The organism is Butyrivibrio sp. AE3006, assembly GCF_000424165.1.
Classification (GTDB): domain Bacteria; phylum Bacillota; class Clostridia; order Lachnospirales; family Lachnospiraceae; genus Butyrivibrio.
This window is the reverse complement of sequence record NZ_AUJJ01000018.1, coordinates 1-114,057: the sequence shown is the minus strand read 5'-3', so window position 1 is coordinate 114,057 and position 114,057 is coordinate 1. Positions and strand designations below refer to the sequence as shown.

Genomic DNA, 114,057 nt, shown 5'->3' with positions numbered 1-114,057 from the left:
GCAAGCCCTGAGTGCGGAATGATAGATCTTGATTCAACAACAGATTTTGACAATGCGCCTGTATGCACAGGCCCGTTTGTTGTAAAAGAGTTTATACCTGAGGGTGATGTTACGGTTGTAAAGAATGAGAACTACTGGGGCGGTGATGTCAAGCTTGACGGCGCTGTATTCTACTACATGCAGGAGGATGATCCCAAGCTCCTTGCTATGCAGAGCGGCGAGATCGACTGCTACAACAGCGTTTCATCTGCAGCTCTTGAGGTCTATAACCAGAGCCCTGACCTGTACGATGTAGTTTCAATTCCCGGTGCACGTCTTCAGTACTACATTCTCAATGAGAATACACTTGATGATTCTGTGAGAGAAGCGATCAATCTCACTGTTGATAAGGACAAGATCGCAGAGTACCTTTCTGGTACAGTATCTGCAGCAGTTGGACCATTCTCAACATCAGCTGCTTATGGCAAGGTAAATGTTCCTGCAGTAGATACTGCCAAGGCAAAAGAGCTTTTGGAGGCCGATGGTTATACACTTGGAGCTGACGGCATCTACGAGAAGGATGGTAATAAGCTCAGCATCAGCATTGCATACTATGCAGCAAGATCTCTTGATACTCTTGCAATTCTGATCCAGGAACAGCTTAAGGCTGTTGGTATTGATTCAACACTTAGAGTTGAGGAAGATCCGGATGCTACTTACATTGCAAACGCTGACTTTGATCTTGCTCTTTACTGCATGATCGCTGATAAGTCAGGTGATCCTCTTTACTTCATCGACTCAACTCTTGCAGACGGAGCTTACTACAATGTAGGTGGATTTGAGAGTGCTGAATGCCAGAGCATGATTGAGCAGCTCAGAATTGAGACAGATACTGCAAAGAGAGCAGAGCTTGCCAACAAGATCGTTCAGATTGCTATAGATGACAATGCATTTGGATATGTTGGACTTTTCAATAACACTACAGTTCTTCGTAAGGGCGTAAGCGGATTTGCTGAGTATGTTCCTTTCGATTTCTATGGAGTAGACGCAGAGACTGACATTAATGGCTAAACAAATACTTAAAAGGATCCTGGGACTTGCCCTGATACTTTTAGTGCTGAGCTTTCTTGTGTTTGGCATAATGTATCTGGCTCCCGGTGACCCTGCGGAAAAGAGACTCACCTCCCAGGGTGTGGTGGTCACAAAAGAAATACTGCAAGCGGAGCGGGAGAGGCTTGGCCTCCTCCGCCCCTTTATCGTTAGATATGCAGACTGGCTAAGAAACGTTCTTAGGGGAGATTTTGGCGTTTCCTTTAAGGATGATCTTCCGGTCGCGCCAAAACTGATAAAAGGGCTTAAGAACACATGTGGACTGGCTTTAACCAGTCTGCTTTTGGCGCTTATAATCTCTTTTCCACTGGGGATATGGTCAGCGGTTAAAAAAGGAAAATTGGTAGACCATATTGTTAGGCTCTTTTCATTTATAGGTAATTCTCTTCCGAATTTCCTGATATCAGTACTTTTGATGTATCTGTTTTGCATACATATCAAGGTCTTTCCCGTAATTGCAGATGGAAGCATCAAAGGACTTATGCTCCCTGCACTTTCTCTGGCGATACCCATGGCAGGAAGGTTTACAAGACAGGTTAGGAGTGAACTCCTGGATCAGCTTGGAGAAGAGTATGTTGTGGGAATGAAGTCCAGAAAGGTAAAGGGCAGATTTATTCTTATCAACAATGTCCTTAGAAACAGCCTTGGACACATACTTACAATAATCGGCCTTCAGATCGGAACCCTGATGGGAGGCAGTGTTGTTATTGAGAATATATTCAGATGGCCGGGTATCGGCAAACTTGTGATGGATTCCATAACAGCCAGGGACTACCCTGTGATCATGGGCTTTGTGCTTATTATGGGAACAATCTATGTTGTTATAAATCTGATAGTTGATATTACCTACAGGCTTTTGGATCCGAGGTCTTTTTAATGAACCATAAACGGAAAAAGATTAACAGAATAAAAGTAATAATATCTGCAGGTGTTGCACTGCTTTTGGTGCTTATAGCTCTTTTCGCAAGTGTTATTGCACCTAATGATCCATATGCAACAAGCGCATCAGCCATAAGGTCAGCTCCGTCCGGGGAATTTCTGTTTGGAACAGATAACCTGGGAAGATGCGTGTTTTCAAGAGTTTTATACGGAGCAAGGACAACTATAGCAGCTACATTTATACTGGTTGCGATTTCTTTTATCCTGGGAAGCATTATTGGAATCCTTAGCGGATATTATGGCGGAATATTGGATGAAATTATGATGAGGATTGCCGATATTATGCTGGCATTTCCTCAGATGGTAGTAGCCATCGCGGTTGCGGGCATTCTTGGAGGAGGACTTTCAAGTGCCATGATTGCGCTGGGAATAACTATGTGGACCGGGTTTGCCAGACTTGCACGGAGTCATACTTTTGCCATAAAGAATTGCCCCTACGTGCAAGCTGCAAAACTGGCAGGAAAGAGTGGGCCGGCTATAATGATGGCCCACATACTTCCCAATATAATAGCACCACTTCTTACAAATGCCCTTACACAGATAGGAACCACCATGATAGGTATCTCGGGCCTGTCTTTTTTGGGGCTTGGAGTTGTGCCACCCACTGCTGAGTGGGGGTCAATGATCAATGAGTCCAGGGCATATATACAAATAGCACCTTGGGCTGTGCTGTATCCGGCAATTGCTACCATAGTCACCATCATAGTATTTAACTATCTTGGGGACTGCGTCATGGAATATAGAGATGAGGATTAAGCATGGATACAATACTTAGGATAAACAATCTCTCTGCCGGCTATGGCGATGAGAGTGTTATAAATGATATCTCTTTTGAAGTGGAAGCAGGTAAAAGAGTCTGTATCGTCGGCGAGAGCGGAAGCGGTAAATCTACGCTTCTTAAGGCTATTCATGGCTTTGGAGGCGTGACTAAAACATGCGGAAGTATAGAGACTCCAAAAGACATTTTACTTGGCATTGTGCCTCAGAATCCCGGCGGATCTTTTAATCCCATAAGGACTTACAAGGCACAGATAATGGAGGCGCTAAAAAGTAATAACATCGACTTTAAAATAGATGAAGTTGAGAAGACACTCCAAATTCTGGGACTTAATGATGCTAAAAGAGCGCTTGCATCAAGGCCTTATGAGCTGTCAGGAGGCATGAACCAGCGTATGGCCATTGCCACAACAATGCTCTTGGAGCCGGGGATTTTATTATGCGATGAAGTTACAAGCGCCCTGGATGTTAAGACTGCAGGGATGGTTGTGGAGCAGCTTCTTGAGATCAACAAACTAAATGGTACTACTATTTTGATGGTTACCCACCATTTGGGTATCGCATCTAAAATGGCTGATTACATTGGAATCATGAAAAGTGGCAGGATGCTTGAGTATGGCCCTGCAAAAGAGATCCTGGAGAATCCACAAAACGAGTACACAAAAAATCTCTTGAAGGCCGTACCAAGACTGAAGGTGAGCTGATATGCCGGATTCAGATATAATTTTAGAAGGAAAAAATCTAAATAAAAGCTACGTTGATAAAGGCAAAAAATTACAGGCTTTAAAGGATGTGAGTTTCTTCCTGAAAAATGGAGAGATTCTTGGAATCGTAGGCGAGAGCGGAAGCGGAAAGAGCACACTTCTTCGTCATGTCAGCTGCCTGGAAAAGCCTGATAGTGGAAATCTTTATTATAAGGGAACAGAGTATACAGGTAAGTCTCCGGCCTTTGCCGGAACTTTTCTGCAGATGATATTTCAGGATGCCCAGATGTCTTTTGACCCAAGAATGAAGATGAAAAAAGCCGTTGTGGAAGCCACAAAGGGCTGTGGCCATGAAAAACTGTCACGAATCCTTGAGGCCGTTGGGCTTGATGAGAGTCTTTTGGAGAAAAAGGCAGGAAGCATGTCCGGAGGACAGTGCCAGCGAATGTCAATTGCAAGGGCGCTGTGTTCTGATGCCGGGATTCTTTTGTGCGACGAGGCAACAAGTGCGCTGGATGTTACAACTCAGGCCCAGGTAGTAGCTCTTTTGCAGCAGCTGAGGGAAAAAGAAGGTGTGTCGATCGTATTTGTCTCCCACGACATTGCTCTGGTGAGCATGCTGTGCGACAGGATAATGGTAATGAAAAACGGAGAGTGTGTGGAAGAGGGAGAGACCGGTAAAGTTCTTGGAAATCCACAACATGAGTACACAAAAGAACTGCTTGATAATCTTATTGAGTAACAAACTTTTAGAAAGATAATTGGGGTATACGTAGTAATATGACTAAACTTATGCAGATTCCTTTTGAGGAGGAAGCTGAAGATATTAAAGATAAAGTAGTGACCTATTGGTCAAAGAGAGCTGAGAGCTTTAGTGAGCACAAACACGAGGAAATCCACAGCAGGAAAAAACAGCTGTGGCAGGCGGAGTTTTTAAGGCACTTTTCAGCTGATGATAAGTTGTCTGTTCTGGATGTAGGATGCGGAGCCGGCTTTTTCGAAATGGTGTTGTCGGATTTTGATTTTGACGTGACCGGTGTGGATCTTACGCCTGAGATGATAGATAAGGGAAAAGAGCTGCTTTCGCGTCATGGAGCAAAGGCGCGCCTTATGGTTATGGACGCCGAGAAACTGGATTTTGCCGATAGCTCTTTTGACCTGGTGATAAATAGAAATCTTGTCTGGACACTTCCGCATCCGGTGGAAGCCTACATGGAGTGGCACAGAGTGTTAAAGCCGGGAGGAATGCTGCTTGTGTATGATGCGGAGTATGCAAAGGGATTTCATCACTATGATCAGATGCAGAACCTTGCCCACAAAAATGTGACCGACGCCATGGTAGAGGAGTGCCACGATATTTACCACATGTTATCTATCAGCACTTTGGACAGACCGGAGTGGGACAAGGCTTGTCTTGAAAAGATCGGTTATGAAAATATAGTTACTGATCTTGGGGCGGGAGACAGACTCTATAGCGAGAAAGACCAGTTTTATATGCCTGACAGGATGTTTCTGGTAAAGGCGCAGAAAGCAATAGTCTAATAATATGAATGGAGTTTGAGATGAGAAGAGGAATTGATACTACAGATATGATGGTATATGGCCACGAAGCCTGGATAATCACTGACAAGAGTGTATATAAGCCGGGGGAAGAAGTCTGCGGAATAATGAGGTGGGGACATCACATGAGGCCTGACGGGTTCTTTCGCCTTGATGAAATAAGAGCCTTTGCTACAGATGAAAAAGGAAACAGGATAGCAATAACACCGGTCAAAGGCCCCGGCGATGAGCAGGGAGACTACTACGAGCTTCGCTTTACTCCTGCTTCTGAGGGCATTTACACCCTTATGTGTATTTATGACAATAATTATGTAAGAGATGAAAAAGACGTGTATTATGAGGGCGACAGAAGGACATATCCTGATATTCTTGATGCCAAGAACTATCCTCAGATATATGTGACAAACATAACTGTTGGAGATAAGAAGGGGACTCCCGAATTTATCCATGAATCCAGAGTAAGCTTCGTTCCCGATCCCTGGGAAGCAGACACCGACGTACTTCATTTAAAGCTTATTCACGACAAATTCCCGCTTAAGGGATCCACGGTAGTTGTTGTGTTCTATGATGGAAAAGAGTATTTTGAGAGAATCCTGAACACAGATGAGGAAGGCAGGATATTCTTCTCAGTGGAGAAAAAGGGTGTGTATATGGCCGTTACAAGAACTCCGCTGGCGGAAGGAATTCCCGGAATCTATGACAGCAAAGAGATAGCTTCAACATTCACATACGTTAAAAGGTAATACAAAAACAGGATGCATTCAACATGCATCCTGTTTTTGTATTACTCCGTAGGTCACCATGGGACCATTCTTTATTATGCTAAGAGATGAGCACTGGTGGATCAGAACTCCGTCAGTATCGGCAATGGCTGTGTGAAGGGGCCTTCCAAAGTAATCCCTTATCTCACCAAATTTATCACCTTTTGAAAATTTCTCTCCCACCTTTTTCTCCGGATACCAGCAGCCGGTGAATGGGGCATCGTCGCTGAATTCTCTGAGTTCTGTCTTGGGATATGTCTTGTACTCTCCTTCAATAAGACCAAGGAATTTCAAAATGTTCAGCACATCCTCTTTGTCTGCCTGTACCTCATCCTTTGGAAGCAGGCTTAACTGACCGCGCTCTATTAGAACACTGGGGATTCCGGCCATGGATGCTGTGTTGTAGGCGCCTTCGGTGGTACAGGTACTCTTTACGCAGTAGGAGGCGTTGACGCAGTCCACCATCTTTTTTGCAATATCACTGGCAGGAGAAGCTCCCACGTAGTATGCGTAGGGGATAAGAGTCTCGTATCCGTCTCCGCTATGCAGGTCAATGTAAGCATCAGCGTTTTTGATAAAAACATCAAACAGAAGGCTAGCCAGGCGATCCGCGGCTGAACCATCCTTGTCTCCCGGGAAGACTCTGTTGAGATTCTTGCCATCCTCATAAACAAGGGACATGGTTCTGTTTTCAAAACCTGACCTGTTGGCTAATGGGATGATGATAAGATTTCCTGAAAGGTCTTTGGGAGAAATCTCATTAGAGAGCTCAATAGCTGCCTGAATGCCGACATATTCCGCATTATGGATACCTGCTGTAACTAGTACGGTTTTGCCCGGCTTTTCTCCGCAGATGATGATGTGGGGAATGTGTATCTCAGTTCCGCCGACATGTATATGATCTTTTATCGTCTTGCCGGAGGTAAGTTCGTGTCCGGCTATATTTATTTTCTCCATAGTTTTTAAACCTCACTTCAGAGCCAAGGTTATCATGTTAGGACCGGGACTTTCAAGCCCCCTGGGGGGTTACATAGCTCCCGCGTACACAAAAAACCATAAACATCAGTACCATATCTAATGAACCTCAGCCTTAGGACGCTTGCTAAGTGCTGAGGTTTTTTGTGGGAATTCGGTGTCAAAAACCAAATTTGAATGATAACGATATGATAACGTTCTGAAAAGCTGTGATAATGTTTTGAAACAAATTGATAATGCCGTGATAATTGAAAGGCTTTTTAGGGCATGATATTATTATGATGGACAAGGGAGCAGGCAAGAGCCAAATGCTTCCTTGTTTTTTCTTGGCCAAGAGAATAAAGACATGAACCGGGCATCAGCTCATGAGTGCGTAAGTGCATTTGTGGGACTGGTGCTTTTTTCATGCCGTAAGGCCTGGCGGCGAAAACCGCAGGGCAGCAACCAACAACGGCTCGATTATACAGAAAGAGGTGTATGAATGGATTTCGATACATTCAAAGAGGACCTTGCCAAAGCGGTGAAGGACAGACTCGAGTTGATCTTCGATAGGAAGTATTCAGTTGAGACTCACACAGTTGAGAAGATGAATCAGTCCTACGAAGCTCTGGTAGTGAAACCTGAGGATGGCGTAATTGGTGTGAACATCGGCATCGATGCTGCATTCAAGGAGTATTCCGATGGCAGATCATTTGACATGATAGTCAGACAGATTGCCAGTGCTGCAGAGCACGCCCTTGATAATCATCCTGCGTTTGATCTTGAAGCACTTACCGATTACAGCCAGATGAAAGGCAAACTTGCCATGGAGGTTGTTTCTGCAGAAAGAAATGCAGAGCTCCTTGAGACTGTTCCTCATAAGAACATGGAGGATATGGCGATTGTTTACCGTATTGTTCTTGACTCATCTTCAGAGGGAAGAAGCTCGATTCTTGTGACAAACAAGATGCTTGATAACTACGGTATCACGGCAGAGCAGCTTCATGCTGATGCGATGTCAATTGCTCCGGAGGTAAGACCTGCGGTAATCCAGGGACTGTCCGAGGTGATGGCGGAGATGATGGGTGCCGAGCAGGCAGAAATGCTCGGGCTCGGACCTAAGGCTGATGAGCCTATCTTCGTTGCAACTGTTGAGGATAAGACCCAAGGCGCTGGAATCCTTGCTTACCAGGATTTTATGGATCAGGCGGCTGAAAAGCTGGGTGGCAGTTTCTACATCCTGCCTTCATCAATTCATGAAATTCTCCTTGTGAAGGACAACGGTCAGTTTGACCGCGCTTCCTTAGAGAAGATGGTCAGAGAGGTCAATGCTACCCAGGTAGCTCCTGAGGATAAGCTCACTGATAGTGTTTATCACTACGATTCCCGGGCTAAGGTCTTTGAGCTGGCTGAGAAGTTCGAGGCAAGAGAGGTTGCGGGAAAAGAGAAAGATTCTCTAATCTCAGATCTCAAGGCCAAGAAAGAGGAAGTCTCTAAGGCTCCCAAAAAGGAGGATATAGCTAAAACTCCTAAGACCAAGGGAGGAGAAGCTATCTGACGGAGGGTAAACCATGGAAAACGACTCTACATCCAAAGAGGCGTATCTGTTTGCTTACCATAAGTGTGTGAAGGCGGGAAAACTTACAGGCAAGACCATGATTAAGCTCCTTAAGTGGGCAGTAGTCAAGGGCTGGAATAAGATTTCCGCCTCCAACACGAACAGGCATGGCAAGCAGCGCATCAAACAGCTCATCCGTAAGGACCAGGGTGTTACCAGTGTAGATGTTTCCAAGACTGAGCTTCGTGATTTTCAGATTCTGATGAGTTATCTGTGTCAAGTAACACTTATACAGAGACTATATATACCGCTTGGGAAATAGCGTAGAGGTGAAGAATGAGCCAGTATGCTGATAAGGATTTTGTAGAGATATTCATACCATCTCCGGAGGTCAAGGAGTTGATCTATAAGAATAATCGCCTGTTTAACGACAGGGAAAAAGCAGCGATTATTTGGAATAGTAACTATTGGCTTAAAGAAAAGCATAAAGGACTGGAAGAACTAAAAAGTCAATCTGGGGATGAAGAGCTGATCCGGCAAATTAATGAAAGAATCAGCTATGATAATGAAGCCCTGAAATTGTTTGAGGATAACAATCAAGGATATATCTACATTCTTAGAATATTTGAGGATGGGTATCATTCTAAAGGGCAAATTGTGGGATATTACGGGACCTTTAAGACAGCCTGGAAAGAAGGCGTGGATGAAGGCTGTGGGATGTATCCCTTCGAGATTAAAAAGTGCCAACTTTTATATGATGAGGATGAGAACAGAATTCTGGGGAGGATTGTTTGGCCAGTTCCCGTTAGAGATGAAGAATATTATATTGAAGAAATGAATTTCTTCGAGTGGTCTGCTGGGAAAATGGTTCTTGATGAGAGAGGGCAGATATATATATTTGAATCTAATGAAATGCCATTGGAGAGGTTCGAGGCGGTAAGTGAAGCTACTAAAACCCGGTTTGAGTATATGAATGTTGATATCCCAAATCCATTTAACAAGTTTGATAATGTAAGATTTATTGGTAGTCATCTTGAAAAGACTGAACATGTTGCGGTTGTTACATCTGTTAACAATGCCGGAGTGGATGTCCTTGAATGGGGAAACTCTCGGGGAGGGTGTAGCGAGGAACGATTTAGTCCATGTATGCTCACAAGAAATACGGAGGAGTATTGTAATTGTTTTGATAGGTACACGAGAGTTATTGTAGGGCATGACTATGGGGCAGCAGTATGGATGCAACCAGTCATTATCGACGATGTTGAAAAGATAAGGACAGAAAATGTTCATGAAATCGGAATGAGGATATCTGTCGACTTATATTTCTTCAAGTTTGTTTTGGAAGATGTTTTTTTGAAGTTCTTTAAGCCTGATTTAGAGGTTAACAAAAAGAGATTTACAAAAGCATTCAAGGATGACGGTGAGTTTTTGACTAGCTTTCAGAGTGATTGCCTTGAGCCAAATTTCTATACCTATGAAAGTATTTCTTCAATAATAAAATTATACAGGGACGATGTTGCTGGTTATGCTTTTGATGCCTTGGATAAGTTATTCTATTTGCTTACTAAGATGATGGAACTTTCGCCGGAAGCAGAATATATATCTGTGATGAGCTAAAACTTCTTTTTTAAACCAGAGGTTCAATGCTTTTTGCATTCCGTACAAGTATCATATTAGGCAAAGGAGTACTTATTTATGAATTTGCCTATACCAGAAAAGATGTTGGCATACGCTAAAGAAAAAGGAATATCAAGCATAGTCCTTCAGGGAGAATGGTGTGGAGAAGGTATTCAGAAGAATAGGCTGAAGTTAAAGACACCAGAATGGTTTGTCTTCACTGCAAGAATAGATGACAAGAGAAGTAATCTGGATACCCTTAAGGCTATCTGCGAATATGTAGGATGCCAGATGGTTCCTGTCGAGGAAGAAGGAGACAATCTTGTAGAGAAATATCCTGACGAACAGGCTCTTTTGGCAAGGGCGGATGGGATAGGATACAACGGAACTGTAAGAGAAGGAATTGTAATCCGTCCCAAGGAACCAGTGCATTCCTACACATTAAGCGGTCCGCTATCTATGAAAGTAATAAACAACAAGTATCTTATCAAGAATGGCGATTGATACTCGAGAGTAGATTGGATAAAGGTCATCCAAAAATTGATGGCCTTCCTCCAGACATCAGCCCGCTTATAAAAGGGGATTAACCATAGATGGAATCTAGCGACTAATATAGCACTAGATTCCTTTTTTCTATATAATTGAGTGAGTGATTATTTGGGAAAAAAGGCATTTATGGACACTTCCAGAAAGACAATAAACGTAGTAGCTGCGCTGATCAGAGACGGTAAAAGAGTTTTTGCCACAGCTAGAGGCTATGGAAATTATAAAGGTTGGTGGGAATTTCCGGGCGGAAAAGTTGAACCTGGAGAAAGCCCAGAAGATGCTTTAGTAAGAGAAATTCGAGAAGAGCTTGATTCAGAGATCAGCGTTGATGAGTATATCAGTACAATCGAATATGATTATCCGGAGTTTCATCTATCCATGCGGTGTTACTGGTGCAGTTTGATATCAGGAGATCTTGTGCTAAAAGAGGCTGAGGATGCTAAGTGGCTTGATGTAGAGACCATTGATTCAGTCAAATGGCTTCCGGCGGATATTACTTTGATAGATGAGATAAAGAAGAGGATGGCATAAGCTTTGAGGTGAGCAATGGGAAATGAAAACGGAACCTGGATTATGCACGGCGTTGAGTGGGATGACCCTGAATGCCTGCATACAGTTCAGGATGCAATTGATTACATAAATGAAGTAGGATTTCTGCCACTTTTTAAGAATGATATTCCGGGATTTTCACTTGAGGAGCGTACTGCAGTTGAGTATTGGTGGTGTGGAAATCCTAAAGTGGACCCATGGGAGTGGCGGGAGCTTATTGCCAGGAGTGGAGAGGTTGCTTATGGCAAGTTCTTTGATAAGAAGGCTGGATTTATATCCAAAGAGTGGCTTCCATATTTTGTGAATTATCGCAGAGATGGATATGATTTTGATGCGCTCTGGGATGATGAGAAGGCTTCAAGGCGCCAGAAGAAGATAATGGATTGTTTTGAGATAGAGGATGAGCTTTATTCTAATGACCTCAAGCAGAAAGCGGGCTTTGCTAAAGGCGGAGAAAAGGGCTTTGACGGAGCTGTTACTGACCTTCAGATGAAGACCTATCTTTGCGTCAAGGATTTCAGACAGCGTAAGAACAAAAAGGGTGAGTTCTATGGCTGGCCAATAGCAGTTTACGCCAAGCCTGAGGCTTTGTGGGAATACGAATATGTTACTTCAAAATACAGTGAGGATCCGGAAGAGTCAGGTAAGGCGATTGCTCAGCACATTGTGGAGTTGTACCCAGTAGCAAACGCAGATCAGATAAAAAGACTTATTGGCGGAGCTTTTGGTACAGAAGTAAAGACGAAAAAGGAGAAAACTGACTATCCGCAGAATATTTTTAAGGCTCTTGGATTAGAAAAGGAACCAACAGATGACCAGATTATGGGCCTTGAGTATGCGATCCCCATGATAAAGGAAAGAGAGCAGGAAGTTATAAGGTATAGATTCCAAGAGGGTCTGACCTATAAAGAAATTGGTGAAAAGCTTGGTGTTTCTGACGGAAGAGCAGGACAGGTGTGTAACCTTGCAATACGTAGGCTAAAAAGAGATCTTAGTTTCCAGTGGATCAAAGATGGATATGAGGCAACTGTGAAGAATCATAAGAAAGCAGTGGTTGGACTTTCTGTAGCATTTGAAACTTTGGGAAAATATGAACAGTCGAAGCGGGTGTATGACGATCTTGGCAGTATTAAAGGCCTTAGTTCCGATAATATCAAATGTCTTTTAAATATGGGAATCGATAACGTTGGGCTGCTTGTTCTTCTTGCCCGTCAAAAGAGATGGGAGTGGCAAGTGTTTGGAATTGGTGACTATGCAGCTACGCATATAGAGAAGCTGCTATATGATGAGGGCCTGGATGTGGATATTCAGGATAGAAGTCATTTTGTTTGAGAGGGTTGAGTAGTATGGACGTAAATGAAAAAGACTGGAAGCTTTTCAGAAAGTACCTTCCTGATTGGCAGGAGAACTACATGGAAAAGCTGATCAAAGACTACATTGAGTTCCTAAAAGGTGATGGGCTTGCATCTGACAAGTTCTGGGAGCTTGAAAAGAAGATTAAGGCAGACAAGAAGAATCCAGGAGTTCTTTTGCAGGATGTCAGAAGATCAAATTTCCATATGCATCTGGCGTCATTGGTGGGTTATGAGGTTGTCTCAATGAAGGACCTGAATGGATTCAGTGATGAGACTAAAGAAATAGTAGAGCGTATGGTTAGATGAGTTCAGAATGGGGTTTTGGATTGTAATGGATTTTAAGAAGTTAATGAACTCGGAGGAGTATGAATTCCTCCGGACAAATGAAAGACTTGGAAATAGAATAATGTTGCTGGGCCTTGGAGGCAGTTATTCATATGGTACCAACAATGAAGGCAGCGATATCGATTTTAGGGGAGTGACACTTCAGAAGCCATCTGATCTGTTGGGAATGACTGAATTTGACCAGTACGAAGATGATAAGACAGATACAGTTATTTATGGTTTCAATAAGCTGGTTAAGCTTCTTTTGGAGTGCAACCCAAACACTTGTGAAATGCTAGGACTTGATGAGGACCAGTATCTTATCAAATCGGATTTAGGCCAGGAACTTATAGATAATGCACATCTATTTTTGTCCAAAAGAGCTATCAAGTCTTTTGGAGGATATGCTGACGCGCAACTTCGCAGGCTTCAAAACGCCATAGCAAGGGATACGCTTCCTCAGAGCGACAGGGAAAAGCATATTCTGAAATCTGTTATGAACGCTCTGGATGATGTGAACAGAAGATATTATGGCAAGAATGGAGATATCAGGCTTTACATTGATAAGGCTGAAAATCCAGAGCTGGATACAGAGATTTTTGTGGATGCTAACTATGAACACTTTCCGCTTAGGGACTACACTGATCTTTGGGGAGTGATGAGAAGTGTTGTCCGAGACTATGACAAGATTGGAAAGCGTAACAAGAAAAAGGATGACAACCATCTGAATAAGCATGCTATGCATCTTATCAGACTGTTTATGATGGCCATTGATATTCTTGAAAAGGGTGAGATCATTACCCATAGAGTAAACGATCTTCCTACGCTGCTTGCGATCAGAAAAGGCGATTTCATGAAGGAAGACGGAACCTTTTCTGAGGAGTTTTATGAACTTCTGGAGGAATATGAGAGAAGGCTTGATGAAGCTGCGGCCACGACTAAGCTTCCGGACAATCCTGACATGGAGAAAGTTGAGAAGTTTGTTGAGAGAATCAACAGGATTGCTGTTAACGAGGAGTTTTGATGAGAGATATTGTAAAAGAGATAAATGAAAAACTTGATGAGATAGAAGCTAAGGAAAATGTCAGAATCCTTCATGCAATAGAATCTGGAAGCAGGGCATGGGGCTTTGCATCGCCGGATAGTGACTATGATGTACGCTTTGTTTATGTAAGAAGGAAAGAGGACTATCTGAAACTGAATGAACCAAGAGATGTTATTGAATGGCAGCTTGATGAAGTTCTGGATATCAATGGATGGGATTTAAAGAAAGCTCTTTTGCAGTTTGCACGCGGAAATGCCACTCTTTTTGAATGGAGCGGATCACCAATTGTTTACAGGACTACATCGGAATGGAAAAAGATAACTGAAGTATCAAAACAGTATTTTTCAGAGAAATCCGCAGTATATCATTACTATGGTACTGCTATCAAGACCTATCATGAGTATCTTACCGGCGACAAGGTAAGGTACAAAAAGTACTTCTATGCATTAAGACCGCTGATGGCTTCAATGTATATCGAAGAGAAGCACATGGCTCCTCCTGTATTGTTTGATGATCTTCTAAAAATGGATATTCCTGCTGAACTTAGGGCTGCGATCGATGAACTTCTTGAAATCAAGAAGAGAACAACAGAGAAGGAGGAGAATCCACAACTCCCAGTAATCAAGGCGTTCATTGAATCGGAAATAGAGAAACAGAAGGAAATAGCTGACAGTTTATCTGATGATCACAATAAGGACTGGTCAGCACTCGATAGATTATTCTTGGAGATGCTTGGTGATTGAGATGGGAGTACATACCAGGAGAGATTCTGGATTACATTACGAACTAATACTGATTTTATCAACCACACGTTAAATGACAGGACTGAACTTTCCTATTAAAATAAAAAAGCATAGATGTTGTTTTGGGGTTTAATATCACTGAGATTTGTAGGATGGTAACATAAATATTGAACGATAACATATTTAATGTTATTATAAAAGAAAAATGTTATCGAGGTGATATTATGCTGGAAAATGCTTTAAAAAACGCCTTTGGTATAAACTGTCATTTGGAACAAATTAAACTAAAAGGGTTACCTTTATACATGGTATCAGGAAGAGTCTTCTATAGTGCTGTAATGGGAGATGCATCATTTTTGATTGTCAAATTGTCAGACCGGGAGAAGTTCGGCGTTGTGGCATTCAAAAAGCAGCTTTCTCAGTATATGGAAAAGACAGGGCTTAATGTGGCATTTTGCTTTGATGACATCACAAGAGTACAAAGAGATGCGTTGATAGCAAAAGAGATTCCGTTTATTTCATTACCGGATCAGATTTTTTTGCCTTTCCTTGGGGTAATGCTTAGTAATAACTTAAAAAGAAAAATGATTGTGTCTACAGACAAAATGATGCCAGCAACGCAATGTCTTTTTCTTTATCTGTTATACCAAAGTGGAAATGACTTTTTCATAAAAAAGCAGGCTGCAGATGATCTTGGATTGACGAAAATGTCAATTACCAGAGCTTCAGAGCAACTTAAGCAGATGGACCTTATCAGAGAAGAACGGGTTGGAAAAGAGATAAGGATGGTTCCTAACTATAGAGGGCGTGAGCTATTTGAGGTAGCAAAGGATTATCTGATCAACCCTGTACAGAAGATTGTCCATACAAAGATTACAAAAGAAGAAGGATTATTCATCGCCGGAGAAACGATGCTAAGCAGACATAGTATGCTTGCTGCACCAAGCGAGGATGTATATGCTGTCGTTAAAGGCAGCGATATTGTGAGTGGCTTTGAAGAGATAGATACGAGATGGCAGGATGATATTAGGACGAGTAGAGTAGAACTTTGGAAATATGATCCGGGACTATTTGCGAATAACGGCGAAGTAGATCCGGTATCACTTGCCATGAGCCTGTCAGACAATGCGGATGAACGTATTGAAGGCGAATTACAAAGCTTTTTGGAGGAGTATAAATGGTAGCGGGAATTGATTCTTTTAGAGATAAATTCAGAGGATTTGAAGATTGCTACACAGTCATTGGAGGAGCAGCCTGCGATATTCTTATGTCGGAGGCTGATATTGATTTCAGGCTGACCAAAGATATTGATATGATTCTGATCTTAGAGGATAAAAAGGAAGAGTTTGCAAAAACCTTTTGGGAATATATCAAGGAAGGCAAATACAAATGCGGCTGGAAAAACAGTGATAAAATGCATTTTTACAGATTCACTGAGCCGATTGATGGATATCCTGTGATGATAGAACTGTTTTCAAGAAAGCCTGGGTACAATCTTGAAGTCGAAGAAGGGATTATACCAATTCATATAGATGATGATACTTCCAGTTTATCGGCAATTCTATTGAACGATGATTTTTATGATTTTATGTTAAAAGGGCGAAGAGTTGTTGATGGTATCAGTGTTTTAGGTGCTGATTATATAATTCCTTTTAAAATGTATGCCTGGGTTGATCTGAAGCGAAGAAAATCAAAAGGGGAACATGTTAATGAACGCGACTATAAAAAGCATAAGAACGATGTGTTCAGGCTTCTTCAGATAGTTGACCCTGAAGTAAACATAGAGACCGAAGGACTTGTTCGCGAGAGTATTGAAGCGTTTCTGACAGAAGTTATATCTGAACCTGTAAGGACAGAGCAGCTTGGATTACAGATATCTATGGAGGATGCTTTAGAAATCCTTCGTTCAAAGTACTTATAAGAACAATAAATAGATAAGTGTATTAGATTTATTTCTTTTTACGGTTAGATAAGAGTAGCCCTGCAAGCAGCGTAACTGGTACGGCAAGTACTGATATCAGTGCAGTTGCTCCTGTAGTAATGCTGCTCTTATTATTTTTGCGGTTATCTGTATTGTTTTCGCTCATGAATATTGCCCTTTCTTGACTTCGCCATCTGTCATGGTCACATATTTCGCTAAAATGGTGGAATATGTTATTCCCAGACTCATACTTCGATATGTATTCGTAATATCGTCTCAAATATAATGATATCATCAACAAGGAAATTATAAAGAGTACTGTTGAGAAAGAGGACAAAGTTATGGAAAAAAATACAAGATTTGAAAGGGTTTATGTTCAGGGCGCAGTTAATGTTACTGAGATCTGGGTTGACAAGGATACAGGCGTAAACTATCTGTATCATGTCAGCGGATATTCCGGAGGACTTACCCCTTTGCTGGACAGGGAAGGTAAGCCGGTAATCAGTCCAGTTGCAAATAGATAACATTTACGAATGGAGGGAAATGCTATGAATCTTATCTGGGGACTTATACTTGGTGCAATCGCTGGATTCATTGCCAGCAAGCTAATGAATGAAAAGTCAGGAACTATCAAGAATATACTTCTTGGTATCGGCGGTGGATTTGTAGGAGGCCTTGTGTTTAAGCTTCTCGGATTTACTGCTACAGGAATGATCGGAAGCCTTATTGTTTCAACGGTAGGTGCTTGCATCTGCATCTGGGCTGGAAGAAAGCTCTTTTCATAAATGTAATGGAAATATTTAGGAGGAGTCCTTATCTATTGTTGAAGTGGGGACTTCTTTTTTGTGTGTGATAGAATAGGATTAATTACTTTGCGTATAGGGGGAATTAAGGTGAAAGAGCATTTTCAGATAAAAGATAGGTTTTTTGACATAATATGTAAAAATCCTTCACGCGATGGTTTCGTAACTTTTGTTAAAGAATCATGTGGTGAGCAAGACAATATAGATTTTAAGGAAAAGTGGATTGAGAAGAGCAAGTTGGCAAAAATAATGCTGGCGATTGCAAATTCAGGTGGCGGAATGGTTGTCATTGGGATAAAAGACAACAACTGTTACAAAATGCTGTAGGTCTGAGCTATTTAACTGCATCCGAGTTCATTGAACCCAGGCAGATTGACGAAAACATATATAAAAATACTAAACTTTCAGTTGAGGAAAAGCAGAAGTCATTTTCATCATTTGATTTTTCCTCCATGTTCATTATCTTCAAAACACATTTGGTGATTATAGAATGGTTTTTTCATAAGGGCTTGTCACTTAACCGCTGGTTGAATTCTGGAATCTGATCAAATTTTTCAACTAATGGTTAAATGCAATCCTGAGAAAGGTCATCTATTATTGATATATGAGATGACGTTGAATTGAAGAGGAGTACAAATGAGCTACGATATATATTTAAAAGAAAAGTCAACAGGTGAATTTTCAGTTTCTCTTAGTAGTAGGAGATTAAAAAATCCTAATATATATCCCTATAATGTATTTAAAAACAAGGATATCGAACCATTTGTCTTTGCTCCTATTACTGTTCTGTATGGTAATAATGGATCTGGAAAATCAACAATTCTCAATATTATTGCAAATAAACTTATGCTCAAGGGTAAGGAGTATTCGACTTCCAATACATTTGGAACAGTCGACTACTGCGGTCAGTTCTCAAATGAGTGTACCTATAGAGGAGAAACTCCTGAGGAAGCTTTGAGTAATAGTAGAGAGTTTGTTCAAAAATATCTTGATGATACCGAAGGAAAATGATTTTTAAACCACAGGTTTAGTTTTTTTACATAGCATATGTGATATACTACTCTTTACAAGCGGCTGTTGTTAATCCTTAAAAGAAATGTGGTTAAAAACGATAAATATAGCAAAAGCGTTAATAAGGAGGCGGCTATGGATATCTTTGATGTTTTTGTGGACATGCAGGCTACTGGAACAAGAATTAAGGAGCTTAGAAAGCAGAGTAATATGCGTGTTTGCGAACTGGCTGAAGCACTTGGACTTGAGTCGGAACAGGCTATTTACAAATGGCAGCGCGGACAGTGTTTACCAAATGTTGATAATCTTGTAAGACTTAGTATTATATTCGGATGTCATATAGAGGACATCCTTATGAATAACATGGAAATGGAAGAGGACGCGAGTCCTCTTCTTCCTTTTTTAGGGTTCGGAGTTTTGTCCGAGCCTTTTTTCAACTACGTGTTGAATGATATTTGTCATTACAAAATCTACAATTATTGGTATAGATACTCTGGTATAAAGGTTATGGAGGAAATGAACGGAATGGATGCAAATGTAATTACAGGTATATTAGCAACCATAGTGATGGTGGCAGTCTTTGTGCTATCGTCAGGATTTTTAGTTATGGGGTCAATTACAATGGAAATATATGACGAAAAAACAAAGAATGAAAAGAAATTAATTCGGTATATGGGGAATGTGGTATTAATCATCATGAGTCTTGTGGTATGCGTATCAGTGTGGATGCGCTTTGATGCAATGGTTTGTTTTGCCATACTGGTTCCGATGATGACTAGAAGTATTGAAGATGCTCTCTGCTCTACCACATATATTGGAAAAGTTATGAAGTACTTATTGATGTTACTTTTTTTGACTGGATTCGTATTAATACTTGCCGCTTTTAGGTATGATGGAATACTTGAAAACAATATGGTAAAGGGCATGATTCTTATAGCAGTATCTGCGGTACCTTTTAAGGCGTTTGTGGATATGTTTAATACAGATGATACAGAAGATAGCGAGAGTAGCGAGAATTGAGCTATGTGTGGTATTTATTGGACACCAATTTTGATACTATATGGGTATAGGATAGATTTATTACCCTGAAATACTTGCAAGAATCAATCGCATGGGTAAGCAGGAGCTTTGGAGAAACAGTTCCCCAATCTGGGCAAGGCCACAGCAGGATTTTTACCGGATGTTCAGGGATGATGTTTTATATCAGATTGTAGGTCATACTCCTGTAGAAGAACCACTTGATTCGTATGGGGTGCTTTCGTTAGATCTTTTTTCAACTTATTCTAATGGGGATCCATATGGTAATCAGAAGCTGTACATCGTCGACACTGTGACAAGAGAATACAATGAGGCAAAATTGCCTCCAAAAAGATCAAAATGATTAATAAATATCCTGCATATGGACACTATAAAGCCAGTTTTGACCGGCTTTTGTGGTGTCCTTTTAAAGAGTGAAAACTACTGGTAAGGCTTTGTATAGTATGCAAAGTTACTGCTCCTTTATACTGGTAATACATATTTAATAATATATGGCATGTAGGCGGTATATAATAGATATAGCTTGCGCAGGTTGATTTCCTTGCTAAGATATCTGAGCGGAACGAGATCATGATTGAGAGGGATCAGAGTAACAAGGATTCAGCAAGGCGTATAAAAATGATTTATACCTGGGCACAGAAAAATGGTTATAACGAAATTTGGACGCCCAAGAAAATGAGTGTTTAATGTAAATGTCAGAAAACTGACGTGAGGAATATATATGTTGGAACCAGGATTATATGAACAGGTCATAAATAAACAGATACAGTCAGAGCTTACAGGATCTTCAGATGATTTAAAGCGAGTTGAGAAGATTGATGGAGCTGAAGCATCGGAGATACTTTCAAAGTATGTTTCGGAAGTACTTCATAAGGCGCTGGATCGTATTTCTGATGATGAAAATCTTGAGGCGAAGATTGATCTGGTTAATAAGGTCGTTGGTCTGATATCAGAAGAAAATGATTTAAATGATCTGAAGGAATTGGCAGTAGCTGATAGTGCTGAGCAGCTGCTGGCGCTGCTTTCAGAAAATGATCCTATGTACAAAATTGGTCAGCGTAAGGCCAAGGATATAGTGCGCCCAGAAACATCTGTTGCACAGAGTAGTCTGTTTACCGGGGCTATTCATGAACCGCAGATGTATTCTGAACTTAAGAAGGAAATGGAGACAGCAGACAGAATTGATATGCTTGTCTCTTTTATTAAATGGAGCGGTTTAAGGCTTTTATACGATGAGCTAAAGAGCTTTACAGAGCGAGGAGGAAAGCTACGGATTATTACCACTTCATATATGGGAGCCACTGATGCGAAGGCAATAGATGAGCTATGTGATCTTCCTAGGACAGAGGTGAGAATATCCTACGATACTAAGCGCACAAGGCTTCATGCCAAGGCATACATTTTTTATAGAAAAACAGGCTTTACTACTGCATATGTAGGTTCGTCAAACATGTCAAATGTAGCTATGTCCAGCGGACTGGAGTGGAACATTAAAGTTACCACAAAGGATATGGCTCCTACGATACAGAAGATAGAAGCAACTTTTGAGAGCTACTGGAATTCTACAACCTTTGAGAAGTATACCCATGATAGCTATGATAAGTTAAGGACTGCACTAAGAGCTGAGAGGCGAGGAAAGAATACAGAGGGCTATGGTTTTATTGTAGACATCAATCCATATCCTTATCAGCAGGAGATACTGGATAGGCTAAGTGCCGAAAGAAAAATCAGAGGACGAAATAGAAACCTTGTTGTTGCTGCTACGGGTACAGGTAAAACTCTTATTGCGGCATTTGATTACAGAAGATTTTGTAAGATGCATCCGGATAAGCAGAATAAGCTCCTTTTTGTAGTGCATAGAGAAGAGATTCTTAGGCAGAGCAGAGAGGTGTTCAGGGCTGTTTTAAAGGATCCAAATTTTGGTGAGTTGTATGTTGGCGGCGAGAAGCCGGAAAACTTGGATCATCTTTTTGTATCGATACAGACAGTGGCTTCACAGGAGTTATATAACATACTTCCTGCGAATCATTATGATTTTATCGTAGTAGATGAGTTCCATCACGCTGCGGCACCTACATATCAAGGGCTGTTAAGCTCATTAAAACCACAGATATTGTTGGGGCTCACAGCTACACCGGAACGTATGGATGGAAAGAACGTCCTGGATTACTTTGATGGCAGAATAGCTGCAGAAATAAGACTTCCTGAGGCGATTGAGAGAAAACTATTAAGTCCTTTCCAGTATTTTGGAGTATCCGATGAGACGGATCTCTCAGAAGTAAGATGGGTCAGAGGTGGCTATGATAAATCAGAGCTGAGTAATCTGTATTCGCTCAACAGAACTATTGCAGAGAAGCGAGCAAATCATATCATCAATTCTTTATATAAGTATGTGACGGATATGGACAGTGTTCATGGCCTGGGATTCTGTGTTTCCATAGAACACGCAAAGTTCATGAGTGACTACTTTAACGAAAAGGGCATTCCGGCAATAGCGCTTACATCGAGATCTTCAGATGATGACAGGGTCAATGCTAAGAAGATGTTACTATCTGGTGAGATTAAGTTTATCTTTGTTGTTGATCTGTACAATGAGGGAATAGATATTCCGGAGGTTGAGACTGTTTTGTTCTTAAGACCTACGGAATCACTTACGGTGTTCTTACAGCAGCTTGGTAGAGGGCTTCGGTTGTCGGATGGAAAGGAATGCCTGACAGTTCTTGATTTTATCGGGCAGGCTAATAAGAAATATAACTTCGAAGAGAAGTTTTCAGCGCTGCTTGCTAATACAAATCACAGCGTCCAGTATGAAATAAAGCATGGATTTACTGCGCTTCCAAAGGGCTGTTATGTGCAGCTGGAAAAGAAGGCTTCTCAGGTTATTCTAAATAATATAAAGCAATCCTTTGATAGTAGGGCAGGGCTTGTATCAAGAATTGAGACATTTGCAGAGGACAGCGGATTAGAACTGTCTTTGAAAAATTTCCTGAGCTACTATCATCTGAGTCCCTATAGTATTTATGCCAAATACTCCTTTGTGAGACTTTGTGCTGATGCCGGTGTGATCAGTGATTTTAATGAGCCGATTGAAGAGAAAATGACAAAGGCCTTTGCAAAGCTTATCGCGGTGGATTCTGCGAAATGGATCCGGTTTTTACTGGATGTCTTGCCAAGAGTAAATGACATAAACATTAGTATGTTGCCTGAAGCTGAGAAGCGGATGATGCAGATGTTCTACGTAACACTGTGGCAGAGTACTGTGGATGATTGGAATTCTCTGGAAGTAAAGCAGAATTTGTCAGAGCTTTACAATAGCAAAAATATGTTTAGCGAGTTGATTGAACTTCTTAACTACAACCTCGAAAGGATTGATGTAGTGGGTGATGAAGTAGATCTGGGATTTGATTGTCCGCTAGAATTATACTGTACTTATACCAGGGATCAGATCCTTGTAGCCATGGATTTTATGAAGCCGCAGACTGTAAGAGAAGGTGTGAAGTGGCTTGAAGATAAGCAGGTGGATGTGTTCTTTGTAACGCTTAATAAAGCAGATAAGGATTATTCACCTACAACAATGTACAATGATTATTCTATCAATGAGGAGTTTTTCCATTGGCAGAGTCAGAGTACAACGTCGGATACTTCTCAGACCGGGCAGAGATATATTAACCATGTTCATGAGGGAAGTAAGATCCTGTTATTTGTAAGAGAGTTTAAGAAGGATTTGGCAGGTGCTGCGCCATACACGTATCTGGGGACTGCAAAATATGTGAGCCATTACGGCAGCAGGCCTATGAATATAACATGGCACCTGGATAATCCGATACCTGCTAAATATATCAAGAAGACAAGCAAACTGGAAGTAGGATGATTATTTGGGAAAATCAAAAACGTTTGCATTATCAATAGTTTGAATATTCACTACATAATCAAAGGAGACCAGCGAATATGAACTTTGAAACTATTTGGACTAATATTAAGCAAACCCATCTAAAAGAGGCGATATGACAGAATTTGGAAATACTGCACTGGCAAATTTAAAGCAATACTTTGGTTATGATTCGTTTAAACCTGGCCAGGGCGAAATTATAAATACAATATTAGATGAGAAAAGGGATGTGCTGGCAATAATGCCGACCGGTGCAGGTAAGTCCATCTGCTATCAGATTCCGGCTATAATGCTGCCAGGCATCACAATTGTTATTTCACCGCTTATTTCACTGATGCAGGATCAAGTAAAATCTCTGAATGCAGCGGGAATTCATGCTGCTTATATCAATTCATCCCTTACGGATTCACAGATAACAAAGGCCATTGAGATGGCAAAGTCAGGGACATACAAGATTATTTATGTTGCGCCGGAGCGTCTGGACAACTGGGAGTTTACGAATTTTGCAGACAGTGCTGAGATATCAATGGTTACAGTTGATGAGGCACACTGCATTTCCCAATGGGGACAAGATTTCAGACCGAGTTACCTGAATATAGTGAAATTTGTTGAAAGGCTTCCAAAAAGACCTATCGTTAGTGCATTTACTGCAACCGCTACGGAAGAGGTAAAACGTGACATAGAATGCGTATTAAAACTCCAGAATCCCGGTGTTTTTGTTACAGGGTTTGACAGAGAGAATCTGTATTTTTCTGTTGAGCATATAAAAAACAAGGATGACTATATAAGAAAATATGTCAAAGACCATAGTAACGAGAGCGGAATAATATACTGTGCAACCAGGAAGAATGTTGATGCAGTTTTTGAAATGCTGACTTTGGATGGTGTTCCCGTGGTCAGATATCATGCAGGCCTTGATAACGAGTATAGAAAGAACAGTCAGAATGATTTTATATTTGACAGGAAACCTGTTATTGTTGCCACCAATGCGTTTGGCATGGGTATAGATAAATCTAATGTCCGGTACGTAATTCACTACAATATGCCTCAGAGCATGGAGAACTACTACCAGGAAGCAGGAAGAGCTGGACGTGATGGTGAGAATTCACAGTGCATTTTGCTGTTTTCTGCCCAGGATATTATGATAAATAAGTTTCTTCTGGATAAGAAGGATTTCAGCGAGGTAGATCCTGAAGATGAAGAACTCATCAGACAGCGAGATCTTAAGCGCCTTAAGGTGATGGAAGGCTATTGCAGGACAACCGGGTGTCTGAGGAATTATATACTTGAGTATTTTGGCGAAGAAGTAAGCGCTCCATGCGATAACTGCGGGAACTGCCATCGTGAGTATAAAGAGATTGATATGACTGATGCTGCTAAACAGGTCATCAACTGTGTATATGAGACCAAAGGCAGATACGGGATGAATATTGTTCTGGGTACACTTGTGGGTGCAAACAGAGCAAGGCTTCGTGAGCTTGGGACTGATAACTATAAGACATATGGTGCTCTTAAAAATCTCAGTGAAGCAGAGATACGTCTTTTGATGAATCAGATGATCATGGACGGATATATAATTCAGACCGATGACAGATATAGTGTGGTTAAACTGGGGAATATAGAGGCACTGAAGGAGCCTGATGCGAAAGTTCTTCTACGGACTTACGAAGAAAAAGAGGTTAGTGTAAGGGCAGGAAGATCCAAGGCGAGAAGCACGGATTCACTTACTAAAGCGGGATATGAACTGTTTGAGGCACTGAGAACACTCAGGACGGAAATTGCAAGAAGGGAAGGCATGCCGCCTTACATTGTTTTCAGTGACAAGACTCTGATTGATATGTGCGCCAAACTTCCCTCAAATGAGCAGGAAATGCTTGGAGTTTCCGGGGTTGGTACTAATAAATTTGATAAATACGGTAAAGAATTCTTGGAAAAAATAGCTGAGTTCATGAGTGTAAATCCTGATGCTGTTATCAGTATGCCTGTTTCTGGCGGTGAAGACGATGATGAATTCGTGTATAGGAGAGGTATTACAAAGAAGAAAAAAGTTGATTTTTATCTCCCCAAGGAAGATATAGAGAAGTTTGAATATAAGGATCTTTATTACATGACCGAGATCAAGGATGAACTGAACCGCATATGCTCCGCTGATGATGTAAAGAAGATAGTGGGGACGAGAATCTGGGATGTGTTGGCAGAAAAAGGTCTGGTGGGTGAGAAGTTTCTTAGTGGTATTAGCCAGAAATATCCAACAGCAGAAGGCAAGGAGCTGGGAATTGTCTCTGTGGACAGGGAGAGCATGAAGGGTAATCATTATACCGTTTTGATGTATCCGCCTTCAGTACAGAAAATGATTGTTGAATACTATGCTAATATTCATAGAGACGGCGAGTAAGAGTAATTGTGGAATAAAGCATGGAGGAGAAATTTTATGAGTACAGTAAAAGAGACAATAGCAAAGAGAAGTTCAACACGTGGTTATACACAGGACCAGATTATAAAGGAAGAGCTTGATCAGCTATTATCTGCAAAATACATATGGATGGAAGCATGAGAAACTGAGCAAGTATTTCTATTCAAAGGCAATCTGAGTAATGGAGCATTATGAAAGAGGCATAAGAACATGCTTGAAAGAATGGATGATTTCTTTACTGCCCGTATCAATGGGTATGATGAGCACATGAAGAGCAATATTGAAGGCGCGTCTTTGTTTTATAAGTTTACAGCAGCTCTTTTGCCGGTCGGTGAAAACGCAAAAGTGCTTGATCTGGGTTGCGGAACAGGACTTGAATTAGAGGAATTCTTTTTGGTAAATCCAAATGCAAAAGTTACCGGAATTGATCTCACAGAAGCCATGCTTGATTCACTAAAAGCTAAGTTTCCGGATAAGGATATTACAACAATCTGCGGGTCATACTTTGATGTGCCCTTTGGAGATGGAATATTTGATGCTGCAGTTTCTGTGGAATCGTTACATCACTTTTCAAAAGAGGAAAAGATTCCTTTATATGCGAAGCTTTGGCAGGCACTTAAGCCCGATGGATATTTAATCCTGACTGATTATTTTGCAGAGACAGATGAACAGGAAACGTTTTTCAGGCAGGAGCAGATTAGACTAAGAAAAGAGCAGAACTTGCCGGATGAAGTGTTTTATCATTATGACACTCCGCTGACTGTGGAGCATGAAAAAGAAGCTTTAATAGCTGCTGGATTTACAAAAGTAGAAGTGCTTAATCATTGGGAAGCAACATATACACTGAAAGCAGGAAGGTGATAAGGTAAAGAGCCATGAGTCTACAATTTGTAAAAGCAAGCACTTCTGATGCTTTGATACTAAATGGAATATCTAAAAGAGCTTTTTGAAGCAATGTATGATGAACTTCCGGTTCCAAAGAAAAAGAAGTGAGGAGGAACTGTATGATCACAAGGGATGAGGCATTTGAACTTTTAAAGAAATATAACAAGGATCCATTTCATATCCAGCATTCATTGACAGTTGAGGCTGTTATGAAGTGGTATGCAAATGAACTGGGATACTCTGATGAAGCAGAGTACTGGGGGATTGTAGGTCTTTTGCATGATATAGACTTTGAACTGTATCCAGAAGAGCACTGCCTGAAGGCTCCTGAACTCCTAAGAGAAGGTGGTGTCAGTGACGACATTATTCACTCTGTATGCTCGCATGGCTATGGAATAACTGTTGGATGCGGGACAACTATAGATGTGGAACCCATTCACGAAATGGAGAAAGTTCTTTTTGCAGCAGATGAGCTTACCGGACTTATCTGGGCAGCGGCGCTCATGAGACCGTCCAAGAGCACCAAGGATATGGAACTTAAGTCTCTCAAGAAAAAGTACAAGAGCAAGGGCTTTGCCGCAGGCTGCTCCAGAGAAGTAATTGAGCGAGGCGCGCAGCAGCTTGGCTGGGAACTTGATAAGCTGCTTACCATGACTCTTCAGGCTATGGCAGCAAGCGAAGATCTGATAAATGAAGAATTTGAGGAATACTCATGTGGAAGATAAAGCAGATATTTGATGGAGACTTTGGCTGCGAGGAGCTCGCACTCGGAGAAAGGCCAAAGGTTTCAGTAACACTTGAAAATGAGGAGGGACAAACAAAGCTTGTTTCCGTAGAAGATGCATGGCTTTCTGATAACGGACTTAATGTAGGCGATGCTTGGCCTATGCAGGGTATATTATCATGAATACATCAAGAAGAACAAAACACTTCTTGATCCCCACACACTTTTTTCATAACACATAAAGGCTGCGCCAAAATGTTCGTAGCCTTCCTCCCTACAACAACCCTGATACATTATGGGGATTAACCATAGATAGACTCTGACGACTCATATAGCGTCAGAGTCCTTTTTTGCATATAATTAAGAGAGTTGGATAAAGGGGAGTTACATATGAAATTAATAGTGAAGCACTTTGATGAGCGCAGCACCAATGAGCTCTAAGTTGATTGAACCGCCGTGTACCGAACGGTACGCACGGTGGTGTGAGAGATCGGCGGTCTAAGACCGCCTCCTACTATTTGCATATCCTGCCTATATTTCTTAGGGGTCATCCCATAAATTTTTTGAAAAGAATTATAAAAATATGTTTCATTTTTAAAGGAAAGCTTTTTGCATATCTCTGAAATCTGCATATCTGTGTGCTCAAGCATTTCAGCAGCCTCCTTCATGGCAATCTGTAGGGCATATTGCTTTATGCTGTAGCCGGTGTATTTTTTTACAATGCGATTAAGATAGGTAGCATTGTAGGACAATGATTCGTTTAAATCCTCCCTGGTGATTCTACCGTGCTTTGCCAAAATTTGATTTCTGACAGATTCGAAAAGCTGGGCCTCTGCGGAGGTACCTATTGTTAGAGGAACCATTTTATAATGATTCTTTATGGATAACTCATTAAAAATCTGAACGATTATAGCCTTTATAATGTAGGTAGAACCTACTTCGGGATTTACAAGTTGTTTTGTCAGTTTATCAAATAGCTTGTACATATTTTCCCTCACAGAGACATCGCTATCTGATGGGATAAAATCTATGTATTTTTTTTTCCTCGTTTTATCCTCTGACAGACCTAAACTATCACTCAAAAAATTTTCTAGAACTTGATTTCGATGCTTATTCTCCACCTGAAAATACATGTTACCCATATTTTCGTATAACTCTTTTATTAATCCTATAGGTAGACGTAAAAATAAAGCTCTATATTCTGTGGAGAACTCCTCCTGGTGGCGAACATTGCAGTTCAAAAGGCAAAGACTGCCAGCAGTGTAGAGATGCCTTTCAGATTCTATCTGTTGATACATTGTGCCGGAAATCAGATATACCAGCTCAAAGTAATCGTGGTAATGAAGCTGGTTAAACTTGTTTGGGCTGTGTTCATCATCGTAAGAAAAAGACGCATTGAAAAAGTTGCCCGGCGATATAAAACACCATACGAAATTTTCCTCCATATTATCAGGGTGGAGCGTCTCTAAAATAATATCAGGGCTATCTGCAGAACCTTCTGCCAAATTTCTTGAAAGAATGCGAGTATTCTGATTGTCTAATTTGAAATTGAATTGATATTGAGATGTATTTGTAGTATCTCCAACGTAGCTTGCCAAAATTTCTCCTCACTAATAAGTTCATTTATGTTGGTATTATAACTTATTACGTTTAAAAGTGCCATTGTTGCAACAAAAATAAACCTGTAAACTTTATTTATCAATAAACCATCAATAAACCATTTGGAGGAGGATAATATGGTGGAAAAATCGCAAAAAATTTCAGTGGGGAGACTGTTGGCTTGGAATACAAGACCAATTTCATTCGGAACAGTAACAATTCTTATGGGGTATCTGAGCATGTTTTGCACAGATAGTTTGAAAATGTCTCCGGTTTTAGTTGGAACCTTATTAATGGCAAGCAAAATCTTCGATGGCTTGACTGACTTGATTGCTGGGTGGATTGTAGATAATACAAACACTAAATTGGGCAAAGGACGCCCTTATGAACTGTGCTTGATTGGGACTTGGGTTTGTACATATGCTTTGTTTGCTTCGAATGTTAATTGGAGTACTACAGCAAAATCAATTTGGCTTTTAGTTATGTATACACTAGTGTGGTCAATTTTTGGAACAATGATGAATGCAGCTGAGGCACCATATATCATAAGAGCTTTTGGTGATCCTATGGCCATCACAAAGGTATCTGCATATGGTGGTGTATTTATCACTTTAGGCTGCATGGTTGTTTCTATTATTCTTCCAATGCTAATTGGAAAATACGCGCCAGTTCCAGGAGGTTGGCAAAAGATAGTATTAGTGCTTGCAGTGCCACTACTGATTCTTGGCTTGCTTAGATTTATTTTTATAAAAGAGGAATTTAATCCAAATGAAAACAACGAAGAGGAACGAGTTGGATTAAAGGATATCGTAAATGCGTTAAAAACAAACAAATATGTGTGGTTACTTGCAATAGTATCAATGATTCCACAGATGATACAGGGAATGGGGGCTATTAATTATTACTTTAATATCGTAGTGGGAGATATTACTAAACTCTCAGCTTTACAGCTTTTTGGCTTCATAACAACATTTACTATTATTTTATTTCCAACATTGATGAAGAAAACAACTGCAATGAACCTTATTGGCATTTTTGCGGCACTTAGTTTTTTAGGATACTTTGGAATCTTTTTTGCAGGAACAAACATGATTGCTTTAGGGGTTTGCTTCTTTTTCTCAGGGCTTGCAGCACTTCCTGTATCATACATGAGAACACCAATTATTATGGAGTTAGCAGACTATAATGAGATAAATAATCTTCCTAGAATGGAAGGATCTTTAGCTGCAGCAACTAATTTTACAATAAAAATTGGTCAGGCAATCGGTGCTTTTCTTTTAGGAACAATGCTTAGCTTTGGAAAATATGACGGAGCTCTTAGTACGCAGCCAGATAGTGCAATCCTTGTGATTAGAATCTTAAATAGCTTTATTCCAGCAATACTGATGGTTGTAATGGTCATTTGCGTTCTAGCATATAGACCACTTGAAAAGATTTTAAAAGAAAAGGCAAATTAAAATGATGAATATTAGCGATAATTACAGAGTTGCAAAAGATATTGCAACAGAAGGACTGGTCCTTCTTAAAAATAGTGATAATGTACTTCCTCTTCAGGAAAAAACAATAGCGCTGTTTGGAGCAGGTGCAGTTGAAACTGTGTTTTGTGGAACGGGAAGCGGATATGTTTCCGTGGAAAACTATGTAAATGTTTTAGAGGGACTTGAAAAAGCAGGCATCACAATTGCTTCAAAAAGCTGGCTGGAAAGATTTTTAGCTGCTTCTAAAAAAGCAAATGATGAAGATAAAACTCTATCTGATATAGACCGTTTCTGGAGTGGTAAAAAAATCTTAATCGATGAAATCCCTGTTACGGATGATGATATTTTAGAATCAAAGGATGCTACTACTGCGATCTATGTTATCCGAAGAAATGCAGGTGAAGATAATGATAGAACAGAATCAAAAGGTGATTACTATCTGACTGACATCGAGGAAGCAAATCTAAGAAAGGTGGCCGGAAATTTTGCAAATACGGTGGTAGTACTCAATACCTGCGTTATAGATGCAAATTTTATAGAAAGCATTTCAGGAATAAAGGCTGCTATTCTGATGGGACCATCAGGATGTGCTGGTGGTGAGGCACTGGCCCAGGTGTTGATAGGAAAATCTTTTCCTAGCGGAAAGCTTACAAGCACATGGGCTGTGAATTATAAGGATAATCCTGCAAGCAGCACATTTGCTTACAACGATGGTAATCCATATCAGGAGGATTACGCAGAAGATATTTTTATAGGCTATAGATATTTTGACACTTTCGGAGTAAAACCTCTTTTCCCATTTGGATATGGGCTTAGCTATACCACATTTGATATTTCAGCAAAATCCTTTAAGGCAGACTGGAACCAGGTGTCCTTAGATGTTGAGGTTAAAAATACAGGAAAGTACTCTGGAAAGGAAGTGGTTCAGCTCTATGTCACAGCACCAGAAGGCAGACTGACTAAACCATTTCAGGAACTAAAGGCATACAAAAAAACAGACATACTTGCACCGGGGGAAACTCAGATTGTTACTCTAAAATTTTCTACAGAAAGTCTAACAGCCTTTGATGAAATGCAGGCTGCTTTTATTATGGAGCCGGGAGAGTATCTGATTAGAGTGGGCAATAGTAGCGCAAATACTAAAGTAGTCATGAAGATACTATTAGACAACGAGGCAAAAGTTAGACAGGTAAGAAATGAATTCAACATGGACAGAAAGCTAGATTTACTTGTGGCACCAGTTAGCAGCAAAAGGTACGATGACCACCAGGTAGAATCAATTAATCTTTTTGCAGCAGATTGCAAAATTATTGACGGAGCATGCAAGACTACTGAGGCAGATGAGATAAATAAAAAAAGATTTGCAAATGTTGTTCCAGCAAAGAACGCTACTTTTTTTGACGTGGTAAATAACAAGGCATCCATGGATGAATTTGTTGCATCATTAGAGCCAGAAGTGTTAGTTCGTTTGGTAACAGGTGTAGCCAACGAAACACCCTATGAAACAGAGAATAGATTGCATAAAAGCTTAACACCAGTGGATGGACCTGTTTCATCTGGATCCACTACATCTCTTTTTACATCTACACTAGGCATCCCTAATTGGAAGGTAACAGATGGACCTGCGGGGCTACATTTACCAGGTCTTCCTGTTACATGTTTCCCTACGGATATTGTCATCGCACAAACCTGGAATGATGAAATGGCCTATCTTGCAGGAGATGGAGTAGGAAGGGAATTGCTTACCTATAACCAAAGCGTCATATTGGGGCCAGGCATGAATATTCATAGAGATCCATTATGCGGTAGAAACTTTGAGTATTTTTCAGAAGATCCACTGATAAGTGGAAAAATGGCAGCTGCTATTACGAAAGGTGTGCAAAGCAATGCTGGTGCATCGGTATCTATAAAGCATTTTGCCTGCAACAATCAGGAATCAGAACGATTTGATTCCAATGCAACAGTTTCGGAAAGAGCTTTAAGAGAAATATATTTACGCGGTTTTGAAATATGCGTTCGTGAGGCAAATCCTCATACCGTAATGACTAGCTACAATATGATAAATGGTATTCACACCTCATCAAATTATCAGCTACTTACTGATGTTTTAAGGGGCGAGTGGGGATTTAAAGGCCTTGTTATGACTGATTGGGGAACTCACAGTGAAAAGCCTTATGATTATCACGCCGGTAATGATTTGGTTATGGGTGGATATTGGACAGATGATCTGATTGCAGCAATGGAAGGAAAGGCGCCAGAGTTTTCAAATGATGGTTATGTAGTGGTGAAAGAGTTTCCAATATACGGTGGCTTTGCTACAGAAATTGTGGAAAGATGGAATGCATTTAAGCTATGCAAAGATGGAAAAGATATATTCACTACAAAGGTAGAAAAAGATGTCGCTCTTAATCCAAAGGTAATGGAAAAGGTAGACGCTGGTACAGCAAAAATAGAGACATTAGATGACGGCACCAGATTTGTTTCTTATTGTGGAATCAATAGAGGAGCATATCTTGACATAGATGATGTAAGAGCTTGTGCAGCAAATGTTTTAAAGCAGATTATCAATTCGGTATCGTATATACGATTTACAGAAAAACGAAATAACTAGACGGGAGAAAAAATGAAAAATCAAGTATACAATCCTTATTTACCTAATTGGGAGTACATTCCTGATGGCGAACCAAGAGTTTTCAATGACAGATTATATATCTTTGGTAGTCATGACCGTTTTAACGGGGCCGATTACTGCGAAAATGATTATGTTTCCTGGTCCGCGCCAGTTAATGATTTGTCAGACTGGCGTTATGAAGGTGTAATTCTTAGAAAGAATCAAACACCTTGGAACATAAAAAATGAACAATATTTTGCCCCAGACGTGGTTCAAGGGATTGATGGAAGATATTATCTATATTATTTTGTGGCCAACAGTTGCAAGATTTCAGTGGCAGTTTGTGATGAACCTGCAGGAAAGTATGAGTATTTAGGCGAGGTTAGAATGCCAGATGGCCATGCATATGGCTCATTGCAGGATGAATGGTTTACCTTTGACCCAGCAGTACTTGTGGATGATGACGGCAAAATTTGGCTGTATACTGGCAGTGGTCAGCCTTTAAATGAAAAATACGGTCATCCTCTGAAGGGGTGCTTCGTGGTTCAGCTGGATACAGATATGCTGACAATTATCAGTGAGCCAAAAGTAGTGCTTCCGGCAAACTGGAGTAGAAAAAATCCAGGATTTTTCGAAGGCGCATCTATTCGACATATAGGTGCTTGGTATTATCTGGTTTACCCTACATCAGATATGACAGGCTTAAATTATGCCATAAGTAGATATCCGGACAGAGATTTTGAACATAAGGGTCGTATACATAGTTCTAGCGATATTGGCTATGAAAACAGGGGCGTAATGGATTGCCTTTATCCTATAGGAAATAATCATGGTGGTCTTGCATGCATAAAAGGTCAGTGGTATGTTTTCGACCATCGCATGACAAACAACACTTTTTTCAGTAGGCAAGGTGTGGCTGAACCTATTAGCATCAAAGCGGATGGCACAATTGATATGGTTGAATCTACCAGCTGCGGATTGAATGGTGGAACGCTAGCAGGAATAGGCTCTTATCCGGCATATATCTGTTGCAACCTTGTAGGAAAAGGACTTTTGGGAAAGCATATGCCGATGAATGGCCCTTATGTTACACAAGAGGGAGACGATTTTGATCCAGACACAATGAGCATTGAAACTGCGCCAATTTCATATATTGATGGAATAACAAATGGTAGCCAAATCGGTTTTAAGTATTTCGATATGACAAGTACTACAGCGGTTCGTTTGAAGGTTCAAAATGCTAATGGAAAACTTCAGATACTAGATGATATCGATGGGAAACCTGTTGCAGAGGTGACAGCTAAAGTAGACGAAAGTTGGCAGGAGGTTAAAGTGGAATTTGACCCTCAAGTAGTTGCTGCTAGGACAAAATATAGTCTAAAAAATGTCCATTATTTATTAGATATAAAGGGAAAGGTAAAATGAAATTACGGAGTTTCACTTTATCTTAATCTATTGGAGGGGTACATGAAAAAAATATCATTTAACGATGATTGGAACTTTAAAACTGCAGAAAGACAGCTTAATGGTGTGACTTTGCCATTTGATGCGCAGCTTTTAGACGGCAGAAGTGCAGATTCTCCCGGTGGCGGCGGCCACGGATATTTTCTTGGGAATACCTATGAATACGAAAAGCACTTTTTAGCACCTTTGGAATGGAAGGATAACCATGTGCAGATTCTATTTGAGGGTGTATATCGCAATTGTGAAGTATTTTTAAATGGTAAAAAGCTAGGCGAGCATTGCTATGGCTATACTCAGTTTACAGTTGATTTGGATGATGTATTAGAATGTGGTGCTGAAAATACCTTAAAGGTAAATGTGGATAACTCTAAGCTTCCAAACTCTAGATGGTATACCGGCGGTGGAATCTATCGACCTGTTTCACTTTTGATAGGCGGCAAAGACCATATCGCTTTTCAGGGAGTAAAGGTCACAACCCTGGAGATTAATCCTGCCCGGATTAGAGTCGAGGTAGATGCAAATTGCGACTGCAATATTAATGTAGATATTTTAAAAGATGGTAAGGTGGTTGCAAAAACTAATGGTCACGATAGCGAGATTGTTATAGAGAATGCAAAGTTTTGGTCAGATGAAACACCAGAGCTTTATGAAGCTGTAGTTACCTTGGAAAAGGACGGGCAGATAGTTGATGAGGCTGTTGAAAAGTTTGGTATCAGAAAAATCACCTGGAGTAATCAGGGATTGTTTGTTAATGGCGTAAACACCCTTCTAAGGGGCGGTTGTGTGCATCATGACAATGGCATTATCGGCGCAGCCAGTCTTCCGGAGAGTGAATGGCGCAGAGTACGTATACTCAAGGAACAGGGCTTTAATGCTATTCGTGTTTCTCATAATCCTGCATCCACTGCAATGCTGGAAGCCTGCGATTATTACGGCATGTATGTTATGGACGAGGCATTTGATATGTGGTACGTTCGCAAGACCAAATACGATTATGGCATGGACTTTAAGGAATGCTGGCAGTCAGATGTGCAGGCCATGGTGGAAAGAGACTATAATCATCCAGCTGTCATTATGTATTCCATTGGAAATGAAGTATCAGAGCCTGGCAAACCAGAGGGCGTTGATCAGGGTAAGGAAATCATCTCATTTATAAAAGGAATGGACGATACTCGTGCAGTCACTGGCGGAATGAATCTGATGATTATGAGCAACTATGCTAAGGGCAAGGGGCTCTATGATAATCCTGATAAGGAACAGACTGCGGTGCAAACTGATGATGGCAAGACAAAAAATGCCAGTCTTTTCTTTAATATGATGGCATCTTTCGTCGGCCCAGGCATGAACAAAGCTGGTAACTCGAATAAGGTAGATGCTGTCACAACACCTATTTTGGACGCATTGGATATAGCTGGATATAACTATGCAAATGGTCGCTATCCTATGGAAGGACAGAAGCACCCTGATAGAGTAGTGGTAGGTAGCGAAACCTTCCCATATGAAATCGGGAAAAACTGGGATATGGTTAGAAAATATCCTTATCTTATCGGAGATTTCATGTGGACAGCATGGGATTACCTTGGTGAAGCAGGTCTTGGAGCTTGGTCGTATACTGGTGGCATGCCTTTCAACAGGCCTTATCCATGGATTCTTGGAGGAGCAGGAGTGATTGATATATTAGGAAATCCTGATGCCAGTGCAGGGCTTGCAAAGGTGGTATGGCATGTAATAGATACTCCTGTTATCGGAGTTCGTCCAGTAAATCACCCTGGAGTGAGGGTTTCAAAATCAGTTTGGCGTGGAACTAATGCCATTGAAAGCTGGTCCTGGAAAGGGTGCGAAGGTAACAAGGTTGAGGTGGAAATATTTGCTGATGCCGCAGAGGTGGAGCTGTTTATTAATGGCAAATCCCTTGGCAAAAAGAAAATTAAAAACTATCAGACAATGTATAAAACCAAGTATCAGCCAGGCATCATAGAGGCTGTGTCATATGATAAATATGGAAATGCAATTGGAAAATCCGCTCTTAAATCAGCAGGAGATGCTCAAGTGGTAGTATTTCCAGAAAAAGAGAATTATCGTATAGGTGATATAGCTTACTTTGATATTAGTATCAGAGATAAAGATGGCATAGTAGAATCAAATTCTGATAGAACTCTCAATGTTGCTGTTCAGGGCGGTGAACTTCTAGGATTTGGTAGTGCTAATCCATGTACAAAAGAAGATTATCTGTCAGGCACATTTACTACCTATTATGGCAGGGCACAGGCCATTGTTAGAGTCACATCAGATGATGTAAAACTTGTGATAAAATAAAACTAAGGCGAAGCCGTTCTGGCTTCGCCTTTAATTATGCTACAGGGCGGATGTAGGCGATAACAGCATGGAGTAAATGTCGGTAAAAAATACAATATTACCGATATTTACTTGAATTCATTCTATGTACAGAGTATATTTAAGTAAAAGTAGGAATAAAAACATTTTTTACCGAGGATTACTTAAAATGATTCTGTCATATGAAGAAGCAATAAAAGAATACGGCTCAGATTATAAACTCAAGAAGGCCATAGATTCAAGTGTAGTTTTTAAAATTGAAAATGGGATATATTCAAGTCGAAAGTACAATAATGAGCTGGAAGTTATATTAAAAAAATATCCAAAAGCCATACTTGCAGGAGAATATGCTTTCTATATTCACGGTCTTACAGATGTGATACCAGAGAAATATTCTCTCGCGACATCTTCCAAAGCGGCTCGGATTACAGATAAGAGAGTGGAGCAGCTATATGTGCGTCAGGATCTTTTACCACTTGGAGTACAGGAAATAGAAAAGAATGGAGCTGTTATAAGAGTATATGATAAAGAACGCATGCTCATCGAACTTCTTCGGAATAAGAATTCTATGCCTTATGACATCTATAAAGAGATTCTGTTAAATTATAGGGGAATAATTGGGGACCTTGAAATATGGCGAATCCAGGAGTATGCCGAAAAATTCCCTAAAAGCAAAATGATTTCCAAAGCCCTGGATGAGGAGGTAATGTAAATTGGATATAAATGAAATGATAGATATGTACATGGAAGATGGCCTGACAAGAGAACTTGCCGCAGCTAGGGTCTGTCAGGATGTTGTTTTGAAGGCTATATCGATTGGGCCGCTAAACAGGAATGTTAGCCTGAACAGCAGGCATATAAATTGGGAAAGAGCTTGAAATAAGCATGACACTGTAGCGCGGGAGAACCAATTAAAATGAATTTGAGAGGAGACAGGTTATGAGGAAAATAAGAATTTTTTTCTGCATACTTCTAACATTGGTAATGGGACTTGAAGGGATAGGATTTCCATACATATCCGTGGAGGCAGCAGCAACAACCATAGTACAGATAAAAATTGGGGATACAAATTTTCAGGCGTCTTTCGAGGATAATAAAACAACAAAGGCACTTTTAAAAAAATTTCCGGTCACTTATACGATGTCTGAATTGAATGGCAATGAAAAGTATAAGTATTTAAGTTATGAATTGCCTGAAAATGCGAAACAGGTAAAAACCATACACGCAGGAGATATCATGCTGTACGGAACGGATTGTATTGTGCTCTTTTATAAGGATTTTAAGACTTCCTACTCTTATACCCGTTTGGGAAGAATCACAAATCCGTCAGGACTTGAAAAAGCAGTTACAAAAGGGAAAATCAAAGTACAGTTTTCTATTCCGAATAAAAAGATCAGTTTGAACAAGAAAAAAATAACACTGACAAAAGGTAGTTCCTTTCAATTGAAACTGATTGGTGGAAAAGCAAAAAAAGTGAAATGGAGCGTTCAGAACAAAAAGATTGCCACGGTAAAGAATGGCAGGATAAAGGCAAAAAAGAAGGGAAAAACGAGAATTGTAGCAACATATAGAAAGAAGAAATATGTCTGCCAATTGACGGTAACAGAAAAGAGTTGAAGAAACAAAAATGAAGGATGGAAAAGAGGATATAGATTCTATTGAAGCGATCTCTTTTGACCCATATACACATGGATACTACAAGGTCAATGGCAGAGTTGGAGAGGCATTTAAGGACGGGTTAAAACTAAAGTAAGGATACTAATATGTCAAAAGCGAGGCAGAACAGACTTCGTAAAGCTAAGGAATGGTTTCCTGAGCAGGGCTTTACAGAAGATTCACACATAGTAAAAGCATACAGGAAGAAGTTTAACGTCGATAAAGATTGCGCCATGCGTGAACTCTGCATGCTTCATGTGCTTAGCCCCGAGAAACAGAAATCTTATGAAGACCAGCTTGCTGCTAAGAAGCATAAAAACCAGGAAAGAAGAAAGCCAAAGGAGTATATCAACCCAGATCAGGATGAGTATTTCTACTTTATTGCCGGATATACATCTGGCGGTGCTCCATATGGGATAACCTGGGAACAGGCCAGAGAAGAAGGTCTGGTTAAAGAGGAAGACTAAGAATATAAGGATGTATCTGATTGCAAGATAGCAGTCAGTACATGTAAAGATGCCGTACAGGGGACCTAAAATATATCAATCAGGAGAGTATCGAACAAGGAGGCAAGACAAACTTTATGAGATGGATTTTCCAACATATGAACAGCAGGAGATACCGGTGACAGATGAAATGGAAAGAGCCTTTGGAGAAAGACCCGTTAAGGCCGTACTGGGACCCGATCTTGTATGTATTTTTGGATCTGAGGAGCAGATCCGGAACATGAAGCCGGATCAGAGTAAACTTGCCGGACTTCCCGGGCGTGGACAGAATGTTACGGCAAGAGGAAAAGATACAGACTGCGTATCGAGGAGTTTCTTTCCCAAGCTCTTAGTTCCGGAAGATCCCGTGTGCGGTTCTGCGCATTGCCAGATAGCGGATTACTGGTCAAAAGAATTAGGAAAATCAGAGATTCATGCGTACCAAGCATCGAAGAGAGGCGGGCATCTATATTGTGAACTGCTTGATCATGGGAGAATAAAAATCAGTGGAGAGGCTACCTTGGTTGCTATCTCGGATATCGTTGTTGATTTTTAACTTCCAGTTTTATCTGTTAAAGGAGAATGAATCATTTTGGACTCTAAGAAACTGAATGCGATTATATATGCATTATTAGCGGCATTGTTTTATGCAATAAACATACCGTGTTCGAAATTACTGCTTAATAACGTGCCAACGACGTTTATGGCTGCATTGGATGAGGTTAAAGAATGTTACGATATTCTGTTATACGAAAACGGCGGAGCGAAAAAGAAAATGCTCCGCCGTTTTTTTAATATGTGTTTGCCAAGTGATGGACTCACCTAAATAAATCGCAGGTATGATGATCACCAGATAAATCCGCAAAAGTTACAAAAAGGTAACCACGGTTACAAAAAAGTGCGTTCTTGTGGGAAAAGGTTTCTCCGTATAATAATAGACACAGACAACAATCGTGTTGTTTGAAAACAAACTATTACCGTTAAAGGAAGCATTGAAATGAAGGGGTATAAAGATTTTGAAGGCGAGCTGATCCTGCGGGATTATCTGGCGTATGACAGGACAAGGCTTGCATTGGCGAGGACTTTTTTATCATTTGGCAGAACCTCTCTGGGTTTGGGGGCATCGGGGATGGGATTGATGATCATAAGAAATGAGCCGTGGTGTTTTGCAACGGGGATTTGTATAATTATCACAGCAATAGTGATTCTGATCTTTGGCGGAATATACTGTATCAGGTTTAAAAACAGATTGGATGAATTGAAAGGAAGATGAGCCATGACAGATTTATCAATAAAAAGCGAAGACTACATAGCCGTACATGTGGACATAGAGAATGTAAGCATTTCCGGAGAGGAGACGCTTAGGGTTGTCAAATCCGAAAAGATCTATGAGTATGACGAAAATACCTATGCCAAGTATAAGGAAATAGATTTTAAGGACGGAATCATTGAAGTGGATATGCGAAGCAGGCTCCTTGCCGATGCACCGGATTTTGCCCGGGGGTTTATCGGGATTGCTTTTAGAATAGCAGAGGATGACACATGCTTTGAATCCTTTTATGTGCGCCCGACAAATAGTGTAAACGCGACAGATGACATGATAAGGCAGTCGCATGGCTGTCAGTATTTTGCTTATCCGAAATATACCTTTGCTTATTTTAGAGATCATGGCATTACAGAGTATGAGGCGCCGATTCATAACGAATTGGATCAGTGGATCCACCTGAAGGCTGTTATAGAAAACGATCATGCAAAGTTTTATCTGAACAACGAAAAAGAACCTACATTAACAGTTGAAAAACTGTTGCATGGCGGTGATGGCCATGGTGGTATCGGATTTTTTGTGGATATTGGCACGGAAGCTTTTTTTAAGAATCTGGTGATACATCATAGTTTTTGATTTATTTGACGCTTATGGAAAACTTCCTGAACCAGCAGATTTCTTGGTACATGGTCAAAGATCTCTATCTCATCAAAGTTTTCATCATCAAGGAAATTACCGGTTCCTGCTGATGCAGAGGTAAGAGCAATCTTCATTATGCGTCCTTCCAGTAAGGTGACTGCTTAGGATATGCTCTTTCTATACTCCTTGGGTGTCATCCCATATTTCTTTTTAAAAACATTCTGGAAATAACTCTGGGAAGAAAAACACAGATATTCACTGATCTCACTTATGGAGCGATCAGAGTAGTGGAGGAGGCTTCTGGCTTCCTCCAGTTTTTTTCTCATGATAAAAGAGCTGATGTTAAAGCCCAGTTCTCTCTTGAATTTCTTGGAGAGGGTGCTTCGTTCCATGCCAAGGTGATCAGCAATCTCTTCTACAGAGATGTCCTGATTGACGTGATTGGAGATATATTCGATGGCCCTGTAGATATCAATGGTCATTCCGGAAGGAATCTTTGCTTCCGAAACTCTCTTGGTAAAGTCCATAGCTGCCGTGGCATTAAGGAATGTGATAGCCGCAGAGTCCGTCATCTTTTCCGCTTCCTGGATATAGGAGTCGGAGAGAAGATACGCTGTTTCCACATCCAGTCCGCCTTCAACAGCTTTTCTGGTGATGATGGCGATGGAGCTGATAAAGATGTTCTTGGCCTGGCGCAGTGAGTCACCCGCCACTTTTCCTTCAGTTATCCTTGGCGCATTTTTGAAGAATGCTTTGAGGCCTTCCACGTCACCTCGATGAATGTATCCGTAGTATTCCTTCTCAAAGAGATACGTATTGTGGAAACGCTCATTTTCCTTGATATCCACAAGTTCTCTTGTATGCTTTTGCCCGATAGCTTTCTCTTTTCCCTGATCAAATACGTTGAACTTGGAGATAATGTCTATGGTCTCGCCATTCAGTTCCCTGTTGATCAGGGCAAGGATATTGAAAAACTGAGAGTTTGAAAACAGAGGAGTCTTGCGATAGAACTCCTCTATTCCCAGCTTGTATTCCACAGGCAGAGAGTATTCTTTTATCATGTGATCGATGATGTCAGAGGTTATTGTGACATTGCTTACAGGTCCTACGATTATGGTTTCACCGGTGTTAAAGTTCTGTATTATTCCTAAAAAGAGAAAGTCTTCTGTGGATCTGAAACTGACATTCTCGTTACTTTCTGTAAGAAGCCCCTTATATGCAGAGATAAAGTCCACCGGCAGCTCATTTGCAGGGAATGCCATAATAAGCTCGTCTTTCCTGAAGTAGTGGACAGGAATATATGCCGCGTTGTATAGAAAATTTAGGAAGTCTTCGATTTTTCTTTTTCCAGCCATTATAATTCACCTAATTACAAATAAATTCACGTGCATGCAATAATATTATCTTCAGATACACTACAATGTCAATAAAGAAAGAGATGCACTGTGTGTGATATTTAGAGGAGGATACAAAGAAATGGCAAAGAAACCACTTGGACTCGATAAATCCGGTGTCCAGAAAGTAATGAGAAAGGGAGATTATTTTGCGGACTCTTTGGGACAGTTCGCCCTTAATTCAATGTCAGGTCTTGTCGGACAGCTGACATACTTCTACACAGATAAGGCTGCGATGGCTGCGGGAGCTGTTGCAACAGTGTTCTTTATCTGTAAGATCATTGACGCGTTCACAGATGTGATCATGGGAAACATTGTTGACCATACTAAGCCCGGAAAAGAGAAATACAGACCATGGCTTTTAAAGATGGCTATTCCGGCTCTGGTAATACTAATCATGCTCTTTACGGTGCCACAGGGTGTTTCGGATTATGTTAAGATAGCTTATATGTTCGTTACGAACATCCTATTAACTGCAGTTATCTATACAGCAATCGCTATTCCATACGGTTCGCTTCTGGTTGTGAGGACAAACAGCCAGGAAGAGCGAGGCAACATGGGAATCTGGCGTGCAGCAGCCGGCTATGTTTCAGGAATGGTAATTGCTATCGGAATCATTCCTATCACTAACATGCTTGGCGGTGATCAGGCAGCCTGGATCAAGTTTGGGGGTGGCTTTGGACTGATGGTAGTTCTTGCACTTCTTATCTGTTACAAGAAGGCAAGAGAGTGCGCTGTTGAGACCGGAAAAGAAGCACTTCCAGCAGATCAGCAGGATGATGAAGAGCCGGTTCCGTTTAAGGAAGCTTTAGGAAACCTTTTCCGCAATAAGTACTGGGTAATGATCCTTATCATGGGTGTTATGTCAAATATCTCTTATGGTATAGGCGGATCTTCAGGAGCCTATTATTGCAAGCTTATCTACGGCGACGACAACCTGACCGGTATTCTCGGTGCAGTTGGTCTTTTGCCTACACTGATCGGATTTATCGCTGTTGGTCCTATGATTAAGAAGCTTGGCGTAACCAGAACGCTTAAGGTTTCATTCTTTATCGGCATGGTTACTACAGCACTTCGTATCATAAATCCATCAGCCTTCTGGTACAACACAATCCTTGGATGCTTTGCAACATTTGCTAACATCCCTATGATGTGCCTTATGGGTGTTATGACTGCCATGACAATCGATTACAATGAGTATAAATTCGGTAAGAAGATGGTTGGTACAAGTAATGCAGCAAGTGGATTTGGTGGAAAAGTCGGTTCCGGTCTCGGGGCGTCACTTGTAGGCTGGTGCCTAGCAGTTGCAAGCTACGATGGCCTTGCAGAGGTTACTACACCTGCAGTAAGACAGGCAGTATTTACCTTTGGTATCTACATTCCACTTTTACTGTTTGTGGTAATGTTCATTATTACTCTTTACTTTGACCTTGAGGCTAAGCTTCCTTCAATGAGAGAAGAGATCGCGAAAAGAAAAGCTAATAAGTGATACGGAAATTTGAGGCGGTGAAATTCCGCCTCAAAAACCATTTATGGAAGAGGTGTAAATATGCAGCAGTATGAAACTGATCATTTAAATCTGGTACTGGATAACGCAGCCGAGTGCACTGTGCTTCTTAAAAAGAACGGGAAATTTCCTATAGAGAAGCCCTGCAAAATAGCAGCCTACGGCTCAGGTATGCGCTATACGATCATGGGTGGCACCGGGTCAGGAGAAGTCAATACCAGATTTTCATATACGATTGAAAAAGGTTTGGAAAAAGAGGGCTTTGAGATCACCACAAAGAAGTGGCTTGATGAGTATGACGAGGTGAGGGAAACCGCCAAGAAAGAGTACTATAAGACTCTTAAGAAGGAAGCCAAAGATAAGCATGAAAACCCCATCATGTATCTAATGGGAAAAGAGCTTTTGGAGCCATACCACGGACTGGCTCTTGATGCTGAAGGCGGAGATGTGTGCATCTATGTCCTTTCAAGAAACTCCGGAGAGGGGAGTGACAGGAAGGTCGTAGAAGGCGATGTAAAACTCACAAGATCAGAAGTGAGGGACATCATTGCTTTAAATAAGAAATATGACAGATTCATGCTGGTTCTTAATGTTGGCGGGCCGGTGGATCTTGCACCGGTTATGGAAGTTGGAAACATTCTCATTTTGTCACAGCTTTGCTCTGACATGGGAAAAGTGCTCTCCGACATTCTTACAGGCAAACAGAATCCTTCAGGGAAGCTGACCACAACATGGGCAGCTTTTGAGGAATACTCAGCTGAGGGCACATTTGGCGATTTCAATGACAATGAATACAAAGAAGGCATTTACGTGGGATACAGGTATTTTGATACCTTTGGGCATAAGGCTCTTTTCCCGTTTGGCTTTGGACTTTCCTATACAGACTTTGAAATCAGCTGTAAGGACGCAGAGGCGAAAGGTAGCGTAGTCACCCTCAAAGCTGTTGTAAAGAATACAGGATCTGCCGCAGGAAAAGAGGTTGTTCAGGCCTATGTGACACTCCCAAAAGGGGAACTTCCCAAGGCATATCAGGAACTGGCAGGCTTTGCAAAAACAGGTCTTCTTGCACCGGGTAAAGAGGAAGAGATTGTGATTTCTTTTGACCTTAAAGACCTTTCTTCTTATGACGAGAAGAGCGCCTCATACATTCTTGAAAAGGGTGAATATATCGTAAGAGTCGGAAACAGCAGCGCAAATACGGAGGTCATATGTGTGGCCGGCCTTGATGAGAAAGTTACTGTTCTTAAGACCAGAAATTGCCTTGGCGATCCTGGATTTAAAGATATTACAGCGCCTTCCTTTGACAGGGGGAATGTTCCTGCTAAGGCTAAGAGAATCCTTATTGATGCAAAAGACTTCTCCTGCGGCGAAGTTTCTTTTGACAGGAAATATGAGATTGATGATAAGGTAAAAGAACTTTCGGATGAAGAACTGTGTTTTTTGGAAATCGGTGGATTTGACCCAAATGCCAAGGGCCTTTCAATAATCGGGAATGCTGCAACTCATGTGGCAGGAGCAGCAGGTGAGACTACTTCTTTGCTTGAAAACAAAGGCATTAAGCCACTTATCATGGCTGACGGACCCGCGGGACTCAGACTTTCCCTTGAGTACTACGAGGATGAAAAGGGTGCTCACGGTGTAGGCGGAGCAGGGATGATACCCGAGAGCATGCAGGAAGCCATGGGCCCGGTGGCCAGATTCATAGCAAATCTTTTAACCGGCGGAAACAAAAACCCAAAGGGAGTAACTATAAAGGAACACGCTGCAACCAGGATACCCATCGGCACTGCCATCGCACAGAGCTTCAATGTGGAGTTTGCTGAGAGCCTGGGCGATATTGTCGGAGATGAGATGGAGCGTATGGGAATCAATCTGTGGCTTGCTCCTGCGCTCAACATCCACAGGAGCATCCTTTGCGGAAGGAACTTTGAGTATTATTCAGAGGATCCGCTTGTATCGGGACTTATGGCAGCGGCCATCACCAGAGGAGTTCAAAGGCACAAGGGCTGTGGCACAACCATCAAGCATTACGCTGCCAACAATGCTGAGACTAACCGTTACTGCAACAACTCCCATGTGAGTGAGAGAGCTATGCGAGAGATATATCTTCGCGGTTTTGGAATCTGTGTAAGGCTTTCACAGCCTCACGCTTTGATGACCAGTTATAACCTCTTAAATGGCATACATACAGCCGAGCACAGAGGGCTTATAGAAGATATTCTTCGCTGTGAGTTCGGCTTTGATTGAATAGTTATGACCGACTGGGTGATGAGCATGATGGACAGCAAGAACTCCATCTACAGAAACTCATTGTCAAATGAAGTGGCAAAGGCCGGTGGTGACCTGTTTATGCCCGGTGGCAAGAAGGACTATGAGAATGTTTTAAATGCGCTTAAAGCCGGAACTCTTGACAGAAAGCAGCTTGAGATAAACGCCTCCAGAGTTATAAAGATGGCTGCGAAACTGGCCTGACTTCCCAAGTGAGAGGAATAATAAAATGAATTTATATGACCTTAGAATAGAATATGACAAAGCTCCTTTCGGACTTTCAGTAAAAAATCCAAGGTTTTCCTGGAAACTTAAGTCCGGCAGGACCGATACCATGCAGAAGAACTATCGCATTGTTGTCACTGAATCTGATAGCGGAAACACTGTCTGGGACAGCAAGTTGATAGAGTCAGATGCATCAATACATGTGGAGTATGCGGGAGATGCTCTTTTAGATGAGACGGCATACAGTGTTCACGTGGAAGCCTGCGACAATCATGATGAAAAAAGCGAGATTGAAGGCGGTTTCGTTACCGGTATATTTGACCCTGCAAGCTTTCAGGCGCGCATGATCACCCACGACTTGTCAGAGGATAACAAGAGCTGTCCTGTGTTCTACAGTTCTTTTGCTACCAGGAAAAAGGTTAAAAGAGCTGTTGCCTACGTCACAAGCTACGGCGTTTATGAGATGAGCGTAAACGGAAAGACTGCAGGAGACCTGAGAATGGCTCCCGGGTGGACCAGCTACAAGAACAGGCTTCAGTATCAGATCTATGATATTACTGAGCTTATTGATAAAAGAAACTTCGTTGAGATCACAGTTGGAAACGGATGGTATAAGGGCATCCTTGGATTCACTCTAAAGCCCAATAATTATGGTGACAGGGTTGCTGCTTTTGCTGAGATTCACGTTTTCTATGAGGATGGAAGCTGCGACAAGATCTTTACTGATGAGAACTGGGGCGTAAGAGAAGGGCAGATTCTATCAAGTGAGATCTATATGGGAGAGTCGGTAGATACCACAAAAGCTGATTTTGCAGAGGGTAAGGTATCAGTAACGGAGTTCGATCCAAAGACCCTTGTTGCCCAGGAAAATGAGCCTGTCAGGGTAACAAAGAGGCTTAAACCCGTAAAGATATTTACAGATCCCGAAGGCAATAAGCTTGTGGATTTCGGGCAAAACCTTACAGGTGTTGTTGAGCTTAATATAAAGGGCAAAAAAGGGCAGAAGGTAACAGTTAAGCATGCTGAGACCCTGGATAAGAACGGAGTCTTTTATCCTGAAACTTTGCGAAAAGCCGTGTCCATAGATGCGTTTGTGCTTAATGGAGAGAGGCAGGTTCTTTCACCTAAATTCACTTTCCATGGCTTCAGGTATGCGAAGATCGAAGGCATTGAGGATCTCACAGAGGACATGTTCACAGCTCTGGTGATCCACTCTGATATGGAAGAGATCGGAGATTTTGAGTGCTCAAATAAGAAGGTCAATCAGCTCTATAGCAATGTGACCTGGAGCTTTAGGGATAACTTCCTTGATGTTCCGACAGATTGCCCTCAGAGGGACGAAAGGCTCGGCTGGATGGGAGATGCCCAGGTTTTTTGCTGGACTGCTTCAGAGATCAGAAACACAGCCAGGTTCTACAGCAAATGGATGAAGGATATTGGTGCCGAGTCATCTCTTGAAAAGGGTGTGCCTCATGTGGTTCCGGATATACTGGGCTCCTACAGTTCGTCAGCCTGGTCGGATGCAGCTGTTATCATTCCATGGGCTGTTTATCAGACCTATGGCGATACAAGGATTCTTTCAGATTCCTGGCAGTGCATGCATGAATGGGTTGATCATATAAGGAATCACTGCGGCGATAACGGCCTTTGGCAGACCGGCTTTCAGTACGGTGACTGGCTTGCGCTGGATAAGGAGGAGATGGCTGACAGGACCGGTGCGACAGACAAGTATCTTATAGCAAATGCTTACTATCTGTATGTGACCGATATTGTGAGAAAGACAGCCAAAGTTCTCGGACATTCCGATGCCGAAAAGAGCTACTCTAAGCTTTATGAAAAGACCCTTGAAGCCTTCAGGAGTGAGTATTATACCTCGACAGGACGTATCGTAAGTGAGACACAGACCGGGGCAGTGATATCTCTTTTCTTCGGCCTGGCAAGAGAAAAGGACAGAAAGCGAATCCTTGATGCTTTGGTTGAAAATATAGCTGCACACAAGAATCACCTGGTGACAGGTTTTGTAGGAACTCCATACCTTTGCCATGTGCTTTCCGAGAACGGCGCTCATGATCTGGCAACAGTTCTTTTTATGCGTGAGGACTATCCTTCATGGCTCTATGCCGTAAATAAGGGGGCAACAACGATTTGGGAGAGATGGAATTCTATCACACCGGAGGGTGACTTTGATGTGTCCGGAATGAACTCTCTTAATCACTATGCCTATGGTTCGATCGCAGACTGGATGTTCAGGAAGATAAGTGGAATCGAGCAGCTTGAGCCCGGATACAAGAGATTCAGGGTAAAGCCGATGCTGGTGAAGGGCATTTATTCTTTCGACAGGTCTTTTGAAACCATGTACGGAACCATAGAGAGTCATGTGAGCTGCAAAGATAGAAGGATAAAGGTTAAGGTTGTTGTTCCGGTTAATACTACGGCTGAGTTGACCCTTCCTGAGCAGACTGAGACTAAGGTGCTTGGTTCCGGAACCTATGAGTTCGACTATGCTACTGATACGGATCTGACTGTGGAGAGATACAGCATGGAGAGCACTCTTGGCGAGATATTGCAGAATCAGCTTGCAAAGGACATGTTTGAACAGTTCGCACCGGGAATGCTGGATAATCCCATGATCGGATATGCCATGGGCATGACTCTTACGGAGATGCTGGTTCAGGCTCCTGAAGCAAAGCCTATGTATGAAGCTGTAATAGCAGCTCTTAATGTGCAGGAAAAAGCAAATAACCAGTGCGTGGCTTGTGATGGAGATATAAGAAAATACTAAAGATCGACATGGGTAAAGCTCTCTTCCTGGAACTATCCTGCAATTGCAAGAAAGAATCCTTTCTATGCACAGGTATGGGACTGCCAGCACAGTAAGGATGAGACATACGAGATTCCTATGAAATACAGTGCTTATGATATAACAAATGAATTAAAGAATAAGCTTGGATTGTGATTATCTGATGTATATGTCACTGGAGAAGATACGCTTCTCCAGTGATATTTTTTGAGTATAACTGGGGACTATTGTGATACATAGAATAAGGGTATAATCGATTATATTTGAAGTATAAACGGTTAAGCAAATCGGAGATTGGAGGGGGAAACTATGTTAGAAATATTAAAAGCGAGGTTTCAGGATAATAAGAATCTTCATATGGAACTGAGTTGGCTTGACGTGGAGAAACGTTTGCTTGAGCATCAGGGCTCCATGGATGTTTTGAGAAGGATGGAGGAGAGCGGCGGAGAACCGGATACCATCGGCTATGACGAAAAGACGGGAAAGCTAATTTTCTGCGACTGCGCAAAGGAGTCCCCTTCTGGGCGCAGAAGCCTGTGCTATGACGAAAAGGCATTACAGGGGCGTGCTAAAAACCCGCCGTCAGGCAGCGCCGAATGGAAAGCAAAAGAAATCGGCGTTTTGATCATGACGGAGGAACTCTATCGCCGACTGCAAAGTCTCGGGGAATTTGATTTGAAAACGTCAAGTTGGATCACTACGCCGGATGATATTCGCGACAAGGGCGGTGCATTGTTCTGCGAACGACGTTACGGAAGGGTTTTCACATTCCATAACGGGGCGGATTCGTACTATTCCGTGCGCGGGTTCAGAGGTTATACGCTTATATAAATTGCATTTTCTGTAGGAAGCAAAGAAAAAGTAGATGAGCTTACGGAACGATTGAAACAGGACGGCTATGAGGTCATAAGTGGTCCGCGAACCACAGGTGACGGATACTATGAAAGTTGTATCATAGGAATTGAAGGCAATCAAATAGAGTTGACGATATAGGTAGCATACGTATTAAATATCATAAGCAATAGATCACAAATAAGATAAATGAATATGCCCACGTAATTGCCATGTAGTTGTTTATAACGGCTATGTGGCATTTTTATATTATAAATTAGTTGACAAATACAACTAATGATTTTATCATTTAAATCCATAGGAGGGCATTCGATGGATAAGGTAAAACTATTTCGAGAAAGTACCAGAGAATTAGAACGTAATCTTGAGAAGTTAAACAGTTCTGATTGCTGTCAATGTAACGTCAATACATCTCAATGCTTTCTGGTTGTTGAGATAGGCAGAAAACCCGGAATATGTGTAAAGGAACTTGCTGAACTTCTTAAGATGGATAAAAGTGCTGTAAGCAGATCTGTAGAAGAACTTGTTCAAAAAGGATATGTTTTGCGAGAACCTTCAAAAAGGGATCGTAGGTGTGTAGTGCTTAATCTGACTGATGAAGGAATGGCAAGATTCAATACAATAGAAAAAGATATGAATTTGAAGTTTGAGAGAGTTTTTTCGATGATTTCAAAGGAAAAACAGAGTCAGGTTTTAGAGGCATTAAATATCTATAATGATGCGATAAAAAAATCGGAGGTGGAATGCTGTGATTAGAGAAATGAGAGATGAAGACTGGGGGACAGTATCAGAGATTTACAAGCAGGGATTAGAAGAGGGAACATCAACTTTTAATATAGAGTGTCCTGGTTTTACTGAGTGGAATGAAGGTCACGTAAAGAATTGCAGGTTTGTTTTTGAGGAAGAAGGGAAGGTTGTAGGCTGGATAGCGTTAAGTCCTTCTTCGAGTAGGTGCGCATATAAAGGCTGCGTTGAAATGAGTGTATATGTTGATAGAAACTATAGAGGTCATGGGATAGGAACAGCTTTGGTAAATACGATTATCAAAGAAGCTGAGAAAGATGGATATTGGAGCATATATTCTGCAATATTTTCAATTAATAAAGCAAGTATAGCCTTACACAAAAAATGTGGTTTCAGGGAAATTGGCTATAGGGAAAGAATAGCTAAAGATCGATTTGGAAAATGGCAGAACACAACTCTTATGGAGTACAGAGCTTCATAATTAGTTTATAGGAGAAGCTACTTATGACTATTGAAGAAAAAGCAAACAGGATTATTGAAGATATACGTAATGAAAAAGGCGTAAATCCTATCAAGATGTTTAAGTCAATGGCAAAGAAAGCGTATATAAGCATGCATGGGCCAGAGCATCATATATTAGATGGGGCATGTCTTTTAATGGCTTATCATAATGCTGGTGGCAAAATAGATATAGACTATGCCTTGGAGAAGCTTTTGAAAGAAGGACTTCGGATGCCGGGAGCAATGTGCGGACTGTGGGGAATATGCGGAGCGATAACATCTATAGGAGCAGCTCTTTCTATTATTGATGGTACAGGACCACTTTCTGAGGATGGCACATGGGGAGATCACATGGCATTTACATCAAGCGCCATAGGAGAGCTTGGCAAGATAAATGGCCCAAGATGTTGTAAAAGAGATGCTATGATTGCGTTCAAGCATGGAATAGAGTACGTAAGACAGCACTACGGTGTGCAGATTGAATATGAGAAGCAACACTGTGAGTTCTCATCGCAGAACCAGCAGTGTATCAAAGAAAGATGCCCTTTCTTTGGATAATGGAAAGCTTTTTGTTCCGGGCGATTTAGAAATTATGGAACTTTGAATTTCAGGTTAATAGATTAAAGGGTTAAGGATTATTAGCTGATGATATCGTTCTTCCTATGTTATTTGGAGTTGAGGGAGTTCTTTTCTCAGCTCCTGTAGCGGACATTGTAACATCAGTAGCTGTTGTTCTGACGGCAAGAAGTGTAATTAAGGAGCTTGACTCAAAGAGCACTGTTGTAGAAACAGCTGCCGAAAAAGCACAAGCGGCTTGATTTGCAAAGCCACTTGCTTGGAATAGTAACTTTTATTTACTATATATGCTTAATTCTTTTGCAGATCCTGATTAAAATTGACTAAAGGAGTGAATAGCTGTGAAACGAAAAACAACAGACGAGACCCTTGCGGAGTCTTTCTTGGAAAGAGTGTCAGTAAATGTGCTATTTTTAAGTAAGGAGGAATCGCGATCATCACATTGATTGCATGTTTTTTATAGAATATGTATAGAGTCAAGAGAATAATACCATACGTTTGTACAGTTCTGTTAGTAGCGCTGATGACACTATTTGCAGAAACTTTAAATGAGAAGGAGATTATATTTCCTGAGATAACAGCATTAGCAGTTGGATATATGGTGGCAAAAAATAGAAGCTGGAAGGTTAATGGAAAGCGTATGCTTTCACTGATAACAGGCTGTGCGATAATAGGAGTGTGCATTGTAAGATTTGTTCCGTTTGATACGTATATCGAAGTGATTTTGGCATTCACAATCGCTCAGGTAATCTTTATGTTTTCAGGAACCACGTTTGCACCATTTGTCTCAGCAATAGTGCTCCCGGTGATGATGCATACTACAAGTATAGTGTATCCTATAGCTGCATTTGTACTGACATTACTTGTAATATTGTTTCATAAACTTTTTCTATTTCAGGGAATCCGAGCAGATGAGGAATATGTTCCTGTGATGCTGAATTCCAGGGACGATATGGTAGATACTTCCATTAGAATCCTTTGTGTGACAGTAATAGCCGGTGTTGCATTCAGAACGGGTTATAGATTTGTTGTGGCACCTCCGTTACTTGTGGCATTTACTGAGTTTTCCAGGCCAAGGAACAAAACAAGAAATATGCCAGTCAAAACGGTGGCAGTGATAACTGTGTGTGCCATAATTGGTGTGATTTCAAGATATTTCTTTGCTATTTGGATAGGGCTTCCTATTACGATTTCAGCAATTGTTGCTACAAGTGGTATGCTTATCGTTATTCATTTTACTAAGATGTATATGCCACCGGTTGGCGCTATTACCATGCTGAGCATGATAATATCTGAAAGCGTACTAATCACATATCCGATTCAGATTTTTGTAGGAAGTAGCTTGATTCTTTTTCTGTCCCGGATGATTTTCATGAGACGGCAGGATAACAAGCTTTATGAAAAAGAACATGAACTTCATGCAGAATGAGTTATAGGTTGTATTTCCTCACATATTGCACGGATCTCTTCACTGAAAACAGTATCTTTGGGCCAGATGAAGGTAAAATCATGTTTTACCCTAAAGTCGTCAAGGGGGATTGTTTTCAGATATCCGGACTGCAGTCCTGATGCAACCGCTGCTTTATATAAAAAGGTGATGCCACAATCTTTTTCAATAAGGCTTATTATGGCATGCATGTTCTCCACCTGGGTAAAATTCCTAAAATCACTTGTGGAGTAATTGTTCAGGGCAAGAGCTCTTTCCAATATATTGCGCGTTCCTGAACCGGGTTCTCTTATAAGAATTCGCTCGGGAAAGAGATCTTTTATCACGCGTGGCTTCTGATTGAAAGAGTGCTTTGCCGAACAGACAGGAACGAACTCTTCTTTGCTAAAAAGCAGCGTTTCATAATCATTTTCAGGGAAATATCCTTCTACAAGTGCAAAATCTATAACACCGTCGGAGAGTTTTTTAAGAAGCTCCGATGTGTTGCCAAATGTAATCTTAAGATTAGTATCCGGGTGATTTTTTATGTAATCACTGATCGGATCAGCAATTATGTATTCTCCTATGGTCATGGTGACACCAAAAGAGATGTCTTTTAAGCCATGGTTATTCTTTGAAAGTATTTCTTTGAGACTTTCATCATCATTTTTTATCTGATTCATTTTTTTATACAGGAGTTTTCCGTTATCAGTTAGAAAAAGTTTTTTTCCATCCTGAGTAAACAGCTTTGTCCCGTATTCATTTTCAAGATGATGTATGTGCTGAGAAACAGCGGGCTGAGTAATATTCAGCTCCTTAGACGCCTTGGTGAAATTGAGGTGCCTGCAAACACATAGAAAGGTATCTATCCTGAAATCCAGCATAATCAGTCCTCCCTAACGATAAGAAATGTTTATGGATATATAATAATATATAATTTTATCTTTTTCAAAAGACAGAATAGAATAAGACCTGCGAAAGAACAGATTAAAAAGAGAGAGAGGTCTTGAGATGGATTTTTTGAAAAAGAATTACATGGGAGTAATAGTATGCTTCACTATTGCAGTTCCTTCATGGCTCCTGGGAAAGCGCTTCCCTGTCGTTGGCGGAGCGGTGATTGCAATCATTCTGGGCATGATAATAGCCCTGTTCTGGAATGACAAGGGGAAGGCGGCTGATGGAATAAAGTTTACATCAAAGATAATTCTGCAGGAGGCTGTTGTCCTCCTTGGATTTGGTATGAATCTTTCGGTCGTTCTTCAGACCGGGAAACAGTCACTTCCTATAATTATCTGCACGATTTCAACATCGCTTATCCTATCATGGATTCTTCATAAGGTTATGAATATCAAAGGAAACACAGCTACTCTTATCGGAGTTGGCTCATCAATATGCGGCGGCTCAGCAATAGCAGCTACGGCTCCTGTCATTGATGCGGATGATGATGAAGTGGCACAGGCAATTTCTGTGATATTTTTCTTTAACGTGCTGGCAGCACTTCTTTTTCCTTCGCTGGGAAAGCTTATAGGTTTTGATATCACAACAGGAGAGGCTTTCGGTATTTTTGCGGGAACTGCAGTTAATGATACTTCTTCCGTCACCGCAGCTGCATCAACCTGGGATAGTATGTGGAACCTGGGGAATCAGACTCTTGATAAGGCAGTTACGGTCAAGCTTACAAGAACACTGGCTATCATACCTATTACACTGGTACTTGCGTATCTGAGGGCAAGGGAAGCAAAAAAGGATGGAAGTTCGACAAATGGCTTTAGCTTTAGAAGAGCATTTCCGATGTTCATAGTCTTCTTTGTGATTGCTTCAATTATCACAACTATTTGCTTGAGAGCAGGTGTCCCTTCTTATGTTTTTAAGCCACTTAAGGAACTTAGCAAGTTCTTTATAATAATGGCCATGGCTGCTATTGGCTTGAACAGTAACATAATCAAACTAATTAAATCAGGTGGGAAGCCGATTTTGCTTGGCGGCTGTTGCTGGATCGGAATAACAGTTGTCAGCCTTTTGATGCAGCATGTAATGGGAATATGGTAAAAGAAAAATAGGCGTTGACAAATACTCCCCCCTAGTATATATTGCAAATGGTAGGGGGGACTATTTTGTCGTCCCGTATTTATTGTCAAATTATGAACCAAAAAGACTATGAAATTTTTGGATGGACCTAGGGAATCCACCGCAAGCGGTACCACCCTTAGGTCGAAGAATGGAGGATACTCGAATGAAACTTGAAGAAATATTAAAGATGGTTGATCACACACTGCTTGCTCAGGGAAGCACATGGGATGAGATAAAAGAGATATGCGACGATGGTATGAAGTACCATACGGCTTCCGTATGCATTCCTCCATATTATGTGAAGAAAGCCCGTGAGTATATGGGCCCTGATATGCCTATAACAACAGTAATCGGATTCCCGAATGGAAATACAACAACTGCATCCAAGGTTTTTGAGACAAAGGATGCGCTTGCAAACGGAGCAACAGAGATCGACATTGTTATAAACATAGGGGAGCTGAAAGCTAAGAATTATAAGTTTGTTCTTGATGAGATCAATGAACTCAAAGAAGCCTGTGGCGACCATACCATGAAGGTTATCATTGAGTGCTGCCTTCTTACAGAAGAGGAGAAGATCAAGATGTGTGAGATTGTTACGCAGTCAAAGGCAGACTATATCAAGACTTCAACAGGTTTCTCAACAGGCGGTGCAACCTTTGAAGATATAGAACTCTTTGCAAAACACTGTGGTCCAAATATCAAGATCAAGGCATCAGGCGGTATTGCATCAATTGAAGATGCTGAGAAATTTATTGAACTTGGAGCACACAGACTTGGCACAAGCAGGCTGGTAAAGATTGCTAAAAGTATGTGATTTAGAAAAACTATAAAACACTGGAAATGGAATAATCAGTACATATGGACAGAAATAATATTTTGACTGAGTTTAAAAAATATACGGATCAATATAATCCGGAAGATGTGAAAGTAAAGCTGAAGATAGATCATACGTATCGCGTAGCTGATTTATGCGAAATAATCGCCAGAAGCCTTCTGCTTCCGGAGGAGGACTGCGAATTCGCGTGGCTGTCAGGAATACTTCATGATATAGGCCGTTTTGAGCAGCTTAGAAGGTATCATACATTTCAGGATCGAATATCAGTTAATCACGCGGAACTGTCTGCAGACCTGCTATTTAAGGACGAACAGCTGATAGACAGGTTTGATCCGGATAGAAAGATGGACAGAGAAATGATGGAAAAAGTCATCCGTTACCACAATGTATATATTCTTCCTGATGGTCAGACGGACAGGGAGCGGATGTTCTGTGAAATTTTGCGTGATGCAGATAAGATTGACATTATACGTGTTAATTGCGAGACACCGCGAACAGAGATTTACGATCTGCCGGAAAAAGCCTTTACGGATTCGTACATAACTGATGAAGTTTATGAAGACATTATGGGATCCGGAAATATAGACAGAACATACTCGAAAACCGGAATGGATTATATCCTTGGGCATATTTCTTTTGTATATGGACTTGTATTCCCTGAGAGTATCAGGCAGGTCAAAAGTCAGGGATATATATACAGACTGCTCGGATTTAAGAGCAATAATCCGGATACAGTTAAAAAGATGCAGTTTATAAGGGAAAAGATAATTAACTACTTGGAATGCGCTTAAACAATAGTTGTAAAGAGAAATAGAGAGGTGAAGAATAGGGAGATTACTTATGGCACATAAAAAGACAGTCAGAACAGCAGCACAGAAAAAGGCTCTGACCAACCGGTTGAAACGTCTGGAAGGGCAGATACGTGGCCTGGAAAAAATGATCGAGGATGACGTATATTGCAACGACATCCTTCAACAGTCCATGTCTGCAGCCTCAGCAATAGACGGCTTTAATCAGGAACTTCTTGGATATCACCTGAAAGGATGCGTTACGGACGGCATAAAAAATGACGATGAAGAAATCGTGGACGAATTATTGAAGACGATCCGTAAACTCATGAAATAAAAGAATTACATTCATGAGTAACTATTCCGCGATAATAAAATATGTAGGAGAAATATGCAGACATCTGAGAGTTTTCGATTAAGTGCATTATTATCCTTTTCAGGAGGATTACAGGATGCGTATACATATAATATGAGGGATAAAGTCTTTGCCAATGCACAGACCGGCAATGTTGTTTTAATGAGTCAGAACCTGATGCAGGGTAATTTTATGCAGGGGTTACACTATATGTGTCCGCTTTTTTCGTTTGCTGCTGGGATTTTTATAGCAGAGAGAATTGAAAACGAGTATAAATGTGCTGAAAAAATCCACTGGAGACAGATTATCATAATAATTGAAATGATTGCGCTTAGCATTGTCGGATTTCTCCCCATGGATATGAATATGATAGCAAATATGATTGTGTCATTTTCATGTGCCATGCAGGTGCAAACATTTAGAAAAGTACATGGATATGGATATGCAAGTACCATGTGCATTGGAAATCTGAGAAGTGGAACAGAGAGCCTTTCTAAATACCTTAGAGACAAAAACAAACAATCTTTGTACAAATCATTTCACTTCTTTGGAATCATTCTGATATTTGCTATAGGAGCAGGATTTGGCGGAGTAATATCCGGAATCATTGGGATAAAAACCATATGGATTTCGGTAGTCATACTGCTTATAGTTATCAATATGATGGTAAAAGAAGTAAGGTAAAATTGGCATACAATACGCGGTTTGCGGGAGGCGATGGTTCAGCAGGTGCTATTCTCCAACTCCGCTAAAAATGATGGTCTAAAGGAATTTAAGATGAAAAATGTACTCTTGAGTGCTGATGGTGATATAAAAGTTTATTCTGTTCCTGACATGGTAGAACAAACGCTGTGATGAATATGGAGGTACCACCGAGAACCGGACAAGATTTCCGCGGGAGATCATACAGGCAATCCGTAAGACGGCGGGTGAGGATTTTCCGATCTTCTATCGCATGAGTTCGGAAGAATATGTTCCTGGCGGACTTGAAATAGAAGAGGCGAAGCTGATTGCAAGGCTGATAGAGGATGCTGGTGCGGACTGTATCCATTGTTCACAGGGCGTATTTGCGACCGGACATATTATCATCCCGCCTGCGCCGGTTCCTGTCGGCGGCTTTGTCCATCACGCGGCCGAATTGAAAATGGTCGTGGATATTCCGGTTATCGCAGTCGGCAGAATCAATGACCCGATGCGTGCGGAAAACATCCTTGCATCCGGAAGCGCTGATCTTTGTACAATGGGAAGGGCTTCCCTTGCAGATCCCGAAATGCCGGAGAAAGCACGCAGGGGAGACTTTGCTTCGATCCTCCATTGCATCGGCTGTTAGGGAGTAGGAAAAAACTACTCTTGGAAGTGCCCGATGGATGAGCTTGAAATAGCAATGAATTTTGAGAAAATGACCAAGGATGAAGATCCGGAAGTCATTGTATCAATTATCAGAAGTATTGTTGAGAGAATTATTGTTACCCAGGAAGGCAAGGATAGTAATGTTCATCTGTTTCTGAAAGGAGCAGCTTTTAAAGAGGTTGTTAAGCGATGAAGATAAAGCAGATTTTTGATGGGGATTATGCCTGCGAAGAATTACAGCCAGGGCAGAAGCCCAAGGTATCAGTAACGTTTGTGGATGATGCCGGTAATGAGAAGTTTGTGTCAGTGGAAGATGACTGGCTTACGGAGAATGGATTAGATGTCGGCTCAGAGTGGCCAAAGGATATATGAATGCGTTAAGCGTTGGAGGAGCAGTATGAAAAGATTATGTGTTGCCATGGTAATGCTTATGACGATTGCTGCTGTAGGTTGTGGAAACAATAAAGTGGCAGATAGCGGAGCTGCTTCTAGCACGGTGAGTGAAACGGAAGTGGTTGAAGTTGATGTACTTGGTGTGCCTGCGGTTAAAGACGGTATTTTAAGACCGGGAGAAGACTGTGCAGAAGTTGTTTTTGATTGGAATCCAGTTGAGGGTGCTGATGGATACGAAGTCTCTGAGGAGAATAAGTATTATTCAGAAAAGGAATACAGAGAACCTGAAATTGTTGAGATTGCAGATAATTCTTATGTTACTAGTGCCCAAGATTATTTTGATTTCAGAATAAGAGTAAGGGCTTTTAAAGGTGAAGGAGCCGACAGAGTTTATGGCGAATGGAGCTCTTTTGCCATGGGAAGTGCTTATGAAAAGCAGACAGTTTCAGTGGGTGGACCCTATGGAGAGATGTCTGTATTTGTTCCGGAAGGATGGACTGCGGAGATTTCGGCGGTGGATGATGGGAAGCTCACTTATGGTCTATATGGATTGATACTAAAACCAAAATCTGCAGATGCAGGGCAGATAGAGCTCTTTTGCTCAGACAGTTTTGGCGTTTGCGGAACAGGACTTTCACAGGAAGAGACTACAATAGCGGGATACGCAGTGCATGTTGGCACGTATGATGATCATGAGCACTGGGATTTCATTACTTTTGGCGATGAGCGTCCGCAGATAGTGGCCCAGAGCATAGACTGCGATTCCTGGATAGGCCATATATGGGAAGAAGCAGATACCATTTTGGATACACTTAAGTTTGATACCAGCAAGACTGAAGGCGGAATAGGACAGTACATTTCAGATTCTGAAGTTGAGGCTATTGGGCTCATGATGAGTGTGAGTAATGTGACGACCTCAGGACTGACTGTTCATTTCAGGCAATACGAAGATAAGAATACCGGCGAGCTGATATATGGAGAAGACTACACACTTGAGAAACTTGAAGGTGAGAAGTGGGAAGCTGTTCCGATGATAATTGATAACGGAGTTTTTACTGATATCGGCTACAATATTCCAAAGAATGGGGAAGCTGAGATTGAAACTAACTGGGAATGGCTTTACGGAAATCTTGAACCTGGAACATATAAGATAACCAAGACAGTTTTGGATTCAGGAGCTAGCAGCGAAGGGGATAACTTAAATCGGTATACTATGAGCGCACAGTTTTTAATTGCCGGATGAGGGAGAATGAGATATGTTGAAATTCACTTGGACCAGAGAACCGAAGAGTTACAGCGTGACAGAGGATAAGATTACTGTGACGACATTGCCACATACAGATCTGTGGCAGAGGACGTACTATCATTTCAGGAATGATAATGCTCCTGTGTTTCAAATGGAGACAGAGGAGAAGTTCTTTTCCTTTGTGGTGAAAACAGATTTTGCTGACAGCCATCACCGCTTTGATCAGTGCGGAGTTGTGATGTACCTGGATAGTGAGAACTGGCTTAAGGGCTCAATTGAGTATGAGAACGAGGAGTTCCAGCACCTTGGATCAGTTGTTACCAACCACGGTTATTCTGACTGGGCAACTACTGAGATTCCTGCGTCAGTGAAGTCTATGTGGTATAGGCTGAGCCGCAGGGAAGATGATTACTGTATCGAGTGCTCAGATGATGGAAATAAGTGGATACAGATGAGAGTTTGCCATATGCATGAGGGTGCTGGCAAGGTGAGATTTGGAATATATGCATGTTCGCCGGAAGACAGCTCTTTTACCGCAGAGTTTACAAACATAGCCCTGACAGAGTGTGCGTGGAATGCACATGATGGACAGAAGCCGGATGAGGAATAAAATGAATAAATGTTAAGACCCCACCATGGGATGTGCTTTCAGTTCTATGAAGGCAAGGGCTACAGTGCTGATTTCACGGACCACATGGGACGGGTGATAAAAGAGCTTGAAGCGGACCCGGAGCAGAAGGTGGTGCTGAAGGCTGAAACAGATATTGTATGCGAGAACTGCCCGAACAATGAAGGTGGTGTATGCACTACTCAGGAGAAAGTACGGCGGTACGATGAGGACGTGCTGAGGGCCTGCGGACTTTCTGATGGAAGCGAGATTTCTTTTGCCAAATTCATAGGACTTGTCAGAGAGAAGATAATAGATGCGGGTATCCGCGGAGATATCTGCGGAGATTGCAGCTGGGATTATATTTGCAGGGAAAAGAAAAGCCGCTATGAAGATAGTGAGTAATTACGGTACGAAAAAAGGCTGATGCGAGGGTACCTGAAACGGTCAGCATCAGCCTATTCTTATGATATGTAAGGACATTCCAAAATCCTTACAAGAGGTGTTTCTATCATACTATAATTACATTGAAATTTATATTAAATACCGATTAAATTTGAACGGGGAGAGATTATGCAGGGGAAGTATCCAGTAATTACATTGTGCGGAAGCACCAGGTTTAAAGACCAGTTCATGGAGGCACAGAAGAAGCTTACTCTTGAAGGCAATATTGTCATCAGCGTGGGCTTATTTGGGCATTCCGGTGATCAGGAAGTCTGGGAGAACATGGACGAGGGCACTCTTACAAAGACAAAAGAGATGTTGGATGCAATGCATAAGGCTAAAATAGACATGGCTGACTCCATATATGTAATCAATGTCGGAGGCTATGTGGGCTCCAGTACTAAGAGTGAGATTGAATACGCGATAGCTCACGGTAAAGAGGTCAGATATTTGGAAAACCATAATTCATAAGCAATATAAGGACAACTTCAAGGAGTGACTATGTGTGGATCAGATCCTGATGCAGCGCTTTATTATCTCGGTCGTATGCTTGCATTCGTGTTCCTGCATGAACAGTTTACAGTAAAATCAATCTTAGGATGTATCTTGATTGGAGTCGGAACATTGCTGATGGTAGTATAATATTTCAGGATAATCCAAAAAACTACAAATCGGTTTTTCTGGTTAAAACAGGAGGCGCCTCATGAAATTAAATCGCATTCATCATATTGCGGTGATTTGTTCCGACAAAGACACTGCTCTGAACTTTTACCATAATAAGCTTGGCTTTCGAATTCTGCGAGAGAACTATAGACCGGAACGGGATGATTGGAAGATTGACCTTAAGCTCGATGACAGCGAAATTGAACTTTTTATTATGAAGGATCATCCACTCCGTCCTTCTCCCGAAGCTTACGGATTGCGTCATCTTGCTTTCCGTGTAGATAGTGTAGATGAGACCGTCGCAGAATTGGAGTCTATGGGCATCCCTTGTGAACCGATACGACGGGATGCTTTCACGGGTGAAAAAATGACGTTTTTCCGTGACCCGGACGGGCTTCCTTTGGAAATACATGAGTAAACTACTTGTGACAAATGAGATTGGTCTGGCTGAAGTGTTAGCAAGTTCTCCCGGAAAACAATGCAGAACGACAAATCGAGAATTTGTGGGGCTGATTTTATAATGAGAAGGAAATCGACAAATTGAGGAAGCTTCGCAGGAAGTTCTTCAGATATATTGCCTGAACAGGTTTCGAAGGAAAGTTAAGGACAGTTCTTCGAAGTTGAAAGGTTTTTCTAACAAGCTATATTGAGGCCCAAGTTAGCAGATAAAAATAACAGCATCGGATAGTCAAATGTCAGGGGCTGTTTTTTAATGCTATAATTCTATTAGCCAAAAATGAAAAAATATTGAAAATGGCTAATAGATATAAGGCTCCGAATTTAAATGTAAATTATTTCTTATGCGGTCAAGGATGTGCCCGAAATGAGGCGGCTGATGGAAAGCTGATTGAGGGAAAAGGAGTCTTTGCGGAACTCCTAGCTGAAAAAGGTATTAAGACTATGGATTTGAGTGAATTGTTGGAGGGATAATGCCACACGTTGAAATAAAGTGTTTTTCAGGAAGAACTGAAGAGCAGAAAAAAGAATGTGCTGAAAGAGTTGCGGAAGTAATAGCTGAGACACTTGGATGTAAGACCAAGAGTGTTTCTGTTGCAATTAAAGATATTCCGGAGGAAAACTGGAAAGAACAAGTATGGGATAAGAGCATTGTTCCGGATGATCAGTATTTATATAAAAGACCAGAATATACTTGTGACTAATAGGAGTATCAAAAGATGTTGCGGATATAATTAGAAAACATGTATCTGCAGTCTGTGAGGAGACATAAATGTTGATAAAAAGAATATATGAAAATGACGATAGAGCAGATCAGTTTATAAATGAAGCATTCACAGACTTTGCTAAAAAGAGTAATGTGGATTTGAATTTTGAAGAATACTGCTTTGCGGCAGAGAACGATGAAGGCGAGATTATTGGAGTAATAACAGGTAGAGCCTATTATAACGAAGTCCATATCGGGGATTTGATAATCGATGAGAAATATCGAAGACATAGGCTCGGATCAGAGCTTGTTAAGAAAGTTGAGGAGGAGTATTCAGGAAAGGGATATGAGAAAATCACCCTAACGACCTTTGGATTCCAGGCACCTGAGTTTTATAAGAAGCTCGGATACTCGTTGGAATTTGTCAGAGAAGACAAGGAGCCTAGACTGAGCAAGTATTTCTATTCAAAGGCAATCTGAGTAATGGAGCATTATGAAACGGTTATTTGAAATTGATCTTAAAGATTATAAAGAAACAGATGCAGTTTTTCGCAGACCTTCAGCCAGGGCGATAATTATAAAAAATGATAAACTTGCCCTAGTCTACAGCAAGAAAGAGAAATATTACAAGTTCCCTGGAGGAGGAATCCATGATGATGAAGACAAGAAAGAAGCGCTCATCAGAGAGGTTAGGGAAGAAGTAGGACTTGTTGTAATTCCTGAATCTATCAGGGAATATGGAAGTGTATTGCGAAGACAGAAGAGCACCGTAAAGGATGGTGAAATCTTTGAACAGGAGAATTATTACTACTTCTGCGATGTTGAGGATCGAGCTGTTGAACAGGATTTGGATGCTTATGAGGATGAAGCGGGGTTCGTGCTGAAAATAGTGGATATAGATGAGGCTATTGCGACTAATGCAGCGTATTCTAGTGAAGATTATTTCAATGAAATCATGATCAAAAGAGATAGAAGAATGCTTGAAATGGTAAAGCAGGAGTTGGGATGGAAATAAGGATTCCTTACGAAGGGAAAAAAAGATGCTGCTTGTTGATGATGTTGATAATAAGAAGTTTCTTAGAGATCTTTTGGAAGCAATGTATGATGAGCTTCCTGAGCCCAAGAAAAAGTATAGGCGATGTTTGGCCTGCGGAGTGAAAGAAGGAATAGTTACGATGAAAATCTTTGCATTTGGGCTGTGACTTTGGGATAGTGGGGAGTGATTCATATCTAACTGGATGGTTTTCATGATGGAGCAATTATCGTTTTTTGAGGAAAAACACGATGATCCACGGCCTCCGCTGGCACTTACCTGGAATTTGTGGCATGGATGCACCAGAGCAAGTACAGGGTGCCTACATTGTTATGTTTACCGGAGAGATGAGTCCATAGGAAAGGACCCTACAGTCCTTCATAAGACAGATAACTTTAATCTCCCAATACGAAAACTAAGGTCAGGACAGTATAAGGGCATGTATAAGGTTCCATGCGGGTCTCACATTTATACATGTTTTTCTTCAGATTTCTTTCATCCCGATGCAGATGGATGGAGAAAAGATGCCTGGGAAATGATGCATGAGCGTTCAGATTGTACATTCTTTATGATTACTAAAAGACCTGAGCGTATTGCAGATCATCTCCCCGCAGGATGGGGGAACGGATGGGAGCATGTTACGATAGCCGTTACCTGTGAGAATCAGGATATGCTGGATAAGAGACTTCCGGTTTATCTGGATCTTCCATTGTTCCATCATGCCGTGATGATAGAACCTATGCTGACTGAGGTGGATTTGAGTCAATATATCGAAAAATACAGGACTTCCGATGGGCGACCGCTCATCGAGGAGGTTTCCGTAGGTGGAGAGTCAGGAGCAAATGCAAGGGTCTGCGATTATAAATGGGTAGAGAAGGTATGGTTACAGTGTAAAGAGAACGGAATCTCATTTTATTATCACCAGACAGGAGCAAAACTGATTAAGGATGGGAAGCTTTATAACATCCCAAGAAAGCTACAGCATATCCAGGCGCATAAAGCTGGATTGGATTTATAACTTTTTATAATGGAAGTACATATAAAAAAGGAGAAATACCAAATGGAAAATACTATGTATCAGGTGTCGACACTTCAGGCGCTAATTCTTGGGTACAGCCGGACGGTGATAAATGTAGACGAACTAATTCAGCATGGTGATACCGGGCTGGGAACATTTGAGGATGTGGACGGTGAGATGATCGTCATGGATGGACACTGCTACAGGTCAGATCAGTTCGGGAATGTAACAGAGGTTGATCCTTCGACGGGAATTCCCTTTGCTGCTGTGGCTAGGCTCTATGGCAATCAGCAGTTTCAGCTTAATGACATGCCGAATTTTGCCTCAATTCAGACAGAACTGACAAGGAAGATCGAAGAGGTATTCGGGCTTAACAGTATGCATATTGTCAGGATTGACGGAGAGTTTGGGAAAATCGATGCCAGATCGGAGGGGCCTTACAGGTCGCACCATATCAGGCTGAAAGAGATTCTTCTCCGCACGCAGCAATCGTTTCTTTTTGAGAATATCCGGGGATCTCTGGTGGGTGTATATTTTCCAGATTATATGGATGGAATAAATATGCCGGGATGGCATCTTCATTTTCTTTCCGAGGACAGAACGAAAGGCGGGCATGTTTTTGATGCAAGTATAATCAAAGGAGCAGCCAGAGTAGATAAGATTACCAGTATCCACATAAATCTTCCAAAAGAAGCGTCTTTTGATACCTATTCTCTTAAAGAGGATCTGGAAAGCGAGATAAAGTCCGTCGAGTAAAGTAAAAACATCAGATATACAGGCAGAGTTTTAAAAGGAACTAACGACCTCGGCGAAGAGGTAGAGATATTGTGTGAATAGGTGGGGCTCAATTGCGAACTAGGTGGGCTCACAGCCCGAAATATTCAGATGACTTCAAATGAAAAAGATGTACATGGAAATTACGACTTTCGTGTACATCTTTTTTTGTAGCAATGCATTATTTATGTATTTTTTAGATTATCAAAAATCGGAATATAGTACAATTAGGGAGGATATTTAAAATCTGAATCGGGAACAAAAGTAAGGTGGGAAATGAAGAAAAGATGTAGATGAAGTATATGAAAGCAACAGGAGGGGATAAAAGGTATGAAATACAGTGTTGACACCTACAGACTTTATCAGAGCGAAAAGCGCTTTGCACATACTGTTCGCATCCATGTAAGAATGAAAGAGCCTGTGGATATTGATGTCCTTGAGCAGGCGGTAAATACTGCTATCAGGCGCTATCCTTACTTTGCTGTAAGAGTTTCTGTTGATGAGGACGGTGGATACGTTCTTGTACCGAATGATAAGAGAATAGTTGTTATGCCTACAGCAGAGAAAATGCCAAAGGTTGGTAGTGATGCAGTAAACAACCACCTTATTTTTGTGGATTGTTCGGGGAATGATATTTTTTTTAACATAAGTCATACAATGTGCGGTGGAAAGGGATTTCTTCCGTGGGTTATGACAAATGTGTATGAGTATGTCAAAGAAAAATATAACGTGGAACCATATGCACCGGAAGTCAGAAAACCGGATGACGATCTGCTCCCAGGGGAAACATCAGAACCCACGATGGATATGTTGACAACAGAAGCGCCAGTCTATAAGAGAAAGTTCCAGAAGGCGCCTGTTCTTGGTCTGGACTATCTTAACGGGCTTTTTAATCCATTTAAAAGAAACCCTAATTATACAGTTCTTACAGTTGATCAAAATGATCTTCTGAAAGTCATAAAGGCTAATGATTCCAGCGTGTTGTCCTTTTTCTTTATTATTTTTGCAAGGGCTTTGGACAGAGTGTTCCCTGAAAATGACAGAGTGATAGTAGCAGAAGCTGCGCATAATATGCGCGACAGCGTGGGACTTCACAATACACACTGCGACTTCTTGAGTCACGTGTATGTGGATTATGACAGGGATGACCTGAAGGGAGATCTGGAGAAATTAGGGACAAGAACCAGAGGGCAGATGATCCTCCAGACTGATCCGTCTGTCAGCCATGAGCAGGTAAGAAAGCTGTTTGAGCTGTATGAAGCGGTGGACAGGGAGCATGGGCTTAAAGCAAAAAGAAAGTATATGGCAGACAATAGCCTTGCTACAGGTAAAGATGCCCAGCATGGTAGTTTTATAGCAAACTACACAGGACAGATGGACTGGGGAGAACTTGCCGATTACGTTGAGTTTTATGTATTTATCATCGAGGGGCATTTTACAGTAGAAATAACAGCTATGGCAGACAAGATTTTTGTTGGCTTTATGCAGCTGATTAACACTGATAAATATATCAATCTACTGCGGGAAGAGTTGGACAGGGTTGGGGTTCCATGTACAGTAGAAGGACCATTTCCCAAACGGTTGCCAAAACATGAACTGCCTGCAAAATAATATTTTTTAATAGCAATTAGAAAGATTAATCTATGAAATAGAATGACAAGAGAGTAATAGACAGATTTATAGAACTTGCGTTGGTAGACGGAGAATCATTTAATGAACGGATGGTTGCTGACTATCTTGTGGCGGAGTTTCAAAAGCTGGGAATAAAGCTTTGCGAGGATGATACAGCCGGTAAGATTGGAGGTAACTGCGGAAATCTATATGGATTTGCGGAGGGGCGGGGAAAGTTTGCAGATTCTGAGCCTATTCTGTTCTGTGCACATATGGACACCGTAGCTCCGGGTAATAATAAAAAGATCATACTAAATGATGATGGAACCATCACAAGTGACCATACTACTGTCCTGGGGGCAGATGACAGGGGTGGGCTGATGATCACACTACGCTGAATATCGGAATAATTGAAGGCGGAAGTGTTACCAACGCTGTTCCGGAAAACTGTTTTATAAAAGGTGAGATAAGAAGCGGTGTCCATGAAGATGCACATCGGACAATAGACTTAGTAGAAAGCATTTTTTCAGAAGAAGCGAATAGAGCAGGTGCAGAGCTTTGCATAGATAAAAAAGAAAGAATCACCGTATACAGGAAAGATCCCGAAGCCCGGGCGGGAAATGCTTTGGATAGGTATAAAAGAGCTTTAGGGAAGCAGGGCAGGGAAACATTGGCGAAGAAGTCCTATGGCGGAAGTGATATAAATTCTCTGATAAAACACGGGATGGACGGTCTTAATATATACGGTCCTATGTATAACATACATACAACTGAGGAATATACAACTGTTCAGGAAATAGTCAGCTTCGCAGAACTGCTTAAGATTCTTATGGTTCTGGATTGGACAGAATGATTGGGATATAGTTATCTTTCTTCCTGCTCTTTCTTCACTGGTATTCGGAGCTGTACATAGAGAATATATGGAAGATCAAGTGGAGCAACTGAATTCAATCGGAGAAGGAAAAATGAGGGAAGGTATATAAAGCATCGGAGGAGATAAGACGAATGGATAACAAGAAAGTTATGGCTGTTCCAAGGATTTGTGCGTATCTTGTGATAGTAGTTTGTATTTTAGGGATTATAGTGGGCTCTATTTTTGATTACAGTATTAACGTAGCACTGGCGAACAAGACTGACATTGGAACCTTTTTTGCTACCTATGGCTCTTATTTTTCCTATTGCTTATATCCTGCAGCTGGGATGTGTATCTTTAAGGGGCTCATGAAAAAGGGCGACAGATTTAAAATGCTGGCTTGGACAATAATGCTGATCTCATACTTTATGGCTGTTTACTACAGCAATAATTACAACGGATCAAAGGTAAGAGAGCTGTTTGGATATACAGCGGGAGATGCATCACCGCTTTTATCAGTAGTAAGCTGGGGATTCTGGGTAGTACTGTATGCCTGGGTGCCATTTGTCTGCTATCGTGTATTTGATGATGTGAGTCCGGACAAGTTGATAATGACAGGTGCAGCTATTCTGGTAGCCGGGATTGTAGCCGATAATACAAACCTCTGGCTCAAGCAGGTAGCATCAAGACCAAGATATAAGTACCTGATAACCCTTGATGACCCTATGTCGGAGTTCAGGAACTGGTGGCAGATGATTCCTAATCTCGCCGGATCAAATGACAGTTATAAGAGCTGGCCCAGCGGAAATATGACAATAGCAAGCATGATGTTTTCGCTGCCAATGCTCTCGGATGTTCTTAAAAAACGTTCAGAGAAAAAGAATATTGTCTGTTTTGTGATTGCAGCATGCTTTGTTGTGCTTTACGGCTATAACAGAATTCATATGACAAACCATTTTCTTTCTGATGTATGCTTTGGAACACTGATCACTTACATTATTTACATGGTTGTGAGCACAGCGTTTTTACAGGCTGTGAATAGGGAAAAGTAAGGATTTTAGTTGAGGATAGGCCTGTTATTGTTGTAATGGCTGGTGATGGCAAAGTAAACAGCTCCAAGTTCAAATCTGTTTTCCATACTAAGCCCCACATGATCCCGAGGGACCAGGTGGAAGATATAACTGGATTTCAGCCGGGAGGAGTGTGCCCATTTGCAGTTCCTGCAGAGATTCCGATATGGCTTGATGTTTCTATGAAGCGATTTGAATATGTTCATCCGGCCGGAGGCAATGAGTTTACGTCTGTCAAGATAACTCCCGATGAGCTTGAAGAGATTACTGAGACTCAGGGCTGGTGTGATGTTTGCAAAGGATGGGAAGAGGAGGAATAAAAGATGGAATTTAAAGATGTAGTAAAGAACCGCTATTCATGTAAGAAGTACAGTGAGAGAAAGGTGGACAGAGCAAGACTGGGTGAGATCCTTGAAGCAGGTCGTCTTGCACCGACAGCCAAAAACCTTCAGGAGCAGCATATCTATGTTGTTGAGTCAGAAGAAAATTTGGCTAAGATCGATAAGGCAACGCCTTGTCGCTATGGCGCTCCCGCAGTACTTGTTGTACCGTAAGAAGTACCTGATGGAGAGCGTAGATAAAGAACTGCTGAAAAAGCAGATGTTAGAGGTTCTTTTTGAGAGGGACTATTCGATATTTAAGGAGGATTGATCATGAAAAGAGCTATATTAGTTGCGATGTCACTGGTGATTGCATTTGGTGTGACAGCCTGCGGCGCAAAAAAGACAGATGATGCAGAAATAATCGGTGGTGCAGATGAGCCCACAACTATTGAGCTTCCGTCAACAGTGGGTAAGGAAAGCGATGCTGATGCACATTTTATGGAGTATCTGAAGGGGAATGAAGCTGATGCAAACGGCGAGACCTTCTGGGCTGTGGGAGAGCCTGATATGGAATATGCTCTCTTTGACATGAATGGGGATGGCATAAATGAGCTGATTGTCCGCTCTTTTGGATATTGGATTTATGACATCATCGAGTATAAGGACAATAAGATCCAGTCAGCGAATGTGGAGAATCTTGGATCCTCCGGAGTTACTTTCATAAATGACAAGAATCAGTTTGTCAGTGGAGATACAGGTCATGAAGGCCGTAAGATGTATGTTGTATCAGAAATTGCTGATCAAGGAGAAGCTAAGGTTGTCATGGCGTTTGTAAACTACTACGATGATTGGGCTGAGTCCGGCGCACCAGAGTTTTATATGCAGGAGAATCCGCCACAGGACTACCTTGAGAATATAGAGAAGTTCGATGTCATTACAGAAGAGGAGTTCAATGCTCTTGTGGATGAATATTCAAAGGAAAATACATCTATTGAATGGATAAAGCTTGAATAATAGTAGTACTGAAACAGACTCAACCCATGATAGAGTCACGCATAAATGCTGCATTTGTGGCATATCAACCAATGGTTCGTGTTAAATCTTCCATAAGTAAAATTTGGTATTACATGCCAGGATATTTTCTGATATAATCACAACCTGTTGAATATAGTATAGAAGATGTAAAAGCTGGTAACATTGGAAACGTACACCCGCAGAGGGCGCTAACGAACAACACGCTTAAGTCTTCCTTGTTTTATGAAAGGAGAACCTTAACGTGTTACCACAGAATAAGTTTCAGGATGTTATTTTCACTATTTTCATGGCGTTTGTCATGGTCTATGCAATGATCTGCTACAATATAGCCCTTAATGTGGGAGGGATGCAGAACTTTGTTTTTTTAGCGGCATTTAAAGAAATGCTGATTATGTGGCCTATTGCCATAGCTTTAGAACTTTTATTTGTAGGAAAGCTTGCTCAGAAGCTTGCTTTTAGATTTGTGACCCCAGGTAAGGATTCAATGATCATGATGATTCTTGCTATATCAGCCATGTCTGTATGCCTTATGTGCCCGCTTATGAGCTTTGCAGCGACACTGCTCTTTAAGGATGCAGGAAAAGAACTTGTGGCAGTATGGATTCATACTACAGCCCTTAATTTCCCTATGGCTCTTTGCTGGCAGCTTTTCTTTGCAGGACCATTTGTTCGTAACGTGTTTGGCTTCTTTGTAAAGAAATTCTCAAAGGACTCTCATGCAGTTACCAAGCAGGCAGCATAAATAAACATTAACTTTTTGAATATAATCAGGTTTTCATCATATTGGATGGAACCTGATTTTTTTATTTTAAAAATATATTGACACGGTGTCAGAAAATGATTATGATTCATATTGACACGAAGTCAGAATAAAAAATCAGGAGACAGATATATGCCAAAAGGATCACCGGAAAGAACCGCAGCAAGAAAAGAAGAAATCATAAGTGCCTGCGAGAAGCTGTATCAGACCATGAGCTTTAAAGATATCACTCTTAAAGAGATCGGGAATGAAACATCCTTCTCAAGGCCGACAATATATAACTACTACCAGACAAAAGAGGAAATATTTTTGGCCCTTTTTGAGAGGGAGTACATTCGTTGGAATGAAGAATTACAATCTATTCTTCAGGAAAATGAGAAGCTTTCCAAGGAGCAGCTTGCAAACAAGCTTGCATCATCCATAGCCAACAGGCAGCAACTGCTAAAACTTCTCTCCATGAATAACTATGATATGGAGGAAAACAGCAGACCTGAACTTCTTACATCTTTTAAGGTAGCTTATGGCGAGTCTATGAAAAATGTATGCAGGATAATCACAAAGTTCTGTCCGGAGAAATCGGTGCAGGAGATTCAGGATTTTATATATGTATTCTTCCCTTTTATGTTTGGTATTTATCCTTATACCGCAGTAACGGATAAACAGAGGGAAGCCATGAAACAGGCAAATGTGGACTATGTATATCAGTCCATTTTTGAGATAACAAATAACTGCCTGCTGAAGCTTTTATAAAGCGAGGCAGACTAATAAAAACACTAATTGGCAAACGGAGGAATCAGATAATGAAATATACAAAACTTGGAAATTCAGAATTAAATGTATCCCGTATATGCATGGGTTGTATGGGATTTGGCGATGCGACGAGAGGACAGCACAGCTGGACAATTGACGAAGAGCATTCCAGAGAGATTATAAAGAGAGGTCTTGACCTTGGAGTTAATTTCTATGATACTGCAATCGCTTATCAGAGCGGAACAAGTGAGCAGTATGTAGGACGAGCACTTAGAGATTTTGCAAATCGCGAGGATGTGGTTGTAGCAACAAAATTTCTACCAAGGACACCCGAAGAAATTGAAAAAGGAGTTACCGGACAGCAGCATATAGAAAATATGATAAACACAAGCCTTCAAAATCTTGGAATGGACTATGTGGATCTGTATATCTATCACATGTGGGATTGGAATACAGATATATATGATATTTTAGATGGCTTAAATCGTATAGTGAGAGCAGGCAAGGCAAGGTATATCGGCATTTCAAACTGTTTTGCATGGCAGATCGCAAAGGCTAATGCTCTGGCAGAAAAAGAAGGTTTTGCAAAGTTTGTTTCGATCCAGGGACATTATAACCTGATCTTCCGTGAAGAAGAGCGGGAAATGGTGCCTTATTGTGAAGAGGAAAATATCGCGCTGACTCCTTACAGTGCATTGGCAAGCGGAAGGCTTTCCAGAAAGCCGGGCGAAGGTGATACAAAAAGAGCTGTTGAGGATGCATATGCGAAGTTTAAGTATGATGCTACAGCGGATAAGGATGCTGTGATCATAGGTCGTGTAGCAGAGCTTGCGGAAAAACATGGTGTGACCATGACGGAAGTATCCTTGGCATGGCTTCTTACCAAAGTGACATCACCGGTAGTTGGAGCGACCAAGCTTCATCACATAGAAGGCGCAGCAAAAGCTGTTGACCTGGAGCTTACTGATGAAGAACTTACTTATCTGGAAGAGCTATATGTGCCTCATCCGCTTGCAGGAGTCATGGCACAGAATAAAAGAACTGATGCATCAAAGAAACATGTTTGAACTACAGGTGCACAGAAAATATTAGGAGGCGAGAAATAAGATGGCAGAAAAAATCGTACAGACAGCAGGAAGAGAACAGCTTGGGGAGTTTGCGCCGATGTTTGCTCATCTGAATGACGACATATTATTTGGTGAAGTGTGGAATGAGGAAGCGATTGATGTTAAGACCAAATGCATTATTACAGTGGTTTCACTTATGGCATCAGGCATCACAGACTCATCGCTTTCATATCACCTTCAGAATGCGAAGGCTCACGGAGTCACAAAGGAAGAGATTGCAGCCATCATAACCCATGCCACCATGTATGTAGGATGGCCAAAGGGATGGGCGGTATTTCGTCTTGCAAAGGAAGTATGGAATGAAGAAGTACCTGAACTGACAGAAAAGGACAGGTAGTATTGACGCCCCAGAGCAATTATCGTATCATCAATTCAATCAAATATAACAGACGCCCATTGCTACCGAGTAGTGGGATTTACGTCATTCTTTTACCGTTAGGTCTTAGCAGGTAAGGGAATGGCGTTTTTTAGTTTTGGAGGTAGATTTATATGAGATGGATTTATTTGCTGATTGCAGGTGCGCTTGAGATTACATGGGCAGTAGCAATGAAAATGTCGAATGGGTTTTCAGTGCTGATGCCTTCGATTATTGCAGGAGTAGGCTATATTGCCAGCGCAGTTTTTCTGGCTATTGCATTGAAACAGCTTCCGCCGGGAACTGCATATGCTATGTGGACTGGCATGGGAATTGTGGGAACGACCTTACTTGGAGTATTTCTTTTCCATGAGAAATTGTCTGTTCCGCAGGTTATCTGTGTTATCCTGATTGTAGTTGGAATAGCGGGACTTAAAATTTTGGCGAAAGATTGAGGTGTTTACAATGTTTAGAAAAATGAGAAGATTTAAGCAGCAGATCTCTGAGGCTGAATGCATAGAGATATTAAAGAGTACTAAGAGAGGGGTTCTTTCTCTGATAGGAGATGATGGATATCCATATGGAATCCCGATTGATCATTGGTATTGCGAAGAGGATGGAAAAATCTATTTCCACGGAGCAAAGGAAGGGCATAAGATAGATGCAATCAAGGCCTGCGATAAGGCAAGCTACTGTGTTTATAATGAAGGCTACCGCAAGGAAGGCGATTGGGCTCTGAACATTACAAGCGTGATCACATTTGGAAGAATTCATTTGGTAGAAGATGAGGAGGTCGCTCTTCGGATCTGCTCTGAACTTACCAGGAAGTTTACCGATGATCATGCTTATCTGGAGCAGGAGATAAAGAATTCTTTCCGTAATGTTCAGTGCTTGGGGTTAATTCCTGAGCATATGACGGGTAAGCTGGTTAATGAATCATAGGAAGGAATATCGAAATTTTATGGCCATTTGGAGATTCAAGCAGTAAATAGCCTGGGACTATGTTCTGTTGAGTATAAGGAAAATGTAGAACCCAGAAAGCGGGAAATAATAGCGTTTTGTGAGGATATATAAGTGGTGATAAAAAGAGTATGAAACAGTTATTTGAAATTGATCTTAAGGATTATGGAATGATCAGAGAGGTTAAGCGGGAAGAAATCTCTTTATGTGCAAATATTATAAAAAAGAGTTTTAAGACTGTTGCTGATGAATATGGTTTTACAGAGGAAAATGCTCCGAGGTTTACTGCATTTGCAACTACCGATGAGAGACTATACTGGCACATGGATGGCGAGCATAGACCGATGTATGTGTTTGAGGTAGACGGTGTACTGTGCGGATATTACTCGTTACTCCTTCAGGATAACAATGAGTGCGAGTTGAACAATCTTGCTGTATTACCAGAGTACAGACATAAGGGAATAGGGAAAGAGCTATTGGAGCATTCTTTTAAAATCGCCCGAAGCAAAGGCTGTAGTCTGATGAATATCGGAATAGTAGAAGAGAATACGCGGCTTCGTAAGTGGTATGAGGATAACGGAGCTGTTCATGTGGGGACAAAGAAATATGATTTCTTTCCATTTACATGTGGTTATATGAAAAAAGAACTGTAGATTATAGAGGAGTGTGTATGGGGCATTGATTATTTGGCTTGTAATAATGGTTCCTGTAAGTGCACTACTTACAGGACTTGGAACTGCATTGGTTTCATATGCAGTATCTTTCGCTAAGGAAAGGGGATTGAAATATGGATTTATTTGAGGCGATAAATCAAAGAAAAACAATTCGTGACTTTGAAAACGAAGTAATCTCAAAAGAAATTCTTGAAAAAATTATCTCCGCAGGGCTAAAAGCACCGACGAATGATCATATGCGGGATTGGCAATTTGTAGTGGTAACAGATAAGGATGTTGCTGTCAGGCTTCTTGAGTGCATTCCTAAAGGAATATCGGATGCGGATATGGAGCAACTCATTAGGGATTGGAATTTGAATGATAAGCTTCAGCAGGAGTGTTATCGCAATGCTGTTCCAAAGCAATATAGAATGCTTTTTTACGCTTCGGCTATCATAATACCTTTATTGAAACAAAAGACGGATATTTTACATCCGGAAAACGTATCTCATCTAAATGGGTTTGCATCAATTTGGTGCTGTATTGAGAATATTTTTCTTGCGGCAACAGCTGAGGGACTTGGATGTAATCTTAGAATACCGCTCGGTGAGGAAAGTACACATGCAAGAGAAGTTTTGAAATATCCGGAGGATTATTTCATGCCGTGTTTTATAGGAATCGGAAGACCATTGAAGGGAATCAAACCAGTCAGACAGATAGAGATCAATCCTCAAGACAGGATTCACTGGAATGAATACTGATTCAGAGTATAGCACGATATCTCGGAAAGTGTCGGGAGATATTGAGGATTTTTTGATGTGAAAGGGTATAATACTGATGGTGGAGATTGCTGACCTAAATAAGATACTTGACATGAACATCGCTAAAGATATACTAGCGGAAATAGAAAAGAATCCCGAATTATTCTGTGAGATTACCAGACATGATGGGAATATTAAGCGACCTAAGAGAGCTGCGATTCAGAGAGAAATTAGAGATTATTCTACATTCGAATATGAAAAAAAGCATAAGCACCTGTGGAGTCTTTGGGGTAAGGTAAAGAATAATAAATGGGTCTGTGTTGAGGTTGGGAGCAGCAACGATATCAAAAGCGAGATAAGTGAAATAATAAGTTTAATGGTATCTGTACCTTATGAGGTCGGGAAAACAGGCGTGTTCCATGAAGATGTAAATATCTATAGTTTCTATACATATTCTGACAAAAACAGCTGCAAATATCGTAGATGTAATGAACTTTTTAAGGAGTTCATTTGGATTGAAATCAATGTTGAAAAGTATACTGAAGCATTGGATATTGGTGAATATAACTGTGTTGATTACGCTGAGGTCAAGTATGCTTTTGACAATAAGGCTTTGCTGTGGAATCCGGCTCCGGCCATGAACAAGAATAAAGAAAAAGAGATATTAAGGAATTTTGTTGATTAGAATCCATGAAAATTCAGATTATTCTTGAGGTGCAGGGAAAGGTGAATTTATGAGCAAAAAAGAAAAACCTTTGGGAATGAGAATTGGTGAGAATGTCTTTTGTATCGGATACCTTGTTTTTGCACTTGTTGCCGGTTGCACATTTATTCTCAGGGCACAGGCTACAGGAGATATATTTTATAGCATCTGTGCCGGAATGACACTGCTATTGGGTTGCGGTGATGCGTTCCATCTGGTACCGAGGATCATGATCAATTTTAAAGGGGCTACAACAATAGAATCAGAACAGCGGAAAAGAGATTTCTGGCTGGGACTGGGGAATCTGGTATCTTCCGTGACGATGACGGTGTTTTATCTGTTCTTTTTTGCTGCGTTATCTGTAAAACACGGTAATGGTGATATCAGTTCAGTTTCCGGAAACAGGATGATCTTATTGATGGTGCTCATAGTGCTGGCGGTAATTAGAATTGCCCTTTGTGCTTTTCCGCAGAACCGCTGGTTTTCGAAAGAAAAGGATACTAACTGGGGATTGTACAGAAATATTCCGTTCGTTGTCATGGGAGTGATAACGGTTGGATATCTTATCATGCTATTTCAGGAATGGTTACTGGCCGTTCTTGTGACTGTAAGCTTTGTATGCTACATGGTTGTTGTGCTTGGTGCAAACAGGAAACCGATGCTCGGAATGATGATGATCCCCAAAACAATATGTTACTTATGGATGATTTCGTTGTTTTTATGAAAAGCCGAAACGGGTAAATGTTTTTACCATGTGAAGTACGAAAAGTAAGAATGAAGTAGAGGAAGGGTAGCATGAACATACAGATATTTGGCACAAAAAAGTGCAATGATACAAAGAAGGCGGAGCGATTTTTTAAGGAACGCGGCATAAAATATCAGTTCGTTGACATGAAGGAAAAGGGCATGAGTAAGGGCGAACTGAGTGCTGTTGCAAGTGCTAATGGCGGCATAATGAATATGATTAACCCTGATGCCAAGGATAAAGATGCAGTTGCGCTAATTCAGTACATTGCTGATGAAGACAAGGCTGAAAAGCTTTTGGAAAATCAGCAGATAATCAAGACCCCGGTCGTTAGAAATGGAAAACAGTCCACTCTGGGATATCAACCTGAAGTTTGGAAGAAGTGGGAGTAACAGATAACCGGGAAAATGCAGATTGTGAAAACAGCAATGGGATTTTAACATAATGGGAGGAAGAAAAAATTGATAGAAACAAAAAAACTTAGATTAGTACCATTTAGTATGGATCATTTGGAGGCGTACTTTACCGGCTTTGACAGCGATATTACCAAGTATCAGTATCCGGAGCCCTTTGATTCAATTGAGGATGCAAAAGAATTTTTGCAGGGCTTTATTGACGAGATGAATAACAAAGAGATGCTGTGCATGTCAATTCTCGACATGGATGAGAATTATGTTGGAAGCGTTGAGGTACATGGTTTAAACGAAGATGTTCCGGAAATTGGGATTTGGATCATCAAAGATCAGCAGAGAAAAGGATATGCTTACGAAGCGCTGAGCGCTGTACTGGATTACACCTGCAAGGAATACAAGAAGAACAGATTTTTCTATGAAGCAGATGTGAGAAATACAGGCAGTCAGGAACTTCTTAGGAAGTTCAAGCACGAGGACAAAGGCGTAGACAAGTTCACCACCGAATCCGGAAAATATCTGGAACTGATGGGATCGATAGTAGAGATTTAAGTGCGTCTTGAATAAGCAAAGGGGGTAAATATGATCACTTATAAAAAACTCACAGATGCTGAACTGGATACTTTTATCGAAATGAGGATTACTCAGCTTACGGAGGAATACACAGTTTCCGGGAGAACTGTGCCGGAGGGTGTGGATTTAAAATCAGCGTTGGAAGACTTTTATCACAGGCATATGGCAGATGGAACCTTTGTTTCATGGCTTGCCATGGACGGAGATAAGATCATTGGAACAAGTGGTATGTCTTTTGTTGAGAAACCGCCATATTTTACCTGCCCATCAGGGAAACTTGGGCTATTGTCCAGCATGTATACCGATCCTGATTATCGAAGGAAAGGCATAGCAAAAGAACTGCTTAACAGAGTTGTTGAAGAAGCAAGAGCCTACGGTTGCGGGGCAGTTCATATCACGGCTTCAGATATGGGAGTGAAGTTATATACAGCTTTTGGATTTAAACATAACGGAAACTTCATGATGTACAACTTATGATAACGAAAGGAACAGAAATGGACTTTAAGCTAAAGAACTATGTCAAAGAAGGCCAGAAGTTCCCAATGTTTGGAGGATAAATATGGTTGAGTTATTATCGCATTCTTCTTCACTTCTGCTTCTTGGCGATATAGTGACTATATTTCTATATCATATGATGCATAGCTCTTTTTACAGGAAAAGAGCTTTCTTTGAGCGGAAAAAGATCCTGGTTTTTCTCATTTATTCTATTTGCTGCATTTTGTTCTATTATGCAAATCTACAGGGAATTGCACTGCTTAATATGAGCGCATCTATTATCTTGTATCTTGTCCCGCTATATATTTGCTACAAAGTAAACAATTATAGGGGAATCATTTACTTTTTGTTTTATCTTGCAATTCAGGGGTCGATTGAAATTGTTTCAAGTATTATATTTGACGGAATGACCGGTGCTGATACTAATAACATGAGCTATGAGTGGATGAATCCCGTCTCAAGCGGTGTTATGTTTCTGATATACCTTATACTTGCATGGATTATCTGCATTATAGGCAATAAAGACGGCAATCGAAAATTAGATAAAGCTGCATTTCCATATGTTGGGCTGCCGATATTTACAATTATGTTTTTTATGATTGATGGAAACCGCTTTTTAAAAAACAGTGAAGAATTCAATTTGTACCAGTATACAGAAATGATTGTTATTCTGGTCTTTGTAAATATTCTTGTTTTTGCATTTCTTGAAAAACATACCGAACTGATGAAGCAGGAATTTGAAGCGAGACAGAACGAATACAAACTGCAATCAGAAGCAGACATTATGGCAATTGCAACTAAAACCATGAAAGAACGTCTTGCAGCATCAGAGGACATAATGCAGCAGGATAGAGCAATGAGGCATGACAGAAGGCATTTTGAAGCTTTGCTCCTATCCCTTCTTTAGGATGGAAAAACAGAAGAAGCCCTGGAGTGCCTAAGCGACCGACTGAAACAGGAGCCCCATTCGATAAAAAGATACTGTGAAAACACCACAATTAATGCAGCTATTACGCATTATGTTTCAATGGCAGAAAAGAATAACATTAAAGTTGAGGTCTCCACTACAATACCTTCAAATTTGGCTGTGGATGAGATGCAACTTGCAATCACCGTTAGTAATCTTTTGGAAAACGCTATACATGCATGTATGGAAGTTCCTGAAAAGGAGAGATTCATATCCGTTACCGCCAAATATAAAAGCCAGTTATTACTTGAAGTGTCTAATTCCTGCAAAGACAAGGTCAAGCTTGACGAGGAAGGTCATCCATATAGTAATGAGGAAAATCATGGAATTGGAACCAGAAGTGTTCTGGCTTTTGTAACTCAGACAAATAGTGAAATAAGATATATTGCAGAGAACAATGTTTTTAAAGTCAGGATGATAGTCTGAGAAATAAAAAGATTTGTTTATAGCGCAGTTTCTGATAGACTGTAAATTAAAAAAAGAAAAAAGGGTTGTTGGTTAAAATGGAGAGAAGAATCTACAAGCCTTCCTATGTCGTGGGAAGGCTTCTTACTTTTGTGCGCACCGAAAGTAAGACTCAATTTGTGCGTATGATCTTTGCGGCGCTGTTTATAGCGATTCAGCCGTTTCTTGGCGTCGTACTTCCCAAACTTGCTATCGGAACATTGGAGCGTTATGGAAAAGACGCTGCGCTTCCCCTGGCGAAAGTGATGGCGATTTATTTTGTTATCGCCGGTTTTATTGCATTCATGAGCGCATTTTTAAGACAGGTGACAGATTCTGAAAATATGCGCCTTCGCATGCATTATCTGGCACTGCTTTCTCAGAAGATCCAGAACATGGATTACAAATATGTAGAGGACGCCAGCTTCTGGGAAAAGAATACAAGAGCTATGGATGCCGGTTCTTCCAATGGAAACGGCATAGAACTTATGCTGAATCTCATCTACAAGGCACCGGCTTATCTTTTGACCTTGATCGCTATGGCAGTGGTGGCTTTCACGCTGAGCCCGGTAGTTCTTGTCGTTACTGTTTTGCACTGCGTCACACTTATGTGGGTGTCCGTAAAAACTCATGACTACGAGTACTCACTGAAGGAAGAAAGAAGTAAGGCACAGCGCAGGATATCTTATTTTAACAAGACGACACACGACTTTTCTTTTGGAAAAGATATCCGCATCTTTAACTTCAGAGAGCGAATCATTGCAAATTATAAAAAGGAAATCGAGGCATTTACCGCTGTTATTAAGATGGTGGAGAATCGCCGTTTTGCCCTTGGTTTTCTGGGACTTTTCACCCTCGTATTTACCAACGTTGCCATGTACGGCATCCTGATCTATAAAGCGTACCAGGGAATGCCTGTCAGCGATTACACCATGTATGTAGCCCTGATCATGGGCATGATTGAGTACATGCTGCTCTTTGGTGACACAGTAACCAAGATCAGAAACGAAGGCGAATACGTGGATGATTTCTATCGTCTCATGGATGAAAACATTCTGACTGAGGGAAGCAAGGAACCTGAAAAAACAGACTCTGTTGAAATCGTATTTAACCATGTAACTTTCCGCTATCCCGGTACAGACGTGGACATCTATAAAGACTTTTCATTCACCATCAAAAAGGGCGAGCGCCTTGCTATCGTTGGTGTTAACGGTGCAGGAAAATCCACACTGGTAAAACTGATCTGCGGTTTATATGAACCCAACGAAGGTCATATTTACGTCAACGGAATCGACATCAGAGACTGGAAAAAGAAGAACCTTTACGACCTGTATTCAACGGTTTTCCAGGACTTCAATATTCTCGCATTTACTCTTCGTGAAAATGTTACATGCGGCAGCAGTAATCCTGACGATGCAAGAGTCACAGAAGCACTGGAGAGAGTTGGCCTTGGCAAAAAGTTAAAGAGCCTCTCCAAAGGTCTCGACCAGATGATGCTGAAAGTTATAGACGAAGATGGTACAGATTTTTCAGGTGGTGAACGCCAGAAGCTGGCCATCGCACGTGCACTCTATAAAGATGCACCCATGGTAATCATGGACGAGCCCACAGCGGCGCTGGATGCCCTGGCAGAAGCAGAGATCTATGAAAACTTCAGCGAACTTGTAGAAGGAAAAACCGCCATATATATTTCCCATCGTCTTGCCAGCACAATTTTCTGCGACAAGATAGCCCTATTTGATAAAGAAGGCGTGAAGGAATACGGAACCCACGAGGAGCTTATGGCGAAAAAGGGAATGTACTACGACATGTTTGTGGTGCAGGGCAAATACTATCAGGAGGAGGCTATGGAAGCATGAAAAAGTTAATGCATTTTATAAAGCTTGCATGGAGCATTTCTCCCATGTATATCATCGCGCTTGTAGTAAAAGCTCTCCTTGGCGGCGCCAATATGCTGCTTAACGTGATTCTGCCCAAACTCCTGATTGACGAGATCATGGGTGATAAGCAGGTCAATATGCTTATCCTTTTTGGAACGCTTATTGTTTTAAACAATGTTTTGATGAAGCTGTTTGAGAACCTTTTGGATCGTTATTTAAATGTTCGTGCTGAGTTTGTTAATAAGACCATGCAGGAAAAGATGGGCGAAAAGATCATGAATATAGAATATTCATATCTGGAAGACCCGTACTATCTGGACCTGAAAGAGAGAGCTGTTTTTGCTATCTCCAATCAGGACGCTATCTCCAGACTGATTAGCTATGTATCACAGACCTTAACATCAATTGTGACACTGATTGGTCTTTTGGCAGTTCTCCTGACTCTTGGCCCTGTGCTGATCATACTCATGGCCGTGGCAGCAGGACTTTCCATGATGGCGTATGCGCTGTCCATGAAGAAGGTTACAGGCCTTATGCAGCAGCTCATTCCCATCAACAGAAGATACAATTATTACTTCGGCCTCGGAATGGAAGAAAAAGCTCAGAAGGAAATCCGTCTCTATGACTTGGAACCCATGATTACAGAAACGGTCCTCAATGAAAATAAGAGTGTCTGTGACCTCTATGGAAAAGCCATGAGGGGACTTGCGGTTTCCACCGGACTTATGCAGGTAATCACCATCGGTGCCACAGCACTTACATATTTTTACGTGGGCGTCAGAACTCTTTCCGACCGCTTTGGAAAGATGCTTTCAATCGGTTCACTGACCATGTATGTTTCTTCAGCAATCAGCTTCAGCCGTGCTATGCAGTCCTGCGGCGAGCAGGTGGTTATGCTGATTCAGACTCTTTCCTACTTAAGTCCTTATCTTGAGTTTATGGAAATCGAGGAAGAAGTACTTGAAACCGGAAAAGAAAAATTCGAGGGACCCATTAACACCCTTGAGTTTCGTGATGTGATATTCACATACCCCAAGGCTGAAAAGCCTACTTTGAAAAACGTATCATTTACCGTAAACCGCGGAGAAAAGATTTCCATCGTGGGATTAAACGGTGCGGGCAAATCAACACTGGTTAAGCTGATCTGTCGCATGTATAAGCTCGATAGCGGCGAGATCCTGGTAAACGGAAAAAATATTTATGAGTACGATTACAGAACCTATATGAACAGTATTTCTGCGGTGTTCCAGGACTACAAGCTTTTCAACTTTACCATTGCTGAAAACGTATCCTGCAAGGAATCCAATACTGAGATAGAAAAAGCGAAAGTGCTTCGTCTCATGGAAGAAGTGGGCATGAAGGAAAAAGTGGACGAACTGAAAAACGGTATCGAGTCCCGCTTCGGTAAAGAATATGACGAAGACGGTATTGAGATGTCAGGCGGCCAGGGCCAGAAGATCGCCATTGCAAGAGCCCTGTATAAACCTTCTGAAATGGTAATTCTCGATGAGCCTGCCAGCGCCCTTGATCCCATTGCGGAAGCAGAGATTTATGAGAAATTCAACTCCCTTGTAGAGGACAAAACCGCCATCTACATCTCTCACCGCATGTCTTCTTCAAAGTTCTGTGACAAGATTTTGATCATCGACGGCGGAACCGTGACAGATTACGATACACACAATAATCTGATGCAAAAAACAGACAGCCTCTACTACCAGCTTTTCATGGCTCAGGCAGAAAACTATAAGCTGGCATAACGATTTGGCAAGAATAGGACAGCATAGGAGAAAAACATTGGATAACATAGAGTGGCTATTTTTTGATGTGGGCTCAACTTTTGTAAGTGAAGAGAAGCCATTTTTACATAGGTTGCATGAAATTGCAGAAGCGGTTAATGAGCCATTTGAAGTCATACAGGATAAGGTGCTTTTGCTTTACAAGGAAAAGAAAAAGGGTGAGCGCCTGCTGATTCAGGAATATGGCATAGAAAGGCCACGCTGGCGAAGTGAAGACGAGGAATTATTTCCTGAGTCCTATGAATGCCTTGAGCGACTGAGCAAGAAATATAAGATTGGAGTTATTGCCAATCAGCTGCCGGGAACCGCAGACAGATTAGAAAAGCATGGCGTTTTGAAGTTCATCGATCTTGTTATAGCTTCCGCAGAAGAAGGATTGGAAAAGCCTGACAGGCGGATATTTGAACTCGCTTTATCAAGGGCAAATTGCAAGCCTGAGAATGCCGTTATGATCGGAGACAGAGTTGATAATGACATAATTCCTGCAAAAAAGATGGGCATGAAAACTGTTCGTGTGAAGCAGGGAATGTGGAAATACTGGGAAGTCAGCAATGAGGATGAACAGGCTGATTATGAAGTGGATGACTTAAGTGAAGTCCTCGAGCTGTTTGATAAGAAAATGTGACATGAGAGGATAGATTACTTTCAGGCGCTTTAATCTAGTCATACGAGGAATACGAAAATGTTTTTTATCATGGGAATTACAGATGGCAGAAAGGACTTTGATTTCAATCAGCTGATTACCTGTGCTATCTGCGGAAGATATGGACGCTTCAATGTGTTCATGACATATACGGTATTGTCGCTTTTTTTCATACCGACCTTAAAGTGGAACAAACATTACTATGTCCAGACCAGCTGTTGTGGAACTGTTTACGAGCTTGATCCGGAGATCGGAAAGATGATAGCAAGAGGCGAATCGGTGGAGATTTTGCCGAGTCATCTCACTCAGGTGAGTGGCGGAAGAGGCTTCGCAGCAGGTTATAAGAGATGCAGGCAGTGCGGATACGAAACAACAGAGGACTTTGATTTTTGCCCTAAGTGCGGAACAAGATTTTGATGATTGTTTGGGGATGAGCTATCCAATGGCGCAGATATGGTTGTAAGCAGAGGTTTGTGCCGTGAGCGAATGCCATATCCAAGATTTTTCAATCATCCGGAGATAGTGATAATAGATGTGGAATAACACTAGTGTAAATAAAACTGCCTAACATTTATTGTTGGGATCGATTGGGGATTTTTGTAAATAAGGGGAGCAGGCGGTATGATAAAAGCAGTCATCTTTGATATGTTTGAGACACTTGTCACTTTGTTTGAAGGAAAAACTTACTTCGGCGAGAACATCGCAGCGGATGTTGGAGTTGATCCAGATCTTTTCAGAAAAGAGTGGCATGCGATTGAGAAGGAAAGAAGCATCGGTGTCTACACTATTGAGCAGGGCCTGGAGGTTGTCTTCAAAAAGCTTGGAGTATATTCTGAAGAAAATGTAAGCTTAGCTGTAAACAAGAGAAGAGAGAATCTTGAGGATACATTCAACGGGGTTCCCGATGATTCGATCAGACTTTTACAGGAGCTTAAGAAAAGAGGAATAAAGGTAGGGCTTATAACCAACACTTTTTCCGATGAGAGAGATTTCATAAGAAAGAGTGTATTATTCCAGTATTTCGACGTGGCACTTATCTCATATGAGCAGGGAATTTGTAAGCCTGACCCTGAGCTATTCCAGAAGATGACAAAGCTCCTTGATGTGGAAGCTGATGAGTGTCTCTATGTGGGAGATGGCGGATCAAAAGAATTATTTGCCGCAAGGGACGCAGGGATGCATCCCGTTCAATGCACATGGTTTCACGACAGAGCTTTTGAACCCCACATTCCATGTCCCATACTCGATGAGTTTGATCATGCGAATCATCAGCTTGAAGTTTTGGATTATTGCTGAGCGCTTGAATTCAACTTTACTGAGCAGATGAGGACTGCCACGCCTCTATTTGGGAGAAAATTGAAAATTCCTCTGCTCAAGAAGAGAGATAAAAGAGGCTTGAAGAGACTTCACGCCTCTATTTGGGAGAAAATTGAAAATTCCTCTGCGCGAGAAGGGTGATCGAAGAGGCTTGAAGAGACTTCACGCCTCTATTTGGGAGGAAAAGTGAAATTCCTCTGCTTAGGAAGAGAGATTGAAGAGGTTCCACGCCTCTATTTGGTAAAAAAAGTGAAATTCCTCTGCTTAGGAAGGGAGATTGAAGAGGGTTGAAGAGGTTTCACGCCTTTATTTTAGAGAAAAAAGAAAATTCCTCTGCTTAGGAAGGGAGATTGAAGAGGCTTGAAGAGATTCCACGCCTCTATTTTAGAGAAAAAAGAAAATTCCTCTGCTCAAGAATGGAGATTGAAGCGGAAGCGAGAGACTTCACGCCTCTATTTTAGGGGAAAAGAGAAATTCCTCTGCGCGAGAAGATCAATCGGAGCGAAGACAAATGATAATGAAGTGTTATATTACAAAGTGCAAAGTCTAAATTACAAAGTGTATTATGTTAGGCTGCCATTATTTGAAGAGGATTATAAAATGAAATCATTCGATGAATTAAAAGAAGTTGTTAGGAAACTGCGGGCTCCGGATGGTTGCCCTTGGGATAGGGAACAGACCCATTCAAGTCTGAAGCCCGGATGCATTGAGGAGGCAGCAGAGGTTCTTTGCGGAATCAATGTCTACGAGAGGACAGGGAATCCAGAAAATCTGAAGGAAGAGCTTGGGGATTTGTTGCTTCAGGTTGTCATGCAGGCTCAGATTGCTGAGGAAGAAGGCATATTCACTATGGATGATGTGGCCAAAGGTATCACGGAAAAACTGATCCGCAGACATCCACATGTCTTTGGCGATGTAGAGGTTGCTGATTCCAAGGAAGTTCTGAAGAATTGGGATGAAATCAAAGCTAAGGAAAAAGAGGGTAAGGAAGATCCTAATCTTTATCTACCGGAAGCTTTTGATGAGGCAGAAAATCTCATCAATGCTGCAAGGAAGAGAAAAGGTTTCTCCTAATCACCCAAATTTGAAAGGACCAAAGGCGATTTATAAGAACGATATTGGGGAAGGTTCTTATCATGAAAACAAAGTAGCAGCAGGAGGGTATTACGTATGGAAAAAGAATTATACTTAAAGCAATTGAAACCTTATCTTTACCTTATGGATGAGGCTCATGAAGCGACAGGTTATATAGTAGTAGGTGATGAAAAGGTATGTGTAATCGACACGATGAATGGATATAACGACCTTCACAAAGTTGTCAGGGAGATTACAGATAAGCCCATTGTGGTTGTTAACACCCACGGTCATCCCGATCACATTTTTGGAAATGTCTATTTTGATGAAGCCTTCATGAATCCCAAGGATAATGAGCTGGCGGATTCGTTCATAAAGAGTCCTGAGTTTGTAGCGGAGTGCGAAAAGAATGGACTGACAATGCCTGAGTTTAAGCCCATAAGAGGCGGCGATGTCATTGATCTTGGAGGGAAAACACTGGAAGTTTACGACCTTCCGGGGCATACCCCCGGCGGAATCCTCCTTCTTTTAAAAGAGGACAGAATACTCTTCACAGGGGATTCCATAAATCATCATCTGTGGATGCAGCTTGACGGCTGCCTTAAGATGGAGGACTTTGTTAAGGAACTGGATAAGGTCATGTTTCTTGAAGAGAAGGCTGATACCATTCTTCATGGTCACGCGACGGATTTTGATGACATCTCCCTTATGCGGTGCATGCGAAACGGCGCAGTAGAGATCAGCGAAGGAAAAACAGAAAATGATCTTCCTTATAAATGGTTTGGAGGAGAAGGCAAGCAGCATCCTTTCAAGCTTGAAGAAGGAAAACACTATCAGCAGCTAGAGAGTGTAATTTGTTATAGATGATAGGAAAAATGAATCGTAAAGAAAGGAGCAGACAACAATGACAATAAGTGAGAGAGCTGAAAAAGCAGTAGAAATGAAAAATTCGGGCAAGTACAACTGTGCCCAGTCTGTAACTGCAGCACTGGCAGATCTGACAAAACTTTCAGAGGAAGATTTAAAGCAGCTTTCTGCAGGATTCTGTGCCGGAATGGGTAATCTTGAAGCAACCTGCGGTGCCCTCATCGGAGCAGGAATGATTGCGGGATTAGCAACAGAAGGTAAAGGCACACTTGGAGTAACCAAGCAGATCCAGGAAGAGTTTGGCAGAAGATGCGGCTCCATCAAATGCAAGGAACTGAAGGCGATTACTGACGGCAAGCCACTTTGCCCCTGTGAAGAATGCGTAAGAAATGCAGTCCTGATCTATGGCGAAGTCATGCAGGCATAACAGACCATTACCGACTAAATGATAAATATACCGACTAGAAATATAGAGGTTAACAGCCTCTATATTTTTTTGAAAAAAAAGTGTTGACTCTAACGTTACGTTATAGTTTATGGTATAGATACACGTGAAGGAGATGAAAACTATGATGACAGTAAATGAAGTAAGCAAATTGACGGGAGTGAGTATACGCACTCTTCAGTATTACGACCAGATCGGACTTTTAAAGCCCACCAGGCTTACCGAGGCTAACTACAGACTGTATGACGATGCGGCGCTGGAGAAGCTTCAGCAGATTTTACTGTTCAGAGAGCTTGAGTTTCCGCTAAAAGACATAAAAGAAATAGTTAACAGATCTGATTTTGACAAGACAAAAGCACTTGAGCAACAGATAGAGCTTCTGGAGTTAAAAAAGGAGCACATCGAGAATCTGCTGAACATGTGCAAGTACCTAAAAGTGAGAGGAGTGAGGAAATTGAATTTTACAGCATTTGATACAAGTAAGCTTGATGAATACGCGAAAAAAGCGAAGGAACAGTGGGGAAATACCCCTGCATACAAGGAATATGCAGAGAAAACAAAGAACTGGACAAAAGAATACGAAAGCGGCCTTATGGCTGACTTCACGAAGCTTTTTGAGGAGTTCGGAACCATGAAAGAGATGGATCCTGCTTCAGAAAAAGTTCAGGCTCAGGTAAAAAGAGTACAGGATTTCATCACAGAGAATCTTTATACATGCACAAACGATATTCTCTACGGTCTCGGCACAGGCTACGTAGGCGGCGGAGAGATGACAGAGAATATCGAGAAAATGGGCGGCGAAGGTACCGCTGAGTTCATTTTTAAGGCTATAAAGATATACTGCGGAAAGTGATTTATTTGCTTTTGCTTCTACAGTTTATTTTTCTTTAAACATTTCACAAAATGGACTTATTCTCATGCTATCATATCGACTTATGTGAAAAATAAACGAGAATATGGAGAGTATGAGTATGAAGAGAAAAATTGCGACATTATTACTTATGTCAATGATTTGCGTTGGAGGAACAGCTTGTGGAAGTAATGCAGAGAGCACTGCTGACACATCTTCTGAAGTAACATCAGTTGAAGAAGATGTAGTTGCTGCCGATGTTACAGAAGAGACACCAGTTGAAGAGAATGTTGAAGAGACGGAAACTGAAGAGACAACAGCTGACAGTACTGATGCTACAGAAGAGGTCAGTGATGAAGAAGGCAAGTATGTTGTATTCACCGATGCCAGCAACGAAGAAGTAGAAGCTTTTGCCAAGAAAGTAGTGGATGCCGTTCTTGCAAAGGACTGGGAAACTGTTGGAGATATGATCCAGTATCCGATAGGTACAGAGGAGGCAAACAATCTGTGTAACAACAAGGAAGAGTTTGTTGCATACGCTAACAGCACAGGTTTTAGTGAGGAAAATATGACCTCGCTTGCTGCATGGGACAGCGCTGATCTGTGGGCGAACTGGCAGGGAGCATGCATCGACGACGGAAACATCTGGTTCAGAGATATAGATATCGAAAAAAAGGACTTTAAGATTGTTTCACTGTTCGATTTACGCGAAGCCGGCGGCGAAATAACAGAATAATAGTATTGCAATGCTTTGACAGGTCATCGTTGATGGCCTGTTTTTCTTTAATATGACCTTAATACGCAAAGAAGTAGAAATATGGATATGTTTTTTGCTCTACTTGATATATAACAAAATCATCCTTTTGCGTACAATATGACTATAAACAAAAACAGTTGTTGGTACGAATTGAAAAGGATGGTGATGGTTATGTTACTGACAATGTTATTTATGATTTGTATGTTTGGTTTTATTGGAAAGCTCATAGGATTTGCTTTTAGGTTTTCATGGAGCATGATCAAGGTTGCATTTTTCCTTGTATTCCTGCCATTCATCTTGATAGCAATGGTATTTGGAGGACTGCTTTATGTAGCATTCCCGGTACTTTTAGTTGCAATGATTGTTGGTCTTTTGGTCAAGGAGGCTTAAGTAGGCAATAGTATCACTTTGCCATATGGGTTTTTGATAGGAGGGATAAAATTATGAAAATCACACTTGAAGAAATCGAAAAGGTAATGAATCAGGCAGGAGTAGATTATGCAGCTGCAAAAGAAGCGCTTTTAAAGGCAAGCGGCGATGCAGAGAAGGCAATTAAAGATCTTGAGCCTAAAGTTTGCGAGCTCGAAGAGGATGTACAGAAGCTTATCGACAAAGTTAAGGCTGTTGTTGCTGAAGGCAATGCAGACAGAGTCCAGATCCTCAAGGATGATGAGATAGTGCTTAGCGTACCGGTTAATGTAGGTATCGTTGGCGGTATCCTCGGACTTGCAGCTGCTCCCTGGGCACTTATCGCAGGATCTGTAGCAGCATTCGGTCTTGGATGCAAGCTCGTTGTAGTAAAAAAGGATGGAACTAAAGATGAGATTAAGTGAGTCCCATCGTATTATGTAGAGGAAGCTTTGGAAATTCTCCGTTCAAAGTACTTATAAGAGCAAGGATAATAAGAGAGCATCAGTTCATGAGCGCATTGCACTCGTGACTGGTGCTTTTTCCATGTCCGTACATACCCCAAAATCCTCCTTAAAAGAAAAATAGGTCCCCCATTTTTTCCTAAATGAATATTTATTGTAAAGCCCTGGAATCATAGAATAATCTCATAAACAACGAGTTGCTTCAAAGGAAGCAAAGAGCAGACCACTTGGCGAGGGGTAATGGGGCCCGGTGGAATGCCACACAGATTAGGAGAAAGGTTATGAGAGAAAGAAGATTACGTAAAAGTGCAGATCAGAAGGTTTGTGGTGTATGTGGAGGCTTGGGTGAGTATTTTGGAATTGATCCCACAATCATAAGAGTCATCTATTTGATCCTCTTATTTACAACCGGAATCGGAATCCTTCCGTACATCTTCCTTGCAATAATAATGGATGAAGCACCTGCAAGTGCGAAGAACACCGGATTCTATAAAAAAGAAAACAGTTACTCGGCAAAATATTATGAATCAAGTGAACCCGTTGGCTTCAAGCCTTTTACAGATAATTCAGAGGTCAAAGGCTTTAACATCTAAAAAAGAAATGGGGGAATAAGGATGAGCAAAGGACTTAAATTACTTCTTGCGATTCTCTTGGGAGCATACATATTGTCACCGGTAGATCTCGTATCTGCCTGCCCTGTAGATGACATCATAATACTTCTTATCGCGGTGGCATCCAGTAGAAAACTTGGGCAGAGACAAACAGTAGAAGCGATAGAAGATAAAGGGGATTATACATCATGAAAATAACATCAAGATCAAGACTTGTTTTGGCAATAGTTTTTGCAGTGAGCGGATTTATGTGCCTCATAGGCGGAAAAGCTCTTATGTCTGCTGTATGGTTTACTTGCACAGCAATACATTTCTTTGATGCTTACAGACTTCACTGCCAGGAAAAAGAACAAATATAATCAGTTCGAAAGGACATAGAAGAGGTCGCCTGTGAGGTGACCTCTTTTTTAATTAATTCTCCTATACTCATCTCATAACAGGAAAACAACTAACAGCGAAAGCAGATAGGAGGCACTTATGCACGGAGCGATTCTTGGAGATATGGTTGGAGCACCTTACGAATTTGACATGGGAGATAAAAGCAAAGATTTTGACATGTGGAACGAGGATGTTCATTTCACGGATGACACCGTTATGACCATAGCAGTTGCAGATGGAATCCTCACTGCAGGGATTAATGCAGGAGAAAAAGAGATTAAGGAAGCAGTTACAGAGAAAATGCAGGAGTGGGGAGCAAAGTATCCAAATGCAGGATATGGCGTCAGGTTCGCCTTCTGGCTTATGGAAAAGAATCCAAAGCCATACGGAAGCTATGGCAACGGCTCAGCAATGAGAGTCTCTTCTGTAGGATGGCTTTATGACACCATAGAAAAAACAAGACAAGTTGCCGGATGGACAGCAGAGGTAACCCACAATCATCCCGAAGGAATCAAAGGCGCAGAAGCCACAGCATCCGTCATATTCCTGGCAAGAACAGGAGTATCCAAAGAAGAAATAAAGCAGTACGTGATACAGGAATTTGGCTATGATCTTAGCCGCAGCTGCGACGAGATAAGACCGGACTACCATCACGATGAGTCCTGCCAGAAAACAGTTCCCGAAGCCATCACAGCATTTCTCGAGGGAAAAGATTTCGAGGACGTCATAAGGGCCGCAGTTTCCCTGGGCGGTGACTGCGACACCCTGACCTGCATTGCAGGAGCAATGGCTGAGGCCTTCTACGGCATGCCACAGGAAATGCTGCTTGAGACTTATAAAAGGCTTGATAGGGAGATGGTGGAGGTGGTGAAGAGGTTTGATGATGAAAAATTACATTAAAAGGTGATTATATAGAAACTAAAAATCAACTTAATTATCCTTTTAGCGGCAGTTTATAGCGACTTTAGAGATGTGCGAGATAATATATTTATACCCTCGATACATATGTGATACTCACTGCATCTTTGATGGAGAATTATTATGAAAAAGATATTGATGTCGATTTTAATAGCAATTATATTCTTTGCACGCTGCTCGATTTCTAGTAATGCTGCGTTTCCGCTAAAAGAATCTGATAGCGAATCTGCGTCTCAAGAAGCAGAAGAATACTACAATAAGTTGCCACAAGGAGTAAGAGATGCATTTGAATCAGGAGGATGGAAGGTAATCATAACTGATATCTTCAAGGTTAATTTCGTTTCGGCGTTGTATAACGGAGTACCAAGCGGTGGCTATTCAGCGGGGTATACTGAGTTTGCATCAAAGAGCATAGTTTTGACTAATACTGACGCTGCCGGTGCAATGAATCATGAGATAGGTCATTACTTTGATTATATGCTTGCGGGACAGATATCATCTACTGATTCATTTATATCGATTTATAACGACGAAAAAACGAGCTTCGATGAAGGCACAAATGATTACGCTATGTCAGATCCTGCAGAATATTTTGCTGAGGCATTTAGGGAATATATTGAATGTGCAGGCTATTTGAAAAAGTGCTGCCCAAGTACATATACGACTTTGAACAATCTGGTCAGTCCATATGGTGGGACGCAGACAGATAATATTACATACTACACCAGAGCAGATTCTCATTTGATAAAAGAGACTGCTAAAACGGCAGCAAATAAGATGGCCAAGATTGCAACAAAGGCTGCAAATGTAGTCTTGTCAGGCGATAAAAATGCGGCGGCTTCCAGATCCTTGGATGAGTGGCTTGAAGTTGCAAAGGATACTTATTCTGATATGAAATCAGATCCTTCTGGTTGGGCATCGTCTCTGGCAGATAGAATAAACCAGAAAATCAGTGATTCTGATCCTGAGGAATTAGGAAAAGAGGTGGCAAATGGAGTAAATAAAAAGGTAGCGGAATGGAATGAAAAGGTGAAAGAAACTGATTGGGAGCAAAAAGGTAGAGATATTTCTAATAAAATTGGAGGTTTCCTTGAAGGGATGAATCCATGATGCGATTTAAGGATTAAGGTTATTCAGACGGATTTGTAAGGAGGAATTTAAGAATGATGACTGAAAAAATGGTGTTAAAGAAATTGGGTATTGTCGATTTTGGCTATCTCCCTAAAGACAAAGTGATTAAAATGTGCCACTAAATCGTTTTGGACAAGAAAAAATGGTAAGTGTTTCTGTAGATGTAGATGATAGAATTATATATATACCTATGAGTATGTATAAACTGTATGAGCAAGGATTGAGTGAACCTGATGGAATTGAATTGAGAAAGGCGTTATCGAATTAACTATATGCAATTATGAATTCGTTAACTAGATAATAAAATATTTGGTAATCAAAGTTTTTGAGGACTCCTCAAAAACTTTGATTATCTCTATTTATGTTCGCTTGACCGTCTTTTTTGTAATGGATTTCACAGCGACTTTGGCAGCGTTCTTCTCGTCGATATTCCTGACATAATCGCGGTCTTCTTCCCACTTGAGATGGCAATTTTATATTGCGGAAGAGATTGTCGCTGACTGATGAAGAAGTCCAGATAGCTTATAATCTCACTTTTTGTAAGAATACCTTTTTCTAAGAGAAGGGAGAGTATTCGCTTTCTTTGGATAGATGGAACGTTGTTAAGCTGACTTACATTATATCCATAATCCATGAGAATAGAGTGTTTAGCCAGTCCTGTGGCATCTAAGTATTCTCCGGATAGATAGCTCTTTTCATCGGTAATTCTGCAAATGGGAATACCGGTATTTTTTATGGTCTGATAAGTACTTTCCATGATGAAGTATATGTCGCAGTCTTCGCAGTATCCGGCATGGAATGATTTATTGAATTCTGAGTTCTGGTTAGAATCAGTATTGGCAAATGTGATCACAGCATCTATATCCTTGAGTTTATGATCCTTATTAGCGCACTTGAATATGCTTCTTCTAACGAGAAAATCCTTATACTGAATCTTAACAGTTTCTCTGGGGACCTCATAAATATCCATCATATAATATGGTCTTTGATTTAGTTTTGAGGAGCTTTTTTCCTTTTCTTTTTTGGAAGAAAGGCGGCGAATATCTTCTGAAGTCATCTTTCTTGCAGAAAGTACTTTGGCGGATTTCTTTGCTTTCCTTTTTCTGGTCTGCTTTGTTGAAATTGTTTCTTCCTTTATTGGAATGTATTTATCTTCATAAGTATTTGTCATTTTTATGGCATTTTCCAATTGGCTTCCGTTGCAAATACCCGTAAGATCAGCTTTATCAAGATAATATGCAGCTATGCTAAATGGAATGTGTTTTACGTCAAAGACAAAAGAGAAATCATCTGATTTATATCGATATATTACTTCAACATGTTTATCATCAATGAAGCGCCTTATCGTTTCTTTTTCCCAATGGATTCGTTCTTCCTTTGTAAGTCTGAGAGCATTTTGGAATTGTTTTTGAATTCGTTTATTATCCGGATTTGAATTATTTTGATTCATTTTTGATAACCCCAACAAAATAGAATGTACATGGACTATTGTAATACATAAAATGCAGAGCTGCACTCGTCTTAATGTGAAAAGATATGCTACGAATTTTGGACATTGTGCTATGATTAATCATATCAATAAAGAAGCAGAGAACAGAAATTTCAGAGATAAGCAAACCTATGGAATACATCGAAATTTTCACACGTGACAAACAGTTCACCGGGAGGGTCATCGAGAAGCATGAGAAGAAGCAGCCCGGGGACTACATAAAGCACGTTCTTATCATCATGAAGACAAGTGACAGCCCTGCTCCGGGAGAGGGTGAGGGCAGATATGTTGTTCAGCAGAGATCTCTGCTCGCCAAGTACTATGCCGGGAAATGGGATATGACAGGTGGCGGAGTAAGAGCAGGAGAGGCCGACGTGGAGGCTGCTGTCAGAGAGCTTTCGGAAGAGCTTGGGATTAAGGTATCACCTGATGATCTGGAACTTGCTTTTGAATATATAAAAGACTGGGACGATGGGACAGGACTCCTTGCTTCGATTTTCATGCTGAGGGTTGATGTTCCCAAAAGCGGTTTTGATTTTAACCGCTATGAAGTAAACGATGTCAGGGTCATGCCCTTTAGCGAGTTTTACGCACATATCATGGATCACAATGATGAAGAGATGGGCAGAGGCATCAGGGACATCGAGGCGAGGCTGTAACAGAGTTAGGAAGCGAAACTGAAAACATAGTGTTTTTAAGGAGGGTTACATGAACAAGGTATATTGCTATTCAAGATGCACCACCTGCAAGAAAGCTCTTAAGTGGCTTGATGATAACAAGATAAAATATGAGCTTATCGATATCAAGGAAAATCATCCCGATGAAGCTACTTTGAGAAAACTTCACAAAAAGAGCGGACTTCCTCTTAAGAAGTTTTTCAATACCAGCGGCAAGCTTTATAAGGAATTGGAGCTTTCCAAGCGCCTGCCCGATATGAGTGAGGACGAGCAGTTTAAGCTCCTTGCATCTGATGGAATGATCGTGAAAAGGCCCCTTCTTATAACAGATAAAAAGGTGCTGACAGGTTTTAAGGAAGAGGACTGGAAGGACGCATTAGGCTGACGGAAAACCGGGGATATGAAAACAATAAATGTAGTAGCAGCAATTATCTGTGATGATTACAAGAGAAAAACAAAGATTTTCGCAACTCAGCGTGGTTACGGAGATTATAAGGATGGCTGGGAGTTCCCGGGAGGAAAGATTGAAGAGGGTGAAAGCCAGGAGGAGGCCCTTGTTCGCGAGATAAGGGAAGAACTTGGAGCTAAGATAGAGGTTCATGATCTTTTAGATGTTATCGATTATGATTATGAAAGATTCCATCTTCACATGAACTGCTTTTGGGCAACTGTTGCAGAGGGCGAGCTTAAGCTTTTGGAGCATGAAGCTGCAAAGTGGCTTGAAGCCTGTGACTTAAGGAGCGTTGACTGGCTTCCTGCGGATCTTATTTTGCTTCCCAAAATTTCTGCAGCCATGGTTGATAAAAATGTGGAGTACTATGACGAGAACGCGGACTCTTTTTTCTCAGGAAGTGTTAATGCGGATATGTCCTATGAGAGGGACAGGTTTATAGAACTTCTTCCTGAGCACGGTCATGTTTTGGATGCGGGCTGCGGAAGCGGACGAGACAGCAAGGCTTTCATGGATTTAGGTTTTCATGTGACAGCTTTTGATGCATCCAGGGAAATGCGAAAGCGGGCATCGGAGTATCTGGGGCAGGAAGTGCTGGATATGAGGTTCGAGGATATAGATTTTCATAATGAATTCGACGGAGTCTGGGCCTGCGCATCGCTCCTTCATGTACCGGTAGAACAGCTCCCGAAGACCATGAAAAAGCTTAATGACTCGTTAAAAGACGGCGGAGTTATATATGCTTCTTTTAAATACGGCGATGGCACGAAGATGCGTGGAAGCCGCAGGTTTAGCGATTTTAATGAAAAGAGTATAGTACCGCTTTTCGAGGATGCGGGATTTGAGATTATTTTTAATGACACCGGCAATGACAACAGGCCGGGGAGAGAGGCCGAGATGTGGGTCAATGCTATCGGAAGAAAAAAGTAAGGTGATGATATAGGATTTCAAGGCGGGGCAGCAGGGGTGATGAATAAGGTTGATTTGGCGATAAAGCGCATTACTAAAATGGAGGCTATTCTTGATGAAGCTTTTGTGAGAATGGCTAAGGTGGCGGAATGCCCCGGAGCTCTTTTGGATTTTCAGCCTGAGATAAAGAGGCTTTCTGAGTATTACGAGAGCCGGCAGTGGAAGGATGATTTTGTCCTGGATGAAGAGGGGCTTTTACCAAAGGATTTAAAGCGGGGAGTGCTCTCTGAAGACGGAATATATGATGCACTTGAGAAAAATAAGGAACTGATTGAAAGGATAAGGGGTACGAAGATGGTTAAGCATGTGATTTTATGGACACTGAAGGATGAGCTTTCTGCAGAGGAGAAGACTACGATAAAGCAGGGAATTAAGGAAGGCCTCGAGGGCTTAAAGGGCAAGGTTCCGGGAATCGTGGATATCAAGGTTAATATCGATGGCCTTGCATCTTCCAACGCAGACCTTATGCTGGATTCTACTTTTGAGAGCGAGGATGCGCTTAAGGTTTACGCTGTTCATCCTGAGCATGTGGCAGTTGCTGATTCTAAGGTAAGACCCTATACGAAGATCAGAAGCTGTCTGGATTACGAGATTTGATGGGAGTTTGGCTTTAAGGGTTTAGTTTTTGCAGGTGAATCGATGATTGGTACAGATATCAGAAACAGAGGGGATCTGGTTGAACTCGTTAATGAGATAGGGTTTCTGCCTTTCTTTTCGGGAAGGATAGAGGGATTCTCGCTGGAAGAGAATGTTTCATACGAGGCGTGGTATCAGGGACGCTGGAAGGGCAGGGTTCACTGGGATGCCTGGGACTGGAAGGGTGAAGTTCTTCAGAACAGGGAGCTTGTCTACGGGAAGTTCTTTGAGAAGAAGGCGGGCTTTATCAGTCTGGAACTATGGCCTGATTTCTGTAACTATCGAAGAGACGGCTATGATTTCGATGCAAGATTTGATGATGGCCTTGCATCCTATAAAGATAAGGGCGTTGTGGATTTCGTCACGGATTCCGGGGCTTTGCTTACGAGAGAAATCAAGGATGCTCTGAATTATAAAAAGGGCGGCAACAAGGGGTTCGAGACGGTTATAACAAGGCTCCAGATGGAGACCTACGTTGTGCCTGCGAATTTTGAATACAGTGTACGCAAGAACGGCGATGAATACGGATGGGGCAATTGCCGGTACGATATCGCCGAAAGATTCTGGGGTGACAAGCTTTGCAGGTCTGCCTACAAGAGAGACCCGGAAGAGTCCTTGGAGAGGATCATTAAGCACATTCGAAAGGTTCTGCCCAAGATGGAGGAAGACGAGGTTAGGGCAGTGCTTAGGGGGTAGGAATTTATAAGAACGCTCGTGCGGTTATAAGAGAGGATTATTGGACTTCATTTTCGATAGAATTGAAGATGAGGAGGAGCCCAATAATCCTTTTTGTTTTAGAAAAATAAGGTGGGTTATTTGGCTACATGTGACATATATTTTCAGCATGTAATGCACTATTATAATCTTATCTTAACAACATCGAACAGTGCAGAAAAATTAGAAGCGAGCATAGAACCGGTCATGGACGGGGGACCAGTAAAAGCGCGTTCTACTCCGCTGGTACATGCGATCACAGGGATTACTTTTAACAACGAGATTGCAAAGACGGAGGTATTGATTATGCAGGAATTCATGATTGACAATGGTATAGTTATCGACGATATCGAAGGTGTGATGGAGGGTATTGCGAAGCTTAGTGGCAAGCAGATGCCAAGTCCACAGACTATCAAGAGATTTATCACAAATGAAAAATCCACAAAATTTTATATAGACGATAAGTGCTCATGTAAAATGCAGCCGGATCGGGATACGGTTTATCTATGGCTGGATAGTGGTTTTACCAGCAGCTACGGAGATCCGATAATGATATCCCTTTTAAATAAAGGTGCAGGCGGGTACACGGGTCACTTTTACGGAACCATGGACTCTCTGGCAGGAAGTATTGGCAACTTTTTCCCGCAAAACAGAAGGAACATAACCAAGAACCTGGGATCACTTAGGATTAAGTATGACAACAAGATATCAGGCAGAGATCATGCGCATATAAATGACGAGCAGGAATATCTCATTAAGACAAGTAATGAAGCCAGTGCCAATACAGTTATGGCAGATCTTATCAAGGGCCTCGATATCACTTTCCCGGAAGTTGAAGTAGAGCCTGAGCCGGAAATTGTGCAGGAGGTTGCAAAAGAAGAGCCCGGGATACTGATGAGTAAGCTTGAAGAGGAGATAACTATTGGTCTTCTGCTGGACAAGATGGAAGAGAGGGAAGCTTATATTGACGAACTCCTTAGCATCATTGAGAAGTTAAATACCGAAAATAAGCTTACCAAGGAAAAGATGCAGGAGCTTGAAGTTAAGAACACTGAATACAAGAGAGCTTTTGTTGAATTAAGAGCAAACATGCCAGAGCATTCTGAGGAAAATAAGTCAGAATCTATAGGTGAAAATATCGGTCATGATCTTCTTGGCAAGAAGGGAAGAATATTGGTACTCGGCGCAGCATCCCTTGATGAGAAGACCATGAACGGCATTGCAAAGCAGTATGGATTTGAGAGACGTGACTTTGTATACGAAACTGATTATGAGAAGGTCAAGAGTATGGCGGGCAGAGTTTCCTACGGCGAAAGATTTTCAGCAATTATCTTAGGCGCATGCCCCCACAAGGTATCTATGCTTGGTGATTACAGCAGTTTTGTGGAGAAATGCAAAAATGATGAGAATCTGCCGGATACTTACGAGACAAGGACAAATTCAGGAGAACTGAAGCTTACGAAGGAATCTTTCAGAAAGGCCCTGGAAGCTATGATGAAGGATTTGATGGAGAAGAGGCAGGAGGTGCTGTCATGAATAGAAGAGCAGTCAGTTTTATAATTTTATTAGTGACTGTGGTGGCTATGCTTGTGGGATGTGCGATGCCGGTATCGGCACAAGGTCACTGTATTAAGTCAGGATGTACCAGGAAGAGAAGCACAGGAAGCAGTTACTGCTATGTGCATAAGCCGTCGAGTACATCAAGCAGTTCGTCTTCCAGTAGCTCTTATAAAAGCAACTCATATTCAAGCGGTAAGAGTTCTTCGAAAAAGAGCAGCAGCTACTCCGGAAAATCCGGTAAGAGTTATGACTACTACGGAGTTCATAACTATAAATCCGCGCAGGATTTTGCGGACGATAAATATGAGGAGTTCTACGACTACGAGGATGATTACGACGATGAGGACGAAGCATACGATGCGGCTGAGGATTACTGGAATGATAATTACTGATGGGATTTAGATTGTTTGTGGAAAAGCTCTTGCTGGGGGGCAGAGCTTGCGAGTGAAGTTTCATTTATAAGGAGATTATTATGGGATTATTCGGATTGTTTTCAAGTGATGAGCATGATGTAAGGCTTACAGATAAGGAAATTGAGAAGCTTACCAAGAACATGTCCAGGTCTGAGAAGAAGGAATTCTATCGAAGGCAGGAAGAGATGGAGAGGGACCGCGCTGACAAAGAGGCATGGCTCTGGGCTATGAGCGATGATGATGATTTTTGATGGCTGATGTAAAATATTCCCTTTTTTACATTTGTGTTGTTGTAAAAAGGAATACTCGGACTTTGAACTACTACCTATACAGTGGGCACCAATGATTCATGTTTTTATATGTGCTTTGTGGGACAGGTATATAAGATGTAAATATACATAGAATTTATATATCTTTTTGTATGCGATTGAGTAAGGCAGGTATATAAGATGGAAATATAATAGGGCTTTTATATACTTTTTTCTGTGCCAAATAAGTACATAGGGGTGAATGATACTAGGAAAGCATATAAAAAAGTATATAAATTAAATTATTATATTCCATTTATATACCGGACGGAGAAGTTATGTGAGAAATAGGTATATAAATTTGACTTAAGAGCTTTTCTTATATAGGTTGTGTAAAAAGGAGCGTAATACATATTTAGGAACACTTTTGTAATAAGAGAGTAAAATATAGTAAAGGAGGTCAGCTATGAGAAAGATACGTAAGTCTAATTTCATATGGATACTGGTTCTTGTGGCTGTCATCTTTGTGGCCAACATGGTAGGCAGCAGGGCCTATGCGGATAAAAAAGAAACCGAGATCCCTGCTTATAGCGGCAGTCCGTCAATAGAGATAAACGACAATAAGCCTGAGTTTACAAAAAGCGAGATTACTAAGGTATCCTTTGAGAGTTATGGTGAGCTTGATGATCTTGGCAGATGTACTCCGGCTACAGCCAGCATCGGCAAGGATCTCATGCCTACAAAGGATCGCGAGTCCATAAGCTTGGTAAAACCAACAGGCTGGGAGCAGGAGAAATATCCCGGACTTGTTGATTCAGATCCGCCTTTTCTCTACAACAGATGCCATATGATTGGGTTCCAGCTGACCGGTGAGAACGCCAATGAGCAGAACCTGATAACCGGCACCAGATACATGAACGTAGAAGGTATGCTGCCTTATGAGAATGAGGTTGCAGATTATGTAAAAAGCACCGGCAATCATGTGATGTACAGGGTTACTCCGGTTTTTGAAGGCAATAATCTGCTGTGCGACGGCGTGAAAATCGAGGCGTTGTCAGTTGAGGATGATGGCAAGGGCGTAAGCTTCAATGTGTTCTGCTATAACGTACAGCCGGGAGTGATCATTGATTACTCGGATGGCTCCAATAAGCTGGATAGAAATTACAAAGCGGACCAGGGTAACAAGTTAGAAGATAAAACTGCGTCAGACAATGGGAAAACTTCTTCTGAAACCGGAAGTCAGAGTGGGAAAACGACGTTTACCCTTGAGGAGTTTGCCGGAACCGGAAGCGGAGATACCACAGATAATGTCTCAAGATCCACTCCCGATAAGACTTATTCATATATAGGCAACAGGAATTCTCATGTATTCCACTATCCTGACTGCGACAGCGTGTCAGATATGAAGGAGAAGAATAAAGTCTTTTTTGAGGATGCTACCAGAGATGAAGTAATAGAGCAGGGCTTTAAGCCTTGCGGAAGGTGTAAGCCTTAACAGTATAATAGAACGAGTATGACACGAAAACAGCCGGTTTAAAGCCGGCTGTTTTCGTAGTGTCGTTCCTTCGCGTGGAGAAAACTTTTTTGCAAAGGATAATTTGTTATATAGCATATTCTTAAATCTTTGATTTAAGAATGTGATATCTTCGGGTGAAGCATCGCCGTCCTGAATATCTTTCCCTCAACAATGAACCTAAGGCTTAATTCCTTGGCTCCGGTAAAGCATCGCTACCTTTGCTGGAATGGTATCCTTTAAGACTTTCGACTCCACCTTGGTAAAGCATCGCTATCGTGGCTGTCCTTGTCTTATGTTCTGAGTTAATAATACTCTTACGATTATCACAAAAGTGTCACACGGATTAAGCTAAAATTTTGACAAAACATCAATTGATGTGTATACTATCAATTGATAGTAATCAAAAGGAGGGGACCGACATTTTTCTCAGTACACAATCGAAAAAGGGAGAAGTCGTCGCTTTCTTAGAAGAATTAAAAGAACTTCTGGAGAAAGAGTATTTTGATATTGATTCTGATTTTACATTGATAATAAAGAAAAAGGGCGATGATGAAGAGCACTCTACGCCATATACTTTATTGGATTTGGACTATGACACATGGGATGTAGTTGAGAGGCTTAAGGAATTGACTGTTTCCGAGTATTCCGAGACAAAGATAGACAAAGACGACCTGAATCCTCCACTGTTATTTGTTTTTGGAAAAGAGATCAATGGAAAGCTCATTTATGTGAAATTGAAGATAAAAGGGGATCCAAAACGGCGCGTATTATGCGTATCATTTCATTACGCAGCAGATTCTATGAGATTTCCTTATGCATAAAAGGGAAGGAGGCAAACTATGGAGACAAGCACATTGATTAAAAAGGTTCATATGAATTGTCCTTTGTGCGACAAAATGCACGAAGTTGAAGAAAGAACACGTCTCGCCACTATTGCTCTGAAGGGTGATAAGGTAACTTATGAAGAGCGGTTTTATTTTTGTGCAAATGCAGACGATGATGAAAATGAATTTGAAACCGGATTAATGACAAATGAAAATCTTCTCAATGCGCGAAACGCTTATCGTATAAAGCATGGCTTGCTCACTTCTAATGAGATTGTAGATATTAGAGAGAGTTATGGATTATCTCAAGTTGATCTGGCAAGATTGCTTGGGTGGGGAGAAGCTACGATTTCAAGATATGAAAGTAAGGCTATTCAAGATGAAGCATATGATACTATGCTACGTTTGATTAAAGACAATCCGTTACAAGCCTTGGAATTCCTGAAGAAAAATGCTGATAAATTTCCAGGGCTAAAAAGGGTGGAAGTAAAATCGAAAATCGTGGAGAAGCTGGATTCATATGGAAAGGAGTACCTTACACGCCAGGCTCTTGAAGGGGAGTATGCAAGCTTTGAAGAGCCTTGCGATTCAAATGGATTTGTTTTGCTGGATATAGATAAGCTTGAGGCTGCAATCTCTTATATTGCAGAAAATGTATCGAATCTTTTTAAGGTAAAACTAATGAAAATGCTCTGGTATGCAGATGCATTATCGTATAAAAAGTGTGGATTAGCTATTACGGGACTTGTGTATCGACACAACGAAATGGGAGCTCTTCCAATCGGACATTATAGCCTTATGAATCTTGAAAAATTGGATGTTCGCGAAGAGATAAGCCTTAATTATGATACAATGCTTCATGTTTATCCAAGTGAGGGCATGAACTATGATGTGCTGAGTAATAAAGAAAAAGCCGTGTTGGATTCTGTAATAAAGAAGTTTAAGAATTATAAAGCGCAAGAGATAGTTAATTACATGCACGAGGAAAAAGCTTATACGGGAACAAATCCCGGGGAGATAATACCATTTTCATTGGCGAAGGAAATACGGGATTTCTGATGACTTGACAAAAATACGTGGATGGGTTAAATTGGTTTTACACAATCTAATAGTAATAAATGATATGTATTTATAGAGAGGAGACCCGACATGACTTACGCAGTAAGATATTATACAAAGACAGGTAACACAAAGAGACTTGCTGAAGCAATTGCAAAGGAGCTTGGAGTAGAAGCATTTCCCATCAGTGAAGCTATTGAAGAGCCTGTTGATATTCTTTTCCTTGGTAATTCTTATTATGCATTCAACATAGATCCCGAGGTTAAAGCTTTTGTGGGATCACTTGATAAGAAGAAGGTTGGCAAGATAGTTAACTTTGGATCCGCAGCCATGCTCAACTCAACATACAAGAAGGTTAAGGCTGAGGCAGATAAGGTCGGCATTCCCATGGATGAGAAGGAATTCCACTGCAAAGGTGAGTTCAAGGGTATCCACAAGGGCAGACCTAACCAGGATGACATTGACGCAGCAGTACAGTTTGTAAAGCAGTATAAATAAATTCAATGTACCCATACATATATGATAGGAAAAAGCCGGTTTCGAACCGGCTTTTTTGTATTGTTGTCCTTTCGCGTGGAGAAAAAGCATGATCTCTGTGTAGTTTTCCGTCATACCAATATTCTTGTGATATTGTAATAACGTTTGATATAATAATTGATTGTGGGGGACTGCGACAGTGCAGAATGAAGTAAAGCTAGGGGTATTTTGTAATGAAGAAGTATTTGGGGAATCTATTAATTGCCATCGCATCTGTGATGTGTATGACAGTCTTATTTTGGAGTTCAGCCATCAGCTCTGAGGCCGCAGCAGCAAAAGGCGCCAAGGATATAAAACTTGTGGAAAATTATTGCCTGTTTACAGCTGCTTCTGACGGATATTATTCATTGTGGATTCAATTTGGAGGCGACAAATCCAATAATTGGATGGATTTGGAAACAAACATGAAACTCTCTGCCAATGAAACCTATAAAGAACAGTTTTGGTTAACTAATGGATATAATCCCGGAAAAGTAACGGTTTATGTTGTATGGAGAGCTGAGAAAAAGGGTATTATCGTATTTGATGTTGAAAAATATAAGAAAGATTCAAATTACGTAGTAAAATCATACTCTACAACAATCAGCGAAAGAGAAGCCAAGCCCCAGGACGTAAAAGTGGAAGTTTCCAATGATAGTACTTACATTTACAGATATAAGATCAGTTGGAAGGATGATGGCTTAAGCCATACGTATAGTTATCCCACTGACCAAGGAACAAGTGGCGGTTTAGTTGGTAAAGGGAGTAACTATATATTAATGACAATGGACGACTATGAGAAGAAGGTAGAACTCAGAACTCTATCTAGGGATTATAGTACTCACGCTGATTCAGAACCTGTGACCTTCACTCTTCCTGCAGTTGATACTAAGGCGTTATTCGACAAAGGTGAGTTAACAATAGATCTGTCAGAAGGCTCTACTGAAGTATCAGATCCTATGGATATGATCAGGCGTTCATTTTATGGTTATGATTCATTAGATTTACTTAAAGTTTTGGTGGTTGCTTCCCCGGATAGAAATGGAAGAAGACGAATTGATTTAGACCTTGACGGAGAAATGGACATTGAAATAGTTGATAGACAGGAGACTGATACATATAAGGTACTGAAGACCAACTCTGTTAAGGATAAAATCACCTTTACTTTAAGTGATGATATAAAAGCCCAATTCATCAAAGAAAGAATACCGTTTTACTCACCTATGACTATTATCTTTCCGGATGAAAAAAAGCAGGGATCCGGAGGCATGACGGAAGAAGAGTGGTTTAATCAGATAGGTAAGTCAGAGGAAGCTTCGCAGAACCCTACAGGCAAGTCAGCTGCGCCTACAACTGAAGGCAAAGGGACTGATGCAGCAAGCGCTCCCAAGAAGGTAATCGTAGATGACATCACCTATGTAATCGATGTTAACGGAAAAGCTACCGCAGTAAAGATAGACTCCAAAAAGAAGGCGGCCCTTAACACAGTCACTGTAGATGGAAAAACTTACCCAGTTGTAGCAATCGCAAATAATGCCTGCAAAAATAACAGGAAAATCAAGACTGTCACAATCGGATCAAACGTAGAGTCAATTGGAAATAAAGCGTTCTATAAATGTAAAAAGCTTGGTAAAGTAACTATCCAGGCAAACAAATCCTTGAAAATAGGTAAAGGCGCTTTCAAGAAGATTAGCAAGGACGCTACCATAAAGGTTAAGGGTGTAAAAGGTAACACCAAGAAAAAGCTTATAAGAGCTATAAATAAGTGATTATATTAGTTATAACCAAGTAATTGTATTTCTGTAAGTATAAGTCATATAGAATAGAACACGAAAAAAGCCGGTTTCAAACCGGCTTTTTTCGTAGTGTCGTCCTTTCGCGTGGAGAAAAAACTCCTTTGCAGTGGATGATTTGTATATGTGATATCTTCGGGTGAAGCATCGCCGCCCTGAATATCTTTCCCCTCAACAGTGAACCGCAGGCTTTATTCCTTGGCTCCGGTAAAGCATCGCTACCTTTGCTGGAATGTTATCCTTTAAGACTTTAGACTCCACCTTGGTAAAGCATCGCTACCGTGGCTGTCCTTGTCTTATGTTCTGAGTTAATAATACTCTTACAAATATCACAAAAGTATCACACTATCTGTTTCGAACACTACGCTTGCCACTTCTCTTTTCATAGTCATCACGGATATCCTCATCCCATGCGCAGCGGTTAAGTTCTTCTTCAGCGTCCATTGCGGTTTCTGCCATCATTACTGAGCAGACTGCCTTTGAAACTCCTGCGTAGACATTCGCTGTTCCGATATCATCACAAACATAATTGACCGCTCTGTCCTTGCGGATGCCATACTTCTGAGCTTCTGCGTATGCATCGATATTTGCTCCGATAAAAATAAACTCCCATCCATACTTCTTTTGCTGTCTTTTTACCATCTTTTCGATTTTCTCTCTGGAGTACCTGCAGCTTGCATTCTCCATTCCGTCTGTAGTGATGACAACGATTGTTTTTTCAGGTCTGTCCTCTTGCCTTGCATATTTATGAACATTCCCAATGTGATGAATCGCCCCACCTACTGCATCAAGCAGTGCTGTACAGCCTCTGACATAATACTGTTTGTCTGTCATCTTCTCGATCTTTTCAATCGGAACTCTGTCATGGATCACTTCGCACACATCATCAAAAAGCACTGTTGATACGATTGCCTTCTCTCCTGTCTTCTTCTGCTTCTCCATCATGGAATTAAATCCGCCTATGGTATCCGGCTCCAGCCCACTCATTGATCCGCTTCTGTCCAGAATATAAACAATCTCTGTATAACCCTTACTCATCTTGCTACCTCCTTCGCAACAATCATTTTCTTTACACTGTCATGTTACAAAAAAGGCAGTAAGAAATGGTCAACCCGCAGGCGACCATTTAAACTTGAAAAGCATGGTGAAATTTAGATATGAAGAAAACGCCATGCACACATTCATATTGACGGCTGAAAGTGCGACAAGCACAGGATGTGATACAATGATGATTGAATCACACTAAAACACTCATATTGAATGAGGGGAATAGATTATGCCATTTTCCATAATCAGAAATGATATTACAAAAATAAAAGCAGATGCCATCGTTAATACAGCGAATCCTGCTGTTGCTATAGGTGATGGAGTTGATGCTGCAATATATAAGGCAGCGGGAGAGGAGAAGCTCCTTAATGCCCGCAGGGAGATTGGAGTTCTTAATCCCGGTGAAGTTGGGATTACTCCGGCATTTGATCTTGATGCGAAGTATATTATCCATGCCAGCGGGCCATGGTGGGAAGGCGGCGATCATGGTGAGGCGCAGCTCCTTGGGCAGTGCTATGACAGGTCGCTTGAGCTTGCAGCAGAGAATGGATGCGAGTCTATCGCTTTTCCACTCCTTGCGACAGGAACTTATGGATTTCCCAAGGAGCTTGGAATTCAGATTGCAATTGATGCGTTCACACAGTTCCTCTTAAGTCATGAAATGGAGATTACGCTGGTTGTTTTCGGCGAATATGCATATCATATATCCGGTAAAATCTTTGATGATGTTAAGAGCTATATCGACGAAGAGTATGTAAGCGCTGCTCTTGAAGATGAGTATTACTATGACGACATACCGGAAGGGCACTACGGACCAAGTGATAGAGAGTCAGGCAGGCGAGGGTTCTTACTTAATACTATAGAGGCCATGTCGGCAGCAATGCCCTTTAGTGCAAAAGAAGCTTCCAAGAAGAAAGAGTCATTTGGCGATTTCGAAGATATGATGCTTGGCGCGGGAGCTGAAAAAACACAGCTTCTGAATGAAGATTTCAAAGCTGAAACGGAAAAGACACCGGCTCCTAATGAAGATTTCGAATTTGAGGCGGAAGAAGCTGAGGATGAAGAGTGCGAATGCGAGATTATGTTTCTTGCTGAAGAGGAGGAGCCCCAGTCCCTTGATGATGCTCTTAAGGAGATGTACACGGATTCCTTTGAGAAGCATCTGCAGCAGCTGATAAACAAGAAGGGGCTTAAGAATTCGGAAGTTTACACCACAGCCAATATATCCAAGCAGTACTTTTCAAAGCTCTTAAAGGGCCAGGTTAAGCCCTCCAAGGAGAAGGTACTTTCACTGGCTGTGGGACTTAGATTAAATCTGGATGAGACTGTGGATTTCCTAAAGCTTGCCGGATATGCGCTGTCTCCCATCTCTCAGACGGATGTTGTGGTGAAGTATTTCATTGTCCGCGGGGACTATAGCGTTATGAAAATAGACATAGCTCTCTTTGATTACGGGCTGGAGCCATTATCGAAGGGATGACGGAATTTCAATAAAAATATAACATTTTTTGACAAATCAGTGTAAAGCGGACCGATATGAGTGTATCATACGGTCTGTTTTTTTGTGGGTGGTATATATATTATCAGAAACCAACAACACACCACGTGGTAATTAAAAAGAAACTAATGAAAGGGGGATCCATTATGAGATTTCACGACGTACAGGACTTAACAAAAGATTTGAAGAGCGAACAAAGAAATGCAACATATGAAAAATTGCATGATGAGTTCCTCAACAGACTTTCAGTATTTAACAACAACAAGAGAATGACTCTATTCGGCGCATCCTTTTTCTTCTAATCAGTAAAGGATCGAAATATAGAGATGAAAACGTCAGGACTTTTTTCGGAAGGTTTTGACGTTTTTTTAGTTCAAAATCTGAGAAGTCATCATGACAGTAATGATATTGATTTAATTCCTGAAAATTGTAAACTTAGATATGGAAGATTTAATAAAGGAAACTAAGCAGAATGAAAATATACGTTGATTTTGATGATTGTCTTTGCGAGACAGCAAAGAGCTTTTCTGAGCTTGTAGTAGGGCTTTTCGATATACATGTGCCCTATGATAATATGAAGTATTTTAATCTCCAAAAGACTTTTTCACTGACAGATGAGCAGTATGAACACATGATGATAGAGGGGCATAAGCCGGAGGTACTTCTTTCTTATGATGAGACACCGGGAGCCTCAACCACCATTAACAGCTGGATTGATAAGGGGATAGATGTTTCTATCATAACAGGGCGCCCTGCAAGCGCTTATGAGCCTTCAAGGCAGTGGCTTGATGAGCATAATCTGGACAGGGTTAATCTTTTTTGTCTTGATAAATACGGCCGCGATAACTTCATAAAAGGCAGCTCGTTTACTCTTAAACTTGAGGATTATTATAAGATGCACTTTGATTATGCGGTGGAAGATTCGCCCATGGCTTTTGGCTTTTTTAGTCACCTGCCGGAATTAAAGGTGCTTGTTTATGACAGACCCTGGAACCGCGATTGCGAGTTTCCTGAGGGCGATTTCAGACGTTGTAATGATTGGGAGACGATTAGAAATATAGTGGGGTAAAGGAAATCAAATATGCGCAGTAGAGGATTTGACTGGAGAGATTTTCTTAAGAAGGTTGCAGTGATAGCAATACCTGTTGCACTGCAGAATTTACTTACTACCACCGGTTCAATGGTGGATACAATGATGATCGCATCGCTGGGGCAGATGGAAGTCGGAGCGGTGGGACTTTGTGCGCAGTTTTCATCACTGATGTTCAGTGGCTACTGGGGATTTGTAGGCGGAGGAATGCTTTTCATATCCCAGTACTGGGGAGCGGGGGACGATGATGGAATTAACAGATCTTACGGTCTTACGCTGACCTGTATGATGACTGTTGCTGCGCTGTTTTGTTTTATGGGGACTTGTTTTCCGCAGCTTGTCATGAAGCTGTACACGGACAAGGAGTCCATTCAGCAGATTGGTATCTCATATCTTAGAATTGCAGGGTTTTCATATCCGCTTATGGTATTATCCATGGCCATGGCAGTTATGCTGAGGTGCACGGAGAGAGTGAGAATACCGCTGTACAGTTCTATAGCGTCAGTTCTGACAAATGTATTCCTTAACTGGGTATTGATATTTGGACATCTGGGCTTTAAGCCCATGGGTGTTCGCGGAGCAGCTCTTGCTACAGTGATTGCTCAGCTTGTAAGCGTGGCTGTTTTGACCATTCTTGGAATTCACAATAGGCATCCTTATCTGTTGGCAGTTAGCAGGCACTTTGGATGGAAAGGTAAATTTATCGGTGAGTACTTTAAAAAGTGCGCGCCGATCATTGCCAACGAAGTTCTTATCGGACTTGGTAACATGGTAATAAATATAGTTCTTGGAAGGCAGCCGGAAGAAGCCATTGCGGCCATCGCTGTTTTCAGAACTCTTGAGGGACTTGTAATAGGATTCTTTGCAGGCTTTTCCAACGCATCTTCCATTCTTGTGGGAAAAGAGGTTGGAAGCGGCAACATCGATACAGCTTATGCAAGGGCATGGAGGCTGGTTTATCTGTGCCAGTCTGTAATCGGTCTTGTGGTGCTGTCACTGGTGGCGCTCCATACACCTATTTTGACACTTATGGGAATGAGCGGAGAGAGCTTCAGAATAGCCTTTGGATTCCTTTGCATTTACGCTGTTGCTGCATTTATCAGAATGGGCAACTGGACTCAGAACGACACCTTCCGGGCAGCGGGAGATGCAGCCTACGGAACAATCTTAGAGATTACTTTCATGTGGGCTATGGTTATACCTCTTGTCTGGTCAACGGGTATGATTTTTAAGCTTCCTACACTGGTGGTATTTGCCTGCTGCTACATGGATGAACCCATTAGATATATCCTTATGCAGGTTCATCTCTACAGAGGGAAATGGATTAAGCCCGTTACCCCTGAGGGCATAGCGGCTATGAAGGGCTGGAAACCGAAGAGAGGATAACGCCGCAATAAATATTTAGGGTAGAAACCGAAAAGATGCGGCACCCGTGTTTTTAGAAAAAATCCGGCAGTGGCCGGCAGAAATAGCATACATAACAATATTTTCTTAATAAGGAGGGACTATGGACAGACAGTGGTGGAAAAATGCTGTGGTATATCAGATATACCCCAGGAGTTTCAAAGACAGCAACGGTGATGGAATCGGCGATCTTAAAGGCATTACGGAAAAACTCGATTATCTTCAGAATCTGGGTGTGACTATAATCTGGCTTTCTCCGATTTATAAGTCTCCCAACAAGGATAACGGTTATGATATCAGTGATTATCGCGACATAATGACTGAATTTGGCACCATGGCTGATTTTGATGAGATGCTTTCTGAGGCCCACAAGAGAGGCCTTAAGATCGTTATGGATCTTGTAGTTAATCATTCATCTGATCAGCACAAGTGGTTTTTGGAAAGTAAAAAATCAAAGGACAATCCCTACAGAGATTACTACATCTGGAAGGATCCGGTTGATGGTCATGAGCCCACCAACTGGGGTGCATTTTTCAGCGGCTCTGCATGGCAGTTTGATGAGACCACAGGCCAGTATTATCTGCATCAGTTCGTTCCGGAGCAGCCTGACCTTAACTGGGAAAATCCAAAGGTACGAGATGGCGTTTTTGACATGATGAACTGGTGGTGTGAAAAGGGAATCGATGGCTTTAGAATGGACGTTATCAGTCTGATTTCCAAGCCAGAAGTTTATGAGGATGGTCCTGTAAGACCCGGAGAAAAGTACGCGTTTTGCGGAAACATCACAGCAAACGGCCCTCACGTTCATGAGTATTTGAAGGAGATGAACCAGAAGGTTTTAAGTAAGTATGACCTTGTTACTGTAGGAGAGGCAGCAGGCGTAACCATAGAAGAAGCCAAAAAGTATGCGGGCTTTGATTCCAAAGAGCTGAACATGGTATTCCAGTTTGAGCACATGGATCTTGATTCCGACGAGCATGGTAAGTGGACCATGAAGAAACTGTATCTGCCTGACTTAAAAGAGAATCTCACAAAATGGCAGAAGGAGCTTGCCGGTGTTGCATGGAACAGCCTTTTCTGGGATAACCACGACCAGCCGAGAATCGTATCAAGATGGGGCAATGATTCCGATGAGTACAGAGAAATATCTGCCAAGATGCTTGCTACCTGCCTTCACATGATGCAGGGAACTCCTTATGTATATCAGGGCGAAGAGCTTGGAATGACCAACTATACATTCAAGGAAATCTCCGATTGTGATGACGTAGAGGAGATAAACATCTACAAGGATCTTGTTACGGATGCCAAAGTTTACACCCATGAAGAGATGATGAATGTCATCAGCGCTAAAGGCCGCGATAACGCAAGAACACCCATGCAGTGGGATGATAGTGAAAACGGCGGATTTACCACAGGTAAGCCCTGGCTTAAGGTTAATCCCAATTACAAGAAGATCAATGCTGCAGCAGAGGTTGATGATCCTGATTCTGTATTTAATTACTATAAGAAGCTTATCGCTCTTCGTAGGGAAAACGACATCATAGTTGATGGCACATATGAGCTCTTAGAAGCAGCAGATGAGAATCTCTTTATTTACACAAGGAGCCTCAACGGCAGAAAACTTCTTGTTGTATGTAACTTCACAGATAAGACTCTTGATGTTCCAAAGAGCATCGAAGCCATGACAGGAGGAGAAATACTCATCAGCAATTACAAAGAAAAGGCTTCTTCCATCAGACCTTACGAGGCAACAGTTTTCGACCTGAAGGCTTAAAGTAAGCCTAATTGGCAAATATATTGATTATTCCCTTCGAAAATCTGCATTTTTTTGTAGGAATTATCAATTGCCAAAAATATCAGAAAACATGTATTGTTATATAAAACAAAGGCGTTTTGAAATACTTAAGTGTTTCAATGCGCCTTTTCTTTTTTAAAACTGAATACTTCTATGCAAGGAAACAAGGGCGTTTCGGTGACTACCGGAATGTCCTTTTTTCTAGTGTGCCCGACGGCGCACGTTTCTAATGGGTGAAAGTCCCTAGCCCGCCCGACAGTGGGAAGGGCATAGCTGTACACCAAGGGTGTCCTTTCGTGGTATAACCACGTTAACGTGAGGGGAATCTGAAGGAAGGTGTAGGCAAATCTCCGACCTTACGAACAGAAACCATATATGAGGCTATGTTGATATGGGGGTAAGGCTACTAGACAAGTCAAAGCCCAATAACTGTACGGAACCGCGCATAGTAAATTTGG

At 41.3% G+C, this 114,057-nt stretch carries 134 protein-coding genes and 8 pseudogenes (1 of these 142 only partly in view); 134 read left to right on the top strand and 8 right to left on the bottom strand.

The window, feature by feature from the left end; translation table 11 throughout:
- The 7 genes in view from G603_RS0110445 to G603_RS0110415 are tightly spaced (at most 38 nt apart) and all read left to right on the top strand, a layout consistent with a single transcriptional unit that may run on beyond the window.
- A protein-coding gene (locus G603_RS0110445; protein WP_026670196.1) for an ABC transporter substrate-binding protein crosses the window boundary here: on the top strand, window positions 1-1,050 show its 3' portion. It extends 561 nt beyond the left edge of the window; 1,050 of the gene's 1,611 nt are visible here — the last part of the coding sequence; its start codon lies off the left edge, out of view; it ends in the stop codon at window positions 1,048-1,050.
- Window positions 1,043-1,966: an ABC transporter permease gene (locus tag G603_RS0110440; protein WP_026499101.1), complete on the top strand. Its 924-nt coding sequence runs from the start codon at window positions 1,043-1,045 to the stop codon at window positions 1,964-1,966. The genes G603_RS0110445 and G603_RS0110440 overlap by 8 nt, the downstream gene beginning before the upstream one ends.
- Window positions 1,966-2,784 (top strand): ABC transporter permease, encoded by an 819-nt coding sequence (locus tag G603_RS0110435; protein ID WP_022779912.1) that lies wholly within the window; start codon window positions 1,966-1,968, stop codon window positions 2,782-2,784. The genes G603_RS0110440 and G603_RS0110435 overlap by 1 nt, the downstream gene beginning before the upstream one ends.
- Before the next feature lie 2 nt (window positions 2,785-2,786).
- Window positions 2,787-3,509, top strand: coding sequence for an ATP-binding cassette domain-containing protein (locus G603_RS0110430; RefSeq protein ID WP_026670195.1), 723 nt, complete (start codon window positions 2,787-2,789; stop codon window positions 3,507-3,509).
- Between the two features lies 1 nt (window position 3,510).
- Window positions 3,511-4,251, top strand: coding sequence for an ABC transporter ATP-binding protein (locus G603_RS0110425; protein ID WP_026670194.1), 741 nt, complete (start codon window positions 3,511-3,513; stop codon window positions 4,249-4,251).
- 38 nt (window positions 4,252-4,289) lie between these two features.
- Window positions 4,290-5,051: a class I SAM-dependent methyltransferase gene (locus G603_RS0110420; RefSeq protein ID WP_022770373.1), complete on the top strand. Its 762-nt coding sequence runs from the start codon at window positions 4,290-4,292 to the stop codon at window positions 5,049-5,051.
- Window positions 5,052-5,071: 20 nt separating this feature from the next.
- The gene (locus G603_RS0110415; protein ID WP_026670193.1) at window positions 5,072-5,812 is read left to right on the top strand and encodes a DUF4198 domain-containing protein; all 741 of its coding nucleotides are present in this window, start codon (window positions 5,072-5,074) and stop codon (window positions 5,810-5,812) included.
- 18 nt (window positions 5,813-5,830) lie between these two features.
- Here the strand turns inward: G603_RS0110415 and G603_RS0110410 are convergent, their stop codons facing one another.
- Window positions 5,831-6,787: a succinylglutamate desuccinylase/aspartoacylase family protein gene (locus G603_RS0110410; protein WP_022779916.1), complete on the bottom strand. Its 957-nt coding sequence runs from the start codon at window positions 6,785-6,787 to the stop codon at window positions 5,831-5,833.
- 499 nt (window positions 6,788-7,286) lie between these two features.
- On the opposite strand from G603_RS0110410, the gene G603_RS0110405 reads away from it, so the two are divergent.
- From G603_RS0110405 to G603_RS0110355, 11 genes are all read left to right on the top strand, one after another.
- Window positions 7,287-8,342: a DUF5688 family protein gene (locus tag G603_RS0110405; protein ID WP_026670192.1), complete on the top strand. Its 1,056-nt coding sequence runs from the start codon at window positions 7,287-7,289 to the stop codon at window positions 8,340-8,342.
- A 13-nt stretch (window positions 8,343-8,355) separates the two neighbouring features.
- Entirely contained in the window at window positions 8,356-8,664 is a 309-nt protein-coding gene (locus G603_RS0110400; RefSeq protein ID WP_026670191.1) for a DUF3801 domain-containing protein, read from the top strand.
- A 14-nt stretch (window positions 8,665-8,678) separates the two neighbouring features.
- Window positions 8,679-9,959 (top strand): hypothetical protein, encoded by a 1,281-nt coding sequence (locus tag G603_RS0110395; protein ID WP_026670190.1) that lies wholly within the window; start codon window positions 8,679-8,681, stop codon window positions 9,957-9,959.
- A 78-nt stretch (window positions 9,960-10,037) separates the two neighbouring features.
- On the top strand, window positions 10,038-10,463 hold the full coding sequence (locus G603_RS0110390; RefSeq protein WP_026670189.1) for an RNA ligase family protein: 426 nt from the start codon (window positions 10,038-10,040) through the stop codon (window positions 10,461-10,463).
- A 171-nt stretch (window positions 10,464-10,634) separates the two neighbouring features.
- On the top strand, window positions 10,635-11,036 hold the full coding sequence (locus G603_RS0110385) for a (deoxy)nucleoside triphosphate pyrophosphohydrolase (protein ID WP_035792757.1): 402 nt from the start codon (window positions 10,635-10,637) through the stop codon (window positions 11,034-11,036).
- 15 nt (window positions 11,037-11,051) lie between these two features.
- Window positions 11,052-12,386, top strand: a complete 1,335-nt coding sequence (locus G603_RS23145) for an AlkZ-related protein (RefSeq protein ID WP_081669892.1) — start codon at window positions 11,052-11,054, stop codon at window positions 12,384-12,386.
- A gap of 14 nt (window positions 12,387-12,400) precedes the next feature.
- A complete protein-coding gene (locus G603_RS0110375) occupies window positions 12,401-12,715 on the top strand; it encodes a hypothetical protein (protein ID WP_026670187.1) in 315 nt (104 codons plus the stop codon).
- A 7-nt stretch (window positions 12,716-12,722) separates the two neighbouring features.
- Entirely contained in the window at window positions 12,723-13,757 is a 1,035-nt protein-coding gene (locus G603_RS0110370) for a nucleotidyltransferase domain-containing protein (protein WP_330367629.1), read from the top strand.
- A complete protein-coding gene (locus G603_RS0110365; protein WP_026670185.1) occupies window positions 13,757-14,521 on the top strand; it encodes a nucleotidyltransferase domain-containing protein in 765 nt (254 codons plus the stop codon). Before G603_RS0110370 ends, G603_RS0110365 begins: the two co-directional genes overlap by 1 nt.
- 305 nt (window positions 14,522-14,826) lie before the next feature.
- Window positions 14,827-15,705: a MarR family transcriptional regulator gene (locus G603_RS0110360; protein WP_155832663.1), complete on the top strand. Its 879-nt coding sequence runs from the start codon at window positions 14,827-14,829 to the stop codon at window positions 15,703-15,705.
- Window positions 15,699-16,442: a hypothetical protein gene (locus tag G603_RS0110355; RefSeq protein ID WP_026670183.1), complete on the top strand. Its 744-nt coding sequence runs from the start codon at window positions 15,699-15,701 to the stop codon at window positions 16,440-16,442. Before G603_RS0110360 ends, G603_RS0110355 begins: the two co-directional genes overlap by 7 nt.
- A 28-nt stretch (window positions 16,443-16,470) precedes the next feature.
- Here the strand turns inward: G603_RS0110355 and G603_RS22380 are convergent, their stop codons facing one another.
- Complete coding sequence (locus tag G603_RS22380; RefSeq protein ID WP_155832662.1) at window positions 16,471-16,608, bottom strand: hypothetical protein; 138 nt, start codon at window positions 16,606-16,608, stop codon at window positions 16,471-16,473.
- Window positions 16,609-16,783: 175 nt separating this feature from the next.
- On the opposite strand from G603_RS22380, the gene G603_RS0110350 reads away from it, so the two are divergent.
- The 12 genes from G603_RS0110350 (at window position 16,784) to G603_RS0110290 (ending at window position 27,388) form a co-directional block, all read left to right on the top strand.
- Window positions 16,784-16,966: a DUF6440 family protein gene (locus tag G603_RS0110350; protein ID WP_026670182.1), complete on the top strand. Its 183-nt coding sequence runs from the start codon at window positions 16,784-16,786 to the stop codon at window positions 16,964-16,966.
- Window positions 16,967-16,990: 24 nt separating this feature from the next.
- Entirely contained in the window at window positions 16,991-17,227 is a 237-nt protein-coding gene (locus tag G603_RS0110345; RefSeq protein ID WP_026670181.1) for a GlsB/YeaQ/YmgE family stress response membrane protein, read from the top strand.
- Window positions 17,228-17,335: 108 nt separating this feature from the next.
- On the top strand, window positions 17,336-17,572 hold the full coding sequence (locus G603_RS0110340) for an AlbA family DNA-binding domain-containing protein (RefSeq protein WP_026670180.1): 237 nt from the start codon (window positions 17,336-17,338) through the stop codon (window positions 17,570-17,572).
- A 309-nt stretch (window positions 17,573-17,881) separates the two neighbouring features.
- On the top strand, window positions 17,882-18,256 hold the full coding sequence (locus G603_RS0110335; protein ID WP_026670179.1) for an ATP-binding cassette domain-containing protein: 375 nt from the start codon (window positions 17,882-17,884) through the stop codon (window positions 18,254-18,256).
- A 135-nt stretch (window positions 18,257-18,391) separates the two neighbouring features.
- Complete coding sequence (locus tag G603_RS22005; RefSeq protein ID WP_081669889.1) at window positions 18,392-19,276, top strand: helix-turn-helix domain-containing protein; 885 nt, start codon at window positions 18,392-18,394, stop codon at window positions 19,274-19,276.
- A gap of 91 nt (window positions 19,277-19,367) precedes the next feature.
- Window positions 19,368-19,637 carry a hypothetical protein gene (locus G603_RS0110325; protein WP_026670178.1) on the top strand — a complete coding sequence of 90 codons (270 nt, stop codon included), beginning with the start codon at window positions 19,368-19,370 and terminating at the stop codon, window positions 19,635-19,637.
- Between the two features lie 378 nt (window positions 19,638-20,015).
- A complete protein-coding gene (locus G603_RS0110315) occupies window positions 20,016-23,165 on the top strand; it encodes a DUF3427 domain-containing protein (protein ID WP_026670177.1) in 3,150 nt (1,049 codons plus the stop codon).
- A gap of 133 nt (window positions 23,166-23,298) precedes the next feature.
- Complete coding sequence (gene recQ, locus G603_RS0110310) at window positions 23,299-25,578, top strand: DNA helicase RecQ (protein ID WP_026670176.1); 2,280 nt, start codon at window positions 23,299-23,301, stop codon at window positions 25,576-25,578.
- Between the two features lie 36 nt (window positions 25,579-25,614).
- Window positions 25,615-25,737, top strand: a complete 123-nt coding sequence (locus tag G603_RS23025; RefSeq protein ID WP_255345806.1) for a hypothetical protein — start codon at window positions 25,615-25,617, stop codon at window positions 25,735-25,737.
- A gap of 69 nt (window positions 25,738-25,806) precedes the next feature.
- Entirely contained in the window at window positions 25,807-26,457 is a 651-nt protein-coding gene (locus tag G603_RS0110300) for a class I SAM-dependent methyltransferase (protein WP_026670175.1), read from the top strand.
- Window positions 26,458-26,600: 143 nt separating this feature from the next.
- A complete protein-coding gene (locus G603_RS0110295) occupies window positions 26,601-27,206 on the top strand; it encodes an HD domain-containing protein (RefSeq protein ID WP_026654007.1) in 606 nt (201 codons plus the stop codon).
- Complete coding sequence (locus G603_RS0110290; RefSeq protein WP_026670174.1) at window positions 27,194-27,388, top strand: hypothetical protein; 195 nt, start codon at window positions 27,194-27,196, stop codon at window positions 27,386-27,388. Before G603_RS0110295 ends, G603_RS0110290 begins: the two co-directional genes overlap by 13 nt.
- 254 nt (window positions 27,389-27,642) lie before the next feature.
- Here the strand turns inward: G603_RS0110290 and G603_RS0110285 are convergent, their stop codons facing one another.
- Window positions 27,643-28,803 (bottom strand): AraC family transcriptional regulator, encoded by a 1,161-nt coding sequence (locus tag G603_RS0110285; RefSeq protein WP_026670173.1) that lies wholly within the window; start codon window positions 28,801-28,803, stop codon window positions 27,643-27,645.
- A gap of 138 nt (window positions 28,804-28,941) precedes the next feature.
- Between G603_RS0110285 and G603_RS0110280 the strand changes: the two genes are divergently transcribed.
- From G603_RS0110280 to G603_RS0110220, 13 genes are all read left to right on the top strand, one after another.
- Window positions 28,942-30,261, top strand: coding sequence for an MFS transporter (locus tag G603_RS0110280; protein ID WP_026670172.1), 1,320 nt, complete (start codon window positions 28,942-28,944; stop codon window positions 30,259-30,261).
- Window position 30,262: 1 nt separating this feature from the next.
- Window positions 30,263-32,893 (top strand): beta-glucosidase, encoded by a 2,631-nt coding sequence (locus tag G603_RS19980; RefSeq protein ID WP_051207721.1) that lies wholly within the window; start codon window positions 30,263-30,265, stop codon window positions 32,891-32,893.
- Between the two features lie 12 nt (window positions 32,894-32,905).
- The gene (locus G603_RS19975) at window positions 32,906-34,318 is read left to right on the top strand and encodes a family 43 glycosylhydrolase (protein ID WP_051207719.1); all 1,413 of its coding nucleotides are present in this window, start codon (window positions 32,906-32,908) and stop codon (window positions 34,316-34,318) included.
- 42 nt (window positions 34,319-34,360) lie between these two features.
- Complete coding sequence (locus G603_RS19970) at window positions 34,361-36,673, top strand: glycoside hydrolase family 2 TIM barrel-domain containing protein (protein WP_051207717.1); 2,313 nt, start codon at window positions 34,361-34,363, stop codon at window positions 36,671-36,673.
- A gap of 124 nt (window positions 36,674-36,797) precedes the next feature.
- On the top strand, window positions 36,798-37,403 hold the full coding sequence (locus tag G603_RS0110260) for a type IV toxin-antitoxin system AbiEi family antitoxin domain-containing protein (protein WP_155832661.1): 606 nt from the start codon (window positions 36,798-36,800) through the stop codon (window positions 37,401-37,403).
- Window position 37,404: 1 nt separating this feature from the next.
- Window positions 37,405-37,569, top strand: a complete 165-nt coding sequence (locus tag G603_RS22375; RefSeq protein ID WP_155832660.1) for a hypothetical protein — start codon at window positions 37,405-37,407, stop codon at window positions 37,567-37,569.
- A gap of 61 nt (window positions 37,570-37,630) precedes the next feature.
- Entirely contained in the window at window positions 37,631-38,308 is a 678-nt protein-coding gene (locus G603_RS22000) for a cyclophilin-like fold protein (RefSeq protein WP_081669888.1), read from the top strand.
- 10 nt (window positions 38,309-38,318) lie between these two features.
- On the top strand, window positions 38,319-38,444 hold the full coding sequence (locus tag G603_RS21995) for a hypothetical protein (protein WP_330367628.1): 126 nt from the start codon (window positions 38,319-38,321) through the stop codon (window positions 38,442-38,444).
- 10 nt (window positions 38,445-38,454) lie between these two features.
- Window positions 38,455-38,814, top strand: coding sequence for a hypothetical protein (locus tag G603_RS19960; RefSeq protein ID WP_051207715.1), 360 nt, complete (start codon window positions 38,455-38,457; stop codon window positions 38,812-38,814).
- A 49-nt stretch (window positions 38,815-38,863) separates the two neighbouring features.
- Complete coding sequence (locus G603_RS19955) at window positions 38,864-39,388, top strand: PhzF family phenazine biosynthesis protein (RefSeq protein WP_081669887.1); 525 nt, start codon at window positions 38,864-38,866, stop codon at window positions 39,386-39,388.
- Window positions 39,389-39,424: 36 nt separating this feature from the next.
- Window positions 39,425-39,658, top strand: a complete 234-nt coding sequence (locus tag G603_RS0110230; protein ID WP_026670170.1) for a hypothetical protein — start codon at window positions 39,425-39,427, stop codon at window positions 39,656-39,658.
- Between the two features lie 171 nt (window positions 39,659-39,829).
- On the top strand, window positions 39,830-40,105 hold the full coding sequence (locus tag G603_RS19950; protein WP_051207712.1) for a DUF202 domain-containing protein: 276 nt from the start codon (window positions 39,830-39,832) through the stop codon (window positions 40,103-40,105).
- Window positions 40,106-40,108: 3 nt separating this feature from the next.
- Window positions 40,109-40,732, top strand: coding sequence for a hypothetical protein (locus G603_RS0110220; RefSeq protein WP_035792752.1), 624 nt, complete (start codon window positions 40,109-40,111; stop codon window positions 40,730-40,732).
- Here G603_RS0110220 and G603_RS22370 read toward each other — a convergent pair.
- Together G603_RS22370 and G603_RS19945 are read right to left on the bottom strand one after the other, a co-directional pair.
- Window positions 40,720-40,869: a hypothetical protein gene (locus G603_RS22370; protein ID WP_155832658.1), complete on the bottom strand. Its 150-nt coding sequence runs from the start codon at window positions 40,867-40,869 to the stop codon at window positions 40,720-40,722. The two genes, G603_RS0110220 and G603_RS22370, sit on opposite strands and share 13 nt — an antisense overlap.
- A 27-nt stretch (window positions 40,870-40,896) precedes the next feature.
- Window positions 40,897-42,090, bottom strand: a complete 1,194-nt coding sequence (locus tag G603_RS19945; RefSeq protein WP_051207709.1) for a helix-turn-helix domain-containing protein — start codon at window positions 42,088-42,090, stop codon at window positions 40,897-40,899.
- 121 nt (window positions 42,091-42,211) lie between these two features.
- Here G603_RS19945 and G603_RS0110205 point away from each other — a divergent pair, with 121 nt between their 5' ends.
- From G603_RS0110205 to G603_RS0110165, 11 genes and pseudogenes are all read left to right on the top strand, one after another.
- Window positions 42,212-43,618 (top strand): MFS transporter, encoded by a 1,407-nt coding sequence (locus G603_RS0110205; protein ID WP_026670167.1) that lies wholly within the window; start codon window positions 42,212-42,214, stop codon window positions 43,616-43,618.
- A 60-nt stretch (window positions 43,619-43,678) separates the two neighbouring features.
- Window positions 43,679-45,883, top strand: a complete 2,205-nt coding sequence (locus G603_RS19940; RefSeq protein WP_242834868.1) for a glycoside hydrolase family 3 C-terminal domain-containing protein — start codon at window positions 43,679-43,681, stop codon at window positions 45,881-45,883.
- 27 nt (window positions 45,884-45,910) lie between these two features.
- Window positions 45,911-46,108, top strand: coding sequence for a hypothetical protein (locus G603_RS22835; protein WP_242834867.1), 198 nt, complete (start codon window positions 45,911-45,913; stop codon window positions 46,106-46,108).
- A 25-nt stretch (window positions 46,109-46,133) separates the two neighbouring features.
- On the top strand, window positions 46,134-48,911 hold the full coding sequence (locus G603_RS19935; RefSeq protein ID WP_051207707.1) for an alpha-L-rhamnosidase: 2,778 nt from the start codon (window positions 46,134-46,136) through the stop codon (window positions 48,909-48,911).
- A gap of 327 nt (window positions 48,912-49,238) precedes the next feature.
- Window positions 49,239-49,760 carry a DUF4256 domain-containing protein gene (locus G603_RS0110190; RefSeq protein ID WP_022760379.1) on the top strand — a complete coding sequence of 174 codons (522 nt, stop codon included), beginning with the start codon at window positions 49,239-49,241 and terminating at the stop codon, window positions 49,758-49,760.
- Window positions 49,761-49,922: pseudogene (locus tag G603_RS23305) on the top strand (VOC family protein); the annotation flags it as partial. It lies immediately after the preceding gene.
- 171 nt (window positions 49,923-50,093) lie between these two features.
- The gene (locus G603_RS0110185) at window positions 50,094-50,537 is read left to right on the top strand and encodes a MarR family winged helix-turn-helix transcriptional regulator (RefSeq protein WP_026670165.1); all 444 of its coding nucleotides are present in this window, start codon (window positions 50,094-50,096) and stop codon (window positions 50,535-50,537) included.
- Entirely contained in the window at window positions 50,530-51,006 is a 477-nt protein-coding gene (locus G603_RS0110180) for a GNAT family N-acetyltransferase (protein WP_242834866.1), read from the top strand. Before G603_RS0110185 ends, G603_RS0110180 begins: the two co-directional genes overlap by 8 nt.
- A 23-nt stretch (window positions 51,007-51,029) precedes the next feature.
- Window positions 51,030-51,584, top strand: a complete 555-nt coding sequence (locus G603_RS0110175) for a DUF5714 domain-containing protein (protein WP_026670163.1) — start codon at window positions 51,030-51,032, stop codon at window positions 51,582-51,584.
- A gap of 104 nt (window positions 51,585-51,688) precedes the next feature.
- The gene (locus tag G603_RS22365) at window positions 51,689-51,844 is read left to right on the top strand and encodes a hypothetical protein (RefSeq protein WP_155829974.1); all 156 of its coding nucleotides are present in this window, start codon (window positions 51,689-51,691) and stop codon (window positions 51,842-51,844) included.
- A gap of 281 nt (window positions 51,845-52,125) precedes the next feature.
- Complete coding sequence (locus tag G603_RS0110165; protein ID WP_022755918.1) at window positions 52,126-53,031, top strand: hypothetical protein; 906 nt, start codon at window positions 52,126-52,128, stop codon at window positions 53,029-53,031.
- Here the strand turns inward: G603_RS0110165 and G603_RS0110160 are convergent.
- Window positions 53,019-53,912 (bottom strand): LysR family transcriptional regulator, encoded by an 894-nt coding sequence (locus G603_RS0110160; protein ID WP_022762002.1) that lies wholly within the window; start codon window positions 53,910-53,912, stop codon window positions 53,019-53,021. The genes G603_RS0110165 and G603_RS0110160 overlap by 13 nt on opposite strands.
- Before the next feature lie 127 nt (window positions 53,913-54,039).
- Here G603_RS0110160 and G603_RS0110155 point away from each other — a divergent pair, with 127 nt between their 5' ends.
- The 60 genes and pseudogenes from G603_RS0110155 (at window position 54,040) to G603_RS0109835 (ending at window position 93,879) form a co-directional block, all read left to right on the top strand.
- Window positions 54,040-55,077, top strand: coding sequence for a YeiH family protein (locus tag G603_RS0110155; RefSeq protein WP_022762003.1), 1,038 nt, complete (start codon window positions 54,040-54,042; stop codon window positions 55,075-55,077).
- A gap of 184 nt (window positions 55,078-55,261) precedes the next feature.
- The gene (gene deoC, locus G603_RS0110150) at window positions 55,262-55,912 is read left to right on the top strand and encodes a deoxyribose-phosphate aldolase (RefSeq protein WP_022762004.1); all 651 of its coding nucleotides are present in this window, start codon (window positions 55,262-55,264) and stop codon (window positions 55,910-55,912) included.
- A 44-nt stretch (window positions 55,913-55,956) separates the two neighbouring features.
- Window positions 55,957-56,724 carry an HD domain-containing protein gene (locus tag G603_RS0110145; protein ID WP_026670162.1) on the top strand — a complete coding sequence of 256 codons (768 nt, stop codon included), beginning with the start codon at window positions 55,957-55,959 and terminating at the stop codon, window positions 56,722-56,724.
- 49 nt (window positions 56,725-56,773) lie between these two features.
- A complete protein-coding gene (locus tag G603_RS22360) occupies window positions 56,774-57,058 on the top strand; it encodes a metal-sensing transcriptional repressor (protein WP_022762007.1) in 285 nt (94 codons plus the stop codon).
- A gap of 54 nt (window positions 57,059-57,112) precedes the next feature.
- Entirely contained in the window at window positions 57,113-57,760 is a 648-nt protein-coding gene (locus G603_RS0110135; RefSeq protein ID WP_035792749.1) for a YoaK family protein, read from the top strand.
- 169 nt (window positions 57,761-57,929) lie between these two features.
- Window positions 57,930-58,406, top strand: a pseudogene (locus G603_RS0110125) (oxidoreductase); the annotation flags it as partial.
- 33 nt (window positions 58,407-58,439) lie between these two features.
- Window positions 58,440-58,619: a hypothetical protein gene (locus G603_RS0110120; protein WP_026670159.1), complete on the top strand. Its 180-nt coding sequence runs from the start codon at window positions 58,440-58,442 to the stop codon at window positions 58,617-58,619.
- Window positions 58,616-58,798 (top strand): hypothetical protein, encoded by a 183-nt coding sequence (locus G603_RS0110115; RefSeq protein WP_026670158.1) that lies wholly within the window; start codon window positions 58,616-58,618, stop codon window positions 58,796-58,798. The genes G603_RS0110120 and G603_RS0110115 overlap by 4 nt, the downstream gene beginning before the upstream one ends.
- 25 nt (window positions 58,799-58,823) lie before the next feature.
- Window positions 58,824-60,062, top strand: coding sequence for an immunoglobulin-like domain-containing protein (locus G603_RS21510; RefSeq protein ID WP_051207705.1), 1,239 nt, complete (start codon window positions 58,824-58,826; stop codon window positions 60,060-60,062).
- Between the two features lie 13 nt (window positions 60,063-60,075).
- Window positions 60,076-60,675 carry a DUF1349 domain-containing protein gene (locus G603_RS0110105; protein WP_026670157.1) on the top strand — a complete coding sequence of 200 codons (600 nt, stop codon included), beginning with the start codon at window positions 60,076-60,078 and terminating at the stop codon, window positions 60,673-60,675.
- A 9-nt stretch (window positions 60,676-60,684) separates the two neighbouring features.
- Window positions 60,685-61,077, top strand: coding sequence for a DUF1284 domain-containing protein (locus tag G603_RS0110100; RefSeq protein WP_026670156.1), 393 nt, complete (start codon window positions 60,685-60,687; stop codon window positions 61,075-61,077).
- Window positions 61,078-61,245: 168 nt separating this feature from the next.
- Window positions 61,246-61,587 (top strand): hypothetical protein, encoded by a 342-nt coding sequence (locus G603_RS0110095; protein ID WP_026670155.1) that lies wholly within the window; start codon window positions 61,246-61,248, stop codon window positions 61,585-61,587.
- Window positions 61,588-61,662: 75 nt separating this feature from the next.
- Window positions 61,663-61,758: pseudogene (locus tag G603_RS22355) on the top strand (EamA family transporter); the annotation flags it as partial.
- A gap of 61 nt (window positions 61,759-61,819) precedes the next feature.
- A complete protein-coding gene (gene gloA2 / locus G603_RS0110085) occupies window positions 61,820-62,197 on the top strand; it encodes an SMU1112c/YaeR family gloxylase I-like metalloprotein (RefSeq protein ID WP_022767537.1) in 378 nt (125 codons plus the stop codon).
- A gap of 511 nt (window positions 62,198-62,708) precedes the next feature.
- On the top strand, window positions 62,709-62,939 hold the full coding sequence (locus tag G603_RS0110075; protein WP_026670154.1) for a tautomerase family protein: 231 nt from the start codon (window positions 62,709-62,711) through the stop codon (window positions 62,937-62,939).
- Window positions 62,940-63,007: 68 nt separating this feature from the next.
- Window positions 63,008-63,421, top strand: coding sequence for a GNAT family N-acetyltransferase (locus G603_RS19925; RefSeq protein WP_051207703.1), 414 nt, complete (start codon window positions 63,008-63,010; stop codon window positions 63,419-63,421).
- Window positions 63,422-63,434: 13 nt separating this feature from the next.
- Window positions 63,435-63,956 carry an NUDIX domain-containing protein gene (locus G603_RS0110065; RefSeq protein WP_026525438.1) on the top strand — a complete coding sequence of 174 codons (522 nt, stop codon included), beginning with the start codon at window positions 63,435-63,437 and terminating at the stop codon, window positions 63,954-63,956.
- Between the two features lie 2 nt (window positions 63,957-63,958).
- Window positions 63,959-64,080, top strand: a pseudogene (locus G603_RS21985) (TfoX/Sxy family protein); the annotation flags it as partial.
- 108 nt (window positions 64,081-64,188) lie between these two features.
- Complete coding sequence (locus G603_RS0110055; RefSeq protein WP_242834865.1) at window positions 64,189-64,992, top strand: DUF5131 family protein; 804 nt, start codon at window positions 64,189-64,191, stop codon at window positions 64,990-64,992.
- Between the two features lie 42 nt (window positions 64,993-65,034).
- Window positions 65,035-65,748: an acetolactate decarboxylase gene (locus G603_RS0110050; RefSeq protein ID WP_026670152.1), complete on the top strand. Its 714-nt coding sequence runs from the start codon at window positions 65,035-65,037 to the stop codon at window positions 65,746-65,748.
- Between the two features lie 348 nt (window positions 65,749-66,096).
- Window positions 66,097-67,377, top strand: a complete 1,281-nt coding sequence (locus tag G603_RS0110045) for a hypothetical protein (RefSeq protein ID WP_026670151.1) — start codon at window positions 66,097-66,099, stop codon at window positions 67,375-67,377.
- A gap of 80 nt (window positions 67,378-67,457) precedes the next feature.
- Window positions 67,458-67,775, top strand: coding sequence for a hypothetical protein (locus G603_RS0110040; protein WP_155832657.1), 318 nt, complete (start codon window positions 67,458-67,460; stop codon window positions 67,773-67,775).
- Window positions 67,772-67,858, top strand: a pseudogene (locus G603_RS23300) (peptidase dimerization domain-containing protein); the annotation flags it as partial. The gene G603_RS0110040 and the pseudogene G603_RS23300, both read left to right, overlap by 4 nt.
- Window positions 67,859-68,002: 144 nt before the next feature.
- Window positions 68,003-68,230, top strand: a complete 228-nt coding sequence (locus G603_RS22825) for a hypothetical protein (protein WP_026670149.1) — start codon at window positions 68,003-68,005, stop codon at window positions 68,228-68,230.
- 152 nt (window positions 68,231-68,382) lie between these two features.
- Entirely contained in the window at window positions 68,383-69,282 is a 900-nt protein-coding gene (locus G603_RS0110030) for a phosphatase PAP2 family protein (RefSeq protein WP_026670148.1), read from the top strand.
- A gap of 2 nt (window positions 69,283-69,284) precedes the next feature.
- Window positions 69,285-69,620 carry a YbaK/EbsC family protein gene (locus G603_RS19920; RefSeq protein ID WP_330367630.1) on the top strand — a complete coding sequence of 112 codons (336 nt, stop codon included), beginning with the start codon at window positions 69,285-69,287 and terminating at the stop codon, window positions 69,618-69,620.
- A gap of 3 nt (window positions 69,621-69,623) precedes the next feature.
- Window positions 69,624-69,854 carry a nitroreductase family protein gene (locus G603_RS19915; RefSeq protein WP_081669884.1) on the top strand — a complete coding sequence of 77 codons (231 nt, stop codon included), beginning with the start codon at window positions 69,624-69,626 and terminating at the stop codon, window positions 69,852-69,854.
- A 99-nt stretch (window positions 69,855-69,953) separates the two neighbouring features.
- Complete coding sequence (locus G603_RS0110010) at window positions 69,954-70,637, top strand: hypothetical protein (protein WP_026496630.1); 684 nt, start codon at window positions 69,954-69,956, stop codon at window positions 70,635-70,637.
- A 262-nt stretch (window positions 70,638-70,899) separates the two neighbouring features.
- Window positions 70,900-71,400 carry a DUF2798 domain-containing protein gene (locus tag G603_RS0110005; protein ID WP_026525402.1) on the top strand — a complete coding sequence of 167 codons (501 nt, stop codon included), beginning with the start codon at window positions 70,900-70,902 and terminating at the stop codon, window positions 71,398-71,400.
- A 150-nt stretch (window positions 71,401-71,550) separates the two neighbouring features.
- On the top strand, window positions 71,551-72,168 hold the full coding sequence (locus G603_RS0110000) for a TetR family transcriptional regulator (protein ID WP_022762071.1): 618 nt from the start codon (window positions 71,551-71,553) through the stop codon (window positions 72,166-72,168).
- Between the two features lie 50 nt (window positions 72,169-72,218).
- Window positions 72,219-73,235: an aldo/keto reductase gene (locus tag G603_RS0109995; RefSeq protein WP_026670147.1), complete on the top strand. Its 1,017-nt coding sequence runs from the start codon at window positions 72,219-72,221 to the stop codon at window positions 73,233-73,235.
- Window positions 73,236-73,275: 40 nt separating this feature from the next.
- Window positions 73,276-73,593: pseudogene (locus G603_RS0109990) on the top strand (carboxymuconolactone decarboxylase family protein); the annotation flags it as partial.
- A 191-nt stretch (window positions 73,594-73,784) separates the two neighbouring features.
- A complete protein-coding gene (locus tag G603_RS0109985; protein WP_026670145.1) occupies window positions 73,785-74,105 on the top strand; it encodes a DMT family transporter in 321 nt (106 codons plus the stop codon).
- 10 nt (window positions 74,106-74,115) lie between these two features.
- A complete protein-coding gene (locus G603_RS0109980) occupies window positions 74,116-74,592 on the top strand; it encodes a pyridoxamine 5'-phosphate oxidase family protein (RefSeq protein WP_026670144.1) in 477 nt (158 codons plus the stop codon).
- A 149-nt stretch (window positions 74,593-74,741) separates the two neighbouring features.
- Window positions 74,742-75,263 carry a GNAT family N-acetyltransferase gene (locus G603_RS0109975; RefSeq protein ID WP_242834864.1) on the top strand — a complete coding sequence of 174 codons (522 nt, stop codon included), beginning with the start codon at window positions 74,742-74,744 and terminating at the stop codon, window positions 75,261-75,263.
- 134 nt (window positions 75,264-75,397) lie between these two features.
- Window positions 75,398-76,024 (top strand): nitroreductase family protein, encoded by a 627-nt coding sequence (locus G603_RS0109965; RefSeq protein ID WP_026670142.1) that lies wholly within the window; start codon window positions 75,398-75,400, stop codon window positions 76,022-76,024.
- 76 nt (window positions 76,025-76,100) lie between these two features.
- The gene (locus G603_RS19910) at window positions 76,101-76,709 is read left to right on the top strand and encodes a hypothetical protein (RefSeq protein WP_051207701.1); all 609 of its coding nucleotides are present in this window, start codon (window positions 76,101-76,103) and stop codon (window positions 76,707-76,709) included.
- Window positions 76,710-76,758: 49 nt separating this feature from the next.
- Complete coding sequence (locus tag G603_RS0109955; RefSeq protein WP_026670141.1) at window positions 76,759-77,451, top strand: hypothetical protein; 693 nt, start codon at window positions 76,759-76,761, stop codon at window positions 77,449-77,451.
- 71 nt (window positions 77,452-77,522) lie between these two features.
- Window positions 77,523-77,864 carry an arsenate reductase family protein gene (locus G603_RS0109950; RefSeq protein ID WP_026670140.1) on the top strand — a complete coding sequence of 114 codons (342 nt, stop codon included), beginning with the start codon at window positions 77,523-77,525 and terminating at the stop codon, window positions 77,862-77,864.
- Window positions 77,865-77,933: 69 nt separating this feature from the next.
- Window positions 77,934-78,434: a GNAT family N-acetyltransferase gene (locus G603_RS19905; RefSeq protein ID WP_051207699.1), complete on the top strand. Its 501-nt coding sequence runs from the start codon at window positions 77,934-77,936 to the stop codon at window positions 78,432-78,434.
- Window positions 78,435-78,464: 30 nt separating this feature from the next.
- A complete protein-coding gene (locus G603_RS0109940; protein WP_026525334.1) occupies window positions 78,465-78,932 on the top strand; it encodes a GNAT family N-acetyltransferase in 468 nt (155 codons plus the stop codon).
- 82 nt (window positions 78,933-79,014) lie between these two features.
- Complete coding sequence (locus tag G603_RS0109930) at window positions 79,015-79,857, top strand: hypothetical protein (protein WP_026670139.1); 843 nt, start codon at window positions 79,015-79,017, stop codon at window positions 79,855-79,857.
- Window positions 79,858-79,977: 120 nt separating this feature from the next.
- Window positions 79,978-80,343, top strand: a complete 366-nt coding sequence (locus G603_RS0109925) for a GHKL domain-containing protein (RefSeq protein WP_026670138.1) — start codon at window positions 79,978-79,980, stop codon at window positions 80,341-80,343.
- A gap of 77 nt (window positions 80,344-80,420) precedes the next feature.
- Window positions 80,421-82,220: an ABC transporter ATP-binding protein gene (locus tag G603_RS0109920; protein ID WP_026670137.1), complete on the top strand. Its 1,800-nt coding sequence runs from the start codon at window positions 80,421-80,423 to the stop codon at window positions 82,218-82,220.
- Entirely contained in the window at window positions 82,217-83,998 is a 1,782-nt protein-coding gene (locus tag G603_RS0109915) for an ABC transporter ATP-binding protein (protein WP_026670136.1), read from the top strand. Before G603_RS0109920 ends, G603_RS0109915 begins: the two co-directional genes overlap by 4 nt.
- Before the next feature lie 37 nt (window positions 83,999-84,035).
- Window positions 84,036-84,662 carry an HAD family hydrolase gene (locus tag G603_RS0109910; protein ID WP_026670135.1) on the top strand — a complete coding sequence of 209 codons (627 nt, stop codon included), beginning with the start codon at window positions 84,036-84,038 and terminating at the stop codon, window positions 84,660-84,662.
- A gap of 57 nt (window positions 84,663-84,719) precedes the next feature.
- Window positions 84,720-85,097, top strand: coding sequence for a zinc ribbon domain-containing protein (locus G603_RS0109905; protein ID WP_026670134.1), 378 nt, complete (start codon window positions 84,720-84,722; stop codon window positions 85,095-85,097).
- Window positions 85,098-85,301: 204 nt separating this feature from the next.
- A complete protein-coding gene (locus G603_RS19900; protein WP_035792743.1) occupies window positions 85,302-85,976 on the top strand; it encodes an HAD family hydrolase in 675 nt (224 codons plus the stop codon).
- 621 nt (window positions 85,977-86,597) lie between these two features.
- Window positions 86,598-87,071, top strand: coding sequence for a MazG family protein (locus tag G603_RS0109890; RefSeq protein WP_026670133.1), 474 nt, complete (start codon window positions 86,598-86,600; stop codon window positions 87,069-87,071).
- Window positions 87,072-87,167: 96 nt separating this feature from the next.
- Window positions 87,168-87,938 (top strand): MBL fold metallo-hydrolase, encoded by a 771-nt coding sequence (locus G603_RS0109885; protein WP_026670132.1) that lies wholly within the window; start codon window positions 87,168-87,170, stop codon window positions 87,936-87,938.
- Between the two features lie 37 nt (window positions 87,939-87,975).
- Entirely contained in the window at window positions 87,976-88,365 is a 390-nt protein-coding gene (locus G603_RS0109880; protein WP_026525327.1) for a C-GCAxxG-C-C family protein, read from the top strand.
- Between the two features lie 142 nt (window positions 88,366-88,507).
- The gene (locus G603_RS0109875; RefSeq protein WP_026670131.1) at window positions 88,508-89,236 is read left to right on the top strand and encodes a MerR family transcriptional regulator; all 729 of its coding nucleotides are present in this window, start codon (window positions 88,508-88,510) and stop codon (window positions 89,234-89,236) included.
- A gap of 118 nt (window positions 89,237-89,354) precedes the next feature.
- Window positions 89,355-89,969 carry a hypothetical protein gene (locus G603_RS0109870; protein WP_026670130.1) on the top strand — a complete coding sequence of 205 codons (615 nt, stop codon included), beginning with the start codon at window positions 89,355-89,357 and terminating at the stop codon, window positions 89,967-89,969.
- 192 nt (window positions 89,970-90,161) lie between these two features.
- Window positions 90,162-90,380 carry a hypothetical protein gene (locus G603_RS0109865; protein WP_035792764.1) on the top strand — a complete coding sequence of 73 codons (219 nt, stop codon included), beginning with the start codon at window positions 90,162-90,164 and terminating at the stop codon, window positions 90,378-90,380.
- Window positions 90,381-90,433: 53 nt separating this feature from the next.
- A complete protein-coding gene (locus G603_RS0109860) occupies window positions 90,434-90,823 on the top strand; it encodes a DUF4342 domain-containing protein (RefSeq protein ID WP_026670128.1) in 390 nt (129 codons plus the stop codon).
- Window positions 90,824-91,143: 320 nt separating this feature from the next.
- Complete coding sequence (locus G603_RS19895) at window positions 91,144-91,455, top strand: PspC domain-containing protein (RefSeq protein ID WP_035792740.1); 312 nt, start codon at window positions 91,144-91,146, stop codon at window positions 91,453-91,455.
- A 21-nt stretch (window positions 91,456-91,476) separates the two neighbouring features.
- Window positions 91,477-91,665, top strand: coding sequence for a hypothetical protein (locus G603_RS0109850; RefSeq protein ID WP_026496765.1), 189 nt, complete (start codon window positions 91,477-91,479; stop codon window positions 91,663-91,665).
- Window positions 91,662-91,832: a hypothetical protein gene (locus tag G603_RS22350; RefSeq protein WP_155831040.1), complete on the top strand. Its 171-nt coding sequence runs from the start codon at window positions 91,662-91,664 to the stop codon at window positions 91,830-91,832. Before G603_RS0109850 ends, G603_RS22350 begins: the two co-directional genes overlap by 4 nt.
- A 118-nt stretch (window positions 91,833-91,950) precedes the next feature.
- Window positions 91,951-92,751 (top strand): ADP-ribosylglycohydrolase family protein, encoded by an 801-nt coding sequence (locus G603_RS0109840; protein WP_026670127.1) that lies wholly within the window; start codon window positions 91,951-91,953, stop codon window positions 92,749-92,751.
- Between the two features lie 141 nt (window positions 92,752-92,892).
- Window positions 92,893-93,879 carry an anthrax toxin lethal factor-related metalloendopeptidase gene (locus G603_RS0109835; RefSeq protein WP_026670126.1) on the top strand — a complete coding sequence of 329 codons (987 nt, stop codon included), beginning with the start codon at window positions 92,893-92,895 and terminating at the stop codon, window positions 93,877-93,879.
- Window positions 93,880-94,294: 415 nt separating this feature from the next.
- On the opposite strand, the gene G603_RS0109825 is transcribed toward G603_RS0109835, so the two are convergent.
- Window positions 94,295-95,350: a hypothetical protein gene (locus G603_RS0109825; RefSeq protein WP_026670125.1), complete on the bottom strand. Its 1,056-nt coding sequence runs from the start codon at window positions 95,348-95,350 to the stop codon at window positions 94,295-94,297.
- A gap of 170 nt (window positions 95,351-95,520) precedes the next feature.
- Between G603_RS0109825 and G603_RS0109820 the strand changes: the two genes are divergently transcribed.
- From G603_RS0109820 to G603_RS0109755, 15 genes and pseudogenes are all read left to right on the top strand, one after another.
- Entirely contained in the window at window positions 95,521-96,048 is a 528-nt protein-coding gene (locus tag G603_RS0109820) for an NUDIX domain-containing protein (RefSeq protein WP_026670124.1), read from the top strand.
- A 49-nt stretch (window positions 96,049-96,097) separates the two neighbouring features.
- Window positions 96,098-96,451, top strand: coding sequence for an arsenate reductase family protein (locus G603_RS0109815; RefSeq protein WP_026670123.1), 354 nt, complete (start codon window positions 96,098-96,100; stop codon window positions 96,449-96,451).
- A gap of 15 nt (window positions 96,452-96,466) precedes the next feature.
- Window positions 96,467-96,862 (top strand): annotated as a pseudogene (locus G603_RS23240) ((deoxy)nucleoside triphosphate pyrophosphohydrolase); the annotation flags it as partial.
- Window positions 96,860-97,447 (top strand): class I SAM-dependent methyltransferase, encoded by a 588-nt coding sequence (locus G603_RS23235; RefSeq protein ID WP_026670122.1) that lies wholly within the window; start codon window positions 96,860-96,862, stop codon window positions 97,445-97,447. The pseudogene G603_RS23240 and the gene G603_RS23235, both read left to right, overlap by 3 nt.
- A gap of 39 nt (window positions 97,448-97,486) precedes the next feature.
- Window positions 97,487-97,753: pseudogene (locus G603_RS23230) on the top strand (DUF4298 domain-containing protein); the annotation flags it as partial.
- 27 nt (window positions 97,754-97,780) lie between these two features.
- Window positions 97,781-98,083 carry a Dabb family protein gene (locus G603_RS23225; protein ID WP_026670121.1) on the top strand — a complete coding sequence of 101 codons (303 nt, stop codon included), beginning with the start codon at window positions 97,781-97,783 and terminating at the stop codon, window positions 98,081-98,083.
- A gap of 42 nt (window positions 98,084-98,125) precedes the next feature.
- Window positions 98,126-98,818, top strand: a complete 693-nt coding sequence (locus G603_RS0109795) for an AlkZ-related protein (RefSeq protein ID WP_026670120.1) — start codon at window positions 98,126-98,128, stop codon at window positions 98,816-98,818.
- A 324-nt stretch (window positions 98,819-99,142) separates the two neighbouring features.
- Window positions 99,143-100,372: a hypothetical protein gene (locus G603_RS0109790; RefSeq protein WP_026670119.1), complete on the top strand. Its 1,230-nt coding sequence runs from the start codon at window positions 99,143-99,145 to the stop codon at window positions 100,370-100,372.
- Entirely contained in the window at window positions 100,369-100,788 is a 420-nt protein-coding gene (locus tag G603_RS22605; RefSeq protein WP_026670118.1) for a hypothetical protein, read from the top strand. Before G603_RS0109790 ends, G603_RS22605 begins: the two co-directional genes overlap by 4 nt.
- A gap of 80 nt (window positions 100,789-100,868) precedes the next feature.
- A complete protein-coding gene (locus G603_RS0109780) occupies window positions 100,869-101,060 on the top strand; it encodes a hypothetical protein (RefSeq protein WP_026525314.1) in 192 nt (63 codons plus the stop codon).
- A gap of 463 nt (window positions 101,061-101,523) precedes the next feature.
- Window positions 101,524-102,552, top strand: a complete 1,029-nt coding sequence (locus tag G603_RS0109775) for a DNA/RNA non-specific endonuclease (RefSeq protein ID WP_026670117.1) — start codon at window positions 101,524-101,526, stop codon at window positions 102,550-102,552.
- Between the two features lie 377 nt (window positions 102,553-102,929).
- Window positions 102,930-103,394, top strand: coding sequence for a hypothetical protein (locus G603_RS0109770; protein ID WP_155831039.1), 465 nt, complete (start codon window positions 102,930-102,932; stop codon window positions 103,392-103,394).
- Between the two features lie 18 nt (window positions 103,395-103,412).
- A complete protein-coding gene (locus tag G603_RS0109765) occupies window positions 103,413-104,456 on the top strand; it encodes a type II TA system antitoxin MqsA family protein (RefSeq protein WP_026525311.1) in 1,044 nt (347 codons plus the stop codon).
- Window positions 104,457-104,546: 90 nt separating this feature from the next.
- Window positions 104,547-104,954 carry a flavodoxin family protein gene (locus G603_RS0109760; protein ID WP_026670116.1) on the top strand — a complete coding sequence of 136 codons (408 nt, stop codon included), beginning with the start codon at window positions 104,547-104,549 and terminating at the stop codon, window positions 104,952-104,954.
- Window positions 104,955-105,166: 212 nt separating this feature from the next.
- Window positions 105,167-106,741 (top strand): leucine-rich repeat protein, encoded by a 1,575-nt coding sequence (locus G603_RS0109755; RefSeq protein ID WP_026670115.1) that lies wholly within the window; start codon window positions 105,167-105,169, stop codon window positions 106,739-106,741.
- Window positions 106,742-107,110: 369 nt separating this feature from the next.
- Here G603_RS0109755 and G603_RS0109750 read toward each other — a convergent pair whose 3' ends face one another.
- A complete protein-coding gene (locus G603_RS0109750) occupies window positions 107,111-107,803 on the bottom strand; it encodes a vWA domain-containing protein (protein ID WP_026670114.1) in 693 nt (230 codons plus the stop codon).
- 238 nt (window positions 107,804-108,041) lie between these two features.
- On the opposite strand from G603_RS0109750, the gene G603_RS22815 reads away from it, so the two are divergent.
- From G603_RS22815 to G603_RS0109725, 5 genes are all read left to right on the top strand, one after another.
- The gene (locus tag G603_RS22815; RefSeq protein WP_026670113.1) at window positions 108,042-109,292 is read left to right on the top strand and encodes a macro domain-containing protein; all 1,251 of its coding nucleotides are present in this window, start codon (window positions 108,042-108,044) and stop codon (window positions 109,290-109,292) included.
- Window positions 109,293-109,456: 164 nt separating this feature from the next.
- A complete protein-coding gene (locus tag G603_RS22340) occupies window positions 109,457-109,612 on the top strand; it encodes a hypothetical protein (RefSeq protein WP_155831021.1) in 156 nt (51 codons plus the stop codon).
- Window positions 109,613-109,782: 170 nt separating this feature from the next.
- Complete coding sequence (locus G603_RS0109735) at window positions 109,783-110,379, top strand: 2-dehydropantoate 2-reductase (protein WP_026670112.1); 597 nt, start codon at window positions 109,783-109,785, stop codon at window positions 110,377-110,379.
- A gap of 12 nt (window positions 110,380-110,391) precedes the next feature.
- Complete coding sequence (locus tag G603_RS0109730) at window positions 110,392-111,786, top strand: MATE family efflux transporter (RefSeq protein WP_026525005.1); 1,395 nt, start codon at window positions 110,392-110,394, stop codon at window positions 111,784-111,786.
- A gap of 121 nt (window positions 111,787-111,907) precedes the next feature.
- Window positions 111,908-113,578: a glycoside hydrolase family 13 protein gene (locus tag G603_RS0109725; RefSeq protein WP_026670111.1), complete on the top strand. Its 1,671-nt coding sequence runs from the start codon at window positions 111,908-111,910 to the stop codon at window positions 113,576-113,578.
- Window positions 113,579-114,057 lie beyond the last annotated feature (479 nt).

Bases quoted from the DNA above. Each gene is read 5' to 3' on its own strand.
- G603_RS0110325 (WP_026670178.1), top strand. From the start codon at position 19,368: ATGGGTAAGCAGGAGCTTTGGAGAAACAGTTCCCCAATCTGGGCAAGG.
- G603_RS0109905 (WP_026670134.1), top strand. From the start codon at position 84,720: ATGTTTTTTATCATGGGAATTACAGATGGCAGAAAGGACTTTGATTTC.
- G603_RS0109880 (WP_026525327.1), top strand. From the start codon at position 87,976: ATGACAATAAGTGAGAGAGCTGAAAAAGCAGTAGAAATGAAAAATTCG.
- G603_RS0110055 (WP_242834865.1), top strand. From the start codon at position 64,189: ATGATGGAGCAATTATCGTTTTTTGAGGAAAAACACGATGATCCACGG.
- G603_RS0110280 (WP_026670172.1), top strand. From the start codon at position 28,942: ATGGTGGAAAAATCGCAAAAAATTTCAGTGGGGAGACTGTTGGCTTGG.
- G603_RS0110105 (WP_026670157.1), top strand. From the start codon at position 60,076: ATGTTGAAATTCACTTGGACCAGAGAACCGAAGAGTTACAGCGTGACA.
- G603_RS19900 (WP_035792743.1), top strand. From the start codon at position 85,302: ATGATAAAAGCAGTCATCTTTGATATGTTTGAGACACTTGTCACTTTG.
- G603_RS0110010 (WP_026496630.1), top strand. From the start codon at position 69,954: ATGAAAAGAGCTATATTAGTTGCGATGTCACTGGTGATTGCATTTGGT.
- G603_RS0109775 (WP_026670117.1), top strand. From the start codon at position 101,524: ATGAGAAAGATACGTAAGTCTAATTTCATATGGATACTGGTTCTTGTG.
- G603_RS0109730 (WP_026525005.1), top strand. From the start codon at position 110,392: ATGCGCAGTAGAGGATTTGACTGGAGAGATTTTCTTAAGAAGGTTGCA.
- G603_RS0110425 (WP_026670194.1), top strand. From the start codon at position 3,511: ATGCCGGATTCAGATATAATTTTAGAAGGAAAAAATCTAAATAAAAGC.
- G603_RS0109860 (WP_026670128.1), top strand. From the start codon at position 90,434: ATGAAAATCACACTTGAAGAAATCGAAAAGGTAATGAATCAGGCAGGA.
- G603_RS22835 (WP_242834867.1), top strand. From the start codon at position 45,911: ATGATGGACAGCAAGAACTCCATCTACAGAAACTCATTGTCAAATGAA.
- G603_RS0109840 (WP_026670127.1), top strand. From the start codon at position 91,951: ATGCACGGAGCGATTCTTGGAGATATGGTTGGAGCACCTTACGAATTT.
- G603_RS21510 (WP_051207705.1), top strand. From the start codon at position 58,824: ATGAAAAGATTATGTGTTGCCATGGTAATGCTTATGACGATTGCTGCT.
- G603_RS0110335 (WP_026670179.1), top strand. From the start codon at position 17,882: ATGAGCTACGATATATATTTAAAAGAAAAGTCAACAGGTGAATTTTCA.
- G603_RS0109985 (WP_026670145.1), top strand. From the start codon at position 73,785: ATGAGATGGATTTATTTGCTGATTGCAGGTGCGCTTGAGATTACATGG.
- G603_RS0109915 (WP_026670136.1), top strand. From the start codon at position 82,217: ATGAAAAAGTTAATGCATTTTATAAAGCTTGCATGGAGCATTTCTCCC.
- G603_RS19955 (WP_081669887.1), top strand. From the start codon at position 38,864: ATGCCGTACAGGGGACCTAAAATATATCAATCAGGAGAGTATCGAACA.
- recQ (WP_026670176.1), top strand. From the start codon at position 23,299: ATGACAGAATTTGGAAATACTGCACTGGCAAATTTAAAGCAATACTTT.
- G603_RS0110155 (WP_022762003.1), top strand. From the start codon at position 54,040: ATGGATTTTTTGAAAAAGAATTACATGGGAGTAATAGTATGCTTCACT.
- G603_RS0110190 (WP_022760379.1), top strand. From the start codon at position 49,239: ATGTTAGAAATATTAAAAGCGAGGTTTCAGGATAATAAGAATCTTCAT.
- G603_RS0110295 (WP_026654007.1), top strand. From the start codon at position 26,601: ATGATCACAAGGGATGAGGCATTTGAACTTTTAAAGAAATATAACAAG.
- G603_RS0109835 (WP_026670126.1), top strand. From the start codon at position 92,893: ATGAAAAAGATATTGATGTCGATTTTAATAGCAATTATATTCTTTGCA.
- G603_RS19950 (WP_051207712.1), top strand. From the start codon at position 39,830: ATGAAGGGGTATAAAGATTTTGAAGGCGAGCTGATCCTGCGGGATTAT.
- G603_RS0110100 (WP_026670156.1), top strand. From the start codon at position 60,685: ATGTTAAGACCCCACCATGGGATGTGCTTTCAGTTCTATGAAGGCAAG.
- G603_RS19915 (WP_081669884.1), top strand. From the start codon at position 69,624: ATGGAATTTAAAGATGTAGTAAAGAACCGCTATTCATGTAAGAAGTAC.
- G603_RS0110405 (WP_026670192.1), top strand. From the start codon at position 7,287: ATGGATTTCGATACATTCAAAGAGGACCTTGCCAAAGCGGTGAAGGAC.
- G603_RS0110435 (WP_022779912.1), top strand. From the start codon at position 1,966: ATGAACCATAAACGGAAAAAGATTAACAGAATAAAAGTAATAATATCT.
- G603_RS19970 (WP_051207717.1), top strand. From the start codon at position 34,361: ATGAAAAAAATATCATTTAACGATGATTGGAACTTTAAAACTGCAGAA.
- G603_RS0109870 (WP_026670130.1), top strand. From the start codon at position 89,355: ATGAAGAGAAAAATTGCGACATTATTACTTATGTCAATGATTTGCGTT.
- G603_RS0110315 (WP_026670177.1), top strand. From the start codon at position 20,016: ATGTTGGAACCAGGATTATATGAACAGGTCATAAATAAACAGATACAG.
- G603_RS0110365 (WP_026670185.1), top strand. From the start codon at position 13,757: ATGAGAGATATTGTAAAAGAGATAAATGAAAAACTTGATGAGATAGAA.
- G603_RS0110050 (WP_026670152.1), top strand. From the start codon at position 65,035: ATGGAAAATACTATGTATCAGGTGTCGACACTTCAGGCGCTAATTCTT.
- G603_RS0109755 (WP_026670115.1), top strand. From the start codon at position 105,167: ATGAAGAAGTATTTGGGGAATCTATTAATTGCCATCGCATCTGTGATG.
- G603_RS0110065 (WP_026525438.1), top strand. From the start codon at position 63,435: ATGAAACGGTTATTTGAAATTGATCTTAAAGATTATAAAGAAACAGAT.
- G603_RS0109850 (WP_026496765.1), top strand. From the start codon at position 91,477: ATGAGCAAAGGACTTAAATTACTTCTTGCGATTCTCTTGGGAGCATAC.
- G603_RS0109795 (WP_026670120.1), top strand. From the start codon at position 98,126: ATGATTGGTACAGATATCAGAAACAGAGGGGATCTGGTTGAACTCGTT.
- G603_RS21995 (WP_330367628.1), top strand. From the start codon at position 38,319: ATGAAGGATGGAAAAGAGGATATAGATTCTATTGAAGCGATCTCTTTT.
- G603_RS19940 (WP_242834868.1), top strand. From the start codon at position 43,679: ATGCAGCAGTATGAAACTGATCATTTAAATCTGGTACTGGATAACGCA.
- G603_RS0110000 (WP_022762071.1), top strand. From the start codon at position 71,551: ATGCCAAAAGGATCACCGGAAAGAACCGCAGCAAGAAAAGAAGAAATC.
- G603_RS23235 (WP_026670122.1), top strand. From the start codon at position 96,860: ATGGTTGATAAAAATGTGGAGTACTATGACGAGAACGCGGACTCTTTT.
- G603_RS0109765 (WP_026525311.1), top strand. From the start codon at position 103,413: ATGGAGACAAGCACATTGATTAAAAAGGTTCATATGAATTGTCCTTTG.
- G603_RS22005 (WP_081669889.1), top strand. From the start codon at position 18,392: ATGGATATCTTTGATGTTTTTGTGGACATGCAGGCTACTGGAACAAGA.
- G603_RS0110165 (WP_022755918.1), top strand. From the start codon at position 52,126: ATGACACTATTTGCAGAAACTTTAAATGAGAAGGAGATTATATTTCCT.
- G603_RS0110030 (WP_026670148.1), top strand. From the start codon at position 68,383: ATGGATAACAAGAAAGTTATGGCTGTTCCAAGGATTTGTGCGTATCTT.
- G603_RS19935 (WP_051207707.1), top strand. From the start codon at position 46,134: ATGAATTTATATGACCTTAGAATAGAATATGACAAAGCTCCTTTCGGA.
- G603_RS0109780 (WP_026525314.1), top strand. From the start codon at position 100,869: ATGGGATTATTCGGATTGTTTTCAAGTGATGAGCATGATGTAAGGCTT.
- G603_RS0109955 (WP_026670141.1), top strand. From the start codon at position 76,759: ATGAGCAAAAAAGAAAAACCTTTGGGAATGAGAATTGGTGAGAATGTC.
- G603_RS0109820 (WP_026670124.1), top strand. From the start codon at position 95,521: ATGGAATACATCGAAATTTTCACACGTGACAAACAGTTCACCGGGAGG.
- G603_RS0110160 (WP_022762002.1), bottom strand. From the start codon at position 53,912: ATGCTGGATTTCAGGATAGATACCTTTCTATGTGTTTGCAGGCACCTC.
- G603_RS23025 (WP_255345806.1), top strand. From the start codon at position 25,615: ATGAGTACAGTAAAAGAGACAATAGCAAAGAGAAGTTCAACACGTGGT.
- G603_RS0110145 (WP_026670162.1), top strand. From the start codon at position 55,957: ATGGACAGAAATAATATTTTGACTGAGTTTAAAAAATATACGGATCAA.
- G603_RS22350 (WP_155831040.1), top strand. From the start codon at position 91,662: ATGAAAATAACATCAAGATCAAGACTTGTTTTGGCAATAGTTTTTGCA.
- G603_RS0110410 (WP_022779916.1), bottom strand. From the start codon at position 6,787: ATGGAGAAAATAAATATAGCCGGACACGAACTTACCTCCGGCAAGACG.
- G603_RS0110185 (WP_026670165.1), top strand. From the start codon at position 50,094: ATGGATAAGGTAAAACTATTTCGAGAAAGTACCAGAGAATTAGAACGT.
- G603_RS0110300 (WP_026670175.1), top strand. From the start codon at position 25,807: ATGCTTGAAAGAATGGATGATTTCTTTACTGCCCGTATCAATGGGTAT.
- G603_RS19975 (WP_051207719.1), top strand. From the start codon at position 32,906: ATGAAAAATCAAGTATACAATCCTTATTTACCTAATTGGGAGTACATT.
- G603_RS0110095 (WP_026670155.1), top strand. From the start codon at position 61,246: ATGCAGGGGAAGTATCCAGTAATTACATTGTGCGGAAGCACCAGGTTT.
- G603_RS0110360 (WP_155832663.1), top strand. From the start codon at position 14,827: ATGGTATCAGGAAGAGTCTTCTATAGTGCTGTAATGGGAGATGCATCA.
- G603_RS22815 (WP_026670113.1), top strand. From the start codon at position 108,042: ATGCCATTTTCCATAATCAGAAATGATATTACAAAAATAAAAGCAGAT.
- G603_RS0109980 (WP_026670144.1), top strand. From the start codon at position 74,116: ATGTTTAGAAAAATGAGAAGATTTAAGCAGCAGATCTCTGAGGCTGAA.
- G603_RS19960 (WP_051207715.1), top strand. From the start codon at position 38,455: ATGTCAAAAGCGAGGCAGAACAGACTTCGTAAAGCTAAGGAATGGTTT.
- G603_RS22380 (WP_155832662.1), bottom strand. From the start codon at position 16,608: ATGAGCGAAAACAATACAGATAACCGCAAAAATAATAAGAGCAGCATT.
- G603_RS19910 (WP_051207701.1), top strand. From the start codon at position 76,101: ATGGTGGAGATTGCTGACCTAAATAAGATACTTGACATGAACATCGCT.
- G603_RS0109975 (WP_242834864.1), top strand. From the start codon at position 74,742: ATGAAACAGTTATTTGAAATTGATCTTAAGGATTATGGAATGATCAGA.
- G603_RS22365 (WP_155829974.1), top strand. From the start codon at position 51,689: ATGTTATTTGGAGTTGAGGGAGTTCTTTTCTCAGCTCCTGTAGCGGAC.
- G603_RS0110400 (WP_026670191.1), top strand. From the start codon at position 8,356: ATGGAAAACGACTCTACATCCAAAGAGGCGTATCTGTTTGCTTACCAT.
- G603_RS0110135 (WP_035792749.1), top strand. From the start codon at position 57,113: ATGCAGACATCTGAGAGTTTTCGATTAAGTGCATTATTATCCTTTTCA.
- G603_RS0110120 (WP_026670159.1), top strand. From the start codon at position 58,440: ATGGATGAGCTTGAAATAGCAATGAATTTTGAGAAAATGACCAAGGAT.
- G603_RS0109875 (WP_026670131.1), top strand. From the start codon at position 88,508: ATGATGACAGTAAATGAAGTAAGCAAATTGACGGGAGTGAGTATACGC.
- G603_RS0109825 (WP_026670125.1), bottom strand. From the start codon at position 95,350: ATGAATCAAAATAATTCAAATCCGGATAATAAACGAATTCAAAAACAA.
- G603_RS0109920 (WP_026670137.1), top strand. From the start codon at position 80,421: ATGGAGAGAAGAATCTACAAGCCTTCCTATGTCGTGGGAAGGCTTCTT.
- G603_RS0110175 (WP_026670163.1), top strand. From the start codon at position 51,030: ATGACTATTGAAGAAAAAGCAAACAGGATTATTGAAGATATACGTAAT.
- G603_RS0109865 (WP_035792764.1), top strand. From the start codon at position 90,162: ATGTTACTGACAATGTTATTTATGATTTGTATGTTTGGTTTTATTGGA.
- G603_RS0110075 (WP_026670154.1), top strand. From the start codon at position 62,709: ATGCCACACGTTGAAATAAAGTGTTTTTCAGGAAGAACTGAAGAGCAG.
- G603_RS0110440 (WP_026499101.1), top strand. From the start codon at position 1,043: ATGGCTAAACAAATACTTAAAAGGATCCTGGGACTTGCCCTGATACTT.
- G603_RS22605 (WP_026670118.1), top strand. From the start codon at position 100,369: ATGAATAGAAGAGCAGTCAGTTTTATAATTTTATTAGTGACTGTGGTG.
- G603_RS0110220 (WP_035792752.1), top strand. From the start codon at position 40,109: ATGACAGATTTATCAATAAAAAGCGAAGACTACATAGCCGTACATGTG.
- G603_RS0109790 (WP_026670119.1), top strand. From the start codon at position 99,143: ATGCAGGAATTCATGATTGACAATGGTATAGTTATCGACGATATCGAA.
- G603_RS0110355 (WP_026670183.1), top strand. From the start codon at position 15,699: ATGGTAGCGGGAATTGATTCTTTTAGAGATAAATTCAGAGGATTTGAA.
- G603_RS19895 (WP_035792740.1), top strand. From the start codon at position 91,144: ATGAGAGAAAGAAGATTACGTAAAAGTGCAGATCAGAAGGTTTGTGGT.
- G603_RS0109815 (WP_026670123.1), top strand. From the start codon at position 96,098: ATGAACAAGGTATATTGCTATTCAAGATGCACCACCTGCAAGAAAGCT.
- G603_RS0109925 (WP_026670138.1), top strand. From the start codon at position 79,978: ATGGCAGAAAAGAATAACATTAAAGTTGAGGTCTCCACTACAATACCT.
- G603_RS0109890 (WP_026670133.1), top strand. From the start codon at position 86,598: ATGAAATCATTCGATGAATTAAAAGAAGTTGTTAGGAAACTGCGGGCT.
- G603_RS23145 (WP_081669892.1), top strand. From the start codon at position 11,052: ATGGGAAATGAAAACGGAACCTGGATTATGCACGGCGTTGAGTGGGAT.
- G603_RS0109750 (WP_026670114.1), bottom strand. From the start codon at position 107,803: ATGAGTAAGGGTTATACAGAGATTGTTTATATTCTGGACAGAAGCGGA.
- G603_RS0110260 (WP_155832661.1), top strand. From the start codon at position 36,798: ATGTACAGAGTATATTTAAGTAAAAGTAGGAATAAAAACATTTTTTAC.
- G603_RS19945 (WP_051207709.1), bottom strand. From the start codon at position 42,090: ATGGCTGGAAAAAGAAAAATCGAAGACTTCCTAAATTTTCTATACAAC.
- G603_RS19980 (WP_051207721.1), top strand. From the start codon at position 30,263: ATGATGAATATTAGCGATAATTACAGAGTTGCAAAAGATATTGCAACA.
- G603_RS0110045 (WP_026670151.1), top strand. From the start codon at position 66,097: ATGAAATACAGTGTTGACACCTACAGACTTTATCAGAGCGAAAAGCGC.
- G603_RS23225 (WP_026670121.1), top strand. From the start codon at position 97,781: ATGGTTAAGCATGTGATTTTATGGACACTGAAGGATGAGCTTTCTGCA.
- G603_RS0109725 (WP_026670111.1), top strand. From the start codon at position 111,908: ATGGACAGACAGTGGTGGAAAAATGCTGTGGTATATCAGATATACCCC.
- G603_RS0110395 (WP_026670190.1), top strand. From the start codon at position 8,679: ATGAGCCAGTATGCTGATAAGGATTTTGTAGAGATATTCATACCATCT.
- G603_RS0110385 (WP_035792757.1), top strand. From the start codon at position 10,635: ATGGACACTTCCAGAAAGACAATAAACGTAGTAGCTGCGCTGATCAGA.
- G603_RS22360 (WP_022762007.1), top strand. From the start codon at position 56,774: ATGGCACATAAAAAGACAGTCAGAACAGCAGCACAGAAAAAGGCTCTG.
- G603_RS0110370 (WP_330367629.1), top strand. From the start codon at position 12,723: ATGGGGTTTTGGATTGTAATGGATTTTAAGAAGTTAATGAACTCGGAG.
- G603_RS0110375 (WP_026670187.1), top strand. From the start codon at position 12,401: ATGGACGTAAATGAAAAAGACTGGAAGCTTTTCAGAAAGTACCTTCCT.
- G603_RS22000 (WP_081669888.1), top strand. From the start codon at position 37,631: ATGAGGAAAATAAGAATTTTTTTCTGCATACTTCTAACATTGGTAATG.
- G603_RS0110390 (WP_026670189.1), top strand. From the start codon at position 10,038: ATGAATTTGCCTATACCAGAAAAGATGTTGGCATACGCTAAAGAAAAA.
- deoC (WP_022762004.1), top strand. From the start codon at position 55,262: ATGAAACTTGAAGAAATATTAAAGATGGTTGATCACACACTGCTTGCT.
- G603_RS0110205 (WP_026670167.1), top strand. From the start codon at position 42,212: ATGGCAAAGAAACCACTTGGACTCGATAAATCCGGTGTCCAGAAAGTA.
- G603_RS0109950 (WP_026670140.1), top strand. From the start codon at position 77,523: ATGAACATACAGATATTTGGCACAAAAAAGTGCAATGATACAAAGAAG.
- G603_RS0110430 (WP_026670195.1), top strand. From the start codon at position 2,787: ATGGATACAATACTTAGGATAAACAATCTCTCTGCCGGCTATGGCGAT.
- G603_RS0109760 (WP_026670116.1), top strand. From the start codon at position 104,547: ATGACTTACGCAGTAAGATATTATACAAAGACAGGTAACACAAAGAGA.
- G603_RS0110290 (WP_026670174.1), top strand. From the start codon at position 27,194: ATGTGGAAGATAAAGCAGATATTTGATGGAGACTTTGGCTGCGAGGAG.
- G603_RS19925 (WP_051207703.1), top strand. From the start codon at position 63,008: ATGTTGATAAAAAGAATATATGAAAATGACGATAGAGCAGATCAGTTT.
- G603_RS0109735 (WP_026670112.1), top strand. From the start codon at position 109,783: ATGAAAATATACGTTGATTTTGATGATTGTCTTTGCGAGACAGCAAAG.
- G603_RS0110350 (WP_026670182.1), top strand. From the start codon at position 16,784: ATGGAAAAAAATACAAGATTTGAAAGGGTTTATGTTCAGGGCGCAGTT.
- G603_RS0110345 (WP_026670181.1), top strand. From the start codon at position 16,991: ATGAATCTTATCTGGGGACTTATACTTGGTGCAATCGCTGGATTCATT.
- G603_RS0109940 (WP_026525334.1), top strand. From the start codon at position 78,465: ATGATCACTTATAAAAAACTCACAGATGCTGAACTGGATACTTTTATC.
- G603_RS22370 (WP_155832658.1), bottom strand. From the start codon at position 40,869: ATGAAGATTGCTCTTACCTCTGCATCAGCAGGAACCGGTAATTTCCTT.
- G603_RS0110420 (WP_022770373.1), top strand. From the start codon at position 4,290: ATGACTAAACTTATGCAGATTCCTTTTGAGGAGGAAGCTGAAGATATT.
- G603_RS22340 (WP_155831021.1), top strand. From the start codon at position 109,457: ATGAGATTTCACGACGTACAGGACTTAACAAAAGATTTGAAGAGCGAA.
- G603_RS0109930 (WP_026670139.1), top strand. From the start codon at position 79,015: ATGGTTGAGTTATTATCGCATTCTTCTTCACTTCTGCTTCTTGGCGAT.
- G603_RS0109965 (WP_026670142.1), top strand. From the start codon at position 75,398: ATGGATTTATTTGAGGCGATAAATCAAAGAAAAACAATTCGTGACTTT.
- G603_RS0110115 (WP_026670158.1), top strand. From the start codon at position 58,616: ATGAAGATAAAGCAGATTTTTGATGGGGATTATGCCTGCGAAGAATTA.
- gloA2 (WP_022767537.1), top strand. From the start codon at position 61,820: ATGAAATTAAATCGCATTCATCATATTGCGGTGATTTGTTCCGACAAA.
- G603_RS0109995 (WP_026670147.1), top strand. From the start codon at position 72,219: ATGAAATATACAAAACTTGGAAATTCAGAATTAAATGTATCCCGTATA.
- G603_RS0109885 (WP_026670132.1), top strand. From the start codon at position 87,168: ATGGAAAAAGAATTATACTTAAAGCAATTGAAACCTTATCTTTACCTT.
- G603_RS0110415 (WP_026670193.1), top strand. From the start codon at position 5,072: ATGAGAAGAGGAATTGATACTACAGATATGATGGTATATGGCCACGAA.